Origin of the sequence: Pseudomonas sp. CFII64 (assembly GCF_000416235.1) — a bacterium.
In the GTDB taxonomy this organism is placed as follows: domain Bacteria; phylum Pseudomonadota; class Gammaproteobacteria; order Pseudomonadales; family Pseudomonadaceae; genus Aquipseudomonas.
Genome location: NZ_ATLO01000051.1, coordinates 226304 through 340281 on the forward strand (window position 1 = coordinate 226304; position 113978 = coordinate 340281).

104 protein-coding genes, 1 tRNA gene and 3 pseudogenes (2 of these 108 running past the window's edge) are annotated in these 113978 nt (G+C 58.1%); 52 read left to right on the plus strand and 56 right to left on the minus strand.

The window, feature by feature from the left end; all coding sequences use genetic code 11:
• The 4 genes from CFII64_RS26595 to CFII64_RS26610 all read right to left on the minus strand — a co-directional run.
• Nucleotides 1-790 carry the 5' portion of a carbon-nitrogen hydrolase family protein gene (locus CFII64_RS26595; protein ID WP_020293971.1) on the minus strand. 14 nt of this gene lie to the left of the window's left edge, so only the first 790 of its 804 coding nucleotides appear in the window; the start codon lies at nt 788-790; the stop codon falls past the left edge of the window.
• A gap of 81 nt (nt 791-871) precedes the next feature.
• Nucleotides 872-1870, minus strand: coding sequence for a TRAP transporter substrate-binding protein (locus CFII64_RS26600; protein ID WP_020293972.1), 999 nt, complete (start codon nt 1868-1870; stop codon nt 872-874).
• Nucleotides 1871-1894: 24 nt separating this feature from the next.
• Nucleotides 1895-3178 (minus strand): TRAP transporter large permease subunit, encoded by a 1284-nt coding sequence (locus CFII64_RS26605; RefSeq protein ID WP_020293973.1) that lies wholly within the window; start codon nt 3176-3178, stop codon nt 1895-1897.
• Nucleotides 3178-3684: a TRAP transporter small permease gene (locus tag CFII64_RS26610; protein WP_020293974.1), complete on the minus strand. Its 507-nt coding sequence runs from the start codon at nt 3682-3684 to the stop codon at nt 3178-3180. The genes CFII64_RS26605 and CFII64_RS26610 overlap by 1 nt, the downstream gene beginning before the upstream one ends.
• 379 nt (nt 3685-4063) lie before the next feature.
• On the opposite strand from CFII64_RS26610, the gene kdgD reads away from it, so the two are divergent.
• The 7 genes and pseudogenes from kdgD to CFII64_RS30650 all read left to right on the plus strand — a co-directional run bounded on the left by kdgD (nt 4064) and on the right by CFII64_RS30650 (nt 11945).
• A complete protein-coding gene (gene kdgD, locus CFII64_RS26615) occupies nt 4064-4975 on the plus strand; it encodes a 5-dehydro-4-deoxyglucarate dehydratase (RefSeq protein WP_020293975.1) in 912 nt (303 codons plus the stop codon).
• A gap of 352 nt (nt 4976-5327) precedes the next feature.
• The gene (locus CFII64_RS26620; RefSeq protein WP_020293976.1) at nt 5328-5846 is read left to right on the plus strand and encodes a sigma-70 family RNA polymerase sigma factor; all 519 of its coding nucleotides are present in this window, start codon (nt 5328-5330) and stop codon (nt 5844-5846) included.
• Nucleotides 5843-6769 (plus strand): DUF4880 domain-containing protein, encoded by a 927-nt coding sequence (locus CFII64_RS26625; RefSeq protein WP_020293977.1) that lies wholly within the window; start codon nt 5843-5845, stop codon nt 6767-6769. Before CFII64_RS26620 ends, CFII64_RS26625 begins: the two co-directional genes overlap by 4 nt.
• A gap of 65 nt (nt 6770-6834) precedes the next feature.
• Nucleotides 6835-9219 carry a TonB-dependent siderophore receptor gene (locus tag CFII64_RS26630; protein WP_156883275.1) on the plus strand — a complete coding sequence of 795 codons (2385 nt, stop codon included), beginning with the start codon at nt 6835-6837 and terminating at the stop codon, nt 9217-9219.
• Between the two features lie 11 nt (nt 9220-9230).
• On the plus strand, nt 9231-10067 hold the full coding sequence (locus tag CFII64_RS26635) for an alpha/beta hydrolase (RefSeq protein WP_020293979.1): 837 nt from the start codon (nt 9231-9233) through the stop codon (nt 10065-10067).
• A 264-nt stretch (nt 10068-10331) separates the two neighbouring features.
• A pseudogene (locus tag CFII64_RS30645) lies at nt 10332-11087 on the plus strand (MCP four helix bundle domain-containing protein); the annotation flags it as partial.
• A gap of 132 nt (nt 11088-11219) precedes the next feature.
• On the plus strand, nt 11220-11945 hold the full coding sequence (locus CFII64_RS30650) for a methyl-accepting chemotaxis protein (protein WP_371106475.1): 726 nt from the start codon (nt 11220-11222) through the stop codon (nt 11943-11945).
• 37 nt (nt 11946-11982) lie between these two features.
• On the opposite strand, the gene CFII64_RS26645 is transcribed toward CFII64_RS30650, so the two are convergent.
• The 3 genes from CFII64_RS26645 to CFII64_RS26660 all read right to left on the minus strand — a co-directional run bounded on the left by CFII64_RS26645 (nt 11983) and on the right by CFII64_RS26660 (nt 15618).
• Entirely contained in the window at nt 11983-13125 is a 1143-nt protein-coding gene (locus CFII64_RS26645) for a hybrid-cluster NAD(P)-dependent oxidoreductase (protein WP_020293981.1), read from the minus strand.
• A gap of 9 nt (nt 13126-13134) precedes the next feature.
• Entirely contained in the window at nt 13135-14391 is a 1257-nt protein-coding gene (locus CFII64_RS26650; RefSeq protein WP_044901711.1) for an SRPBCC family protein, read from the minus strand.
• 306 nt (nt 14392-14697) lie between these two features.
• Nucleotides 14698-15618, minus strand: coding sequence for a LysR substrate-binding domain-containing protein (locus CFII64_RS26660; RefSeq protein ID WP_044901737.1), 921 nt, complete (start codon nt 15616-15618; stop codon nt 14698-14700).
• A 115-nt stretch (nt 15619-15733) separates the two neighbouring features.
• Between CFII64_RS26660 and CFII64_RS26665 the strand changes: the two genes are divergently transcribed.
• Both CFII64_RS26665 and CFII64_RS26670 read left to right on the plus strand, forming a co-directional pair.
• Nucleotides 15734-16441: a TetR/AcrR family transcriptional regulator gene (locus CFII64_RS26665; RefSeq protein WP_020293984.1), complete on the plus strand. Its 708-nt coding sequence runs from the start codon at nt 15734-15736 to the stop codon at nt 16439-16441.
• Nucleotides 16431-17216 (plus strand): pyrroline-5-carboxylate reductase, encoded by a 786-nt coding sequence (locus tag CFII64_RS26670; protein WP_020293985.1) that lies wholly within the window; start codon nt 16431-16433, stop codon nt 17214-17216. The genes CFII64_RS26665 and CFII64_RS26670 overlap by 11 nt, the downstream gene beginning before the upstream one ends.
• A gap of 54 nt (nt 17217-17270) precedes the next feature.
• Here CFII64_RS26670 and CFII64_RS26675 read toward each other — a convergent pair whose 3' ends face one another.
• Nucleotides 17271-19307, minus strand: coding sequence for an NADH:flavin oxidoreductase (locus CFII64_RS26675; protein WP_020293986.1), 2037 nt, complete (start codon nt 19305-19307; stop codon nt 17271-17273).
• Nucleotides 19308-19731: 424 nt separating this feature from the next.
• On the opposite strand from CFII64_RS26675, the gene CFII64_RS26680 reads away from it, so the two are divergent.
• Nucleotides 19732-20634, plus strand: a complete 903-nt coding sequence (locus tag CFII64_RS26680) for a glycine betaine ABC transporter substrate-binding protein (protein ID WP_020293987.1) — start codon at nt 19732-19734, stop codon at nt 20632-20634.
• An 88-nt stretch (nt 20635-20722) separates the two neighbouring features.
• Here the strand turns inward: CFII64_RS26680 and CFII64_RS26685 are convergent, their stop codons facing one another.
• From CFII64_RS26685 to CFII64_RS26715, 7 genes are all read right to left on the minus strand, one after another.
• Entirely contained in the window at nt 20723-21478 is a 756-nt protein-coding gene (locus CFII64_RS26685; RefSeq protein ID WP_020293988.1) for an ABC transporter ATP-binding protein, read from the minus strand.
• A complete protein-coding gene (locus CFII64_RS26690; protein ID WP_020293989.1) occupies nt 21472-22533 on the minus strand; it encodes an iron ABC transporter permease in 1062 nt (353 codons plus the stop codon). The genes CFII64_RS26685 and CFII64_RS26690 overlap by 7 nt, the downstream gene beginning before the upstream one ends.
• Nucleotides 22530-23717, minus strand: coding sequence for an ABC transporter substrate-binding protein (locus CFII64_RS26695; RefSeq protein ID WP_020293990.1), 1188 nt, complete (start codon nt 23715-23717; stop codon nt 22530-22532). The genes CFII64_RS26690 and CFII64_RS26695 overlap by 4 nt, the downstream gene beginning before the upstream one ends.
• A 64-nt stretch (nt 23718-23781) precedes the next feature.
• A complete protein-coding gene (locus tag CFII64_RS26700; RefSeq protein WP_044901713.1) occupies nt 23782-26196 on the minus strand; it encodes a TonB-dependent receptor in 2415 nt (804 codons plus the stop codon).
• A gap of 100 nt (nt 26197-26296) precedes the next feature.
• Nucleotides 26297-27274: a FecR domain-containing protein gene (locus CFII64_RS26705; RefSeq protein ID WP_020293992.1), complete on the minus strand. Its 978-nt coding sequence runs from the start codon at nt 27272-27274 to the stop codon at nt 26297-26299.
• Nucleotides 27275-27790, minus strand: a complete 516-nt coding sequence (locus CFII64_RS26710; protein ID WP_020293993.1) for a sigma-70 family RNA polymerase sigma factor — start codon at nt 27788-27790, stop codon at nt 27275-27277.
• 69 nt (nt 27791-27859) lie between these two features.
• A complete protein-coding gene (locus tag CFII64_RS26715; protein ID WP_020293994.1) occupies nt 27860-29107 on the minus strand; it encodes an MFS transporter in 1248 nt (415 codons plus the stop codon).
• Nucleotides 29108-29336: 229 nt separating this feature from the next.
• On the opposite strand from CFII64_RS26715, the gene CFII64_RS26720 reads away from it, so the two are divergent.
• Entirely contained in the window at nt 29337-31574 is a 2238-nt protein-coding gene (locus CFII64_RS26720; protein ID WP_020293995.1) for a TonB-dependent siderophore receptor, read from the plus strand.
• A 69-nt stretch (nt 31575-31643) separates the two neighbouring features.
• On the opposite strand, the gene CFII64_RS26725 is transcribed toward CFII64_RS26720, so the two are convergent.
• From CFII64_RS26725 to xylA, 4 genes are all read right to left on the minus strand, one after another.
• On the minus strand, nt 31644-32780 hold the full coding sequence (locus tag CFII64_RS26725) for a sugar ABC transporter permease (protein WP_020293996.1): 1137 nt from the start codon (nt 32778-32780) through the stop codon (nt 31644-31646).
• Nucleotides 32781-34337, minus strand: a complete 1557-nt coding sequence (gene xylG / locus CFII64_RS26730; RefSeq protein ID WP_020293997.1) for a D-xylose ABC transporter ATP-binding protein — start codon at nt 34335-34337, stop codon at nt 32781-32783. It abuts the gene before it with no gap.
• A 99-nt stretch (nt 34338-34436) separates the two neighbouring features.
• Nucleotides 34437-35438, minus strand: a complete 1002-nt coding sequence (gene xylF, locus CFII64_RS26735) for a D-xylose ABC transporter substrate-binding protein (protein ID WP_020293998.1) — start codon at nt 35436-35438, stop codon at nt 34437-34439.
• A 169-nt stretch (nt 35439-35607) separates the two neighbouring features.
• Nucleotides 35608-36924: a xylose isomerase gene (gene xylA / locus CFII64_RS26740; protein ID WP_020293999.1), complete on the minus strand. Its 1317-nt coding sequence runs from the start codon at nt 36922-36924 to the stop codon at nt 35608-35610.
• 152 nt (nt 36925-37076) lie between these two features.
• Between xylA and CFII64_RS26745 the strand changes: the two genes are divergently transcribed.
• On the plus strand, nt 37077-38264 hold the full coding sequence (locus CFII64_RS26745; RefSeq protein ID WP_020294000.1) for a XylR family transcriptional regulator: 1188 nt from the start codon (nt 37077-37079) through the stop codon (nt 38262-38264).
• 22 nt (nt 38265-38286) lie between these two features.
• Here CFII64_RS26745 and CFII64_RS26750 read toward each other — a convergent pair whose 3' ends face one another.
• Nucleotides 38287-39186: a LysR family transcriptional regulator gene (locus CFII64_RS26750; protein ID WP_020294001.1), complete on the minus strand. Its 900-nt coding sequence runs from the start codon at nt 39184-39186 to the stop codon at nt 38287-38289.
• A 100-nt stretch (nt 39187-39286) separates the two neighbouring features.
• Between CFII64_RS26750 and CFII64_RS26755 the strand changes: the two genes are divergently transcribed.
• A complete protein-coding gene (locus CFII64_RS26755) occupies nt 39287-40150 on the plus strand; it encodes an aldo/keto reductase family oxidoreductase (protein WP_020294002.1) in 864 nt (287 codons plus the stop codon).
• A 38-nt stretch (nt 40151-40188) separates the two neighbouring features.
• Here the strand turns inward: CFII64_RS26755 and CFII64_RS26760 are convergent, their stop codons facing one another.
• Complete coding sequence (locus CFII64_RS26760; RefSeq protein WP_020294003.1) at nt 40189-41031, minus strand: EamA family transporter; 843 nt, start codon at nt 41029-41031, stop codon at nt 40189-40191.
• A gap of 126 nt (nt 41032-41157) precedes the next feature.
• On the opposite strand from CFII64_RS26760, the gene gcvA reads away from it, so the two are divergent.
• A complete protein-coding gene (gene gcvA, locus CFII64_RS26765; protein WP_256208191.1) occupies nt 41158-42039 on the plus strand; it encodes a transcriptional regulator GcvA in 882 nt (293 codons plus the stop codon).
• Here gcvA and CFII64_RS26770 read toward each other — a convergent pair.
• Nucleotides 42032-42931: a LysR substrate-binding domain-containing protein gene (locus CFII64_RS26770; protein WP_020294005.1), complete on the minus strand. Its 900-nt coding sequence runs from the start codon at nt 42929-42931 to the stop codon at nt 42032-42034. The genes gcvA and CFII64_RS26770 overlap by 8 nt on opposite strands.
• Before the next feature lie 267 nt (nt 42932-43198).
• On the opposite strand from CFII64_RS26770, the gene CFII64_RS26775 reads away from it, so the two are divergent.
• From CFII64_RS26775 to CFII64_RS26815, 9 genes are all read left to right on the plus strand, one after another.
• Nucleotides 43199-44230 carry an ABC transporter substrate-binding protein gene (locus tag CFII64_RS26775; RefSeq protein WP_020294007.1) on the plus strand — a complete coding sequence of 344 codons (1032 nt, stop codon included), beginning with the start codon at nt 43199-43201 and terminating at the stop codon, nt 44228-44230.
• 70 nt (nt 44231-44300) lie between these two features.
• Complete coding sequence (locus tag CFII64_RS26780) at nt 44301-45374, plus strand: ABC transporter ATP-binding protein (protein ID WP_020294008.1); 1074 nt, start codon at nt 44301-44303, stop codon at nt 45372-45374.
• Nucleotides 45361-46233, plus strand: coding sequence for an ABC transporter permease (locus CFII64_RS26785; protein ID WP_020294009.1), 873 nt, complete (start codon nt 45361-45363; stop codon nt 46231-46233). The genes CFII64_RS26780 and CFII64_RS26785 overlap by 14 nt, the downstream gene beginning before the upstream one ends.
• A gap of 6 nt (nt 46234-46239) precedes the next feature.
• A complete protein-coding gene (locus CFII64_RS26790) occupies nt 46240-47037 on the plus strand; it encodes an ABC transporter permease (protein ID WP_020294010.1) in 798 nt (265 codons plus the stop codon).
• Nucleotides 47034-48176, plus strand: coding sequence for an FAD-binding oxidoreductase (locus CFII64_RS26795; protein ID WP_020294011.1), 1143 nt, complete (start codon nt 47034-47036; stop codon nt 48174-48176). The genes CFII64_RS26790 and CFII64_RS26795 overlap by 4 nt, the downstream gene beginning before the upstream one ends.
• Nucleotides 48166-48519, plus strand: coding sequence for a (2Fe-2S)-binding protein (locus CFII64_RS26800; protein ID WP_020294012.1), 354 nt, complete (start codon nt 48166-48168; stop codon nt 48517-48519). The genes CFII64_RS26795 and CFII64_RS26800 overlap by 11 nt, the downstream gene beginning before the upstream one ends.
• Nucleotides 48516-49892, plus strand: coding sequence for an NAD(P)/FAD-dependent oxidoreductase (locus tag CFII64_RS26805; protein ID WP_020294013.1), 1377 nt, complete (start codon nt 48516-48518; stop codon nt 49890-49892). The genes CFII64_RS26800 and CFII64_RS26805 overlap by 4 nt, the downstream gene beginning before the upstream one ends.
• Nucleotides 49885-51066: an FAD-binding oxidoreductase gene (locus CFII64_RS26810; protein WP_020294014.1), complete on the plus strand. Its 1182-nt coding sequence runs from the start codon at nt 49885-49887 to the stop codon at nt 51064-51066. The genes CFII64_RS26805 and CFII64_RS26810 overlap by 8 nt, the downstream gene beginning before the upstream one ends.
• Nucleotides 51067-51078: 12 nt before the next feature.
• On the plus strand, nt 51079-51429 hold the full coding sequence (locus CFII64_RS26815) for a RidA family protein (protein ID WP_371106476.1): 351 nt from the start codon (nt 51079-51081) through the stop codon (nt 51427-51429).
• Nucleotides 51430-51608: 179 nt separating this feature from the next.
• Here the strand turns inward: CFII64_RS26815 and CFII64_RS29905 are convergent, their stop codons facing one another.
• Nucleotides 51609-51788 carry a hypothetical protein gene (locus CFII64_RS29905; RefSeq protein ID WP_156883279.1) on the minus strand — a complete coding sequence of 60 codons (180 nt, stop codon included), beginning with the start codon at nt 51786-51788 and terminating at the stop codon, nt 51609-51611.
• A gap of 68 nt (nt 51789-51856) precedes the next feature.
• Between CFII64_RS29905 and CFII64_RS26820 the strand changes: the two genes are divergently transcribed.
• From CFII64_RS26820 to CFII64_RS26835, 4 genes are all read left to right on the plus strand, one after another.
• Nucleotides 51857-54280, plus strand: coding sequence for a glucose/quinate/shikimate family membrane-bound PQQ-dependent dehydrogenase (locus tag CFII64_RS26820; protein ID WP_020294017.1), 2424 nt, complete (start codon nt 51857-51859; stop codon nt 54278-54280).
• A gap of 253 nt (nt 54281-54533) precedes the next feature.
• A tRNA-Cys gene (locus CFII64_RS26825) sits at nt 54534-54607 on the plus strand.
• Between the two features lie 218 nt (nt 54608-54825).
• Nucleotides 54826-56439, plus strand: coding sequence for a DarT ssDNA thymidine ADP-ribosyltransferase family protein (locus CFII64_RS26830; protein ID WP_020294018.1), 1614 nt, complete (start codon nt 54826-54828; stop codon nt 56437-56439).
• Nucleotides 56439-57140, plus strand: a complete 702-nt coding sequence (locus tag CFII64_RS26835; protein WP_020294019.1) for a hypothetical protein — start codon at nt 56439-56441, stop codon at nt 57138-57140. Before CFII64_RS26830 ends, CFII64_RS26835 begins: the two co-directional genes overlap by 1 nt.
• On the opposite strand, the gene CFII64_RS26840 is transcribed toward CFII64_RS26835, so the two are convergent.
• From CFII64_RS26840 to CFII64_RS26850, 3 genes are all read right to left on the minus strand, one after another.
• Nucleotides 57141-58241 (minus strand): GlxA family transcriptional regulator, encoded by a 1101-nt coding sequence (locus tag CFII64_RS26840; protein ID WP_020294020.1) that lies wholly within the window; start codon nt 58239-58241, stop codon nt 57141-57143. It lies immediately after the preceding gene.
• 122 nt (nt 58242-58363) lie between these two features.
• The gene (locus CFII64_RS26845; protein ID WP_020294021.1) at nt 58364-59695 is read right to left on the minus strand and encodes an amidohydrolase; all 1332 of its coding nucleotides are present in this window, start codon (nt 59693-59695) and stop codon (nt 58364-58366) included.
• Nucleotides 59696-59923: 228 nt separating this feature from the next.
• Nucleotides 59924-60664 carry an SDR family NAD(P)-dependent oxidoreductase gene (locus CFII64_RS26850; RefSeq protein ID WP_020294022.1) on the minus strand — a complete coding sequence of 247 codons (741 nt, stop codon included), beginning with the start codon at nt 60662-60664 and terminating at the stop codon, nt 59924-59926.
• 122 nt (nt 60665-60786) lie between these two features.
• On the opposite strand from CFII64_RS26850, the gene CFII64_RS26855 reads away from it, so the two are divergent.
• Nucleotides 60787-61695, plus strand: coding sequence for a LysR family transcriptional regulator (locus CFII64_RS26855; protein ID WP_020294023.1), 909 nt, complete (start codon nt 60787-60789; stop codon nt 61693-61695).
• A 234-nt stretch (nt 61696-61929) separates the two neighbouring features.
• Here CFII64_RS26855 and CFII64_RS26860 read toward each other — a convergent pair whose 3' ends face one another.
• Nucleotides 61930-62571, minus strand: coding sequence for an HD domain-containing protein (locus tag CFII64_RS26860; RefSeq protein ID WP_020294024.1), 642 nt, complete (start codon nt 62569-62571; stop codon nt 61930-61932).
• Between the two features lie 118 nt (nt 62572-62689).
• Here CFII64_RS26860 and CFII64_RS26865 point away from each other — a divergent pair, with 118 nt between their 5' ends.
• Nucleotides 62690-63658 carry a GlxA family transcriptional regulator gene (locus tag CFII64_RS26865; RefSeq protein ID WP_044901738.1) on the plus strand — a complete coding sequence of 323 codons (969 nt, stop codon included), beginning with the start codon at nt 62690-62692 and terminating at the stop codon, nt 63656-63658.
• Here the strand turns inward: CFII64_RS26865 and CFII64_RS26870 are convergent.
• Nucleotides 63645-64061 (minus strand): helix-turn-helix domain-containing protein, encoded by a 417-nt coding sequence (locus tag CFII64_RS26870; RefSeq protein ID WP_044901739.1) that lies wholly within the window; start codon nt 64059-64061, stop codon nt 63645-63647. The two genes, CFII64_RS26865 and CFII64_RS26870, sit on opposite strands and share 14 nt — an antisense overlap.
• A 103-nt stretch (nt 64062-64164) precedes the next feature.
• Here CFII64_RS26870 and CFII64_RS26875 point away from each other — a divergent pair, with 103 nt between their 5' ends.
• A complete protein-coding gene (locus CFII64_RS26875; protein ID WP_020294027.1) occupies nt 64165-65100 on the plus strand; it encodes an aromatic alcohol reductase in 936 nt (311 codons plus the stop codon).
• A gap of 70 nt (nt 65101-65170) precedes the next feature.
• Here CFII64_RS26875 and CFII64_RS26880 read toward each other — a convergent pair whose 3' ends face one another.
• Nucleotides 65171-65563, minus strand: coding sequence for a hypothetical protein (locus CFII64_RS26880; RefSeq protein ID WP_020294028.1), 393 nt, complete (start codon nt 65561-65563; stop codon nt 65171-65173).
• 270 nt (nt 65564-65833) lie between these two features.
• On the opposite strand from CFII64_RS26880, the gene CFII64_RS26885 reads away from it, so the two are divergent.
• The gene (locus tag CFII64_RS26885; protein ID WP_020294029.1) at nt 65834-66649 is read left to right on the plus strand and encodes an ABC transporter substrate-binding protein; all 816 of its coding nucleotides are present in this window, start codon (nt 65834-65836) and stop codon (nt 66647-66649) included.
• 63 nt (nt 66650-66712) lie between these two features.
• On the opposite strand, the gene CFII64_RS26890 is transcribed toward CFII64_RS26885, so the two are convergent.
• The 3 genes from CFII64_RS26890 to CFII64_RS26900 are packed head-to-tail and all read right to left on the minus strand — an operon-like array spanning nt 66713 to nt 69601.
• Nucleotides 66713-67465, minus strand: a complete 753-nt coding sequence (locus CFII64_RS26890; RefSeq protein ID WP_020294030.1) for an ABC transporter substrate-binding protein — start codon at nt 67463-67465, stop codon at nt 66713-66715.
• Nucleotides 67466-67488: 23 nt separating this feature from the next.
• Nucleotides 67489-68829 carry a diguanylate cyclase gene (locus tag CFII64_RS26895; protein ID WP_020294031.1) on the minus strand — a complete coding sequence of 447 codons (1341 nt, stop codon included), beginning with the start codon at nt 68827-68829 and terminating at the stop codon, nt 67489-67491.
• A gap of 1 nt (nt 68830) precedes the next feature.
• Nucleotides 68831-69601 carry an ABC transporter substrate-binding protein gene (locus CFII64_RS26900; RefSeq protein ID WP_020294032.1) on the minus strand — a complete coding sequence of 257 codons (771 nt, stop codon included), beginning with the start codon at nt 69599-69601 and terminating at the stop codon, nt 68831-68833.
• 179 nt (nt 69602-69780) lie between these two features.
• On the opposite strand from CFII64_RS26900, the gene CFII64_RS26905 reads away from it, so the two are divergent.
• The gene (locus CFII64_RS26905) at nt 69781-70233 is read left to right on the plus strand and encodes a helix-turn-helix domain-containing protein (protein WP_020294033.1); all 453 of its coding nucleotides are present in this window, start codon (nt 69781-69783) and stop codon (nt 70231-70233) included.
• A 59-nt stretch (nt 70234-70292) separates the two neighbouring features.
• Here the strand turns inward: CFII64_RS26905 and CFII64_RS26910 are convergent, their stop codons facing one another.
• From CFII64_RS26910 to CFII64_RS26930, 5 genes are read right to left on the minus strand one after another with little or no spacing between them, the layout of a single operon-like run.
• The gene (locus tag CFII64_RS26910; protein WP_020294034.1) at nt 70293-71822 is read right to left on the minus strand and encodes a glycosyltransferase family 39 protein; all 1530 of its coding nucleotides are present in this window, start codon (nt 71820-71822) and stop codon (nt 70293-70295) included.
• The gene (locus CFII64_RS26915) at nt 71819-72103 is read right to left on the minus strand and encodes a lipid-A-disaccharide synthase N-terminal domain-containing protein (RefSeq protein ID WP_020294035.1); all 285 of its coding nucleotides are present in this window, start codon (nt 72101-72103) and stop codon (nt 71819-71821) included. The genes CFII64_RS26910 and CFII64_RS26915 overlap by 4 nt, the downstream gene beginning before the upstream one ends.
• Complete coding sequence (locus tag CFII64_RS26920) at nt 72100-72843, minus strand: glycosyltransferase family 2 protein (RefSeq protein ID WP_020294036.1); 744 nt, start codon at nt 72841-72843, stop codon at nt 72100-72102. The genes CFII64_RS26915 and CFII64_RS26920 overlap by 4 nt, the downstream gene beginning before the upstream one ends.
• A complete protein-coding gene (locus tag CFII64_RS26925; RefSeq protein WP_020294037.1) occupies nt 72840-73850 on the minus strand; it encodes an SDR family NAD(P)-dependent oxidoreductase in 1011 nt (336 codons plus the stop codon). The genes CFII64_RS26920 and CFII64_RS26925 overlap by 4 nt, the downstream gene beginning before the upstream one ends.
• On the minus strand, nt 73847-75175 hold the full coding sequence (locus CFII64_RS26930; protein WP_020294038.1) for a UDP-glucose/GDP-mannose dehydrogenase family protein: 1329 nt from the start codon (nt 75173-75175) through the stop codon (nt 73847-73849). The genes CFII64_RS26925 and CFII64_RS26930 overlap by 4 nt, the downstream gene beginning before the upstream one ends.
• Before the next feature lie 230 nt (nt 75176-75405).
• Between CFII64_RS26930 and CFII64_RS26935 the strand changes: the two genes are divergently transcribed.
• The 4 genes from CFII64_RS26935 to CFII64_RS26950 are packed head-to-tail and all read left to right on the plus strand — an operon-like array spanning nt 75406 to nt 78364.
• Entirely contained in the window at nt 75406-76629 is a 1224-nt protein-coding gene (locus CFII64_RS26935; protein WP_044901740.1) for a SpoIIE family protein phosphatase, read from the plus strand.
• Complete coding sequence (locus tag CFII64_RS26940; RefSeq protein ID WP_020294040.1) at nt 76622-77191, plus strand: SiaB family protein kinase; 570 nt, start codon at nt 76622-76624, stop codon at nt 77189-77191. Before CFII64_RS26935 ends, CFII64_RS26940 begins: the two co-directional genes overlap by 8 nt.
• Nucleotides 77192-77210: 19 nt before the next feature.
• The gene (locus CFII64_RS26945) at nt 77211-77597 is read left to right on the plus strand and encodes a DUF1987 domain-containing protein (protein WP_020294041.1); all 387 of its coding nucleotides are present in this window, start codon (nt 77211-77213) and stop codon (nt 77595-77597) included.
• Nucleotides 77598-77611: 14 nt separating this feature from the next.
• The gene (locus tag CFII64_RS26950) at nt 77612-78364 is read left to right on the plus strand and encodes a GGDEF domain-containing protein (RefSeq protein WP_020294042.1); all 753 of its coding nucleotides are present in this window, start codon (nt 77612-77614) and stop codon (nt 78362-78364) included.
• A 60-nt stretch (nt 78365-78424) separates the two neighbouring features.
• Here CFII64_RS26950 and CFII64_RS26955 read toward each other — a convergent pair whose 3' ends face one another.
• From CFII64_RS26955 to CFII64_RS26975, 5 genes are all read right to left on the minus strand, one after another.
• On the minus strand, nt 78425-80047 hold the full coding sequence (locus CFII64_RS26955; RefSeq protein WP_020294043.1) for an ABC transporter ATP-binding protein: 1623 nt from the start codon (nt 80045-80047) through the stop codon (nt 78425-78427).
• Complete coding sequence (locus CFII64_RS26960; protein WP_052026675.1) at nt 80044-80931, minus strand: ABC transporter permease; 888 nt, start codon at nt 80929-80931, stop codon at nt 80044-80046. The genes CFII64_RS26955 and CFII64_RS26960 overlap by 4 nt, the downstream gene beginning before the upstream one ends.
• Nucleotides 80932-80948: 17 nt before the next feature.
• Complete coding sequence (locus CFII64_RS26965) at nt 80949-81899, minus strand: ABC transporter permease (protein ID WP_020294045.1); 951 nt, start codon at nt 81897-81899, stop codon at nt 80949-80951.
• Nucleotides 81896-83608: an ABC transporter substrate-binding protein gene (locus tag CFII64_RS26970; protein ID WP_020294046.1), complete on the minus strand. Its 1713-nt coding sequence runs from the start codon at nt 83606-83608 to the stop codon at nt 81896-81898. The genes CFII64_RS26965 and CFII64_RS26970 overlap by 4 nt, the downstream gene beginning before the upstream one ends.
• A gap of 257 nt (nt 83609-83865) precedes the next feature.
• Nucleotides 83866-84759: a DMT family transporter gene (locus CFII64_RS26975; RefSeq protein WP_020294047.1), complete on the minus strand. Its 894-nt coding sequence runs from the start codon at nt 84757-84759 to the stop codon at nt 83866-83868.
• Nucleotides 84760-85044: 285 nt separating this feature from the next.
• Between CFII64_RS26975 and CFII64_RS26980 the strand changes: the two genes are divergently transcribed.
• Together CFII64_RS26980 and CFII64_RS26985 are read left to right on the plus strand one after the other, a co-directional pair.
• Nucleotides 85045-85338, plus strand: coding sequence for a metal-sensing transcriptional repressor (locus tag CFII64_RS26980; RefSeq protein ID WP_020294048.1), 294 nt, complete (start codon nt 85045-85047; stop codon nt 85336-85338).
• Nucleotides 85339-85345: 7 nt separating this feature from the next.
• Nucleotides 85346-86320, plus strand: a complete 975-nt coding sequence (locus CFII64_RS26985) for a nickel/cobalt efflux protein RcnA (protein WP_020294049.1) — start codon at nt 85346-85348, stop codon at nt 86318-86320.
• 109 nt (nt 86321-86429) lie between these two features.
• Here CFII64_RS26985 and CFII64_RS26990 read toward each other — a convergent pair whose 3' ends face one another.
• Both CFII64_RS26990 and CFII64_RS26995 read right to left on the minus strand, forming a co-directional pair.
• On the minus strand, nt 86430-87173 hold the full coding sequence (locus tag CFII64_RS26990) for an SDR family NAD(P)-dependent oxidoreductase (RefSeq protein ID WP_020294050.1): 744 nt from the start codon (nt 87171-87173) through the stop codon (nt 86430-86432).
• A gap of 206 nt (nt 87174-87379) precedes the next feature.
• Entirely contained in the window at nt 87380-89275 is a 1896-nt protein-coding gene (locus CFII64_RS26995; protein WP_020294051.1) for a sigma 54-interacting transcriptional regulator, read from the minus strand.
• Nucleotides 89276-89517: 242 nt separating this feature from the next.
• Between CFII64_RS26995 and CFII64_RS27000 the strand changes: the two genes are divergently transcribed.
• The 7 genes from CFII64_RS27000 to CFII64_RS27030 all read left to right on the plus strand — a co-directional run bounded on the left by CFII64_RS27000 (nt 89518) and on the right by CFII64_RS27030 (nt 95466).
• Nucleotides 89518-90000, plus strand: coding sequence for an MSMEG_0572/Sll0783 family nitrogen starvation response protein (locus CFII64_RS27000; RefSeq protein ID WP_020294052.1), 483 nt, complete (start codon nt 89518-89520; stop codon nt 89998-90000).
• Between the two features lie 135 nt (nt 90001-90135).
• Complete coding sequence (locus tag CFII64_RS27005) at nt 90136-91113, plus strand: Nit6803 family nitrilase (RefSeq protein ID WP_020294053.1); 978 nt, start codon at nt 90136-90138, stop codon at nt 91111-91113.
• Nucleotides 91100-92182 (plus strand): MSMEG_0568 family radical SAM protein, encoded by a 1083-nt coding sequence (locus CFII64_RS27010; RefSeq protein WP_020294054.1) that lies wholly within the window; start codon nt 91100-91102, stop codon nt 92180-92182. The genes CFII64_RS27005 and CFII64_RS27010 overlap by 14 nt, the downstream gene beginning before the upstream one ends.
• 14 nt (nt 92183-92196) lie before the next feature.
• Nucleotides 92197-92757 carry an MSMEG_0567/Sll0786 family nitrogen starvation N-acetyltransferase gene (locus CFII64_RS27015; RefSeq protein WP_020294055.1) on the plus strand — a complete coding sequence of 187 codons (561 nt, stop codon included), beginning with the start codon at nt 92197-92199 and terminating at the stop codon, nt 92755-92757.
• Nucleotides 92750-93772, plus strand: a complete 1023-nt coding sequence (locus tag CFII64_RS27020; RefSeq protein ID WP_020294056.1) for a sll0787 family AIR synthase-like protein — start codon at nt 92750-92752, stop codon at nt 93770-93772. The genes CFII64_RS27015 and CFII64_RS27020 overlap by 8 nt, the downstream gene beginning before the upstream one ends.
• A 1-nt stretch (nt 93773) precedes the next feature.
• A complete protein-coding gene (locus CFII64_RS27025; RefSeq protein WP_020294057.1) occupies nt 93774-94109 on the plus strand; it encodes an MSMEG_0570 family nitrogen starvation response protein in 336 nt (111 codons plus the stop codon).
• A gap of 49 nt (nt 94110-94158) precedes the next feature.
• On the plus strand, nt 94159-95466 hold the full coding sequence (locus CFII64_RS27030; protein WP_020294058.1) for an MSMEG_0569 family flavin-dependent oxidoreductase: 1308 nt from the start codon (nt 94159-94161) through the stop codon (nt 95464-95466).
• A gap of 24 nt (nt 95467-95490) precedes the next feature.
• On the opposite strand, the gene CFII64_RS27035 is transcribed toward CFII64_RS27030, so the two are convergent.
• The 3 genes from CFII64_RS27035 to CFII64_RS27045 all read right to left on the minus strand — a co-directional run bounded on the left by CFII64_RS27035 (nt 95491) and on the right by CFII64_RS27045 (nt 98155).
• Nucleotides 95491-95955, minus strand: coding sequence for a DUF411 domain-containing protein (locus CFII64_RS27035; protein ID WP_020294059.1), 465 nt, complete (start codon nt 95953-95955; stop codon nt 95491-95493).
• A gap of 1152 nt (nt 95956-97107) precedes the next feature.
• Complete coding sequence (locus CFII64_RS27040) at nt 97108-97683, minus strand: HAD domain-containing protein (protein ID WP_371106470.1); 576 nt, start codon at nt 97681-97683, stop codon at nt 97108-97110.
• A 202-nt stretch (nt 97684-97885) separates the two neighbouring features.
• Nucleotides 97886-98155, minus strand: coding sequence for a helix-turn-helix domain-containing protein (locus CFII64_RS27045; protein ID WP_020294061.1), 270 nt, complete (start codon nt 98153-98155; stop codon nt 97886-97888).
• On the opposite strand from CFII64_RS27045, the gene CFII64_RS27050 reads away from it, so the two are divergent.
• Both CFII64_RS27050 and CFII64_RS30655 read left to right on the plus strand, forming a co-directional pair.
• Nucleotides 98090-98698, plus strand: coding sequence for a hypothetical protein (locus CFII64_RS27050; protein WP_177325454.1), 609 nt, complete (start codon nt 98090-98092; stop codon nt 98696-98698). The genes CFII64_RS27045 and CFII64_RS27050 overlap by 66 nt on opposite strands.
• A gap of 85 nt (nt 98699-98783) precedes the next feature.
• Nucleotides 98784-99933 (plus strand): annotated as a pseudogene (locus tag CFII64_RS30655) (site-specific integrase); the annotation flags it as partial.
• An 899-nt stretch (nt 99934-100832) separates the two neighbouring features.
• Here CFII64_RS30655 and CFII64_RS27060 read toward each other — a convergent pair.
• The 3 genes from CFII64_RS27060 to CFII64_RS27065 all read right to left on the minus strand — a co-directional run bounded on the left by CFII64_RS27060 (nt 100833) and on the right by CFII64_RS27065 (nt 103143).
• The gene (locus tag CFII64_RS27060; protein WP_020294063.1) at nt 100833-101450 is read right to left on the minus strand and encodes a dTMP kinase; all 618 of its coding nucleotides are present in this window, start codon (nt 101448-101450) and stop codon (nt 100833-100835) included.
• On the minus strand, nt 101447-101602 hold the full coding sequence (locus tag CFII64_RS29910; RefSeq protein WP_020294064.1) for a hypothetical protein: 156 nt from the start codon (nt 101600-101602) through the stop codon (nt 101447-101449). Before CFII64_RS29910 ends, CFII64_RS27060 begins: the two co-directional genes overlap by 4 nt.
• A gap of 98 nt (nt 101603-101700) precedes the next feature.
• Nucleotides 101701-103143 (minus strand): hypothetical protein, encoded by a 1443-nt coding sequence (locus tag CFII64_RS27065; RefSeq protein ID WP_020294065.1) that lies wholly within the window; start codon nt 103141-103143, stop codon nt 101701-101703.
• A gap of 1378 nt (nt 103144-104521) precedes the next feature.
• Here CFII64_RS27065 and CFII64_RS30390 point away from each other — a divergent pair.
• The 3 genes from CFII64_RS30390 (at nt 104522) to CFII64_RS29585 (ending at nt 106515) form a co-directional block, all read left to right on the plus strand.
• A complete protein-coding gene (locus CFII64_RS30390; protein ID WP_020294067.1) occupies nt 104522-104710 on the plus strand; it encodes an AbrB/MazE/SpoVT family DNA-binding domain-containing protein in 189 nt (62 codons plus the stop codon).
• A gap of 175 nt (nt 104711-104885) precedes the next feature.
• Nucleotides 104886-105698 (plus strand): inositol monophosphatase family protein, encoded by an 813-nt coding sequence (locus CFII64_RS27080; protein WP_020294069.1) that lies wholly within the window; start codon nt 104886-104888, stop codon nt 105696-105698.
• A 601-nt stretch (nt 105699-106299) separates the two neighbouring features.
• Nucleotides 106300-106515 carry a transposase gene (locus CFII64_RS29585; protein WP_020294070.1) on the plus strand — a complete coding sequence of 72 codons (216 nt, stop codon included), beginning with the start codon at nt 106300-106302 and terminating at the stop codon, nt 106513-106515.
• Here the strand turns inward: CFII64_RS29585 and CFII64_RS29590 are convergent.
• A complete protein-coding gene (locus tag CFII64_RS29590) occupies nt 106436-106762 on the minus strand; it encodes a DUF815 domain-containing protein (RefSeq protein ID WP_020294071.1) in 327 nt (108 codons plus the stop codon). The two genes, CFII64_RS29585 and CFII64_RS29590, sit on opposite strands and share 80 nt — an antisense overlap.
• A 671-nt stretch (nt 106763-107433) precedes the next feature.
• Here CFII64_RS29590 and CFII64_RS29095 point away from each other — a divergent pair.
• Nucleotides 107434-107811, plus strand: coding sequence for a helix-turn-helix domain-containing protein (locus CFII64_RS29095; protein ID WP_020294072.1), 378 nt, complete (start codon nt 107434-107436; stop codon nt 107809-107811).
• A gap of 147 nt (nt 107812-107958) precedes the next feature.
• Here the strand turns inward: CFII64_RS29095 and CFII64_RS27095 are convergent, their stop codons facing one another.
• Complete coding sequence (locus CFII64_RS27095; RefSeq protein ID WP_020294073.1) at nt 107959-109155, minus strand: MFS transporter; 1197 nt, start codon at nt 109153-109155, stop codon at nt 107959-107961.
• A gap of 335 nt (nt 109156-109490) precedes the next feature.
• Between CFII64_RS27095 and CFII64_RS30395 the strand changes: the two are divergent.
• A pseudogene (locus CFII64_RS30395) lies at nt 109491-109862 on the plus strand (glutathione-dependent formaldehyde-activating protein); the annotation flags it as partial.
• A 63-nt stretch (nt 109863-109925) separates the two neighbouring features.
• Here the strand turns inward: CFII64_RS30395 and CFII64_RS27105 are convergent.
• The 4 genes from CFII64_RS27105 to gabD form a co-directional block, all read right to left on the minus strand.
• Entirely contained in the window at nt 109926-111050 is a 1125-nt protein-coding gene (locus tag CFII64_RS27105; RefSeq protein WP_020294075.1) for a glycerol dehydrogenase, read from the minus strand.
• Between the two features lie 54 nt (nt 111051-111104).
• The gene (locus tag CFII64_RS27110; RefSeq protein WP_044901717.1) at nt 111105-111887 is read right to left on the minus strand and encodes a (S)-acetoin forming diacetyl reductase; all 783 of its coding nucleotides are present in this window, start codon (nt 111885-111887) and stop codon (nt 111105-111107) included.
• 72 nt (nt 111888-111959) lie between these two features.
• A complete protein-coding gene (locus CFII64_RS27115) occupies nt 111960-113285 on the minus strand; it encodes a carbohydrate porin (RefSeq protein ID WP_020294077.1) in 1326 nt (441 codons plus the stop codon).
• A 105-nt stretch (nt 113286-113390) separates the two neighbouring features.
• On the minus strand, nt 113391-113978 hold the 3' portion of the coding sequence (gabD, locus tag CFII64_RS27120; protein ID WP_020294078.1) for an NADP-dependent succinate-semialdehyde dehydrogenase. Its footprint extends 861 nt past the window's final position; the window shows 588 of its 1449 coding nt (coding positions 862-1449); its start codon lies beyond the right edge, outside the window; its stop codon occupies nt 113391-113393.

The window sequence follows — 113978 nt, forward strand, 5'->3', positions numbered from 1 at the left end:
TCTCTGGCAGACGGTCGCGGAAGGGGTGAATCTCGAATACGCCCGGGTCGCGTATCAACGACTTGTTACGCGCCTTGTCCAGGTCGATGTCGACGCTGAACACGCCATCCTCTTGTCCTGCGCGGATCAGGGTCCTGCCGGAAGGCTCGATGATGTGGCTCATGCCGATGAACTGCATGCCGCCGTCCAGGTCGTTACGATTCGGGGCCACGAAATAGACGATGTTTTCGGCCGCGCGCACGGTACTGAACACGTCCGGCAGCAGGCGCGCCTGCTCGGGCCAGGCCGCAGGCAGGATAACGATGTCAGCGCCCTCCAGCGCCAGGGTGCGAATGACTTCGGGGAAGCGGATTTCATAGCAGATTGCCAGGCCGATACGGCCGATTTCAGTGTCGAATACTGGCGCCGTCCAGTCAGCAGGGCGATCAGTGAAGCGGTCACCGATCATGAACGGCAGATGACGCTTGCGATGCAAGCCTATGATCCCTTTGGGGCCAATCAGTGCTGCCGTATTGAAGATCGACTCGGCGTATTTTTCATAGAAGCCGACGACGATGTGAATGTCGGTTTCAGCCGTCGCCGTGAGCAACGGGTCGAGTGCGTCGAGACTGATGGCACCTTTTTCCAGTTCTTCGCGGCTGTCGAAGGAGCCTCCGGTCAACAGGCATTCGGCAAATGCGATCAGACGCGATCCTTGTTCTGCAGCTTGACGCGACAGTTCGGCAACTTTGTCGATGGTTTGCAGCGGATTCCCAGCGACCGGGTGGATCTGTGCGACGGAAATTTTCATGGCGTTGCTTCCTCTTGATTGTTTGAAAGTCGTGCACTGAATGGCACGGTCAGCGCAGGGCTAATCTTGTTTTCAGCGCCGTTATTGCGGCTGGTAATCCATGGCCTTGTAGACTTTGCTCACCAGTTCGGGATTGATCTGCGCAGCATATTTTTCGATCACTGGACGGACCTTTTGCTGAATACGCGCGAGCTCTTCGGGGGCGAGTTCGTTGACTTGCATGCCGGAACTGCGCAGTTCGGCAATCGTCGTGCTGTCGGCCTGGCGAGAAATCTCGCGTTGCTCAAGGCGCACTTCCATGGCGACCTCGGTCAGCAGGGCCTTCTCGTCGTCATTCAATGTGTCCCAGAAGGGTTTGCTGATCAGGACAATCTGCGGGTTGTAATTGTGCTCAGTCAGGCTGAGGTATTTCTGAACTTCATTGAACCGTGAGGCGAGGATCAGCGCGGCCGGATTTTCCTGGCCGTCCACGGTGTGGGTTTCGAGTGCGGTGTGAACTTCAGTGAAGGGCAGGGGTGTGGGATTGGCTCCGAGTGCGGTCCACGCGTCCAGGAACAAGGGCGATTGTTGCGCGCGAATCTTCAGGCCAGCGATGTCTTCCATCTTCTGCACTGGCCGGACGTTGTTGGTCAGGTTGCGTACGCCCAATTCCCAGAATGCCAGGCCGACCAGGTTCTTGGCCGGTAACTGGTCGATCAGCATCTTGCCCACTTCGCCATCCAGCATGGCGTCGACCTTGGCCATATCGTTGTAGATAAAAGGGAAATCGAGAATGCCGAAGTCGGTCACATGATTGAGCATCAGGCCGGCGTTCCAGGTCATCATCTCCACCACGTTGCCCTGCAATGAGGAGAGCACCTGTACGTCGCCACCCAGCACTCCATTGGGAAAGGTTCGGACCTTGATCTTGCCGCCACTGCGCTCATTGACCTTCTTTGCGAATATCTCCATACCGATTGCCGGTGGCGTTCCTTTCGGGCTGGTCGCGGCAAACTTGATCGTGCGAGCGTTGTACTCGGCGGCGAAGCTCAAACTACTGGCCAGCAGCAGGGCAGCAAGAACGGTTAGTTGTTTGGTCATGGTTTTTCCTTTTTGTCAGTTGTTTTAGTGGGCGAACCATTGCGCTGGAACCGTTACCAGGTCGGGGAATATCACCAGGAGGAAGAGCACGATGACTTCGGCGATCAGGAACGGGACGGTGCCTTTGAGCAGCGCTTCGTAGCGCATGTTGCCGATGCCACAGACGACGTTGAGCACCGTGCCCACGGGCGGCGTAATCAGGCCGATGGAGCAATTGATCATGAACAGCACGCCGAAGTAGATCGGGTCGATGTTCGCGGCGGTCACTACCGGTACGAGGATCGGTGCCAGCAGCAGAACCGTCGGTGTCAGGTCCATCACCATGGAGATCACCAGAATCAACAGCATCAACACCACAATCAGCAGTTTCGGGTTGTCCATGAAGGGCTGAATGAGTTCGATGATCTGTCCCGGGATGTCCGCGATGGTGATCATCCAGGCCGGGATCGAGGCTGCGGCGACCAGAAACATGACAGCTGCGGTGGTCTTTCCTGCGCGCAGCAGTAGCTCGCTGAACGACTTCAGGCTGAGTTCGCGGTAGATCAGCGATGACACCAGCAGCGCATAAACGCTCGCCACGGCGCCCGCCTCGGTCGGTGTCACTACGCCGAAGCGCAGGCCGGCCACGATGATCACGGGCAACAATAGCGCCCAGGTGCTGTCGGCCAATGCCTTGAGACGTTCCTTGCCAGAGGCTTTCGGACTCAGTTCGACGTCGTTGTCACGACGGGATACCAGCCACCAGGCAATGACCAGCGCAACGGCAATCATCAGGCCCGGGGCGATACCCGCCAGGAACAATTTGGTGATCGACAACCCGGAGGCGACCCCCAGAACGACAAAGCCGATGCTGGGCGGGATGATCGAACCAAGCACCGAGACCGAGGCGATCAGGCCCCCGGATCGGTTGCGGTTGTAACCTGCGATGACCATCATCGGTAGCAACAGCGCCGTCAGCGACGCCGCGTCGGCCAGCGCCGAGCCCGACAGGCTGGAAAGCAGCACCCCGGCGAAGATGGTGACGTAACCCAAGCCGCCGCGCATATGGCCGACCAGAGAAATGGCCAGGTTGATAATGCGTTTGGACAGGCCGCCGCTGTTCATGACCTCACCGGCGATGATGAACAAAGGAATGGCCAGCAACGGAAAGCTGCCCGCCGAGTTGATGATGTTCTGCGCGATGATCTGGCCGTCGAACACCCCGAGCAGCCACATCAGAGCTACGCCGCAGAGGATCAGTGCATAGGCGATGGGTGCGCCTATGAGCAAGGCGGCCATCAGCACGCCGACAAACACGCCCAGGGCCATTATTTGAGCACCCCGTGTGCGGTTGCGGACAGTGGCACGCCAACCGGTGTGGCCAGATGTTTGACCAATTGAACGCAAAGCAGAATGCTGCTCAAGACGCAGAACACCAACCCGGCACCGTAGAACAATCCCATGGAAACTCCGGTGGAAGGAGCGCCCACGTGCAGGTTGATCAGTGTCTGTTTCCAGCTGCCCTGGAGAAACAGCGAGGTTGTGAACAGCATCAACAGATAGGTCAACGTCAATAAATGTTTGGCTGTTCTGGGCGAGACGCGGCTGGTCAGGATATCGACGCCGATATGGCCTTTTTCATGAAGCATGAGCTGGGAGCCGGCGAAGACCAGCCAGACGAATGCCAGTCTGGAAATCTCTTCAGTGAAAAACAAGCCGGAATTGAAGCCGTAGCGCAACACAACGTTGGTGAAAATCAGCGCAGTGATACACACCAGGCACGCGATAACCACTATCTTTAGCACCAGAAAATAGAGTTTCAGGAGTTCTTTCATGGCGCTTGCACCAAGTTGATTGTGTGGGGGCTACGCAACTGAGATCGCGCGAGGCGAGAGTTGCTAATCCTGTGAGAACGCGATGCAAAACAATGCAAGCGGAGCATAAGCAATTACCTTTTATTATTAGTTGTAAGTCGTCGTATGACCTGTGCAGAGTCTTTCTTTCCGCGCAAGTTATGTCAATCGCAATAACGGCATTGACTGAGTCAATATTCTTATTAGTCCGATAAGGGAAAGTAATCATCAGTGATGAGCAGGCTGCTCAAGTTTGCAGTTGTTTGTTTTTAAACAAACAACAAGGTTGTTTTATTTGTTGTTATATGATGTCGTATGACTTCAATTGCTTTCTCAATGACAATAAAACAGGTGATAAAAAATGACTCCATCTGAGCTGCAATCCGTTCTTTCCTCGGGGCTTCTTTCGTTCCCGCTGACTGATTTCGACAGCCACGGTGAATTCAATGCCTCCGGGTATGCGCGACGTTTGGAGTGGTTGGCTCCGTATGGCACCAGTGCGCTTTTCGCGGCGGGTGGAACCGGGGAGTTCTTTTCCCTGGCGGCTGACGAATACAGTGCGGTCATCAAGACTGCGGTCGATACCTGCGCCAGCAGCATGCCGATCCTGGCGGGGGTGGGCGGGTCCACACGTCAGGCGATTCAATATGCGCAAGAGGCCGAGCGCTTGGGCGCCAAAGGGTTGTTGCTGCTCCCACATTATCTGACCGAGGCGAGTCAGGAGGGTGTGGCTGCACATGTCGAAGCCGTGTGCAAATCCGTCAAGATCGGCGTGGTTGTCTACAACCGCAACGTGTGCCGTCTTACCGCGCCGCTTCTGGAAAGACTGGCTGATCGTTGCCCGAACCTGATCGGCTACAAGGATGGTTTGGGCGATGTCGAACTGATGGTCTCGATCCGTCGCCGCCTCGGCGATCGTTTTTCGTACCTGGGTGGTTTGCCGACTGCTGAGGTTTACGCCGCCGCCTACAAAGCGCTCGGAGTTCCGGTTTACTCTTCGGCGGTATTTAACTTCGTACCCAGACTGGCGATGGACTTCTATCACGCGATTGCCAGGGAAGATCATATTGCCGTTGGTAAAATGATCGACGACTTCTTTCTGCCCTATCTGGACATTCGTAACCGCAAGGCGGGTTACGCGGTAAGTATCGTCAAGGCCGGGGCAAGAATTGTCGGTCATGACGCAGGTCCCGTGCGCACTCCGCTTACCGAACTGTCGTCAGAAGAGTACGAGCAACTCGCTGCGCTTATCGAAAAGCAAGGCGGACAATAACAACCCGCGTTTATGTCACTCAAACATCGGCAATGCTGAGTTAGCCAGGCAACACCCCGCAAGTGCAACGCGCTTGCGGGGTGCTTGTTGTGGAAATGCGCTATCTAAACCGGGACGATGCGCACAGGAAAGTCTCCAGCCAACTGCGCAACCTTCGCAGCAGCGTTGTCATTCAGTTTCCTCAGCCAGGCAAACGCCAACTTGACGCTGTTGCCTCCTAGCACAAAGCTTGGGTGAATAGTCGAACGGCACATTAGAAAAGGTTGTAATGGTAACGATTCGCGTTTAAGGTGCGCGCGTCCGCCATGTGCATCTCATGGCGTTTTCTGTGTTTGTCTGCCTGAGGCGTTCCATGTCGCTCCATGAAACGGATTCGATCGTTTCTCTCGATATTTTGTATGGCACGCATCGCGGCTGGCTGCAGGGCTGGTTGCGACGCTCGGTGGGGTGCTCGCAGCAGGCGGCGGATCTGGTCCAGGACACTTTTTTGCGTTTGCTGGTGCGCGGCCAGCCGGTCAGCGCTCATGCCCCGCGTGCGCTGTTGGTGCGTATCGCCCGTGGTCTGGTGATCGACCACTGGCGTCGCGACGCCTTGGAACGCGCCTATCTTGAGGCACTGGCGCAGTTGCCCGAGGCCAGCCATCCATCACCTGAGGTCCGTCATGAGGCGCTGCAATGCCTGGAGCGCATCGCGCGGTTGCTTGACGGCCTCAAGCCGGCGGTGCGCGAAGCATTTCTCCTGTATCAGCTGGGTGACCTGAGCCATGCCCAGGTGGCTCAGACGCTGGGCGTTTCCAGTCGTACCGTTGAGCGGCATGTGGCGAGCTCCCTGATGCATTGCTATCGACTGTGCTTTGAGGCGCCGCAGTGAGTGCAGCTGCCGAGCGCCTGCCGGAGGAAATCGTCCGCACGGCCATCGCGTGGCAGATGCGCTTGCGCGCCAACGCCAGCAGCGCCGAGTTGCACGAGCAGTTGCGCGACTGGCGGCGCCACGACGCCCGACATGAGCTGGCATGGCAACGCTTGCAGCAAATGGGCGGGTTGTTCCAGGCCAGTCAGTTGCCGGATGCCGCTCAATCCATTCCGCTGCTACGGCGGGCCGAAGCTGATTTAAGTCGTCGCCGCACACTTAAATTGCTCGGCCTCGGTTTGGTTGCGGGCGGTGCAACGCTGTTGGTTACGACAGCGCCGCCCGCCTGGCGCAGCGACTTTGCCACGACCACGGGCGAACGTCGCCGGATCGTGTTGGGCGGTGCCGAGCTGACGCTTAATACCGGCAGTGCAGTGGATGTACGAGGGCGCGAGTGGCTGCTGCGCAGTGGCGAGGTGCTGGTGGACGGTGCCGACTGGCATGTGCGCTGCCGTTTCGCTGAGTGTGAGGGCAGACAGGCGAGGGCAGTGCTGCGTGAGCGTGATGGCTATAGCGAAATCTACGTCGAGCGCGGCGAGGTGTTGATTTCCACCTCTTTTGGGCAGCGCCGTCTGCAAGCGGGCAACGGGCTAGGCATCTACGCAACGCAGATGACGGTGTTGGGCAAAGGGCCGCTTGACCCTTTCGCCTGGACCCGGGGCCTGTTGCTGGTCAACGATATTCGCCTGGTCGATTTCCTCGCCGAGGCGGGCCGTTATCGCCAAGGCTGGTTGGGCTGCGATAACACGGTCGCCGAGTTGCGTCTGTCCGGGGTTTTCCGTCTCGATGAACCGGACATCATGCTGCGCAACCTTACTCATCTGCTGCCGGTACACATCGTCGAACGTACCCGCTGGTGGGTGCGCATCATGCCCTTGGCATAAAAAAAGTTGTCGGACTTTTGCGCGTCGTCCGGTTAGGGATGATCACTTCCTGAATGGATACCGTCATGTTCCTTGCCAGACTGCCTCTGCGTGCCATCGCCCCGTTCCCATCCCGTTCTCTGCCAAGGGCCGTTTGCCTGGCGTTGGCCTTGCTCGGGGGCGCGGCGAGCCTGCCGGTTCAAGCGGCATCGTCGAACACCGGGCAGGCAACGGCTCCGAGCATTCCTGCCGGGTCGTTGCAGCAAGCGCTCAGCACCTTCGCCGAGCGCGCCGGTATTACCTTGTCCTACTCCCCGGAAACGGTGCGCGGTTTGAGCAGTCCTGGCCTGTCGGGCGGCGTTTCGCTGGACGAGGGGCTGGCGAAGCTGCTTGCCGGGAGCGGCCTGGTCGCGCAAAAAACCTCGTCCGGCTATGTGGTGCTGCCGGGCAAGACCGACGCCAGCTTGCAACTTGAGCCCACCAACATCGATGCCGCAACGGTGCAGAGTGCGTTCGCGCCAGTCGAGGGTTATTTCGCCAGCAATGCCAGCAGCGCCACCAAGAGCGACAAGCCGATCCTGGAAACCGCGCAGAGCATCAGTGTGGTCACGGCCGAGCAGATCGCTGATCGCAAGGTCGACCGGGTCGAAGATGCCGTGGCGTACAGCGCGGGCGTGCGGGTCGGCAGCTCCGGGCTGGACCCGCGCTTCGACATGATCAGCATCCGGGGTTTCGAAACCACCATCGGCGCCGACTTTCTCGATGGCCTGCGCCAGCCGGGCAGTGGCTGGCTGTCCTTGTACTCCACCGAGGCCTACAACCTGGAGCGCATTGAAGTGCTCAAGGGGCCAGCCTCGGTGCTCTACGGGCAGATCAGCCCCGGAGGCATGGTCAATCGGGTTAGCAAGCGTCCGAGCCTGCTGGCGAAAAATGAAGTGCAGGTGCAGTCCGGCAACTACAACCACCAACAGGCGCAGTTCGATGTGGGCGGGCGTCTTGATGAAGCCGGGGATGTGTTGTTCCGGACGGTTGGCGTATATCGCGATGCAGAGAACTATATCGAACAGCTGAACAACGACACCCGTCTGCTGGCGCCTTCGCTGAGCTGGCAGATCGACCCCGACACCCGCCTGACCGTGCTGGCGCAGTATCAGGAACGTGAGACTGCTGCTTCGCCGATGCTGTATCAGGACGGCGATCATCTCTCCAATTTCTGGCAGGGCGACGAGTACTTCGACAAGCTCGAACAACGCCAGTGGACGCTGGGTTATGAGTTCGAACATGCGTTCAACGATACCTTCAGCGTGCAGCAGAACCTGCGTTACGGTCAGGTGGATACCACCAACCAGTACCTGCAGCCCAGCGATGCCGGCGATGGCCATACCCTCAACCGCTCGGCGATTGGGGTCTACGAAGACATGTCATCGCTGTCCACCGATACCCGTCTGGTGAGCCGCTTCGCCACCGGAAATCTGCAACACACGCTGGTCACCGGCATGGACTATGCGTGGATCGACACATCGCTGTTGTATGCCATGGGCGACGCGCCCTCCATCGATCGTTACGCGCCGAACTATCACCAGCCGGTTGATCGGCCCACGACTTCCCTGGCTGATGAAGACGGGCTGGAGCATCGTAGCGGCCTGTATTTGCAGGATCAGATCGAACTCAACCAATGGCGCCTGTCGGCCGGGCTGCGCCGTGACTGGGTCAAGGTACGTCGCTCCAACCACCTGAGTGGCGACAACAGCAACACCAGTGATTCAGCGACCACTGGCCAGGTCGGCGTGCTTTACCTGTTCGACAATGGCCTGGCGCCTTACGTCAGCTATGCGACATCGTTCCGGCCCGAAAGTGGGATCAACTCCAGTGGCGAACCCTACAAACCGACCAAGGGCGAGCAGTACGAAGTGGGCCTCAAGTATCAGCCGCCGGGCACCAGCACGATGCTGACCGGTTCGCTCTATCACCTGACGCAAACCAATGTGCGTACTCGTGATCTGGCCAATCCCCTCAACAGCATACAAACCGGCGAACAGGTATCCCGTGGCCTGGAGCTGGAGGCGGTTTCCGATCTGAGTGATCGCCTGCGCATGACAGCCAGCTACAGCTTCAACGATCCTGAAGTCACCCGCAGCAACGACGGCAATGAAGGTAAGGCACCGATGAACGTGCCGCGTCATCTGGCCTCGCTCTGGCTCAATTACCGCCTGCCCATGGGCCTTGGGCTGTCCGGCGGCGCGCGCTACACCGGCAGTAACTACGGCAATGCCGCCAATACGGTGAAGAACGAGGACTACACCCTGATCGATGCCGGCGTGCATTACGACTTTGGTGGCGCAATGGACGGTGTACGTCTGGCTCTGAATGGTCGCAACCTGTCCGACAAACGCTACATCAATTGCCAGGAAGGCTATTGCTACCGGGGTGAGGCGCGCAGTGTCGTCACCAGCTTGAGCTATCGCTGGTAAGGAGAGAGACGATGATTCGCACTTTATTCATGTGGTTGGGCGCCATGCTGCTTGGCGCGTCGGTCGCCCACGCAGAACCGGTGACCCTGGACGGTACCGAGCAGTGGACGATGCAAAGCGCGCAGGGTCGTGAATATCGCATCATGATCAGCCTGCCTGAGGGTGATGTGCCTTACACCGGCGGTTATCCGGTGATCTACCTGCTTGACGGCAACGCCTATTTCCCGGCCTTCCATGCGGCCAAACGCGCGCAGAAACGACTGCGGGGTTCGATTCTGGTGGCAATCGGTTACCCGAGCGACACGCCGCTGGACTTCGTGCGTCGGGCGTTCGACTTGTCACCGCCTGCGCCACCTGCGCGTAACGACCCGCCGCAAGGTGGGCAAGATCTGTTCCTGGACTTCATTGAAAAGCGCCTGATGCCGAAGGTGGCCGAGCATTTCAAGGTCGATCAGGATCAGCGCAGTCTGGTGGGACATTCCTTTGGTGGCATGTTCGGTGTCTATACGCTGTTCACCCGGCCGACCTTGTTCCAGCATGTGGTCGCGGTGAGCCCGAGTCTGTGGTGGCAGGATCGTTACCTGCTGGAGCCCGAGCGTGCATTCAACAAACGCGCGTATGCCGGGCAGTTGAACCTGACTCACAGCAGCCTGACGCTATTGATGGGCGAGCGCGACCTGGTCCAGGCCATCCAGGATGCCCGCGCCTTGCAAGAGCGGCTTCAGGATTTGTCGCAATATGGGCTGCGCAGCGACTTCCAGATCGAACCGGGCGAGGATCACATGTCGGTGCCGTTTCGTGTGCCCACGCGGGTGCTCGATGAGTTGATCAGCGCCCGGCGTTTCTGACTGGCCGCTAATACCTGCTTACCATCGAATCGCATGATTCGATGGGGAGGTCCAAGCGACGGCAATGTCTGGAATAACCGCGTTCTTCGGCGAACTGGATACCTTGCCGTCGACAGAGCGGCTGTACCGCACGTCATAAAAATCTTTACGGCATTTATCGCACTCAAGTAACGGCTTGCAACAGTCGATAACCCCTTCGAGCACAGCAATCCGTGGCTGGTTTTCGCCCAGCTGACGACGCACAGGTCAAAGGGAAATCACCGGATGTCGATAAAATTACGCTTGATTTTGCTGATTGGCACCAGCTTGCTTACCGCCGTGATCGTCAGTCTGGTCAGTTATCTGGGCAACCTCCAGATGCGTGATGCAGTCAATGACAATGAAGTCAGTATGACCGCGCTGCGCAATCACCTCGAAGCGGACATGATGCACGATGCGCTGCGCGGCGATGTGTTCTCGGCGATGCTGGTGGGGCTGGGGAAAAGCACCAGCACCAAGGATGAGGTGCGTAGCTCCATTGCGGAGCACGCGGAACACTTTCGTCAGATGCTCGGTGACAACCTCAAGCTGCCGGTCAACGACACCATCAAGTCAGCCTTGAGCAAAATACAGCCAAGCCTCGACACCTACATCAGTGCCGGCGAGCGCATCGTCGGGCTGGCGCTCAATGATCCGAACGCTGCGCAGCTGGAACTTGCCACGTTCAATAAAGCTTTCAGTCAACTGGAAGACGAGTTGGCCGCCCTCAGTGAGTTGATCGAAACCGACACTAAGCTGACCGGCGAAGGCACCCAGCAAACCATCAGTAATGCCAACATGACCCTCGGTGGCGTGTTGCTCGCCAGCCTGCTGTTGCTGTTGATTCAGGGGCGCTGGGTGATTCGCAGCATCATGGGCCCGCTGCAATCGGCCAGCCGGATTGCCGACAGCATTGCCCATGGCAATCTGAGCGAATCTATCGTCGAGCCGGTACAACGGGACGAAGCCAGCATGCTGATTCGCAGTCTGGCGACCATGCAGCGTGATCTGCGCGGCATGATCGAAGTGGTTCGCAGCAATGCCCAGGGCGTGAGTGGCATGAGCCAGCAATTGAGCAGTGGTTGCCATCAGGTGACCGGCAGCAGCCAACAGCAGAGCGTGGCGGCCAGCACCATGGCCGCTGCAGCCAGCGAAATGACCGCCAGCATTGAGGAGATCACCCAGCACGCCGAGCGGGCATTGACGATGGCCAACCAGGCCGAGGAACTGGCCAAGAATGGCGGCCGGGTGATCCATCAGGTGGTCAACGACATGGACGGTATTGCTCGCTCCACGCAGCAATCCTCACAGGTGATCCGCACCCTGGACAAGGAGTCCGAGGGGATTTTCAGCATCATTCAGGTAATCAAGGGCATTGCTGACCAAACCAACCTTCTCGCGCTGAACGCGGCCATCGAGGCCGCTCGCGCCGGTGAGCAAGGGCGTGGTTTTGCGGTGGTTGCCGACGAGGTGCGCAGCCTGGCTGGAAGAACCAGCGCCTCCACTCAGGAAATCGCCAGCATGGTTTCGCGCATCCAGCAAAGTACCCGAGAGGCTGTCACCAACATGGAAACGAGCGTTGCGCAGGTCGACAAAGGCATGGCCGTGACCGCCGATGTCGAGCGCGCCATCCGCGAAATCCTCGACGCCACTCTGAAGACGACTCAGCTGGTCAATGACATCACCCGAACCATCGGCGAGCAAAGCCTGGCCAGCAATGAAATCGCCCATCAAGTGGAAATGATTGCCAATATGTCCGAAGACAACAGCCGGGTCATTGGCCAGACGGCGGCGACCACCGATGAACTGTCCGCGCTGGCGGGCAAGCTCTCGCAATCGGTTGATCGGTTTCGTCTCTGATGGGTTGGCGGGGTGCCGTTCTCGGACGGCGCCAGGCTCACAAATCGAGAACCAGATCCGACGTCGGTTTGCTGCAACAGAGCAGCCGCAGCCCCTTGTCAATTTCACGCTGGCGGATACCGCCGTTGTGATTCATTTCCACCGTGCCTTGCAGGATTGCCGTCTTGCAAGTGCCACACACGCCTTGGCTACAGGAGGAGGGGACGATCGCTCCGGCTTTTTTGGCCGCCGTAAGCACCGTCTGGTTGCTCGACATGCTGAAGGTTTTACCTGAACGGGACAGCGTGACGGTAAACAGACCTTCCTGTTGATCAAGGACGCTCGCCTGCTCGATAAGCGGCTCTTTGTTGAGCACCGCGATATCGAAACTTTCCTGATGGTAATGCTGGAAATCAAAGCCGCCCTGTTCGAGCAGCGATTTGATCGCATTCATGTAGCCTTGCGGTCCGCAGGTGAAGACTTCTCGCTCCTTGAAATCCGGCACCCGTTCGCTGAGCAGAGCCAGATCCAGGCGGCCAATCGGGCCGGCCCAATCCGGATCGGCGCCGCGTCCTTCGCAGATATTCAGGAGGCGCAAGCCAGGCATGCGGGCCTGCATCCGGCTGAGTTCGTCATGGAAAATAATATCGATTGGCGTCCGCGCGCTGTGCACGAAGACGATGTCCAGGCCGGCCGCCAGATCGAAACTCGCCCGAGTCATGGACATCAGCGGCGTTACGCCGGAACCCGCCGACAGATAAAGCAGCTTCGCCGCTGGACGGCCGACCGGCGTGAAGCTGCCAGCCGGGCCGGAAGCGAGCAGCGTATCGCCAGCGCGCAAATTGTCGTGCAGCCAGTTTGAGACCATGCCGCCGGGAACGCGCTTGACCGTGATCGAAAACGCGAACGGGCGCGTAGGTGAGGATGACACCGTGTAACAGCGCGATACGCTTTGCCCCGAGATCACCGGCGATACCGTGATGAACTGCCCCGGCTCAAAACTTAGCGCACTGAAATCCGCACAGCGAAAGATGAAAGTTTTTACGTCGTGGGTTTTGTCGTGGACAGCGCAGCATTGCAGCGACTTTTGTTCGCCGCTGTTCCACTGGGCGCCATAAGCGCTCCAGGTATCAGGATCGGTGAAGAGTGCCTGTGCGGATCTGCTACTCGCGAGGGGCGGCGGTTTGGCAAAGAGGGTCATGGTCATTCCTTACACGCCATGTGCGGCAAGCCTTGCGGCGTACCAGCGAGAAAACTGATCAACGTAGGATTCGGTGAATGTCGAGAAGGGTCCGGGTGTGTAGCCGGGATCCTGCGTACCGCTGTGAGTGATCGCCACAAGGTCGGCGTCCTGCTGATTGGTCGCTTTCCACACCTCGATCAGCTTGTCCAACTCGTAATCCATACCCTCTCTGGCGTCTGCATTCACCAGCCATTTGGTCCGCACCAGAGTCTTGTCCGGCGCAAGGGGAATGATGTACGAAATAACCGCGTGATCACTCATCACATGCGTCCACGAGTTATGGGTCCACAGATGCACGTCGCCCAGATCCCGGCGGACAAGGTCACCAAAAAGGCGTGTGCATGCCACCCGTGTATCCAGGGTTTGCGACTCGCCATTGCCGGCGATAGCCAGCCGCTGCGTGCGAAATTGAGTTACTGCGTCTACGTCCAGGTGCTCAACCGCATCGCAGACAAAGCCATCATTTTCCCAATTACGTTTTGCAGCACTGTTGCGTTCGTAATATTCATCCAGTGCCTGGAGTGATTCTTCGCTAAGCCCATCGGTGCAGAAACCGAAATCTTCCGGCAGGAAAGACGCCGTAAGTTCCGGATGTGTTGCGGAACAGTGATAGCACTCGCGATTGTTTTCGATAACCAGTTTCCAGTTGCCGTTTTCGATGATTTCCGCTTCATGGGCAATCTTTGAATGCGTCATGTTGTACGGAGCGAATCGAGGAACCATTGTTTGTTCCAGATGGGCGATATCTTCCGGCGGATGTTCACCCAGACAAACGAATACATGTGTGCCGACCACTTTGGTATGCACCGGCATCAAACTCTTACAGGTCGGATCGAAATCCTTGCCCATGTGAGCAGCGTGTTTGAGGCTGCCATCGAGATCGTAGGTCCATTGGTGATAAGGGCACACCAGCATGCCCACGGTCGATTTGCCTGCCGACTTCAACCGCGCGCCCCGGTGGCGGCAGACATTGCGAAAAGCCTGTACCTGCTCATCGTCGTCGCGTACGAGGATGATCGAAGACTTGCCAATGTCCACGGTCGAAACATCCCCAGGCTCGGGAATGTCAGCCGTGACGCCAACCAGAATCCAGTGTTTAGTGAAAAAGATATCGACGTCCGTTTCGAAGATATCCGAGCGACCAAATAACGCGCCCTGCATACCATGTCCCGGTGGGCGTGCGGCAACAAGTTCTCGTTGGGACTTCACGGCAATAGTTGTCATTATTAACCTCATGGACGCGATATGAGTATCTAAATGGCAGTCATGAATAATGCTGCTGTCTTTTTAAACGGGCCCGCGATAACGTTGCGATAGCACTAATCAACGTTTGCGCGGTGGATAAACAGCAGCTTGAAGGTTTGATAAAGACAGTCGCCCCGGTATTCTATGGCCGGATCGCGAGGTATTTCGAAAGGGGTTGTTTCATGGCTCATCTTGGCGGCTCGTTGTTGTTTTATCTGGAGTCTCTGCCTGTTGGCGATATTTATATATCCGCGCATTGCTGACAAACGATTTTATGTCACTGGCTCATGAGTTTTTATCATTAATGACCCCGGCTTGTTGCATCAGCCATTCTCGAAATCTGCCCACGACATGTTGGTTGCCGCTACGATCGGCACGCTCCAGAAGGCAGAACTGCGCGTCGGTCTGCAGCACATCAACGACGGGCTTGACCAGGTTACCAGTCTCCAAATGGTTGCCAAGCAGATGCGACCAGGCCAACGCGATACCCTGGCCGGTCAGCGCGGATTGAATCAGCATCGAATAGTTGTTGATGTTCACTCGATGACGAGGTGCGCGAGCCTGGTAGCCCAGCCGGTCAAACCATTCTGGCCAACCGATCCAGTCGCTTTGGGAGTCGTCCATCCATAACCAGGTTGCCGCCCCGAACTGATCGATGTCGCGGATATGCGGATTGCGTTCCAGATAGTCTTTGCTGCAAACCGGAAAGACTTCCTCTGAAAACAGTGGCGTCACGATCATGCGCGCGGGTGGGGTGCGGCAGTAATACAGGGCAAGGTCGCAATCGAGGCGCGAGTAATCCTTGGCCCGGTCATAGGCAACGATCCGAAGGTCGATATCCTCGTTGAGGCGTTGAAAGTCGCCGACTTTTGGCAGCAGCCAGAATGAGGCCATGGCCGAGCTGGTCATGACCGTGATTTGCCGGCGACTTTGCCAGCGGCGGATCTCTTCGGTGGCCTTGGCAACCTCGCGCAGCATGGGATCGACAGTCTTGTAATAGCGGTTACCAACCGGACTCAGGCTGACTTCTCGAGTGTTGCGTTCGAACAGGCTTTCCCCAAGGTAGTCCTCCAGCAGCCGTATCTGCCGACTGATTGCGCCTTGTGTGACGTTCAGTTCCTTCGCGGCGCCGGTGAAGCTCAAATGGCGCGCGGCTGCTTCGAAAGCTACCAGGCTATTGAGAGGCGGCAACGGCTGGATTTTCATCATGCTTGGTCTCAAGGCGGCGAGGCTAGGGGAAGTCAATCAAATGTACTCAGGTGTACATTCAAAGGTCATCGGAGTACATTTAAATTACACGTTTTTGAATAAGGCTGCTCACATGTCCCAGTTAGGGAAGGCACGTGGCAAGGCACAGGATACCGGGTGGCGCGGGTCGCCGGAGGGATGGCTTGAAGCCGCCTATGATGCGCTGAAAGAGTCGGGCATCGATGCCGTTCGGGTCATGCCGCTGGCCAAGCGTCTCGGTTTGTCACGAACCAGCTTCTATTGGTTCTTTGAGGATCGCGAGCAATTGTTGGCGGCCTTGCTGACGCGCTGGCGCGATACCAATACCGGTGGGCTGATCCGCCAGTGCGAAAGCTATGCAGAAAGCATTTCCGAAGCAATCCTGAATGTCTTCGAATGCTGGCTCAATCCACAGCTATTCGATTCACAATTCGAGTTTGCGGTGCGCAGCTGGGCGCTGCAATCAAATGAAGTTGCCGCAGAAGTCGCAACCATCGACGAGCAACGCATGAACGCATTGGCGAGCATGTTCAAGCGTTTCGGCTACGACAGCCAGGGCGCTGACGCACGGGCTCGCACGATTTATCTGACGCAAATCGGCTATATCACCATGAACACCAATGAGCTGATTACCGTACGCTTCCAGCGCATCCCTCATTACGTGAGCATTTTCACCGGCAAGGTACCCAAGCAGCGCGAGCTGGACCGATTCTTCGGCAAATTCGGTTATGCCGAAAAGGAACCCGGGATCTTCGTGCCGTTGACAGACACTTTCGAAGAGGCGGCGGCCGATGACCAATGAGACGCTGGGCATCATCGGCGGAACGGGCTGGCTGGGCGGATCAATCGCCAAGGCCGTACTCGCAAAGGGACTGTTTGCGGCTGGCAAGCTGGTCATTTCGAACCGATCAGGTGTTCACCCGTTGGCTCATCAGGGCGCCCGTCTGGTTACCGACAATCAGGAGCTGGTGGACCGCAGCGATCTGGTGATCATTGCAGTGCGCCCTGAACATTTCGCCGACCTGAATATCAACGCAGTGGGCAAAGTGGTCATCTCTTTGATGGCCGGAATTACCGCGCAAACTATTGCCTTGCAGACATCGGCTTCGGCAGTCGTGCGGGCGATGCCCAATGCGGCGGTGGAAATCGAGCAGTCCTTTACGCCCTGGTGTTGTTTTGGGGCGATGGAAGCATCGAAGAAAAACCTCGTACAGCGCCTGTTCGAATGCGTCGGCACGGCGGCCGAGGTTCAGGAGGAGGGTTTCATTGATTACCTTTCGGCGCTCTCCGGCACGGGGCCTGCCTTTCCTGCTTTGCTGATGATGGCACTGAGCAACCAGGCTATGGCTGCCGGCATCCCCGCTGATATAGCGCAGTTGGCGGCAAAAAATGTCGTGGTCAATAGCAGCCAGCTGCTGACCGGTCGTGATCCTCAGGAAATGATTGATGCCTTGGTGGCTTACCGAGGTGTGACGGCCGCCGCTTTGCAAACGATGACTGTTGGTGGTTTTGAAACGCTGATCGGCGGGGCGTTGCAAGCTGGGGCAGCGATGGCCCGCAAAGGGCTTCAATCCTGATCAACCCGGCCTGAGCAGGAGAATGCCCCTGACCGTTAAGTCAGGGGCATTCCGTCAGAGGTCTTTCACCAGTCGCAAAGCATCGTAGATGGCGGCATGGGTATTGCGCGCCGAGACCGCATCGCCGATCCGGAACAGCTGGAAGCGGCCTTCGGGGTTGGTCACGATATTCTGAACATTCCCGGCAATCAGATCCTGCTGCTCGACGGCACCGCCGTTGCGTGAAAGGGCGCGCAGATCGAAGTACAAATCGTCCAGCGGAAGGGTACCGTGGTTGATCACCACCTGATCGACCACGCGCTGCTTGTGTACCTGGCCATAATCGCTGCCAAAACTGGCTAACAATTTACCGTCCCGTTTCTCCACGGATTCGACCCGATAGGTCACCGTAAACGTCACGTCCAGGTCTTGCAGGCTGCGCATGTACGGCACCAGGTTCATCGCCATGACTTCCGGTGCGAACGACCGATCAGGTGTGACGATTTCCAGCGTTGCGCCACTGTTGGCGATGACTTCCGCAGCCTGCAGCGCCGCATGGTCGCCAGCGTCGTCGAAGATCAGCACATTCTTGCCGGGTTTGACGTCGCCGGAAATGATGTCCCAGGTGGACACCACCAGTTCATTGCCCTGTTTCAGCACCTCGGTGTCCGGCATGCCGCCGGTGGCGACAATCACTACGTCTGGCTCTTCAGCCAACACCGTGTCGGCTTCGGCCCAAGTGTTGAAGTGGAAGCGCACGCCGAGGCGTTCGCATTGCGCCATGCGCCAATCGATGATGCTGATCATCTCGCGACGCCGCTCGCTGAGAGAGGTCAGGCGAATCTGCCCGCCAGGCTGGTCAGCGGCTTCGAATACCGTGACGTCGTGGCCGCGTTCACCGGCTACCCGGGCTGCTTCCAGGCCCGCCGGGCCGGTTCCGATCACGACCACCTTGCGTCTGGCCGGGGCTTTGGGGATTTCGTGGGGCATGGTGGTTTCGCGGCCGGTCGCCGCATTGTGGATGCAATACGCCGCGCCGCCTTGATAGATACGATCCAGGCAATAGTTTGCCCCGACACAAGGGCGGATCTCTTCTTCACGCTTTTCGATGATCTTGCGCACAATGTGCGGATCGGTCATGTGCGCGCGGGTCATGCCCACCATGTCGATTTTGCCGGAGGCGATGGCATGCCGAGCGGTGGCGACGTCGGGAATCTTGGCCGCGTGGAACGTCGGGAACCCGGTCGCCGCGCGAATTTCACCGGCGAAATCCAGGTGCGGAGAGTTGCGCATGCCCTGAATGGGGATCACATCGGTCAAACCGGCATCGGTGTCGATGTGCCCGCGCACCACGTTGAGAAAATCAACCAGGCCGCTGTCCTTGAGCATGTGCGAAATAGCGAGGCCTTCCTGCACCCCAAAGCCGCCAGCCAGATCTTCATCGCCGGTGTAACGCACCCCCAGCAGAAAATCCTCACCGCATTGCTTGCGGATGCCGCGCAGGATGTCGAAGGTGAAGCGCATCCGATTTTCCAGGGAACCGCCGTAAGGGCCATCGAGGTCGTTGGTCAGCGGTGACCAGAACTGATCCATCAAATGCCCGTAGGCCTGAAGCTCGAGACCGTCCAGACCCGCAGCTTTCATGCGCTCGGCGGCATCGACATAGTCCTTGATGATCCGATCGATATCCCACTCTTCCATCTTCTTGGGAAAGGAGCGGTGGGACGCTTCGCGGCGGTGCGACGGCGAAACCACCGGCAGCCAGTCGGCTTTGTCCCAGCGAGTGCGTCGACCCAGGTGAGTCAGCTGAATCATCACGGCCGCGCCGTGTTCGTGGCACTCGTCCGTCAGGTCCTTCAGCCAGCCGACCACTTCGTCCTTGTAAGCCAGGATGTTGTTGAACACCGGCGGACTGTCGCGTGACACCGCGGCGGAACCGGCGGTCATGGTCAATGCCACACCCGCCTTGGCGCGCTCGACGTGATAAGCCCGATAAAGCTCTTTGGGCATGCCGTCGACCGGGTAAGCCGGTTCATGGGAGGTGGTCATGATGCGATTTCTGAGCGTCAGGTTTTTGATTTTATAGGGTTGCAGCAAGGGATCGCTGGACATGTGGTGCGCTCCTGGAACAGAACATCAGGCTTGGTTTTGACATAACGGTATGTCGAATGTACGTATGTGTCAACGAGTCAGACACACATGTACATTTTGCTTGCGTCAGCAAAAATCCAGGCTTAATATCCAGCAAACAGGGGCTGATCTGGCTCTTTCGAGCAAAAAGGCGTTGTGAGGGGAGGTGATCGATGTGACGTGGATTAACGCGCGTCACTCATCGGTCAGACACGCAACGTCAGATCGCGCTTGCGAGCGAAGGAGGGACGAACCACCGGAATGGACAGTGCTTTCGCATAACAATAATTCATCCAGTTTTAACTGAATGCCCCTTGTGATCGCGATGTCACTTTGCGCTCATGAGATAACTTGATTCATCTGCTGCCCTGCCAATAACTATTCATACAGTACGCGGAGATGCACCATGATTACGTTATCCAGTAAAACGCTTGTTGGCTGGTTCGCCGGCCTCGCCATGACCTCTTGCAGCCTGCTTGCTCAGGCTGCCGACCCGGCGCCTATCCGTATTGGTTGGGTGAACTGGTCTGACACGGAAATCGCGGTAAAACTGGCCAATGCCGCTTTGGAAGATCACCTCAAACAACCCGTCAAACTGGTTCTGGCGGACATTGGTATTCAGTTTCAGGCGGTGGCCAACGGCAATATCGACCTGATCCCGATGGTCTGGTTGCCGAGTACCCATAAGGCGTTCTACGACAAATACCGCGACAAGCTTGAAGACCTCGGCGTGCTGTATGAAGGCCGGATCGGCATGGCAGTGCCGACTTCCATTCCTGTCAGCGAAATTGCCAGTATCGAAGACCTCAACAAGCCAGCGGTGCGGGAAAAGCTCGGTGGCAAGATCCTGACTTCCGAAGTGGGTAACGGCCAATACAAGCTGACGGAAAAGGCCATCAAGGACTACAACCTCGACGGCTATAAAATGGTGGCCTCTTCAGAGTCTGGGATGCTGAGCGAACTGGATCGTAATCTGAAACGTGACAAATGGTCGTTGATCAACGCCTGGAGCCCGCACTGGATGTTCTCCAAGTGGCCGCTGCGTTATCTGGATGACCCGAAGCATGTTTTCGGTGGCGCCGAGCAAATCCACGCGGTTGCCCGCAAAGGCTTCAGTGCCGAGCACCCCGACGTCGCGCGGTTCTTCGCCAACTTCAAGATTCCCCAGGCTGATCTTGAGACGCTGATGGCTGCCGCACGTGACAGCTCTTCAGACAAGGTCGTTGCAGAATACTACGCGGCCAACAAGCCTCGCTTTGCCGCTATGTTTGGCGCTCAGACTGCAGCTGCAACCGCAGTTCAGCCATGATTGCCGCTGCACGGTAGCCATTTTCATACGCTGTCTTTCACGGAGGGTGAAGGGCAGCGGCTGAATTTCCAAGTCCCGCACGTTGATATCAGACGATATCGTCAATAAGGATATGGTGCTGGCCACGGCTGCAGCGCTCTATCCGCGCCTCGACCTTGTAGACCTCGCGAAGCATCGATTCGGTAATCACTTCGTTGCTCGGGCCGCTGCCCTGAGTGGTGCCATCGGCAATGATCAGCACCTGATCGGCAAAGCGCAGCGCCTGATTCAGGTCATGGATAGCGATGAAGACTATGACCTGGCGCTTGCGGGCCAGGGCCCTCATGAAGTTCAACACCTGAACCTGCCGATGCATGTCGAGGGCGCTGGTGGGTTCGTCCATCAACAGGATTTCCGGCTCGCGCACCAGCGTCTGCGCGATGGAAACCAACTGTTGCTGCCCGCCGCTGAGCTCACCCAGGTTGCGGAAAGACAGTTCGGTGATCCCCAGCGCGGCGAGAATTTCGTCTACCAGCTTCAGCTCTTCATCATGCACGACCCAGCCCGGAGTCAGCTGTTTGCGGGCCAGCAGCACTGATTCGTAGACCGTCAAGCGGGCGCTGGCATTCAGGCCCTGAGGCATATAACTGATGCCCGCCAGCCCCTTTTTCGAATCCAGCAAAACCACCTGTCCGGGGCCTTCGATCAATCCCGCCATCCGTTTGAACAAGGTGGACTTGCCCGCCGCGTTGGGGCCGACCACCGCCACCACCTGACCGCCGAAAAAAGTCGTGGTGGTGACACCGGTAATGACCGTGCGCTGGCCGTAGCGAGCGCCGAGGTTCTCCAGCTGGAGGGTCACCATGAGTTTTTCTTCCCGCCGAGAATCAGAGATATGAAAAAGGGCACGCCAATCAGCGAGGTGACCACGCCGATGGGGAAAATGGCCCCGGGGATCAGGGTTTTGCTGACCACCGAACTGGCGGACAGGATCAACGCGCCCGTCAGCAAGGACGCCGGCAGAAAGAACCGTTGGTCTTCGCCGATCAGCATCCGCGCAATGTGCGGGCCCACCAGCCCGATAAAGCCGATGGTGCCGACGAAGGCCACCGGGAACGAGGCAAGCAGGCTGACCATGATCAATGTTTGAAAACGCAGGCTGCGCACGTTGATGCCGAAGCTGGCGGCCTTGTCATCGCCCAGGCGCAGGGCGGTCAGGGCCCAGGCGCGCTTGGCGAAGATTGGCACGGTGATCAGAATCACCAGGCAGATCACCCCGAGTTTGGGCCAGGTGGCTTTGGTCAGGCTGCCCATGGTCCAGAACACCACGGCCGCCACGGCCTGCTCGGTGGCAAAAAACTGCACCAGCGCCAGCAACGCATTGAAGGTGAACACCAGGGCAATGCCGAGCAGCACGATGGTTTCGGCGGTGACACCTCGGCGCATGCTCAGGAAGTGGATCAGCAACGCCGAGAGCATGGCCATGATGAAGGCGTTCACCGGCACCATGTACTGCGCCGCCAGCGGGAACAGTGCCACGCCAAACGCCAGGCCCATGGCCGCGCCGAAACTGGCCGCAGCGGAGATGCCCAGGGTGAACGGGCTGGCCAGCGGATTATTGAGGATCGTCTGCATCTGCGCGCCGGCCAGCGACAACGCCGCGCCAACCGCCACAGCCATCAGCGCTACCGGCAGACGGATGTCCCACATCACCACCCGGACTTGCGCCGAAGCGCTGTCCGGCGAAAACAGGGCGCCCAACACTTCGGTGAGGCTGTAGTTCGCCGGCCCAAGGGCCAGATCCAGCAGCACACTGCCTAGCAACAGCACCACGAGCCCACCCAGAATCAGACGTTTACGCAGCACCAGGTGACGATAGGTTTCCCGTTGAACTACCAATGCTCCGTCCAATGCGCTCATGGTTTGAGCTCCGGTTCAGGCAGGCTGACGAAGTAGCCCGGTTCGTAGGGCACAGGTAGAAACCGCTCATGCAATTCACGAAATGCGGCATCCGGATCCAGCTCGGCAAACAGCGTCGGGTGAAACCATTTCGCCAATTGCTGGATGGCGACGAACTGATACGGGCTGTTATAGAACTGATGCCAGATCGCATGAAAAGCCTGATTATCCTGAGCTTTGATGCCCGCATAAGCAGGCCGCTGGGTGTACCACGCCAGTTTGTGTCTGGCTTGGGTCATGTCCGCGCCGGGGCCGACACCGATCCAGCGACCACCCGGCGCAAAGGCTTCCCAGTTGGCGCTGGTGACAACGACGTGGTCAGGATTGGCGACAATGACTTGCTCGGGGTTCAACTGGCCGAAGGTGGTGGGAATGATGTGTTTGGCGATGTTGTTGCCACCGGCCATTTCCACGAACAGGCCAAAATTCTCGTTGCCGAAACTCAGGCAGCAATCATCGGTGTAGCCGCCAATACGCTCGATGAACACGTTGGGGCGAGCAGGGCGCTGCGCTTCGATGACATCGGTAACACGCCGGATTTGCTGGTTGCGAAAATCAATGAACGCCTCGGCTCGCGCCTGCTTGCCGAACAGCTGGCCGAACAGACGCATGGTCGGCTCGGTGTTCTGCATCGGGTTATTGCGAAAGTCGACGTAAACCACCGGGATTCCCAAAGCGTCCAGCTTCTCGATGTAGCGCGCGTCTTCCGTGGCGTGCCGGGCTTCGATATTGAGGATGATCACGTCCGGCCGTTGGGAGATCGCCTGCTCAATGTCGAAGGTGCCGTCTTCAAATCCGCCAAAGGTCGGGATTTTGGCGATAGCGGGAAATTTGCGCAGGTAGGCGCCGTAGGTGTCTGGATCGGACTGGATCAAGTCCTTGCGCCAGCCGACGATGCGCTCGATGGGGTTTTCCGTATCCAGCGCCGCGACCAGATACAACTGGCGACCCTCACCGAGGATGACGCGCCTGACCGGAAGGTGGACCTTGACCTTGCGCCCGAGCAGATCGGTCACTGTGCTTAGCGCCGGATCCTGCGCGGCGGCAAGCGCACTGCGCGGCGCCACGGAAAGCAACGACAAGCCCAGCAATCCCGCGAACAGCAGCGCAGCGAGCGTTTGACTGCGACGAAAAACGGTAACCATGGTGTATGCCTTTGCAGAAGCCAGGCCGGACCCCGGCGCATAACGCCGCCCCGGACCGGAAGTTTTAGAAATCAATGGTGGCCGACAGCAGCAGGGTGCGTGGCGAACCTTGGGAGAACGCGCCGTAGGAAGCCACGCCCGACCAGTACTCGCGGTCGAACACGTTCTGCACAGTGGCGCGGAAGGTAGTCGGTCGCTGGGCGATGCGGGTGGCGTAACGCGCGCCGACATCGAAGCGGGTCCAGGCCTCCAATTCTTGGGTATTGGCCTGGTTCACATACTGGCTGCCGGTATAGATCGCACCGCTGGTCAACGTCAGACCCTCCACACCAGGGGCGTCCCACTCGGCCCAGAGATTGGCCTGAACTTGCGGCACGCCAACCGGTTTATTGCCACGGTTGGCGGCAACGCTGGTTCTGGTCAATTCCCCGTCGAGTAATGTCACGCCACCCAGCAGGCGCGTACCGCTGGCAATTTCGCCAGACAGGTTCAGCTCCATGCCGCGATTGCGTTGCTGACCTTGAATCGAGAACGCCCCGGACGACAGCTCGCCACTCGGTTTCCTGATCTGAAACAGGGCCAGTGTGGCCATGAAACTGAGGTAGTCGACCTTGACCCCGACTTCCTGCTGCCGAGAAATATAAGGCGCAAAAATTTCACCCGCATTGGTGGCGGCGGACGGCGCAATGTCGCCCTTGCTCATGCCTTCGATGTAGTTGTAATAGAACGAAACATGTTCCCAGGGTTTGGCGACGATACCGAACAGCGGTGTGACATCGCTTTTGTCGTAGGAAGTGGTGATCGATCCGGCTGCGTTGTAGTTGTCCGATTTGATGTTCTGCTTGCGCACGCCGACGGTCACTTGCAGAAGCTCGTTGAGCACCGACAGCGTGTCGGCGAGGGCTACGCCGGACAGTTCGCTCTCGGAAACTTTCGGCGTATCCGGTTTGCCGATGGCGGGTTCCAGGCGGTCGCTCGGGTGGTAAATATTCGAGAGGACGGCGGGGCCGGAAATGATGCCGCGGGACAACTCATCGCGATAACGGGTCACTTGCAGGACGCTGCTGTGGCTGACCGGTCCGGTGTCGAAACCCACGCGTACACCGGCATCAACGGTGTAACGCTGGACGTCGAATTTGTAATAACCGGGAATTGAAGACGTGTCACCGGCAGCGTTGATGATGGTCGGGGTCTGATCGGACATGCGCTCGACCGCCGATTTGCCGCCGCCAGCGTGGGCGAATACGCTCAGTGCATCGCTGAACTCGTACTCGCCACCGAGCAGCGCTGATTTGTCCCGGGTTTCGGATCGGCCCCAGTCCTGGGACACGTTGGTACGGCCGTTGGCGGCCGATGGGATCGGCACACCGGACGCGATCAGAAACGGGCGGGACGCTGCGTCAAACTGCTCTTTCTGGCTGATCAGATCCAGCGTGGTGCGCAGGCGATCACCCTGATAATCCAGGGAGATAGCGCCGATACCGATATCTCGGGATTGCGCATCGATTGCGGTATCGCCTTGCTGGACGCTGCCATTGATCCTCACACCAAACCGGCGCTCCTCACCAAAGCGCCGACTGAGGTCCAGGTGGCCGCCGAGTTGCGAGTTCATGGCGTAGCGGGTAGTGAATCGGGTCAGGTCTTCATCGAGGGAACGCTTGGGAACCACGTTGATCACGCCGCCCACCGCGCTGTTGGGTGACATGCCATAAAGTAGCGCGCCTGGACCCTTGACCAGTTCGATACGCTCGGCGTATTCGGTGAACACCCGGTAATTGGACGCCACACCGTATACGCCGTCGAACGCCAGTTCGCCGAGATTGCCTTCCCCCACCGGAAAGCCACGGATGAAGAACGAGTCGACGATCCCGCCGGCCTGTCCGGTGGAGCGCACTGAAGAATCGCGCTCCAGCACGTCGCCTACGGTGACCGCCTGTTGATCCTTGATCAGCGTTGAGGTGTAGCTGCTGACGCTGAAGGGCGCATCCATCACATCCTGGTTGCCGAGCATGCCCAGGCGTGCGCCGCGTGCAACCTGACCGCCCGAATAGGCTGGAGGCAGGCCGTTGCCGCGTCGGCCGACGCCATCGACGGTGATTTCCGGCAAGGCCACCTGACGGAGCACCAATGTGTAGCTGCCGTCACTGCGTGCAACCATTTCCACACCCGTGTCGGCCAGCAAGCGGGTCAGCGCTTCCTGTGTGGAGTAAGTGCCGGAAAGCCCGGGGCTGAGCAGCCCTTCGGTGATTGCCGGTTGAAACGACAGGGCAATGCCGGCATCAACGGCAAAGCTCGACAGCGTTGCGCCGAGCGGGCCGGGAGCAATGTTGTAGGCACGGGCTGCGAATGTGTCCAGTTGCGTCGGCACGGCCGCCGAGGCGAACGATCCGCTGGCCGCGCTCAGCACAAGGCTGAGCAGCACCCCGCGCATAACGGGCTTGAGCGGACGATCTGGGCGCAGGGGCCGTGCGACGGGCATGGATGGGTGAACCTATGGACGAGATGAAGTGGTTATTCCTTTCTTTGCCAGTCGAGATCAAAAAAAGTATCACCTGCACCGGGATTTATTTTGCGTAAGGTCAAGCGGGAGAAAGTGTCACCCAGTAACCGCCCAAATGGCCGGTGACGAGCACGGGATAAGTCTGCACCAGCATATTCAGCGTGCGCTGCGTATCGCTGATGGGAAAGGCCCCGGAAATGCGCAGCTGGGCAATGGCCGGATCGCAACGTACGAAACCTTTGCGATAGCGGGACAGTTCGGCGACGAAATCTGCCAGGCGCATCTTGTCGGCCATCAGCATGCCTTGTGTCCAGGCGCCCACGTTACGATCGGCCGGGTTCAGCGGGCCGAAGTTTTGTGCTGAAAACTCAGTGCGCTGGCCGGCGTTGACCATGAGCGGCGCTACCTGGCGACTGTCGGCCAATTCAACCCGAACGGCGCCGTCGAGAACCGCGAGATAGGTGCGCGACGCGAGTTCGCGAACGGTGAATCGCGTGCCCAATGCTTGCATGTGGCCTTGACGTGTACTGACCAGAAAGGGGCGTGGCAGCGAGGAAGTATCGGGCGCGGTCTGCACCAGAATTTCCCCTTCGCGCACATTGATCAGGCGCTGCCGGGTATCGAACAGTACGTCGATGGCGGTATCGGTATTGAGGGTGACGTGGGACCCGTCGGCCAGGGTCAATTCGCGGCGTTGGCCAACGGCGGTGCGGTAGTCGGCCGACCATTGTTGCGATTGCGCGAGTTTCCAGCTGCCCCAACCGGCCGGGACCACCGCCAGCAGGATCGCCAGCTTGCCGAGGAGCGCGCGACGTTCAGGGCTGCTCGGGCGATCCAGCGTCGACATTGCCAGCGAGGGCGGCAGCCCGCCGAGCTTGCTTTGCAGTAACTGCGCACGGGACCAGGCGCGGTTGCGCTCGGGGCTGCTGACTTTCCAGCACTCCCATTCGTCGCGTTCGGTGGCGCTGAGGTCGCGTTCACTCAAACGCATCAGCCACTCGGCGGCCTCTTCGAGGATTTTCGGATCGAGCGGCAGCTCAGTGCGACGAGTGAGCATTCATTCCACCAGCATCAGGCACTGAACGAAGGCCTGCTTCATGTAGCGCTTGACCGTGATCAGGGAAACATTCAGCTGTTCGGCGATGTCGTCGTATTTCAGGCCGCCGATCTGCGACAACAGGAACGCGCGCTTGACCAGCGGCGGCAGCGTGTCGAGCATGGCGTCGATTTCGTGCAGGGTTTCCAGCACCATGAAGCGCAATTCGGGTGAAGGCACTTCTGGGGCTGGCAAATACGTGAGCGCCTCCAGGTAAGCGCGTTCCAGGGCCTTGCGCTGATACCAATTGATGAGAATGCCCTTGGCCACGCAGCTCAGGTACGCCCGGGGCTGATCAATAGCGGTGACCTGGGAGGCGAGTATGCGGGTGAAAGTGTCTTGCGCCAGATCCGCCGCGTCCATGGCGTTGCCCAGTTTTTTCTTCAGCGTGGCGTACAACCAGCCGTGATGACCGGCGTACAGCGCCTCGATCACACGCAGATGATTGTCGTTGTTGGTGGGCAGGGTTTCGCTCATGGCAGCAGGTTTTGTAATTGAGAAGTATTCCCAATGCTAATGGACAACGAGCCTGTGACGCAAGCGGGATCAATCCCCGGGCGGGGCGTGCTCGGCTTGCTGGCTCTCAGGCCGGTAACGCAACGCGATGACCGGGATCAGCACCAGCACATAAGCCAGGCAAACGAACAGGTAGGTGTACTGCAAACCGTAGGTCTGGCTGAGCAAGCCTCCCGCCGAAATACCCGCGATCGAAGCGAATTGCGCGGTGCCTTGGGCAATCCCCAGCACGTGACCTTGTCGCGAGCTGTCGGCAGCTTTCGAAATCAGGGCCATCAGCACCGGCGTCGTAGCCCCCAGCAGTACTCCCCAGATGAAGTACACGACGACAAATACAATGGCGTTGCGAGTGACGCCCGCAATCGCGGTCAACGCGATACAACCCAGCACGATGTAGGTGATGCGATGCAGGGTGTCCTGTTGAGAACGGTGCTCGAAGTAGCGTGACCATGCCGTGGCCGACAGAATGAAACCCAGTGCCAGCAAGCCGTAGCACAGGCCGACCACTGAGTTGCTGACCTCGAAGACCGAGCTGACGTACAGCGAGAATGACGTCTGCGGCAGCATCCGCGCCAACAGCAAAATGCCCATGACGCACAGCAAAGGCAGCAACGGTGATCGTTGCCAGATGCTGCCATTGTCGCCAGCCCGGATTGAGGTATCGATGCCCGGATTCGTCTTCTTCATCGGCGGCACATCCGGCAATGTCACGGCCGCCACCACAGTGCAAATTGCGCACAGTACTGAGGCGATGATATTGATCCAGAAAAACGTCGCATGATCGAGGATCAGCCCCCCGAGCACCGCACCGAGCAGTGAGCCAACATTGGTCGAGATCTGCAGGATCGCAAACAGCCGCGCCCGCCGCGCAGGTGCTTCGATACTGACACCGTAAGCCTGTGCCGGGGCGATGTAACCGGCGAAAGCGCCTTGCAGAAAACGCAGGATCAGAATGACCCAGATGTCGCCGGACAACGCCAGCCCGAGCTGGGTCAAGGACAACCCGGCCAGGGCGCGGATCATCATCAATTTGTGCCCGTAACGATCACCGATCCGGCCCCAGAACGCACTGGTCAGCATGATGCCCAGCATTGGCCCGACGTACACGGCAACGCTGGCGAAGCTGAAAAACGACTCCGAGGACGTCATCCCGCGCAGATGGACCGGCCAGAACGGTCCGCTCATTTCCATCGCGCCCATGGAGATCAGCTGGATCGTGAACAGAAGATAAATCAGGATCCTCACATTCGAACCCTGGATGGCACCTGCATGGGGCATAAGTCAGTCTCGGTGATAAAACGCCAGATTCGGTTATCGCCAAATTCGCGGATCGGCAGACTACGCGCTTTACCATCTCGGGAAAACAGCACGCTGGAGTTTTGCCGAAGCCCGGAAGCACGTTGCTGCGAGGTTCAAAAAAAATTCTCAGGAGGGTGATACTTTTCCGCAGGTCGACTGGCAATAGGAGTGATTACCATTTTCTTCTGTCGAAAAGGAACCTTACGCCATGTCTGTTGCAAGTCGCCCTTGCGGTGAGTGCGCGCTCTCACTCGCGATTCGTACCGCCACGCTGAGTTTCGTTCTGGCCGCAGCCAGCACCCATGCCTGGGCTGCAGCCCCCGAGCAGGAGGCTGACGGGAAGAAGAGTCCGGGCAGTTCGGCGGGTTCGCTGACTGACAACAATGCGCAGGGCCTCACCCTCGACGAGACCACAATTACCGCCACTTCCAGCAGTCCTGGCGCGCTTCCCCCAGTGCTCGCCGGCGGTCAGGTTGCTCGCGGCGCCCGCTTGGGCATGATGGGCAACAAGGATGTGATGGACACGCCGTTCAGCGTGACCAGTTACACCGCCAAGACAATGGCCGACCTGCAAACGGTGACCGTGGCTGACGCCCTGCAACGCGATCCTTCGGTGCGCTCCACCGGTCAGACTGGCGGCATTGTCGACTCTTTCTTCATCCGGGGTTTTGCCATCGGCGAAGGCAACATTGGTGAACTGGCCTACGACGGCGTGTATGGCGTGGCGCCCAATTACCGGGTGTTTACTGAATACGCTGAGCGCGTCGAAGTGCTCAAGGGGCCGGGTGCCCTGATGTACGGCATTTCGCCAAACAGCGGTGTCGGCGGGGTGATCAATATCGTTCCCAAGCGTCCGCTGGACGTCGACCTGACCCGTTTTACCGGCAGTTACGCGTCCGACTCCGAGGTGGGCGGTCATCTGGATGTCAGCCGTCGATTTGGTCCGGAAAACCGTTTCGGCGTGCGTTTCAACGCCGGTCTTCAGGGCGGTGACACTGCCGTTGATGATCAAGAGCGGGCGCTCAATATCGGTGCTATCGCGCTCGATTACCAAGGTGAACGGTTGCGTTTGAACCTGGATTTCATCAGCCAGAAGGAAAGCTTTGACGGCGCCTCGCGGCCATTCACCATTGCGCCCGGCGTGGATGTTCCGTCAGCCCCCAATGGCCGTACCAACGTGTCCCAGGATTGGGGTTGGTCGGACACCAAAGAGCAGTCGGCGTTGCTGGGCGGCGAATATGACCTGACCGACTCGGTCACGGTATTTGCCCATGCCGGTGGCGGCAGGTCAGACGTCAAGCGCAAGTCCGATCAGGTGCCAAGAATTCTCAACAGCGCGGGCGATACCAGCAACATTCCGGGGTATTACAAATTCAACGTTGATCGCTCGACCGCCGATGTGGGGATGCGCGGAGTGTTCGCCACCGGCCCTGTGACCCACACCACCACGCTGATGGCGACCCGTTATCAGGATGAGTTGTCCCGGGGTATCACCAACGGCACGGAAATCCGCTCGAACATGTACCACCCGGTGGACGTGCCCAAGCAATCCATCAGCGCGCCCAAAGTACTGCGTATCTCTGAATCGGAGTTGTCCGGCGTGGCGTTGACCGACACCTTGTCAGTGCTTGATGACCGGGTGCAATTGACGCTGGGCGTGCGTCGGCAAGACATCGAGTCGCGCAACTACAACGCGGCGGGTTCGGTCAGCTCCCGCTATAAAGACAGCGCCACCACCCCGCTGGTTGGTGTCGTGGTCAAGCCCTGGGAAGACGTGTCGCTTTACTACAACTACGTCGAGGGCTTGAGTAAAGGTGATGTGGCGCCGGGCACGGCGGCCAACGCTGGCGTGACCTTCGCGCCTTATGAATCCAAGCAGCACGAGGTCGGCGTCAAGTATGAACACGGCACCTTCATGACCACGCTGGCGCTGTTCCAGATCGAGAAGCCCAGCGGTGAAATCGGCGCTGGCAATGTCTTCTCGGTGCAGGCTGAACAACGCAACCGTGGCGTGGAACTGAGCATGTTTGGTGAAGTTGCGCCAGGCACGCGCTTGATGGGTGGCGTGACCCTGCTCGACGGCAAACTGACGGATTCTGCCACCGCCGCGAACCGGGGCAACAAACCCGTGGGTGTGCCTGACGTCCAGGCCAATCTTTGGGCGGAATGGGATACGCCATGGCTGGAAGGCTTTACCCTCACCAGCGGCGCGATCTACACCGCCAGCCAATATGTCAATCAGGCCAACACCCAGGAGCTGGACGCCTGGACTCGCTTCGATGCAGGCGCGCGTTATGCCACCAAAATCGAAGGTCGACCCACCACGTTCCGGGCCACGGTGCAGAACGTGTTTGATCGTGAGTATTGGTCGGGCGTCGCTTCGTATGGAGCGTTCTCCCCAGGCTATCCGCGCACCTTGCAACTCTCGGCGACGGTGGATTTCTGAGGAACCGGGGAGGGTGGTCAACGCAACGTCGGCCACCTGACCCGCACATCCCTCTGAATTCGGTCGGGCTCAACGGCGCCCGGTCCGGGTGCTCACATCTACCCACACGGCCAGCACCAGAATGCTGCCCTTGACGATCATCTGCCAGTAGCTGTCCACGTCGAGCATGGACATGCCGTTGTCCAGGCTGGTGATGACCAATGCGCCGAGCAAAGCGCCATAAACGGTGCCCGAACCGCCGCGCATGGAGGTGCCGCCGATGAAACAGGCGGCGATGGCGTCGAGTTCGCCCATGTTGCCGGCTGAGGGTGAGCCTGCCGCCAGGCGGGCGGTGTTGACCACGCCAGCGAGGGCACACATCACGCCCATGATGCCGAAGATCCACAGTTTCACAGCCTGCACATTGATGCCGGACAGGCGCGTGGCTTCCATGTTGCTGCCCACCGAGTAAACGCGGCGTCCGAACACCGTCTGGCTGGTCACGTAGCTGAACACGCCGAGCAGAACCAGCAGCAGCAGGACTGGAACCGGAATGCCGTCGTAACTGTTGAGGGTGTAGACGAATCCGGCCAGCACCGCGCCGATCAACGCCACGCGCAACACGTCACGGACCAGTGAATGAGCCGCCAGGCCATGCAGGGCACGATTGCGGCGCTGTTTCCAGGTCAGGAATAGCGTCAAGGCGAAAAGCAACACACCGAGCCCGGCCCCAACCGTGTGCGGCAGATAACCCTGGCCGATATAGACCAGTTCCGGCGAAACCGGCGCAATGGTCGTGCCGCCAGTAACCCCCAGGAGAATCCCGCGAAAGGCCAGCATGCCGCCCAGGCCGACAATGAACGACGGGATGCGCAGATAGGCCGTCATGTAGCCATTACCCAAACCAATCACCAGGCCGCACAAGGCCACCAGGCTCAGGTTCGCCAGCAGCGGAATGTGATAGACCACGTCGAGAATCGCCGCCAGCCCACCCAATAGGCCAAGCAAGGAACCCACCGACAGATCGATTTCACCGCTGATGATCACCAACACCATGCCGCAGGCGAGAATCCCGGTGATGGACATTTGCCGCAGCAAGTTGGAGAGGTTGCGCGGGGTCAGAAACCCGCCGTCGGTTTGCCAGCTGAAGAACAGCCAGATCACCGCCACGGCGATCACCAGCGCGAGCATTTTGTAGCGGCTGAACAACTGCTTGACCTGATTCATCTACGCGGACTTCCGATTATTATTGTTAGAGGTATCGGGATTGCTGAGCGCGGCGGCGAGTACCTGTTCCTGGCTGAGTTCGTGGTTGATGAAGTCGCCGCGTAGCTGACCTTCGCCGATCACCAGCACACGGTCGGAAACCCCCAATACCTCCGCGAGTTCCGAGGACACCATGATGATCGACACGCCTTCGGCCGCCAGCGCGCCCATCAGCTTGTAGATCTCGTATTTGGCACCGACATCCACACCTCGGGTGGGCTCATCCAGAATCAGCACCCGGGGCTTGGTCAGGAGCATCTTCGCCAGCACGGCTTTCTGCTGGTTGCCGCCGGACAGGCTGGTGATTGGCAGGAACGGACTCGCGGTCTTGAGATGCATGCGCGAGATTTCCTTATCGATGCTGCCCAGTTCGGCTTCAGCGTCGATGCGGGTCATTTTTGCGAAGGTGTTCAGGACCGCCAAGGTGATGTTCTGACCGACGCCCAGGTCCGGAATGATGCCTTGACGCTTGCGATCTTCGGGGACCATGCCCAGCCCGGCACGGATTGACTTAAGAGGCGTGCGCGTATCGATCCGCTGGCCTTCCAGCCAGACTTCACCTTCGTAGCGGCCGGGGTAGGCGCCGAACAGCGCCGACACCAGTTCCGTGCGACCGGCGCCGACCAGCCCGGCGATCCCGAGAATTTCCCCGCGTTTGAGCACGAACGAAATATCGTTAACCCGTTTGCGCCTGGGGTTGTCGACGTCATAGCAGGTGACATGGCGCGCTTCGAAAATAACTTCGCCGATGTCATGGGGTTCGGTGGGGTAGAGATTGCTCATTTCCCGTCCGACCATCTGGGTGATGATCTTCGGGATATCCATGTCCGCCATGGCGGTCGTCGCGATGTGTTTGCCGTCGCGAATGACCGAAATGGTGTCGCACACGGCTGCCACTTCATCGAGTTTATGGGAGATATAGACGCACGCAACACCCTTGGTCTTGAGGTCGCGAATGATATCCAGCAGCACCTCGATTTCTGAACGGGTCAGAGCCGATGAGGGCTCATCGAGGATCAGCAGGCGCGCTTGCTTGTTCAGCGCCTTGGCGATCTCCACCAGTTGCTGATAGCCGCCGCCGTACTGTGAAACCGGCAGCGACACGTTCATGTCCGGCACTTTGAGTTCCCGCATCAGGGCTTCGGCCCGGTGGATCATCGCCGGGTAGTTCATGCGCCCGCCGGGCAGCGTCAGTTCGTGGCCCATGAAGATGTTTTCAGCCACTGACAAGTCGGGCACCAACGTCAGTTCCTGGTGAATGATGACGATCCCGGCGGCCTCGGTTTCGCTGATGGATTGCGCCTTCAGCGGCTGACCGTCCCAGAGAATTTCACCCTCCCAGGTGCCGTAGGGGTAGACCGCCGACAAGACCTTCATCAGCGTGGATTTGCCGGCGCCATTCTCGCCGCACAGGCCGACGCATTCCCCCGGCTTGATCTTGATGTCGATGCCATTCAAGGCGTTGACACCGCCGAAGGTTTTGACGATGCCGTTCATTTGCAGCAGGTAGTCGGACATGGCAAGTGCTCATAAAAAGGGCAGACACCTATGTGGGAGCGAGCTCGCTCGCTCCACAGTTGTTTTACCTGACTGGTTGCATGACCCCAGAGTCGCAGATCACTGCCCGGCAATCTGTGCCTTGGTATAAAAGCCGTCCTTTTCCAGCAGGTCGATGTTGTCCTTGGTCAACGGGATTGGGGTGAGCAGGATGGTGTCGACCTTTTTGCTGCCATTGTCGTATTGCGAGCTGAAAGTGGGCTTCTCGTTACGCGCCAGTTGCACCGAGAGTTTGGCGGCTTCCGAGGCGATCAGTTTCAGCGGTTTGTAGACAGTCATGGTCTGGGTGCCATCGATGACCCGCTTGACTGCCGCCAGGTCTGCGTCCTGGCCTGAGATCGGCACCTTGCCGGCCAGCTTCTGCGCGGCCAGAGCCTGAATGGCGCCGCCTGCGGTGGCGTCATTGGAGGCGACAATGCCGTCGATCTTGTTGTTGTTCCGGGTCAGGGCATTTTCAACAATGCTCAAGGCTTCAGTGGCGTTCCATTCCTTCACCCACTGTTGGCCGACGATCTTGATATCTCCCTTGTCGATGGCCGGTTGCAGCACTTTCATCTGCCCTTCGCGCAGGACCTTGGCGTTGTTGTCGGTGGGGGCGCCGCCGAGCAGGAAATAGTTGCCTTTAGGCGCGGCTTTGAGCACCCCGGCGGCCTGCATCTCGCCGACCTTTTCGTTGTCGAAGGAAATGTAGGCGTCAATATCGGCATTCAGGATCAGGCGGTCGTAGGACACCACCTTGATCCCGGCCTTCTTGGCTTCGGCAACGGCATTGGTCAGTACCGTGGCGTTGAACGGCACGATGACGATTACATCGACGCCACGGGAGATCAGGTTTTCGATCTGGGAAATCTGCTTCTGCTCGTTGGCATCAGCCGATTGGACGAAAACCTTGGCGTCCATTTTTTCCGCCGCCGCGACGAAGTAGTCGCGGTCTCGTGACCAACGTTCCAGACGCAGGTCATCGATGGAAAAGCCGATCTTCGGATGGGCAGGATCGGCCATGACCGGAAGCGCTAGCAGGGCAAGTGCGCCAGCGAGTAACGTGAGTTTTACTTTTTTCATTGGGGTGCGTCCTTTTATTGTTGTTTGAAGACACTTCCTGACGATGAACACGGTGCCGGTAGAACTGTAGAGAGTCGCCGGCCGCCGCGAGCACAGATTTGTCGCGAGAATGTAACCGCGTGGTTGCGGCTGCGGACTCACGGCCAGCGGCTGTAGGGTTTGTCGACTGTCAGGGGTAGATAAACCGGTTGACCACACCTTCGAGCATTTCCTGCCGACCGCTGACCGCCTGGGGATCCAGTTCGTTGGCAAAGGCATGTTCGGCCAGCGATCCGAGGCTGAACTCACCCGCCAGCACCGCCTGACCAAACGGCTGCTGCCAACCGGCGTAGCGCTTATCCTTGAATTGCTGGAGCTGATCGTTCTCCACCATGGACGCTGCGCGCTCCAGTGCCAGGGCGAGGACATCCATCGCGGCGACGTGGCCATGGAACAGATCGACCTCGTCTACGCTCTGGCGCCGGACCTTGGAATCGAAGTTGAACCCGCCATGGGTGAAGCCACCGGCTTTGAGAATTTCGTAAGTGGCAAGGGTCATCTCCTCGACGCTGTTGGGGAATTGGTCGGTGTCCCAACCGTTCTGTGGATCGCCGCGATTGGCGTCGATGCTGCCGAAGATCCCCAATGAGACGGCCGTCGCGATCTCGTGATGGAAGCTGTGCCCGGCCAGGGTTGCGTGGTTGGCCTCGATATTGACCTTGATTTCGTTTTCCAGACCGAACTGCTGCAGGAAGCCGAAAACCGTGGCGCTGTCGTAGTCATACTGATGCTTGGTCGGCTCCTGGGGCTTGGGTTCGATCAGCAGGTCGCCTTTGAAACCGATTTTGTGCTTGTGCTCGACCACCATGCCCATGAAGCGGCCAAGTTGTTCGCGTTCACGTTTCAGATCGGTATTGAGTAGGGTTTCGTACCCTTCACGGCCGCCCCACAGCACGTAGTTAGCGCCTTTGAGACGCTGAGTGGCGTTCATCGCGCTGCACACCTGGGCGGCGGCGCAGGCGAACACTTGCGGGTCCGGGTTGCTGGCTGCACCGGCGGCAAAGCGCGGGTTGCTGAAGCAGTTGGCGGTCCCCCACAGCAATTTGATCCCGGTTTGGTCCTGATGGCGCTCCAGGTGGTCGATCATCTGCGCAAAGTTGTTGCGATACTCTTTCAACGAGTGGCCTTCGGGGGCGACATCGGTGTCGTGGAAGCTGTAGTAGTCGATGCCCAGTTTGGAGAAGAATTCGAAAGCCGCTTCGGCCTTGCCGATGGCCAGTTCCATGGGTTCCCCGGCGTGTTGCCACGGCCGCTTGAACGCGCCGACACCAAACATGTCAGCCCCCGGCCAGACGAAGGTGTGCCAGTAGCAGGCAGCCATGCGCAGGTGCTCGCGCATGGGTTTGCCGAGGACGAACTTGTTGGCGTCGTAATGGCGGAAGGCAAGGGGCGAGTCGCTGGCTGGGCCTTCATAGAGAATCTTGTCGACAGCGGGGAAGTACGGCATGGCTGGTTCCTTATTGTTCTTGGCGGTGTCCCGATACTAACGCTGGCGCTATGGGGGCAGATTATGAAAATCGTCAACGCGCAGTTCGATTTTGCGTATTGAGATTCGTGGTTGGCACGCCTAGTCTGTGTTGATCGGCCCAGGTAAAAACAATGAAAACCGTACCTCCCGTTCACCGCATTGCGCTGTTGTTCAACGGCAGCAAGATCTACGATCGCGGCATCATCAGCGGCATCGGCAACTACTTGAGCAGTACCCGCGCGTCCTGGGACCTGTTCCTTGAGGAGGATTTTCTCTGCCGGTTGAAAGGCATCGAGCGCTGGCAGGGCGACGGGATCATTGCCGACTTCGACGACCCGCTGATCGGCGAGGCGCTGGCCGGGATCAAGTTGCCGGTCGTCGCGGTAGGCGGGTCTTATCTGGATGAGCGCGCCTATCCGAAAGGCATTCCCTATGTCGCCACCGATAATTACGCGCTGATGAAGTTGGCGTACGAACACCTGATCCAGGCGGGCCTGACGCGTTTTGCCTGCTTCAGCCTGCCTGAAGCGCAAGCCAATCGCTGGGCGCAGGAACGGGAAACAGCCTTTCGCCGATTGCTGCAGCGCGATGGCTTGCCCGTCGAGGTCTATCGCGGCATGGGCACCAGCGCACCGCTATGGGACAGCGCGGTGGAACAGCAGATCGCCTGGCTGCAAAGCCTGCCCAAACCCATCGGCATCATCGCCGTCAGTGACGCCCGCGCCCGGCAGTTGCTGCAAGCCTGCCTGACCGCCGGGATAGCGGTGCCGGAGCAGGTGGCGTTGATCGGCATCGACAACGACCCACTGACCCGCAGCCTGACGCGGGTGCCGCTGAGCTCAGTGATTCAAGGCACCGAAACCATGGGCCGAACCGCTGCGCGCCTACTGCATCAGATGCTGCATGGCATGCCGTCCACCGGCACGCAGGTTCTGATTCCGCCGGACGCAATCAACGTGCAGACCTCAAGCCTGCATCAACCGCTGGGTAATCCCTATGTGATGCAGGCGCTGCTTTTCATCCGCCAGTACGCTTGCCAGGGCATCAAGACCGCGCAGGTGGCGGGCTATGTCGGCGTGTCGCGTTCATCGCTGGAGTCGCACTTTCGCAAGGTGCGAGGCTGTAGCGTGCACGACGAAATTCTGCGTTTCAAACTGGCAGCGGCCGCCGACGGACTGGAAAACACGAACTCGGCGATTGCCGATATCGCCCAGAATTGCGGCTTCAAATCGGCGCAATACCTGCACACGGTGTTCCGTCGTGAATTCGGCTGTACCCCACGCGAGTATCAGCAGAGCACTACTGCGGCGATCCTGTGACAGTGCAACCTGAGGTCTGGAGCTATCGGTCCGCATTGATAAAGTCGATAAACGCCCGCAAGGGGGAGGGTAGATAGCGGCGTCCAGGGTAATAGAGAAACGGTCCGGTAAAGCTTTGCCACCAGGGTTCCAGCACCGGTTCCAGCGCGCCACTGGCCAGATAAGGCTCAAGCCAGCCCTCGAACAGGTAGACAATACCCAGCCCGTCAACCGCCGCTTGAACGATCAAGTCTACGCCACCTCCCACCCTGACAATCAACGGCCCGGTTGGATCTACGCTGATGATTTCGCCCTCACGTTCGTATTCCCAGAGCGGCGTCGCGCCACTGGGGAATCGGCCTCGCAGGCAGGCGTGGTTCAGCAGGTCGCGTGGGTGCTGCGGTCGACCGCTGGCGTTGAGGTAAGCAGGGGAGGCCGCCGTTGCGCAACGTTGAAAGCGTGGGCCAATGGGGACCGCAATCATGTCCTGCTCAAGGCGTTCATCGTAACGAATGCCCGCATCACACCCGGCCGCCAGCATGTCGACAAAGCTTTCATCAATCATCACTTCCAGACGGATGTCGGGATAAGTCTGCAGGAAGGGGGTAATGATCGATGGCAGGACCAGCCTCGCGACGCTGGCAGGGACGTTGAGCTTCAGTGTGCCCGATGGGCGATCGCGAAAGTCGTTGACTACATCCAGAGCCGACTCGACCTCACCTAATGCGGGCACGATACGCTCCATCAGTCTGGCGCCAGCCTCGGTCGGTGCGACACTGCGGGTGGTCCGATTGAGCAAGCGTACGCCAAGCCTGGCTTCAAGGTGGCGTACGGCGTCGCTCAAACTGGAGGCCGATTTGCCGCTCGCCCTGGCGCCTTCGCGAAAGCCTTTGGCGTTCACTACGGCGACAAACGCCAGCAAATCTTGAATGTTGCTTTCCATTGTTCTCTCAGCCGTACAACCCGTGCCGATTGCACCCCATTACCAATGAAGTGGTCAATGCCTATAGTGCGTCTCACAAACTTTGATTGAGGTGGACAAAATGAGCGATGTTGCCAAAGCAGGTTCCTTCCAGTTGGGCGATCGGTCGGTCAATCGCATGGGCTACGGTGCGATGCAGTTGGCCGGTCCTCATGTTTTTGGTCCTCCGAAAGACCCGAAAGCGGCGATTGCCGTACTGCGTGAAGCCCTGGCGGCGGGCGTCAATCACATTGATACCGCCGATTTCTACGGTCCGCACATCACCAACCAGCTGATCCGCGAAGCATTGCACCCTTACCCTGAAAACCTGGTGATCGTGACCAAGGTCGGCGCGTTGCGCGGTGCCGATGGCTCGTGGAATCCGGCACAGAGCCCCGCCGAATTGACCCAGGCCGTGCATGACAACCTGCGCAATCTCGGCGTGGAGGTACTGGATGTAGTGAATCTTCGGGCAATGGGTAATGTGCAAGCGCCGGCCGAAGGCTCTATCGAAGAGGCGTTTACCACCCTGGCCGAATTGCAGCGTCAGGGGCTCATTCGCCACTTGGGCGTCAGCAATGTCACGGCAGCGCAGATCAAGCAGGCGCAGGGGATCGCCGAGATCGTCTGTGTGCAGAACCACTACAACTTGTCGCACCGGGAAGACGAAGCGCTCATCGCTGAGCTAAGTCTGCAAGACATTGCTTATGTGCCGTTCTTCCCGCTGGGTGGATTCACTCCGCTGCAGTCGAGCGTGCTCTCAGATGTGGCAGCGCGAATGCAGGCGTCTCCTCTGTGCGTGGCGCTGGCGTGGTTGCTGCAACGTGCGCCTAATATTCTGTTGATTCCCGGGACGTCCTCGGTGGCCCACCTTCGAGAGAATATCGGCGCGAGTGAGCGGGTCATCGCGCCTGACATGCTGGCTGAACTGGACGCGCTGGGATAAAGGCGCGGCGACTTCAGGCGACATCAAAGTCTCGCCGGTCAAAGCCCGAGAAGAACCGCGCCTACGGCAACGACCACGCAAGCGCCCCATCGCCTGGCGCTCACGGCCTCGCTCAGAAACACCCGCCCAATCAGCGCCGCGAAGACCACGCTGGTCTCGCGTAACGCTGATACCGCCCCCATCGCACCTGACTGCAACGCCCAGATGACAATGCCGTAAGCGGCGAGTGACACCAGCCCGCCAATCACCGAGGAGCCAACGGCAATGGGCGTTGTGCGCAGCGGATTCAATAGCGCGGCGGGCCCTCGCATCGCGACGAACAAGACCGGCATCAGCCAATAGAACATGAACATCCACACGGTGTAGGCCAGCGCCTGGCCGTCAGATAACCGCACGCCGATGCCGTCGATCACTGTGTACAGCGCGATCATCACCCCGGTAGTCAGCGCGGCCAGTAAATTGGAGCGTGATACGTGACGACCCTGAAGCGCGAGCATGAGGATGCCGCCGGAGATCAGCGCAATGCCCAAAACATGCAACGGGCTGATTGCTTCCTGGGCGAAAAGCGCCGCGCCCAACGTGACGAGTAAAGGCGAGGAGCCTCGCGCGATGGGATAGGCCACCGCCAGATCGTTACTTTGATAAGAGCGCACCAGGCTCATGTTGTAGATGATATGCACCAGGCCCGAGGCGACGATGTAAGGCCATGCGGCTTGAGCCGGGAAGGGCAGGAACAGCGCCGCCAGCGTTGATACCAGGGCAATAGCGATACTCATCCAGGTCATGGACAGATATCGGTCGCTGTTGCCATGCAACATCGCGTTCCAGCCTGCGTGGAGAATTGCCGCAAGCAGGACGAGGCCGCCGGTGTAACTGAGCATGGGGTTTTTCCATAACGTGGGGGGATGAAATTGCTGTAATCAGCAAAATATCTCTCTTGGAGTACGCTGACAAACCAGATAAATTGCCCGTTCACGTTAGTAGAACTATTTCGAATGAAGCGAAAATTGCCTCCTCTCAATGCATTGCGGGCCTTCGAGGCTGCTGGCCGACTGGGCAGCTTCAAGGACGCAGCCGCAGAGTTGCATGTGACTCACGGCGCGGTAAGCCAAAGCGTGCGGCTGCTTGAGCAGTGGCTCGGTGCGTCGTTGTTTGAGCGACACAATCGCCGCGTGGTGCTGACTTCGGCAGCCAAGACCTACCTTGGCGAAATTGGGCCGCTGTTCGACCAGCTGTCCCAGGCAACGCTAACATTTGGCTTCGCCGAGACAACCGCCCGAACGCTGTCGGTGAACGCGCCCGCGACGTTCACCTTGCGTTGGCTGGTGCCCCGCCTGGAGAAATTCCGCGCCGAGCATCCCAACGTGGACGTCAAAGTCGAGACGTCGAACAAACTGGTTGAGAGTCTGAAAGACCCCTATGACGTGGTTATTCGCGGCGGTCCGGACACGCTTTATGGCTACGCGACGCGACCTTTTCTCTACGAAGAACGGCTACCAGTATGCAGTCCGGCGCTGTTGCAGCGGCTGCCACTTCGCGTGCCCGACGATCTGCGTCAGCACACATTGCTGCATACATCGAGCCTGCCGAGGCTTTGGCCGGATTGGTTGGCGAGCGCACACGTCTCTACGCTCAAACCGAGTGCCACTGTGGTGTTCGATCATTTTTTCCTGACGTTGCAGGCGGCTATCGACGGACTGGGTGTCGCGATGGGGCCGACGGCATTGATATCCGGCGATCTCGCCGCTGGCCGGCTGATCATGCCGTTCACCAACCCGCGTCTGCCGTCGCGCAGCTACTGCGCATACATTCCGACTAGCAAATCAGAAGATGACGCAGTCGCGCTGTTCTGTGCCTGGCTTGAGCGCGAGGGATTGCGCGCTAGTTAACGTCCCCGAACGCCTCCCGGTAAAACGCTTTTAACGTCTCGACAAACTCTTCGGCCAGTCGGGTTCTGGCCTGCGCAATGGGCCAGATAACGTAGGTGGGAAACAGAATGTCCGGTCTGAACGGTCGGACCACCACATCGCGGTGTAGGTAATCCCTGGCCACCAGTGGATGGGCGAGGGTGATTCCCATGCCCAGCGCCACCATTTCGCAGTTGATTGCGCTGTATTGCGCCTCTACCGCCATGATCCGCTCGACGCCTGCCTGCTCGAATAAACCGTCCACCAACGACCGCGTGCCGTCGCCATGGCACAACGAAACAAATGCCTCACCTTCGAGATCGGTAAACGTGATTTCGGCCCGCTGCGCCAGGCGATGAGCGCTGGGCAACACGCAGACTGCGGGGATTTCAGTCAGCAGCTCGATCTGGTGACTGCTGACATCGCCGGGATGAACGACGATACCGATGTCGCAGTATTGCGATTTGACCCATTGCTCCACCGTCGGTGATGAGTTGACGTGCAGGGATACGGTGAGTTCGGGCCTTGAGTCAGTGAAAGTCTTGAGCACGCGGGGAATCACGCTCAAGCCGTTCGACGGCACGGCCGCGACCCGCAAACGGCCGGTGCCGAGGTTGCGAATGTTCTTTGCCGAAAGCTTGAGGCTGTCCAGGCCAACGAACGCTCGCTCCACTTCCTGGAAGAATGCCTGGCCTTCCTGAGTCGGGATCAAGCGCACGCCAGCGCGCTTGAACAGCGTCAGCCCGGTGCTCAGTTCCAGCTGGGAAATCAACCGGCTGACATTGGGCTGCGAGGTGTACAAAACCTCCGCCGCCGCCGTCATCGAGCCCAACCGCATCACACTGCGGAACGCTTCTATCTGCCTGAGGTTCATGCTGGCCCTCCATATCAAATATGAATAACTAACCCTTATATCCGTATTTGACCATATGAATGGGCTGTCGCAATACTCAAAACCAGCAACCCCATAGCGCACATGAAGATGCGCCACCCGGGATGGATCTCCGGGAGCATGCAGCCTGCATGCATGACTTCGGTCTTGGCCGAAGCAACTGACGCATTGTTCGATCTGCCCCATGCACTTCGGAGATAGTCTGTGAATAGTCTTAATTCATCCCCAGCAGCACAGCCGTTTTGTTCGTTGAACCGTCTTTGTATTGCCGTCGCCGTCGGCCTCATCGGGCTTGGCAGCAACGCCGCTTTCGCTGAAACGACGCTGTACGTCGCCGGTGTCGGCGGCTCTACGGAGCAGATGTACAAGACCAAAGTCATTCCCGCCTTCGAAAAACAGCACAACGTCAAAGTCATCTACGTCGCCGGCAACTCCACGGAAACCCTGGCCAAACTGCAAGCGCAGAAAGGTCGGCAGCAGATCAACGTGGCGATGATGGACGACGGCCCGATGTATCAGGCATTGCAGATGGGCTTGTGCGGGAAACTCAGCGATGCGCCGGTTTATAAAGATCTTTATCCCCTGGCACGTCTGAGCCCGGAAGCTACCGGCATCGGCGTGGTCGCCACCGGCATTGGCTACAACGAGGATGCGTTCAAGAAGCGCGGCTGGACCCCGCCGGACTCCTGGGAAAACCTGACCGACCCGCGCTACAAGCAATTGCTCGGCATGCCACCGGTGACCAATACCTACGGTTTGCACACCTTGGTGGAAATGGCCCGGCTGCGCGGTGGAGGCGAGAAAAATATCGATCCTGGCTTCAAGGCGCTCAAGGACGAGATCGGTCCCAACGTGCTGGCCTGGGTTTCGGCTCCGGGTGAAATGGACGGCATGATGCAGAACGGCGATGTGGTCATGGCCGTGTATGGCAGCGGTCGTGCCGTGGCCTTGCAGAGCACCGGTTTTCCATTGAAGTTTATTTACCCGAAGGAAGGCGGCATCGCCTTGCAGGTCGCTGCTTGCGGCGTGACACCCAATGCCCAGCCGGAACTGTCCCAGGCGTTCATCCAGTACGTCTTGTCGCCTGAAGTGCAGACGATCCAGGCCAAAGAAAACGGTTTTGCACCGGTCAACCAGACCGTCACGCTTGCGCCTGAGATTGCCGCACGCATGCCGTATGGGCCGGAGAAGGTCAACGCGTTGATCAAGGTCGATTGGGACACGATCAATCAGCAGCGCAGCGAGTGGACCACGCGCTGGAATCGCACCGTCGAGCGCTAGCCTTCACGGCGGTTGCGACTTTCCCGAAACCTTTCTGGAGACGCAGGCTCATGCCTGCGTGGCAAGCCCTATGGCATTTCTCACACTCGAAGGTATCGTCAAGACCTACGGCAATTTCAGGGCCATTGATGGTTTGAACCTGGAAGTCCGGCACGGCGAATTCATCGCCTTGCTCGGCCCGTCCGGCTGCGGCAAGACCACCACACTGCAATCGATCGCCGGTTTCGTGCAGCCCACCGAAGGGCGCATCGTGCTGGATGGTCGCGACATCACTCATGTGCGCCCTGAGCAGCGCGGGCTGGGCATCGTCTTTCAAAGTTACGCGCTGTTTCCGCACATGACAGTGGCGCAAAACATCAGCTTTGGTCTGGAGATGCGCGGCGTGCCGAAAAGCGAACGCGCCAAACGGGTCAATGAGGCGCTGGATCTGGTGCGTCTTGGCGGCCTCGGCGAGCGTTACCCCAAAGCGTTATCCGGCGGACAACGGCAACGGGTGGCGATTGCCCGTGCGCTGGCGATCCGTCCCAATCTGTTGTTGCTCGACGAACCCATGTCCAACCTTGACGCAAAACTGCGCGAAGAGATGCACATCGAGCTGCGGGCGATTCAGCGCGACCTGGGCATCACCACGATTCTGGTGACCCATGATCAGGTCGAAGCCATGACCATGAGCGACCGCATCGCGGTCATGCAAAAAGGCCGTATCGTGCAGATCGACACGCCGTTCGAGGCCTATGAACGTCCTCATTCGCCGTTCGCATCCGCGTTTCTCGGCAAGACCAACGCCTTTGCGGGTGCGGTGCAATTGCGCAACGAGCGTTGCTGTGAAGTGCAAGTCAGGGACACGCTGCTGCATGTGCCCCACGAAGACCGTTCGCTGGGCAACGACGTCAATGTCTACATTCGCCCGGAGAAAATTCGCCTGACCGCCGTGGGCAATGGTCGTTTGACCGGGCGTGTTCGGCTGAGGGTGTTTTTGGGCAATCTGTGGCTGATTGCGGTCGATAGCCATCTTGGGTTGGTCCACATGACGCAACCCAACCTCGGCATTCCGCCGCCCGATGAAGGCCACGAGGTCGGCCTGGACTGGTCCGATGACGACCTGCGCCTGCTGGATCGGGAGGTCGCCCATGGCCAGGTATGATGCCGAACACGTCGGCATTGCCCCGTGGCTGCTCAGCGGCCCGGCATTGCTGGTGTTTATCGCACTCTTGCTGGCGCCGTTGCTGCTCACGGCCGTGCTGTCGCTGAATCTGTTCAGCGACACTGCAGGCGTGGTTCCGGGCTACAGCCTGGGCAACTACATCGAAGTGTTCAACGACGGCTACTTTCACGAGATATTCCTGCGCACTGGCGGCATGGCGCTGGCGGTGACCGTGCTCTGTGTGCTGCTGGGTGTGCCGGAAACCATCATCATTGCGCGCATGGCGCCGCGCTGGCGTTCGTTGTTCCTGCTGGTGGTGCTCGGCCCGTTATTGATCTCGGTGGTGGTGCGCACACTGGGATGGGCGATCCTGTTGGGCAACAACGGCCTGATCAACGACGCCTTGCAGGCGCTGGGCATTACCGATCAGCCCGTCAAGATGCTGTTTACCCAGGTCGGCGTGATTATCGCCCTGACGCACGTACTGGTGCCGTTCATGGTGATCGCCGTATGGGCGACCTTGCAGCGTCTGGACCTGCAGGTCGAGTGGGCGGGATTGTCGCTGGGTGCCTCTCGGCTGACGGTGTTCCGACGGATCATCCTGCCGCAGATCATGCCCGGCATTCTGTCCGGTTCGATCATCGTCTTCGCCCTGGCCGCATCGGCTTTCGCCACCCCGGCGATCATCGGCGGTCGGCGCCTGAAAGTGGTCGCGACGGCGGCCTATGACGAATTTCTCGGCACCCTCAACTGGCCACTCGGCGCTGCCATCGCGATGCTTTTGCTGGTAGCGAATCTGATCATCATTCTGGGTTGCAGCAAGCTGGCCGAGCGCCGCTTCAAGCAAGTCTTCGAGTAGGCCGCCATGCACAAGAACGGATTTTTCTCGCAGCTTTATCACGTGTGCTTCGTCAGCTTCATCGTCGCGCCCTTGCTGGTGGTCATGGCGATGGCCTTTACCGACAAGGGTTACTTGTCGCTACCCACTGACGGTCTGTCGTTGCGTTGGTTCCGGGCGTTGCTGGAAAACCAGGAAATGCTCGACGCCTTCACGCTGTCGATCAAGCTGGGCCTGGCTTCGGCGACCATTGCGGCGTTGCTGGCGATTCCTGCGGCATTGGCAATCAGTCGTTACGAATTCCCCGGACGCGGCGCGTTGACCGGATTTCTGTTGTCGCCGTTGATGATTCCGTCGGTGGTGCTGGGGATCGCGTTTCTACGCTTTTTCTCCCTGGCGCAGATTGGTGGATCGTTCTGGGCACTGACCCTGACCCACGTGATCGTGGTCCTGCCGTATGCACTGCGCCTGACACTGGCGTCGACCATCGGCCTTGAGCGCGATATCGAACAGGCGGCGTTATCGCTGGGCGCCAGTCGCTGGACCGCATTCTACCGGGTGGTACTGCCACGCATCCGCACCGGTGTAATCGGCGGCTGGATGCTGGCGTTCATCCAGAGTTTCGACGAATTGACCATGACCGTATTCGTCGCCACGCCGGGCACCACGACCTTGCCGGTGGCGATGTACAACCAGATTTCCCAGACCATTGATCCACTGATCACTGCCGTTTCCACGGTGCTGATCGTTGGCACCTTGCTGCTGATGCTGGTGCTCGATCGCATGGTGGGCCTGGATCGGGTGTTGATTGGAGAGGGCAAATGAGTCAGGACATCAATAGCGTCACGCAGTCCGACGTGATTGTGATCGGCGGCGGGCTGGTGGGGACGGCGGTGGCTTACGGGCTGGCGCGCAGCGGCGCCGATACGGTGGTGCTGGATCAGGGCGACGACGCGTTTCGCGCATCGCGCGGCAATTTCGGTCTGGTCTGGGTGCAGGGTAAAGGCCACGACCTGCCGGACTATTCACGCTGGACCCGTTCATCGGCGACGCGCTGGCCGGCCCTGGCACAAACGCTGCTGGAAGACAGCGGCGTCGATGTGCAACTGCGGCAGCCGGGCGGATTTCACATGTGTTTCAGTGACGAAGAAATGCTGGAGCGGCAGTCGCGGTTGCAAACCCTGCAGGATGCGTTGGGTGATTATCCGTATCAGATGCTTGATGCCGCGGAGCTCAAGGCTCGTTTGCCATTGATTGGTCCGGCGGTGATTGGCGCCAGCTACACGCCACAGGACGGGCACGTCAATCCGTTGAAATTGTTGCGCGCATTGCACTCCTCGGCTCAGGCCAAAGGCGCGCGGTTGCATGGCGGCGTGCAGGTCGACCGCATTGACTGCGCGCCAGGCGAGTTCCGTGTCACCGCAGGGCAACGGCGCTTTATCGCGCCGCGCATCGTCTTGGCGGCTGGCCTCGGCAATCCGGGTCTGGCGAGGCAAGTCGGCCTGCACGCGCCGGTTGCGCCCAATCGCGGTCAGGTGCTGATCAGCGAACGTGTCCGGCCATTTCTCGATTACCCGACCATCAACGTGCGCCAGACCGACGAAGGCACGGTGCAGCTGGGCGATTCGATGGAGGAGGTCGGTTTCGATGACGGCACCTCCACTGAGGTGCTGGCCGCTATCGCCAGACGCGGTGTATCGACGTTTCCGCTGCTGCGCGACGTGCGCCTGATTCGCGCCTGGGGCGCATTGCGGGTCATGAGCCCGGACGGTTTTCCCATCTATCAACAATCTGCCGCGCATCCGGGCGCGTTCGTGGTCACGTGCCACAGCGGCGTGACGCTGGCGGCGGCTCACGCGTTGCGCATTGCGCCGTGGATCATGGGCGGTGCGCAACCCGAGGAGCTGGCGGTGTTTAGCGGCGAGCGTTTTCTAACTGACAAGGTGTTTTCCCATGCGCACTGATCCGCTGTTTCAACCCGTTGCAAGCGAGGTCCGGGCGACGCGCACAGTGAGCCTGACCTTCAACGAGCAAACCTTGACCGTACCGGCTGGCACCAGTGTTGCGGCGGCATTGCTGATGTCCGGCGTCAATCGTTTTCGTGCGACCCCGGTCAGCGAAGCACCGCGTGCGCCGTATTGCATGATGGGCGTGTGTTTCGAGTGCCTGGTGGATATCGATGGCGTGCCCAATCGGCAAAGTTGCCTGATCGAGGTGGCTGAAGGCATGCGTATTCGCTCACAGGAAGGCGCCCGGGACCTGATTTTTCAGGCGACAAATGTCGACCTCATGGAGGTGCAGTCATGAACCCCGAAACTGTTGATGTGGTGGTCATTGGTGCGGGCGCGGCCGGCATGAGCGGCGCCGTGGCACTTGCCAATTTGGGTCTTGGCGTGGTCTTGCTGGACGAGCAGGGCAGTCCGGGCGGGCAGATTTATCGCGGCATCACGCTGGCGCCGTTGTCACGTAGGGACATGCTTGGCCCGGATTACGCGCACGGCAATCAACTGGCCCAGGCGTTGGCATCATCGACGGTGCGCTACGAGAAGGGCGCGGCGGTGTGGCAGGTCACCCGGGATCATCAGGTCAGTTACCTGCGCGACGGCCGCCTGCACACGCTGAACGCCAAGGCCGTGTTGCTCGCCACAGGCGCCATGGAACGGCCGTTTCCGATTCCCGGCTGGACGCTGCCGGGAGTGATGAGCGCTGGCGCGGCGCAGATTCTGTTGAAAAGTTCGGGGCTGGCGCCCAGCGAACCGGTGGTGCTGGCGGGCTGCGGACCGCTGTTGTACCTGCTTGGCTGGCAATACTTGCGCGCCGGTGTGCCGATCAAGGCATTGGTCGATACCACCCGACCGGAGGATTACTGGCGCGCACGGCGCCATCTGTTTGCTGCTCTGCGCGCCTGGCCGTATCTGCGCAAAGGGCTGGAATTGATGCGTAGCCTGCGCGTGGCGGGCATCGCTCACTACACGGGTGCTGAACAACTGGCGATTGAGGGCGAGGAGACCGTGACGGCGCTGACGTTCACCGCTGGCGGGAAATCCGTGCGCATTGCCAGCCGTTGTGTACTGCTGCATCAAGGCGTGGTGCCCAACATTCAGTTCAGCCAATCGCTGCGCGCCGGGCATGAATGGGACACCGACCAATTGTGTTTCAGCCCGGTGGTCGACGCTTGGGGCGAGTTGGATGTACCGAGGGTTTATGTCGCCGGAGACGGTGCGGGCATCGGGGGCGCTCAGGCCGCGGCTGTACAAGGGCAACTGGCGGCGCTCGGGATTGCTGCGCAACTGGCGACCATCAGCACGGCGCAACGTGATCAACAGGCCGCACCGCTGCGCGCCAGGCTGGAGAGCAATCTCAGAATCCGGCCGTTTCTCGACGCGCTCTATCAACCGAAAGAACAAAATCGGATACCGGCGGACGACGTTATGGTCTGTCGCTGTGAAGAGGTCACCGCCGGGGATCTGCGCGGCTTCGTTGCCTTGGGCTGCGCTGGGCCGAATCAGGCAAAATCCTTTGGCCGCTGCGGCATGGGGCCGTGTCAGGGCCGGATGTGCGGCCTGACCGTGACTGAAGTCATCGCCAAGGCGCGCGGCGTGTCGGCAGCCGAAGTCGGTTACTACCGCATTCGCCCGCCGATCAAGCCCATCACCTTGGGGGAATTGGCCGGTGAGTGAGTCAAGCCGTCGTCAGGGCGACGTACTGGTCATCGGCGGCGGCATTCACGGGCTGAGCACCGCATTTCATCTGGCTCAACGGGGCGTCAAGGTGACGGTTCTGGAAGCTGAGTATTGCGGTCGTCACGCGTCCGGAGTAAACGCCGGTGGCGTACGCACTTTAGGCCGCCACGCGCCTGAAATTCCTTTGGCGCTTTCGTCCCGGGATCTTTGGCATGAACTCAAGCAGGTGCTGGGCGACGATGGCGGCTTCGTGCCCAGCGGCCAGTTGAAGCTGGCGGAAAACCCGTCTGAGCTGGAGGAATGCAGGCAACGTGTCGAGCAGTTGCAGGCCTTGGGCTTCACTCATGAAGTGCTGATTGATCAGCAGCAAGTGTTCGACATCATTCCTACCGTGGCCCGACACGTCGTCGGCGGCATCTGGGTCAAGGACGACGGCTATGCAGTGCCTTACAAGACCGTGACGGCCTTTCGGCTAGCGGCAGAGAAGCTCGGCGTTCAGGTACATGAGAACTGTGCGGCGCTGCGTATCGAACAGACTGGCACTCAGTGGCAAGTCACCACGGCGAAGGCTGTGTTCAGTGCCGAACAGCTGGTGGTCACCGCCGGTGCCTGGGCGGGCGAGTTGGCAGCCCAGGTGGGCGAAGCGGTGCCGGTTCATCCGGAAGGCCTGATGTTGATGGTCACGCACCGGGTCGCGCCGTTCTGCGCGCCGGTATTGGGAGCAACGGGCAGGTCGCTGTCGTTCAAGCAATTCGCCAACGGCACGGTGGTGATCGGCGGCAAGCTGATTGGCGCGCTGGATTTCCCCGCGCGCCACGGCGAAGTCGATATGACCCGGCTCGGCACCAGCGCGCGCACGGTCACCGATCTGTTCCCGCATCTCAAACACTTGGGCGTCAATCGCGTCTGGGCGGGTGTCGAAGCGTTCACGGCCGATGACTTGCCGGTGATTGGCGCCAGTCGCAAGGCCAGCAACCTGAGCTATTCGTTCGGCTTCTGCGGCAGTGGCTTTCAGATGGGCCCCGGCACAGGCAGGCGTCTGGCCCAACAAATTATGGGCGAACACTCCGACATCACTCTCGATGCTTTCGCCATCGACCGTTTTGACAAAGCAGCGGCAATGACGCCGCTGATACCTCTGCAATCCGCTTCAACCATCCCGCAACATTGAGGAGTTCACATGCTGGAAATTACACGCATCGAAACCAATCAGCGCATGAGCCGCGTCGTTCAATGCAACGGCTTCACCTTTCTCGGCGGCCAGACCGCCACCGACCGCACCCTGGACATCAAAGGCCAGACCGCGCAGGTGCTGGAGAAGATCGACAACTTCCTCGCCAAGGCTGGACTGGATAAAACCCGTATTCTCAGCGCGCAGGTCTGGCTGTCGGACATCGAGGCCAACTTTGCCGGAATGAATGAAGTCTGGGACGCTTGGGCACCGCAAGGTCATGCGCCTGCTCGGGCAACCGTGGAGTCGCGTCTGGCGGCTCCTGATTTGCTGGTGGAAATTACCGTGGTTGCGGCGGGCTGATTCGCAAGCCGCACTTCCCAAAACCTCGTTCGGTCATTTGTGCCGATTCGAGGTTTTGGTCTGCACCGTTACGCTGTCTGCTCATTCAGTTGCCCTGACCAGCGTTGCAGGGCAGGGCGGTCACGTAGTCGCCGTGGCCGAGAATTTGAGCTCGATTGTTACGCCAGAAGCAACGGTGTTTATCGTCCAGTAAGCAGGGCAAATTGTCGCAGGAACCCATTTTTTTGATATCGTTGCAAAACTAACCAGTTAGTTAATAGTTTTGCGCGTCCCGCCAGCGCGTCGTCCTGACGTGACTTTCCAACGATGCCACCCATACTTGAATCGTCTTCCAGCGGTTTTTTCAGCCAGATGGGCACTCAGCGGCCTCGCTTCAAAACTATTGACCTTCTCCTTAAACGTTCATGCGTCAACAGGATCATGCAACATGACTAACTCACAATCTCCGGCGTCTTTCAGCCGCTGGCCCATCTGGATCGTCGCCCTGGGCGTGCTGGTATTTGGTCTGCTCTTCGCGGCAGGTGGCGGATACCTCGCCAAGCTGGGTGGCAGTTGGTACTTCCTGCTCGCCGGTCTCGGTTTAATCATTTGCGCTGTGTTGCTGTTCAAACAACGTCTTCTGGGTGCCTGGCTGTTTGCGGCGCTAATGGTCCTGACGGTTATCTGGGCGCTGGTGGATGCCGGTCTGAATTTCTGGCCGCTGGTTTCGCGTTTGTTTGCCTTGGGCGTGCTGAGTCTGCTGGTCGCGCTGATCTACCCGACGCTACGCAAGGCTAACGGTCTGGCCAGTGGTCGCGGTGGCTACGTGCTAAGCGGCGTGCTGGCAATCGCCATGGTTGCCGGATTCTGGGGTATGTTCGTCCCGCACAATCCGGTGTCGGCCAATGGCGATGGTCCTGGCCTGACCAAAGTCGATCCTGCCAATGCTCAGAAAAACTGGGCGCATTACGGCAATGACGAAGGCGGTGGCCGCTTCGCCGCGCTGGACCAGATCAATCGTGACAACGTCTCGAAACTGGTGCCAGCCTGGACTTATCAGACCGGCGATATCGCAGTCAGTGATGGCAATGGCGCGGAAGATCAAATGACGCCGTTGCAAGTGGGTGACAAGGTATTTATCTGCACCCCGCACAACAACCTCATCGCGCTGGACGCCGACACTGGCAAAGAACTGTGGAAAAACCAGATCAACGCCAAATCGGCGGTCTGGCAGCGTTGCCGGGGTCTTGCTTATTTCGACGCCACCGCAGCAGTCGCCCAACCCGCCGATGGCAGCATGCCGGCCAAGGCTGTTGCCGTGCCGAACGGAGCGAACTGCCAACGCCGCCTGCTGACCAACACCATCGACGCACGCTTGATTGCCGTGGATGCGGACACGGGCGCGTTCTGCCAGGGCTTCGGCACCAACGGACAGGTGGACCTGAAAACCGGACTGGGCAACGTCCCGGATTCCTACTACCAGCTTTCGTCGCCGCCGCTGATGGCCGGGACGACCGTGGTAGTTGGCGGCCGAGTCGCCGATAACGTTCAGACGGATATGCCTGGTGGCGTGATCCGTGGATTCGACGTTGTCACCGGCGAAATGCGCTGGGCGTTCGATCCGGGTAATCCTGACGACAAGCAAGCGCCAACTGCCGACCGCACTTACGTGCGCAGCACGCCGAATAGTTGGGCGCCTATGTCCTACGACCCGGCGATGAACACCATCTTTCTGCCGATGGGCAGTTCCTCCACCGATATTTATGGTGCGGAGCGCACTGCACTGAACCACAAGTACGGCGCATCCGTACTGGCGCTTAACGCGACGACGGGTGAAGAAAAATGGGTCTATCAGACGGTTCACAATGACCTGTGGGACTTCGACCTGCCCATGCAGCCAAGTCTGATCGACTTCACCAAAGCAGACGGCACTAAGGTTCCGGCTGTTGTGATTGGCACCAAGGCCGGGCAAATCTTCGTGCTGGATCGTGCCACCGGCAAGCCGTTGACCCAAGTTGAAGACATCCCGGTCAAAGCCTCTGATATCCCGAACGAGCCATACTCGCTAACGCAACCATTGTCAGTCGGCATGCCGCAGATTGGTGCGCAACACCTGACCGAATCGGACATGTGGGGCGCTACGCCTTTCGATCAACTGCTGTGCCGGATCTCGTTCAAGAAAATGCGCTACGACGGGCTTTACACCGCGCCAGGCACCGACGTTTCCTTGAGCTTTCCCGGATCGCTGGGCGGGATGAACTGGGGCAGCATCTCGACTGATCCAGTCCACGGCTTCATTTTCGTCAACGACATGCGCCTGGGTCTGTGGAATCAGATGGTGCCGCAGCAAAAAAATGCATTGGCTTCCTCCGGCGGCGAAGCGCTGAACACCGGCATGGGCGCGGTGCCCCTCAAAGGCACGCCGTATGCCGTGAACAAGAACCGCTTCCTTTCGGTGGCCGGGATTCCTTGTCAGGCGCCGCCTTTCGGCACCCTGACCGCCATCGATATGAAGACCCAGAAAGTCGTCTGGCAAGTGCCGGTTGGCACGGTTCAGGACACCGGCCCGATGGGTATCAAAATGCACCTGCCGTTGCCTATCGGCATGCCGACCCTGGGTGGCACGCTTTCAACTCAAGGCGGTCTGATATTTATCGCCGGCACCCAGGACTACTACCTGCGCGCCTTCAACTCCGCCAATGGAGAAGAAGCCTGGAAAGCGCGTTTGCCAGTCGGCAGCCAAGGTGGCCCCATGACGTTCGTCTCGCCCAAAACCGGCAAGCAATACGTTGTAATCACCGCAGGCGGGGCACGCCAGTCGCAGGATCGCGGCGATTACGTCATCGCCTACGCGTTGCCCGAAGGCAAGTAACCTGAAACCCGCAATCGGCACAGCAGGTCGATTGCGGGTTATTCCCGACCCACTCCATCACCTTTGAAGCTGACTTGCATTTTTTTCATGGCATTCCTTGACATGCCCGCCGAACAAGTACAGAATTGCGTCCATTCCTGATTCAGGAATACGAAAAACCCTATAGATTTCAAAGGGTTGGACGCCAGTAGCTAGCTCTGGTTTCCGGACAAGTTTATATGCATTGAATGCTTGTTAAGCACTTGATGTTTGAGGCCGAGTAGCAAAATGGTTATGCCGCGGATTGCAAATCCGCTTACGCCGGTTCGATTCCGACCTCGGCCTCCACTATTAAAAGCCCCGAAGACTCACGTCTTCGGGGTTTTTTTTGGGGCTTTGGAAAGGCGGTAGGCAACTAAACTCCGCCCGCAGACTCATAGGTCCGTTACCTGGCGCAGCAAGCGCGAAGGTTGGATGGTCGCGATCGGTCACCGCATACAGCCTGCGTCTGGCAGTTGGCTTTACCCTCTGGATAATTAAACGGCGCTGCCTTCAGGAAGCCATGGATGACGATTCTTTATTTTCAGATAGTTATAATTTTTACCCTTTATATCGCGAGTCTCATAGGCAAAAAATCACTGGTTGTTGCATGCGCGGCGTGGACACTATTCACGCTGGCGACCGTGTTTTTTTCGGGTCTTATCCTGCTGCAGTTGATCACGATATGGACGTGCTACGCGTTCTTCAAGCCAGCAGGCCGCAACACTGAGACAGCCCGCCCGAGCAAAGCCAAGAGCGGTGAGACCACTGTTTTAAGCCCTTTGCAGCCTGTTTCAAGCGCAGGGCGGCCGGTTTCCAAACTTTTCGAAATCCCGCCCCCGGTCGGTGCTGTTCAGCGCAAGCTCGACTCGGTGAATAATGCTCTCACGAGTTTTACTGACTCTGTCTCCTTGAGCATGACGGTCAACAGCGCGACTCAAGCGCTGCAACATACAGTGTTCACTGAAAAGCTCGGCATTGAACATGCTTTGCAACGCGCACAAACTGTGCTCAAGTTGCGGGCGTGGCGCGAGGAGCGTGGTGAGGAAGACTGGGCTCACTTTCAGGAAGCTCATGCCCGGTTTAGCAAATTACTCAAACCGCCAACTGATGTTTCTGTAGCAAAACCGTCGCCTGGGTGGCAGTTTCCAGACTTTACTATTGCCCCCGGTCCTGACGATGCGGACCTGACTAATACCCTTGCCATCGCAGCCAAAATACGTTCGTTGCAAAGCGAACGAGATGATTTTCTGCGCGATATGGTTCGTCAGATCTGGAATAACGAACCACTGCGCATCGCACTGCAGGATGAACTCAATAAGGTGGGCGGCGCGCAGACCTGGGGCAGCCTGTGCCGGATTGCTGCCGAAAAAAACAAATCATCCGCACGTCTGTCGTTCGGTGCTTTGTTACGCACGATTACCACTCAGGCCACCGGCTCGTTACCGCCTGAGTCTGCCATTGACGAGGCTTTAACTCCGCGCTCGATACTCACATCCGCAGCCGAGATAGAAGCCCGAGTGAAAGCTCTGGAACTTCCTTATCTGGTTCATTTCACCCGTGTCGAAAACTTACCCTCGATCATGCAGCTTGGGTTGTGTTCAATCACCACGCTCACTGAGGCTGATGTCGGTTTCACGGCTAATGATCGCTTGCGTCTGGAAGGTCGCCCCGATGCGGTTTGCCTGTCGGTCAGTTACCCAAACGAAAAGATGTTCGCCCATTACCGCTGGAAGGCTCCTGAACAAGCTTGGGTTGTGCTGGTCATTGATCGCAGTGTGCTCTGGACCCTGAACGTCGCGTTCTGCAATCACAATGCCGCTGACCATCGTATTCGCCAACAACCCCTCGACGACCTCAAGACCGTGTCGGCCTTCGACAATCTGTTTAACCCCGTGCAGGGCTTACCGTCTCGCGAAGAAAGCAAGCTGCTGGCTTTCGATCCCACCGACGTTCAAGCTGAAGTTTTAGCGTTTGATACTGTGTCGCCAGATTTGATCAAGGGAGTGGTGTTCAGTGATGCGAGCAGCCAGCACAACTTCCGGCACTGCATCGGGGACCGACGTAACCTCGTTAATTCTGAAGGTCGTGGTTTTCTCGGCGCTCGCTCTTATGCCCGTAAACGCGGATGGACTTACTGATGGCTAGCAGACCGGTTTTTATTCCGAACCCCGATGGGCAAGCGCCCGTGATCACACACACCGTTGACTTTGAATGGTTTGCGGGTCTCTCCGTGACGCAGAAACAAAAATCCATCAAGGCCCTGCATCAGGCCGCACGCGAGTTAACGGGCGTTGATCGTGTGCTGGAAGTGTCGACCAAATCGGCGGAACCACTCGGAGTGGCGCTGAGTGCCTTTAACCTTTCTTTTGCGATGTCGATGCTTGAGCATCCTGTAAGTGTTGAATGCGCCTTCCAGGGCAGCAAAGTGTTCGAGGACGGCGGCCCTTTTACCGAGATTTACCGGTTCACGTCTCGTGATGCCAAGCGTGACGAGCGCTTGCGTACCTCCGGGAGGCTCACAGGCTTTAACTTCGTGGGTACGGACTGGCCGCTGGAGCCGCAGACTGCATTCTATGACTGGTTGTATATCAGCGCGCTGAAGGGTCGCAAGGATCTATCGGAACAACTGGCAGACTATTCTGCGTTCACCGATATCGAGTTCAGCCCGCAAAAATCCATCAACTGCCAAGCCTATGCCCTGGCGCTGTTCGTCTCTTTGCAGAAAAGAAACTGTCTGGAGCCGGTCACTTCGTCACCAGCGGCGTTTCTGGATTTTCTGCAGTCCCGACCCGTGGTGAGCGCGCGCCAGGATGACCTTTCGCAGGGGCGGCTGTTCTAGTCAACGGTCGGGCTCTTTGGTTGACGCTTGCTGGGAAGGGGAAGCATCGCTCGCGATACGCTGTCGGCTACGCGCCTGGCTGGCGGTGTAGCCGAAATAATCCCGGAAGCACCGGCTGAAGTGATGGGAACTGATAAAACCGCAAGCCATGGCCACTTCCACGACCGAGGCATTGCCCTGCAATAACAGGCGACGTGCCCGTGTCAGGCGCAACTCCAGGTAGTGGCGACGTGGCGAGCTGTGAAGGAACGTCTGGAATAGGCGCTCGATCTGCCGTCGAGACAAGTCCACATACCGCGCCAGTTCATCCAGCTCCAGCGGATCCTCCAGATTGTTTTCCATGAGCTCGATCAGGCTCGACAGTTGCGGCGGAAAGGCCGGATCCCGGCCGCCACGGGCCAAGGGCATGTCCTCGGCATAGGCGCCCCGATCGCAGCTGAGAATCGCCTCGATGCCCTTGACCAATTCGGCCCCTTGCTGGCGCCGAATGATCGCCAGCATCATCCCCAGCGCGCTATTGGCGCCCGCACAACTGACCAGGTCGCCGGTAATGACAAAAGGCTGAGGGCGCAGACGAACGCCGGGGCAGAGTTCGTGAAGGCTGGCCTGGCTTTCTGGATGCACGGTGCATTCGCGCTGGTCCAGCAGGCCTGCGTGGGCCAGTTGGAAGCAACCGTTCCACAGGCTACCGAGCAGTACGGATTGGCGACTGGCCTGCCGCAGTTTTTTGATCAGCGCCGGAGCAGGCGTCAAGGCGGTTCGCAATCCACCGCAGACGATCAGCATGTCGAGACCCGCCACGCTCAGCTTGTCGACGGGCAGGTCCGTCGCAATCGCTATGCCCAGATCACTGCGAACCTGACCGCCTTTCAGGCTGTAGGTGTTGATTTCATAGCGTGGCGTCTGGCTCAGATAATTGGCCGTCACCAGCGCATCCAGTGAACCGGTGAAAGCCATCATCGAAAAATGCTCCAGCACCACCACGGCAATTTTGCGACAGCCGTCTGCCTGCGGTCCTGAAGGGATGTCGGTGCGACCATAAGGCTGATTGATGCCTTTGAGGCTCATACCAAAATGTCGGCGGCTGTCGGCTGGGGCCATGGGAACTCGGGCGCACAGAGGGAAAGCCGGAAAGGTAGCTGTTCACGGCTGGCAATGCCAGCCCTGTGGCTGAACAGGTCTCCGCGCTTGCACAGCGCTCCATTTTTTACGCCCCATGGCGGTCAAAGAGTCTTGGCAGAGTGGCCGGCATAATTGAGCACGAACTGGACATGAGCCTTGACCCCGGTCGCCAGGGTTGCATCGTCCGCAGTGAAGTACGGGCTGTGATTGTTGGGTACTTTCTGCATATTCTGGTTTTCGGGCGTGGCACCGAGAAACACGAATAGCCCCGGCACCCGTTCCGCGTAGTAGGAAAAGTCCTCGCTCGGTGAGAGCGATGAATCCAGGCGCGCGACCTTGCCCGGCGCGGCCAGCTCCAAAGCGGGCACCATAGCTTCAGTCAACGCGGGATTATTGGTGGTAACCGGCGCAATATTTACCAAAAGCAACTTGGCCTTGGTTTCATAGGCGCCAGCAATCCCATTCACCATCGCTGGCATTTTCTGCAGGATGGTGTCGCGAATCGAGGCGTCGTTGCTGCGAATCGTGCCAGTCAGCTCAACGCTTTCCGGGATGATATTGCTCGCCGAACCGGCATTGATAGTTCCGACGCTGATTACGCCCATGCCCTTGGTCATATCAATCCGTCGGCTGATCAAGGTTTGCAGGCCGGCGATAATGCCTTGGCTGGCCATGATCGGGTCAACGCCGCTCCAGGGCGCAGATCCGTGGGTCTGCTGGCCGTTTAGGGTGATGCGGAATGCATCGCTGCTGTTAAGTGCGGTTCCGGATTTGTAGTACAGGTGGCCCGTCGGGTAACCGGCCATGACATGAACGCCGAATATGGCCTCCACCTTGGGCGAGTCCAGCGCGCCGTCGCGGATCATCGCCTTGGCGCCGATTACGGCGTCAGTCTCGAACTCGCCCACGTCAGCGGCACCTTCTTCAGCTGGCTGAAACAGAAAAACCACCGTGCCAGCGATTTTGTCGCGATGTTCGGCAAGCACCTTGGCTGCGCCGAGCAGCATCGCCGTGTGGGTGTCATGGCCACAGGCGTGCATGATCGGCACTGTTTTCCCGAGGCGAACACCCGTTGCGGTGCTGGCGAACGGCAAGCCGGTCATTTCGTTCACGGGAAGGGCGTCCATGTCGGCACGCAAGGCTACTACCGGACCGGGCTTACCACCTTTGAGCACGCCGACCACGCCGGTCTTGCCAACGTTGCTCCTGACTTCCAGGCCAGAGTCCTTGAGCCGCTGGGCAACCAGTCTGGAAGTTTCGACTTCCATATTCCCCAGTTCAGGATTCTGGTGAATGGTGTGACGCAGCTCGATGACTTCCTGGTTGACCGACGCGACCGCCGGGTCTACCCAGCTGAAATCGGAGGCCAGGCAAAGGCTTGTGGAAAAAGTACCCAGAAGGGCCAGGCCGACAGGTGATAGCGGGGCGCGCATGATCAATGTTCTCCAGTGCTTGTTATTACTCATAAGGAGTGATTTCGCAGGGCGCACAGGGTAGGGCGCAGCGCCAAGGGCGACAAGGCAGAGTGTCCGGTAATCGCCCGGTTTGCGGCGATGCGCCGTTTGGAGTCTCCAGCGGCAGACGGCCTGAGAACGAAAAACGCCTGCTTCGAAGAAGCAGGCGTCAAGGTGTATCGTCTTATCTTGCGCGCACAGTTGGAATTACCAGGTTCCAGCCGTGGAGCCGCCATCGACTACCACAACGCTGCCGCTGGTGAAGGACGAGTCGGTCAGGTACATCACCGCATCCACCACATCTTTCGGGCTGCCGATGGTGCCGCTTGGCGACAATCCCTTGAGGAAGGCTTGAGTGCCTTCGTCCTGGTTGTGCAGCGGCGTGTTGATGATTCCCGGCGCAACGGCATTGACCTTGACGTTGAACGGCGCCAGTTCCAGAGCGAGACCGCGAGTGGCGTGGTTCAAACCGCCCTTGATCAGCACCGGCAGCAGCGCCGGGACCTTGATATTAGGCTGCATGGCGATGCTTGCGGTGATGGTCACAATGTGTCCGCTGCCGTTGGCGGACATGTGGGTCGCTGCAGCCTGAGACGGGTAGAAGAAGCCCATCAGGTTGGTGCCGACGATGGCATTGACGTCCGTCTCGGTGTAGTCACCGATGGCTTTGGGAATGAAGATGCCAGCGTTGTTGATCAGGATGTCAACCTTGCCAAAAGCGGCGATGGCTCGCTCGAACAGGGCCTTGGCGGTTTCCGGTTGGGCGATGTCGCCGGCAACCAGCAAGAAATTTTCCGGGTTACCGAGTTTGGCTGCCGCCGTTTCAAGACGATTCAGGGTGCGAGCATTGCCGACGACGTTGTAGCCGCGCTGCAGATACGCCTCAGCAATGGCGAAACCCAGGCCGCTGGAAGCGCCGGTGACAATAACGGTTTGCGTGGTGTTCATGGTAAAGGCCTCTGGATGAGTGGACTCTTGTCCGATGAAGCCACTTTACTTTTGCGTCAGAGTCAGATAAATCGCCTGCTGAGCATTTGAATTGATACTTGATGTAATTAATAGGGGCTGACATGCCGCGACATTTTGATGACGTGCAGTTGGGTAGCATTGAGCTGTTCTGTCTGGCCGTTGAGCACGAAAGTTTCACGGCGGCAGCCAACGCCGCTGGCGTCACTCCGGCGGCGGTCAGCAGATCGGTTTCGCGGCTGGAGGAGCGCCTGGCCGTTCGTTTGTTCGTACGAACCACCCGGCAGATACGCCTGACGGAAGGCGGACGCCTTTATTACGCACAGTGTCGCCAGGCGCTGACCCAACTGGTCGATGCCGAGCGTGAAGTCAGCGGCCAGCAACAGGCGCCCTCAGGTGAAATCCGCATCAGCGCGCCCACGCCTTACGCACATTTTCGGCTGCTGCCGATGCTCGCTGAGTTTCGTCGTCTATACCCATTGGTGAAAGTCGCGGTACATGTGAGCAATCGCAATATCGACTTCGCCGAGGGCGGTTATGACCTGGCGGTTCGCGGTCGCGCTCCGGACGATTCAGGACTGATCGCACGCACCCTGGAGAACGCCGAGTTGGTGGTCGTCGCTTCGCCGGGGTATCTGACAGCATACGGAGTCCCTGAGTCGTTGGCAGACCTGCAAGCACATGACTGCATCCAGTTCGAACTGCCCAGCAGCGGCCGAAACCTGCCTTGGATGTTCATGGACAAGGGCAAGGCAATCAACGTACAGACGTCCGGCAATACAACGTGCCTGGAGGACTATCTCGCCAGTGTGACCATGGCCAGGCATGGGGCGGGGATCGTGCAGACCTATCGGTTCACGGTGAAGGAAGACATCGAGCGCGGCGCATTGGTTGAATTACTCAGCGGACTGGGTGGCGCGACCCGGCCGTTCATGTTGCTGTATCCACACGTCAAGCATATGTCCCTGCGCGTCCGGACGCTGATCGACTTTCTCACGGCGCAGGCGGCTTAGTCGCCTGAGCTGCGTGCGATTTCCGCGCAGGGGCTTGCGGCAAAGTTTTTCTATCTGAATCGAACAGACCTACTGGTTTGTCGCGAGATGGAAGCCGAACGACATGAAATATTCCTCCGCCACAGAAGGTTTCAAGCTTGCTTACCAGCGGTCCGGGTCAGGTGATCCGGTTGTGTTGCTGGAGTTGTCAGCTCGCAGAGTTGACTCAACGAGCTGCGGCAATTCTCCCTGCGTTCAAGCAGACCAGGCGGACCGGCGAATCACTTCGCAAAAATTGCCCGGAACGAACGACGGATCCTTGTCCGCGAGGACATTGGCCTTGACGTTGCCGAAGGTGGTGTCCGGCTTGTCTTTGATCCCGTCATAGAACGCCTGAATGATGTCTTCCTTGAACTGTGCGCTGCGCGGATAGGCCTTTACGACGGCTTCGCGCTCAGCGTCGCTGTACAGCGGATAAGTCAGGCCGAGCACATCCATTTCCACGCCTGCTGTGACCAATGCGATCACCGGGTGCATATGCTCGGGAATGCCGGGTGTGGTGTGCAGCGCAATGGCTGTCCAGACCGTATCGATATCCTGCTGGCTGACCTGATAGCCCTTGAGAAAATCCCGCGCCGCGTCTGCGCCGTCCACTTCAAAGCGTTTGCAGGCACTGCTGCACTTATGAGTCAGCCCCATGTCGTGGAACATGCAGCCGGCGTAGAGCAATTCGGAGTCGAAGCTCAGCCCGCGCTTCTGGCCGGCCAGGGCGGCGAAGTAATAGACGCGGCTGGAGTGATTGAAGAGCAGCTCGGACTCGGTATCGCGTACCAGTTCGGTAATCTGGCGCGCCATGGTGCTGTCCGGAATCTTGATGTCGCCAATAGTCAATGTCATGGGGTTCGTCCGTCTGTGTGGTTGGTGAGTCCAGTATTGAACGCTGGCGATATGGCTTCAAATGGCGCTAACATTCAAATCCTGCCATATCGCGCAGCTGACGGACGCGGAGCCCTTCATGACGAAAACACGCACCATCGCCATTCTTGCGGTGCCCGGCGTTCAGTTGCTGGATGTCTCGGGGCCATTGGATGTGTTTGCCGAAGCCAATGCCCAGAGCGGTCGCGATTACTATCAACTGCAGATCTGGGCGTTGGAGGCGGGGCCGGTCCACAGTTCATCCGGAGCCCGTTTATTGCCTGATCAAGTTCTGGGCGACGAGTTGTCCGAGGTCGACACGCTGCTGGTGGCTGGCGCCCCTAATGCTCCCTACCTGATCCTGAAACCGAGCGTTATTCGCTGGCTACAGGACTCGGCACGCAGCGCCCGTCGTTATGGCTCAGTGTGTACGGGTGCCTTTGTGTTGGCGGCGGCTGGATTGCTGGAAGGCAAGCACGTCACGACCCACTGGATGCGCTCGGCGCTGTTGGCCGAGCGCTATCCCGATATCTGCGTGGAAGAAGATGCCCTGCATGTCCACGACGGCAAGGTGCATACCGCAGCGGGCGTTACAGCGGGCCTGGATATGGCACTGGCGCTGGTCGAAGATGATTTGGGTCGTGACATCGCCAAGCAGGTCGCCAGCCAGCTGGTCATGTACTTCAAACGTCCCGGCGGGCAGTTGCAGTTCAGTCGGCGCGGCGAATCGTTGCCCACCGGGCGGGCCATGCTGCAGGAGCTGCAACGCTGGATCGCGGCCAATCCTGCTGACGATCACAGCATTTCACGGCTGGCCGAACGGGTGAACCTCAGCCCACGGCATTTCGCTCGCTTGTTTCACGCCGAGGTGGGCATCACGCCAGCGGCCTGGGTCGAACAGGCGCGGGTCGCTGCGGCCAGAAAGCAGCTGGAGAGCGGGGTGGATGTGCCCAAACAGGTTGCGGCACAGTGCGGATTCGCCAACGCGGATACCTTGCGGCGCACGTTTACCCGGCACGTTGGCGTGACCCCCAGCGAATATCGCAAGCGTTTCGTCAGGGCGCTATGACGGGATTAGTCTGGCTGTCATAGGCCGTGCGAGCGCTGCGAAAAGCTTCCGCGTTTTCCACCACCCAGGTCCACAGGGGGATCATGTGCACCAGTAAACCCATGCCCAGCGCGGATAACTCATATTCGACGCGCGGCGGCACTTCGTGGTGATCGTGACGCACGATCAGACCGTCGCGTTCGAGCTGGCGAAGCGTGCGGGTGAGCATCCTTTGCGTCACGCCGTGCATGCGCCGTCCGATCTCAGCGTGGCGTAATTTGCCTGCCACACCCAGGGTATGAACAACGCCCAGTGACCAGCGATTGCCTGCATGAGTCAGCACTTCGCGTTTCAGCCCGTCATCGTCAGCGCTCAAGGCGTCACACGCGGCTTGTGAGTGTCTTAATACTTCTGCGGTGTCCAATTGCCCTTGCGGTATCACTGGTGTGCCTTCTTATAAGCCGTCTTCATGTGTGCCAGCATCACGCAGTGCCATCGTTGGTGCAAACAAATAACGGGAGATGATGATGCAAGCGGTCACACGCACTACAGAGCGCGGGATCCTCGTCCTCGGCGCGGGCGAATTGGGTATGGCGGTTCTTCGTCAACTGGCCAGATTGGCTGCGTTGGCGGGTGATACGCGGGTCTCGGTTTTGTTGCGTCCCTCGACGCTGGAGTCCAGCGCGCCAGGCAAGCAACAGGAAATTGATGAGCTGCGCTCGCTGGGTATCGAATTGCTGTCGGGCGATCTGGTGTCAGGCACGATTTGCGAACTCAGCACCTTGTTCCGTGGTTTTGACACCGTGGTCAGCTGCATTGGGTTTGCTGCGGGTAAAGGTACCCAAATCAAACTTGCGCGGGCGGCAATCGAAGCGGGTGTTCTGCGTTATGTGCCTTGGCAGTTTGGTGTCGACTATGACGTCATCGGTCGAGGCAGCGCCCAGGATCTGTTCGATGAGCAGCTGGACGTAAGGGATATCCTGCGCGGGCAAGATGCAACGCAATGGCTGATCATTTCCACCGGGATGTTCACCAGCTTCCTGTTCGAGCCGGTGTTCGGCGTGGTCAATCTCGCCGAAAACACGGTTCACGCCCTCGGCAGTTGGGACACTTGCGTCACTGTCACGACGCCCGAAGACATCGGCTTGCTTACGGCGCAAATTCTGTTGGCGCAGCCACGATTGGCTAATCAGGTGATTTACACCGCCGGTGACACGCTGACGTATGGCGAGCTGGCAGACAAAATCGACAAGGTGCTCAAGCGCAACGTGCAACGGGTCGAGTGGCCTGTCGCGAAGTTGAATGCGGATCTGGCACTTGAGCCTGATGACGCAATCAGAAAATACCGGGCAGTCTTTGCGCAAGGCAAGGGCGTTGCGTGGGATCAAAGCTGCACGTTCAATGCCCGGCATGGCGTTGAAGTCATGGATGTGGAGCACTGGATGCGTTTGAACCTCGGATGAGGCGGCCCGATTTATTCAAATAAAAAAGCCGCTCTCAATGACAAGAGCGGCCTTGTGCCCGGGTTAGCGATTACCAGCGGCCATCGCCCCGGTTATGGTCGAAGCCGCGGTCACGATCACGCCCCCTGTCACGACCATGATCATAACCATAACCACCGTTGTAATAGCCGCGAGGCGGTCGCGGATCGAAGCGGCGATATTCAACGCGGGTGGCTACCGGTACGTAAGCCACTGGCTGGTATCGCGGCTGATACTGCGGCTGATATCGGGGCTGTGGTTGGTAGCCCTGGTATTGCGGACGGTAGTTATCGTGGTTTGAACCGCTGATCACAGTGGCCAGTATGGCGCCCACCGCAGCCCCGGCGATGACTGGCACGATCACATCGCGGCCGTTGGCGGATGCCGCACCCGCGGCAACCAGGCAACCGGACAGGATCAAGACTTTGGTTATCTTCGAAAACATGGTGTCTCCTCAGGCGGCATGTGTGGGTTCGCCATGGATGTATGAAACACCCGTTTCGTGTAAACGGAGGTCTGGATTCGGTAAAGGTTGCGTAAAGCGCTGCCAGGGCAGCTGGATGGCAGTTCTCAAGGTTTGCGACACAAATGGCACGTGTGCAGGCTCCAAAAAGGATTGCTGCTTGTCACTATCTACCTCATCTTGATTCACCGGGTCGTATCAGTCGGCCGTGGGCATACCACGTGCACACGGGATTTCCCTGAGAGGTTCAATATGATGGGGCGTAGTTTGTGCAAATTCATCTCGATGCCAGCCATGCTGCTGATCCCCTGCATAGCCCTGAGTGAAAGTGCTTGTGATCACCTGACTGCAACCGGCAATGCCGAATATCCTCCCTACCTGTGGCGAGACCCACATAACCCTCAGCAACTCATAGGCGCAAACGCTGACTTGATCAAACACTTGGGCACGCTTTTAGGACTAAAAATCGAAGTCATATACGGCGGGCCATGGTCGCGAGCGCAGGAAGAGGTGAAAGCAGGTCGCATTGATATGCTGGCCGGATATTTTCTCACTGCAGATCGGGAGCGGACTTTGAACTTTGTGAGCCCACCGTTTCTTTTTACGTCCAATATGATTTGGGTGAGGCAAAACGAAGACTTCCACTATCATCAATGGTCTGATTTGGCCGGACGCAGTGGTGGGACCTTGGTCAACAACAGCTTCGGTCAAGCGTTCGATGATTACGCTAAAGCAAACTTTTCGCTTGAGGCTGTGCCAACAGCCGGTCAGGCGTTCCAAAAGCTCGTACTCAAACGCAACGATTTTGTGATATTCGAGCAATTCCCTGGAATGGCGTTAGCTAAAAAGTTGGGGGTCGAGGCGGTCATAGAGGCTCTCGAGCCGCCGGTCAGTCGCGAGGGTCTTTATCTGGCGCTTTCAGCCAACTCTCGGTGCATTGATCAAACATTGCGAAAACAAATAAACGAACATATGCAGAAGATAGTTTCAAGTACGCTGCCTCAAGCGCTTGTAACGTCGAATCTGGAGCTTTGGAACGCACAGCAACGCGAGGGGTTAAACCCGTAAGTTGAGGCGGGTGCCAAAGGCCCGGAAGCGGAAACTGAAAATAGATGCATCAGGCACAGTCGCTCACTTCGTGAGCTTTGACGGACGATCTTCATTCATTATTCGAACCACTGCCCCTGAGGCTTCGAGCTGCTCGAATGAGCGTCGGGCCTGGTCGACCATTTCGTCGGACGTGCCTCGACTGAACGCCATGTAGACCCTGGCGGGCTGCTCGTCGATCGAATAGATTTCCTCCAGCGAGTCAAAATCTACCTGCGCGGCTTCACTGACCAGACGTGCTGAGGGCTCTGACATAGGGACCAGCTGGACTTGCTGATTGAGCAATTTTTGAAAGTTATCGCGATTATCGTTTGATATAACCAGGCGAGTGAACCCTTGCAGCTCCAGGAAAGTCTGCTTGGTATCGTTACGCACCACGCCGACACTGTAGCGTTTGGCATCTTCAAGGCTGTTCAGCGTGATACCGGTGCGCCCACGTAATTTGTAAAACTTGATCGAAACCCGGTGGATCTCGCCCACCCACTTGAACAACTCTTCGCGGATTGCGGTACGCGTCAAGGGGTAGATCAGGACGTTAGGCTCATGCAAAGCCTTTTCATAGGCCCGCGCCCATGGGTATAGCGAGAGGCTATAGTCAGTCAGCGCAGCGCCTCGTAAGGTCTCCTCGACAATGCGAGTACCCGGACCGACGATCTTGCCGTCACGAGGGTACGCGTACATAGAATCCTCGGTCACCACTTCAATCCCCTCGGCGTGGGATTGCAGGCCGACTAGCGCCAGGAACAAGCATGAGCAGAACGTCATACGAAAATGCATACAGACCTCATGGCCACACTGGTTTATAAGGCGACGCGATTGCGCCCTTGAGATTTGGCCCGGTACAGCGCCTGATCGGCGCGTTGCAGCAATTGGTCGAAATGGTCCATGGTCTGGGGTTCGACCTCGGCGACTCCGATACTCAAGGTCACAAAGGGAGACACCGCCGACGCACTATGTGGCAATTCTCGCGCAGCCAGGCTGGTGCGCAGTAGTTGGGCAGCCTTGTAGGCCTGTTTTGCATCGATGTTAGGCAGGACCACTACGAATTCCTCGCCGCCTACCCGGGCAGCCAGTTCGCCAGAGCGTCCGAAGACACTCCTCAGGGTTTCAGCAACCTGTTTCAGGCACTCGTCACCCAGCATGTGGCCGTAAGTGTCGTTGTAAAGTTTGAAGAAATCGACGTCGCACATGAGCACCGCCAGCGGTGTTTTGTGACGCATGGCGCGGCGAAACTCCACTTCCTTCAGTTCATCGAAATAGCGACGGTTGGCCAATCCTGTCAGCGGATCGTGACGGGACAGGGCTTCGAGAGACTGATTGGCGGCCTTCAATTGCGCGGTACGCGCTTCAACCAGTTCGGCCAAATGATCGCGGCTGGCGGCAATGGCCAATTCATCCGAATGCTGGCGTTCCAGGTGGGCGTGAAGATTGTCCTGAAGCTCATTCACTTGGGATTCGAGCAAGCCCAGTTCGTCCTGACGCCGCACTGAGCGCTGCAGCTTGAGGTGATTCCCGAGCGTTTGGGGCGCGAGCCCACCCAGATGCCGCGCGATGTGTACGACGTGCACGGTCACCAATCGATTAAACATGGTCATGATCAACCCAGCCAGCAACAACGACTGGATCACTTGCGTAATAACGATGCTCCGCGCTTCGCCCCAAAGACGTGCCCAAAGCAAATCAGCATCGCCTTCGATAGTCAGCTCGCCGACAACTTCGTGTGCTCCCGCATAGGGCTGGGCAACGAGCTGGCGGTGCAGCATCGGCGCGGTGTCCGACGTGGCGTCGGTATAGCGACTGAGTTCAATGACTTCAGGCGATTGACCGGGGCGCAGGATGCTCAGCACCACGCGCCCGACCGGCGCGGCGCTGGCGACGCTGGCGAGTTGCTTGTTCAGCGATTCGCGGTCCATTTCCCAGATGGCATGGGACAAGGTGTTCTGGAACACCTGATCAATCAGGATGAGTTCCGAATTCATCTCCTTCAGATTACTGTTCCAGGCCATCCAGGTGCGCAAAGAGACCATCGCCAAGGTAAAGATCAGACAAAATAAAAGCGTCGCCAGTACCAGGCGACGTCCTAACGAGCTGAACCTGTTGCCCTGAGATTGTTGAACCGGACTCTCGAGATCGCCCTCCATGTCATAACCACTTGCGCATGATGGCGTCGTAAACGCCGTTGCGACGGATGGTCTCCAGGCCTGAACGAAATTTTTCTACCGTCTGGGCTGGCGTACCCCGGCTGAACGCCATGCTCAAGCCTTCCTGACTGGAGAGCGCAGGAAGTGGCAGGGAACGGATCAGCACCTTTTCCGGGTCTTCACCATTCTGGCGGGTCAGGTACAGCGCGTTGAGCTCGTTGGAGATCCAGAGTTCGACGTGATCGACCTTGAGCTTGCGGTAATTGTGTTCGTACCGGGTACTCGACTGCAGCTCCTCACCGATACGAAAACCTTTTGCAATCAGATATTGCTCGCCCACATCCTGATTGACCGTGGCGATTTGATGACCACGAGCATCGTCCAGCGAGTTGAGTTTTATGGGCCGCTCAGCCAATGAATATATGTACCACTGGGTTGGCGCGATCGCCCCTACCCACTGAAAAAGCTCTTCGCGCGCAGGCGTGCGGGCAATTGAATAAATCAAGACATTGCTTTCATTGAGCGCCAGCTCGTACGCCCGCGCCCAGGGCATAGGTTGGATCGACGCTTGAATGCCAATCTCCTTGAGTACGGCCTGAACCACTTCGGTGCTCATGCCAGTCACCTGGCCATCCTGCGTCATGTTGTAGGGTGGCAACTCTTCCGTGACGATCCGCAAAGCGGGCTCTGCGCAGGCGCTCGGCGAAAATTCGCTGGCAACCAGAAGCATGAGGGCGCTAAACATCAGCAGGCGGTTGAGCGGCGAAGCCATAGACGTTTACCCTGGTTTACTCAAAGAGGCGGACGAGGCCTGGAGCCGTCGACTTACTATCTATCGGCTGGGCTGGCGCGCGCTTGAGTTCAGCGAGGAAACCGCAATTGCATGGGTCTGGTTGGCAAGCGAGAAGCGGAGCTTTACTTGCTACATGCAAGCGATGCTAAGATCCGGCCATGAAAACGACATCAAAGATAGACGTTCGGTCCCATTGCGCAGTGAATTACGGCGTGGAAATCTTCGGCGACCGGTGGTCGCTGTTGATCATTCGCGACATCGTTTTTGTCGGTAAGAAGACATATGGCGAGTTCCGGAAGTCGGAAGAGGGCATAGCGACCAATGTCCTCGCGTCGCGCCTGGTCTTCCTTGAGGCGCAAGGGATTCTCTTGCGGACACCCAGCCCCGACGACGGACGCAAGGACTTCTACACCCTGACCGAGAAGGGGCTGGACCTCATTCCCGTCATGCTCAACATCATCCTCTGGAGTGCGAAGCACGATTCGGAGTCATATGTGCTGCGCCGCAAGGAGTTCGTCGCGCGATTGAGTCAAAACCCCATGCAGGTCGGCGAAGAGGTGAAGGCGCTGGTGCGCAACGGCGGCTGTATCTTTCCCGAGAGCAGCGAGTGAGCGGGACCGTCAGCGCGCGAACGAATGCACAGATGCCGTAAATATTTGCATTTGGCTCCTCAACGTCCGTTAGGACTCCAGACGAAGCGGTAGACGGAAGCAGGGCTGGCCGGTCGGCATTGGCCGTTGTCGGCGCTAGCGCCCACGATGAACCAGTCGGCCCGGGACGTCCGGCCCAGCGGGACCGCCTTGTCCAGGATGAAGCATCTCGCCAGTTGCGCGCCAGGCACCAGTGCATAGGCGCTTGGGTGCGCTTGCAACCAGCCAGCTGCCTGTTCAATCGACACAGTGTGAGCGAAACCGAAATGCACCAGAGGCTGGCGTGCATAAAGCCAGTGACCTTCGCGCCAGTTGACCAGCACCAGGTCAGCACCTTGGGTCAGTTCGGCGGCTTGCTCCATCAGGCGCTGATGGGGATTGTCGCCCTCCATGAGCGGTTCAATGAACCCGCGGGCAAACCAGAGGCTGAACCAGGCCACCGTCGCGCCCAGGAAAACGCGCCGGGCCCAGGCGCGGTCGGCGAACCAGCGCCGCAATAGCCAGGGCACCAACGGCGCCGCGACCAGCACCAGGCCGGGCAAAGCCGGGTAGATGTAAATCTTGCGCTTGCCGCTGGAGAGACTGAAGAACAGCAGCACCAGCAACACCCAGCCAAGCAGCACCAGCACCCGGCCGTCGCGCTTGGCCAGCTGTCGACGCCAGGCCGGGACCAGCCATGGCAGCGCCAGCACCAGCGGTAACCAATATTGGGGGATGACCTTGACGACGAAGTACCAGAATGGCTCGCGGTGGTCCCAGGCGCTGGCATAGCGATTGGCGGTCTGATGCAGGAGTATCTCGCGAAGATAGGCAAAACCTTCCGGCCCGCCGTCGCGCATGACCGAGATGACCATCGGCGCCAGCCAGAGGCAGCAGGCCAGCAGCACCACCAGCAGGCCAAGCGCCCAGCGAGCAGCCTGTCCGGGCATTGCCACCACGCCATGCCAACCCTTGCGCACGGCATATGCGTAGGGAATCAGCATCAGCGCCGGCACGAAGCCCACGCCCTTGCTGATGATGCCCAGGCCCATGGCCGCGCAACCCAGGTAGAACCAGTGCCAGGCCGGGCCCAGCAACAAGTGGCGGACCAGTCCATAGAAACCCAACGCGATCCACAGGCACAGGAAACTGTCGATCTGGCCGGTGCGCAAGATGCTGTAGGTCTGATAGGTGGCCAGGAACAGCAGGGCCGCCGCGCGTCCGGTGCGTCTGTTCCACAGACGGCTGCCCAGGTCGTAGAGCACTGCGGTGGCAGTGGCCGCCGACAGCAAACCCGGCAGATACAGAGCGATTTGCGGGCGGCCGGTCAGCCAGGTAAAGAACGCGACCGTCCACATGAACAGTGGCGGTTTGTCGGCGTAAATCTCTGCCGCCCGGTGGGGCACGAACCAGGAACCGGTCTGCAACATTTCCAGCGCGACGCCCAGAAAGCGCTCCTCATCGACATTCTGTGCCTGGCGCAGACCTAATCCGGCACCGATTAACAGCACAGCAAACGCGACCAGCAGCCATCCTTCGAGGCGACGGGAAAGGGTAGGTCGCACCGTCATGGCTCCTTGACTGACTTGGCTTGCTGGTTGATCAGCTGCAAATTGCGCAGGTACACCACCAGTCCGAAGGATTGGCCAGCGATGAACACCGGGTCCTGTCGATAGATGGCGTAAACCAGTAAAAGAGAGCTGCCCAGCATGCTCAGATACCAGAAGCCCACCGGGATGACGCTGCGCTTCTTGAATTCGCTGTACAGCCATTGCAGGACGAAGCGGCCGGTGAATACTGCCTGGCCGACAAAACCGAGGATCAGCCAGAGCGTTGCGCTATCGAGTCTCATGGGTTCAGTTCCTGAGGCAGACTGTTCAAGCGGGTGCGGCGGATCAGCCACCAGACGCCAAACAGGTCGAGAATGCCGACCAGCGCCCGGTCCAGATTGCCGTAATTGGACACACCGGCCTGGCGATGACGATGATTGACCGGATGGATCAACATGCGGCCGTTGTGGCGCTGGATCAGTGCCGGAATAAACCGGTGCATATGATCGAAATACGGCAGGCGCAGGAAAGCTTCACGCTCTATCAATTTGAGACCACAACCGGTATCCGGCGTGGAATCCTTGAGCAGTCGGCTGCGCAGACCATTGGCGAAGCGCGAGGCCCAACGCTTGCTGGCCGTGTCGCGACGGTTCACCCGGTGCCCGGCCACAAGCTGGATGGCATCGGCGCGTCCTGCGCGAGCGCGTACCAGTTGCACCATGCCGGGAATGTCAGCGGGATCGTTTTGGCCATCGCCGTCGAGGGTTGCCAGCCAAGTGCCCCGGGCAACTTGAGCCGCGCTGTAGATCGAGGTGCTTTGCCCCAGCGAGCGCTCGTTGCGCAGGACCCGCAGTTCCGGAAATCCGCCGTCCAGCAACCCACGCAGCACTCGCAAGGTGTCGTCGGTACTGCCGTCGTCGATCACCAGCACTTCATAGTGTTCCCCGGACAACGCGCTGCGAACCTCCGCCAGCAAGGTCGGCAGGTTGTCGGCTTCGTTCTTGGCGGGAATCACTACGGAAAGAAAAATCGGCACAGTCATGGGTGTCCCTGTTGTGAAAATGGCAGACGGACCTGGATTTGATAATGCTCGCAGTACCAGGCGACGAAAGCGCAGACGCCGGCGTCGAGCGACACCTGCGGTTGAAAGTCGATCCATCGCGCCAGCGCGGAGACGTCGGCCCAGGTTTTCAGCGCATCGCCAGCCTGCATCGGCACGTTGCGGCGGTCTGCGCGCAAACCCAGCGCGGCTTCCAGGCAATCGACGAACTCCAGCAACGTGACCGGCTGCCCCCGGCCAATGTTGAAGAGTTGATGGGGCGGCGTGCTGTCGACAGCGACGGGAGGGCGCAGACGCAGGCGCAGAATGCTTTCGACAATGTCATCTATGTAGGTGAAGTCCCGCGCCATCTGCCCATGGTTGTAGAGTTCGATGGGCTCCCCGGCGAGCATCGCCCGGGTAAATTTGAACAGGGCCATGTCCGGACGACCCCAAGGGCCGTACACCGTGAAAAAGCGCAGGCCGCTGGCTGCCTGACCGTACAGGTGGGAATAGCTGTACGCGGTCAGTTCGTTGCAACGTTTACTGGCGGCATACAGTGACAGTGGCCGGTCCACGGCATCCTCGATCTGAAACGGCATGCGCTCGTTGGCGCCGTAGACCGAGCTGCTGGAGGCGTAGATCAGATGCGCCGGTCGATGGTGCCGACAGGCTTCAAGCACATTGATGAAGCCGACCAGATTCGACTGCACGTAAGCGCCAGGATCCTCCAGCGAATAACGCACACCCGCCTGGGCCGCCAGGTGAATAACCTGTTTGAAACCGTGCCGCTCGAACAGGGTAGACAGACCGGCAAGGTCGGTGATGTCCAGACGCTGAAAAGTAAAACCCGGCAGGCACTGAAGCCTGGCCAGACGGGCTTGCTTGAGCTCAACGCTGTAGTAGGCGTTGAGGTTGTCGATGCCGACCACTTCAACGCCTTGCTCGCACAGCCGCCTGGCGACGTGGAATCCGATAAAACCGGCGGCGCCGGTCACCAGCACCGTCACGGCTGGGCCGCCTGCCCGCGACCAATGCCGTAGTAAGTCAGTCCGGCGTCACGCACCTGCATCGGATCGAAAAGGTTACGTCCGTCGAATACCACCCGGTCACGCAGCTGTTGACCGAGCCGATCCAGATCCAGCACCCGGTAATCCTGCCATTCGGTAATCACCACCAGCGCATCCGCGCCCTCCAGCGCGTCTTCCTTGCAATGCGCCAGGCTCAGATCGGTGCGCGAGCCATATTGTCGCTGGATCGCCTGCATGGCTTGAGGGTCATGGGCCTGGACCTGCGCGTCGGCGGCCCACAGCGCTTCGAGCAAGGCAAGGCTGGAGGCCTCGCGGATGTCGTCGGTATTTGGCTTGAAGGCGAGCCCCCAGACCGCGAAGACCTTGCCCTTTAGTGAACCTTGATAATGCGCGTGGATTTTCTCAAATAGACGGTGTTTCTGGCGGCGGTTGACCTTCTCTACCGCGCCGAGCAGAGACGCTTCCATGCCGTGCTCTTCGGCGGTCCTGAGCAGCGCGTGCAGATCCTTGGGAAAGCACGAGCCGCCGAAGCCGCATCCAGGGTAAATAAAGTCATAACCAATGCGCGGGTCGGCGCCAATGCCCAGCCGCACCTGTTCGATATCGGCGTCCAGACGTTCGGCCAGGTTGGCCATCTCATTGATGAAGGAGATCTTCGTCGCCAGCAGGCAGTTGGCGGCGTACTTGGTCAGCTCCGCGCTTCGGGCATCCATGACCACGAACTTCTCGCGGTTACGGCTGAATGGCTGGTAAAGCTCGCGCAAACGCTCCAGTGCCACCGGGCTCGCCCCGCCGACGATAATGCGGTCCGGGCGCAGGCAGTCGTTGACGGCAGAACCTTCCTTGAGGAATTCCGGGTTACTGATCACTTCGAAGCCTGCATCGCGTCGCAGGCTGACAGCGATCTCGCGGCGCATGCGGTCAACGGTACCCACCGGCGACGTGGACTTGTTGACGATGATCCGCGCACCTTCGGCGTACCTGAGCAGCGAACGCAGCACGGTGAGCACCTGACTCAGGTCAGCGTGACCGTCGGCTTGCAGGGGCGTGCCCACCGCGATGAATACCAGCTCGGCAAAGCAACTGCCTTCGGCCTCGTCCGTGGTGAAATGCAGTCGTTTGCTGTCCAGTCCGTTACGCAGCAGTTGCGCCAGGCCAGGCTCGAAAATCGGACAGATGCCTTGGCGCAGGGCGTCAATTCGCTCCCGATCGACATCCACGCAGCACACCGTGTGACCCACTTCGGCCAGGCAGGCCGCTTGGGTGAGGCCTACATAGCCCGTTCCGAACACTGTCACTTTCATCTGTCCTCTTTCCTCTGATCCACAAAACGTCGCTTTTCTTTGGCGTGCCTGGCGGGTGTCTGACCGAGCGCTGCCAAATGAATGTCACAACGGTGTGAAGGAACGATGACGCCTTGAGCGGCCAGCAGAATGAAATTCGCGCTGTAATATCACTTTAATATCAGCGTGTCAGGATACGAGCTTTAGTCAGCCACGATGACGCAAGCATGCAGGCAGAACAGTTCACATTCATGCGACCCACGCTGCCCAGAGATCATCGCTGTGCAGATGATTTGTGCAACGAGGTGCCCGGCATCGACTCGGACAGCACCAATATCAAGGTCATGGATACCTTCACTGCGCATCGCGAGATGGTGTGCCTGGCGGTGGTCGAAGGCGAGCGCCCCATTGGGCTGATCAATCGAAATATCTTCATGTCGCAGATGAGCAAGCCGTTTCATCGCGAGTTGTATGACCGCAAGAGCTGCATTGCGTTTATGGACAAAGAGCCCTTGGTGGTCGACTCCCGGATGAGCATCGAAGAGCTGACCTTCAAGACGGTCGAGTATGGCGAAAAAGCCCTCGCCGACGGCTTCATCGTAACGCGTGAAGGCCGGTTCGCAGGTCTGGGCAATGGTTTGCAACTGATGGCCGTGGTGGCCGCCATGCAAGCGGAAAAGAATCGTCAGATGATGCAAAGCATCGAGTACGCCAGCGTCATTCAACGGGCGATGCTCAGAGCTTCTCGCGACGCATTGGCCTCAACCCTGGATGACGCTGCGCTGTTGTGGGAACCGCGGGATGTGGTGGGTGGCGATTTCTATCATTTTTGTGCGTATCCCGAGGGCTGGTTCGGGGCGATTGCCGATTGCACAGGGCATGGCGTGCCGGGAGCCTTCATGACCTTGATTGCATCCTCGTCGCTTACCCAGGCGCTGGGGCAAATCGGGCCACGCAACCCTGCCGCGCTTTTGTCGGCCGTGAATCGCGGAGTGAAGGGGCTCCTGGGGCAGGTCGATGGTCTGGACGGTACACCGGAATCAGATGACGGGCTGGATGCGGCGTTTTTCTGGTTCGACAACGCCACGCAAGTACTGAGTTTCGCAGGTGCGCGCATGTCGTTGCACATACTGCATCCGGACTCGGAACAGCTTCAAACCCTGGCAGGTCAGCGAATGGGTGTTGGCTACGTCGATAGCGATTATGACTTTGAGTGGGTTCCCGCCACCGTGTCGATGTTACCTGGCAGCATTATTTTCATCGCCACCGATGGGCTGACCGATCAAATCGGCGGCGCTAAAGGAATCGCATTCGGCAAGCGCAAGGCGTTCGACACCATTCTGCAACATCGTGCCCAACCCTCGGCAGCCATCTGTGACGCTATAAAAAATACGCTGCTCAACTGGCAGGGCGAGCAAACCCGTCGGGATGACTTGACCCTATTCTGTGCCCGCCTCAGGAATAAAAATGTTTAATTCATCGACCGCTCAGCTGGATGGTTCATTCTTCGAATTGGCCAGTCGGCAAAACGTGATTTTCTATCACAAGGGCTATTTCTCTCATCACGTTGTTTCCGCAATGGCCGAGGTTGTGAAACTTCAGCTGGAGATCTCTGGTGTCAGCGGGCCAACACGCCGCAAGTTGTTTTCGTCGTTCGTCGAGCTGTCGCAGAATATTATTCATTATTCGTCCGACTCCCTTGGCGCGACTCATTCCGAGAATTCTGTTCTTCGCCAGGGTGCTGTCTGCATCAGTGCCGAAGGTGAGCGGCACCTGATGCTTTGCGCCAACCCCATTGCGACGACCGAGGTGGAACGGCTGCGAGAAAAACTGGAACCTTTGCGCAGCATGTCCCTTGAAGAAATCAAGGCCGCTTACAAGGTAACGCTGCGTTCCGAAACGCCTGCCGATAGCAAGGGCGCCGGGCTGGGCTTTCTGACCATGGCGCGCGACGCAAGCGCACCTTTGGAGTTTGGCTTTCATGCGAGAGAGGACGATCCCGACACCACGTTGTTCTGCCTCAAAGCGATTATTTGAAATGAGTGGCCTATCTAGCATGGACAACTTCTACATCGAAGCAACCGCAACTTCGCCGGAAATCGATTTTCGTTTTGATCAGGATCTTCTTTCGATGAAGGGCGAGTCGTATCCGGAAAACGCTGCTGCATTTTACGCTCCGGTTTTACAGCAATTACGCGCTTTCCTGCTTGAACGAACCAGCGCGACAATCACCGTCAATATCGCGCTGGCCTATTTCAACAGTTCCAGCACCAAAATCCTGTTCAATATCTTTGATGCCCTGGATCAATCTGCCCAGGCCGGAAACCGCATTGAGGTGAACTGGTACCACGACGAAGAAGACGAAACGATTTTTGAATTCGGCGAAGAATTGAAGGCTGACTTCACGGCGGTCACCTTCAACGACCATCCAATCACCACTTGATGAGGATGACGGTCATGTCAGCTTCAGTCACACCCATTTGCGCTTCGAGTGACGCGATTCCTGACTTGTTCAAGAACGAGACAGATGCGCTCGACCATGCCCGTTCTATCCTGGCCGTGACCGATGCCGAGGCGGCGATCTACAAGCGATCACTGACTGATCTGGCCTCTCATTACGAACGACTGCTGCGCGAAATGCGACGGTTGATCGGCAGAAGCGACCGTGCCGAGCGGGAAATGAATTTGCTCAATACGCAGTTGCAAACGCTGGCCGGTCAACTTGAATACCGCGCGACGCATGACGCCCTGACCGGAATCCTGAATCGCGGGGCGATCATCGATCTGGCGGTTCAGGCCCTGCAAAAAAACGGTGCAGTACTGGTTGTGCTGGACATCGATCACTTCAAGCACGTGAATGACGAGTTTGGTCATCCTGCCGGCGATGCGGTCATTCAGGGCATTGTCGAGTGCCTGCGCGAGGTAGTCGCAGACACCGGGAAAATAGGGCGCGTCGGGGGCGAGGAGTTCACGGTCCTGATTAGCGGCGAAGACCTGGAGCGAGGCCTGGAACTGGCCGAAGCCATGCGTGATGCGATTGCCAGTCATGTATTTGCCGATCCGGTAAACCGGCAGATCACCGCAAGTTTTGGCGTCAGCGCGAGCACCTCGGGGACAACCTTTGATACCGCTTACGGCGCGGCTGACGCCGCGCTATACCGCGCCAAGCGTGGGGGACGAAATCGCGTGGAGCAAGCTGAAGCCTTATAAGCGGCTCGGATTGGTTTCTGCCAATGTCATCTGGCGAAGGCGTGTTTCCCGGTATATCAATCAGGCGCTCAGCTTTTTCCCTGGCACCGCCGCCAGCAGTTCCTGGGTATAGGCCGCCTTGGGGTTTTTAAACACTTCGTCGATCGTCCCTTGTTCAACTACCTTGCCATTGCGCAGGACCAACACGTGATGGGCAACATTGGCAACCACCGCCAGATCATGGGAAACGAGCAGGTAGGCCAGCCCCAGCTCGGCCTGCAATTCGGCCAACAGGTCGAGAATCTGCGCTTGAACCGAGACGTCCAACGCCGACACCGGCTCATCCAGGAGCAACAGATCCGGTTGCAGTGATAACGCGCGAGCGATGGCGACGCGTTGGCGTTGCCCCCCGGAGAGTTCTCGAGGCAGTCGATCTAAAAATGTCGCTGGCAGATGAACCCGTTCCATCAGCTTGCGGGCTGCTTGTTCAAGCGCTCGCCCCTTGAGTCGACCAAAGGACACCAGCGGCTCTATCACGCTCTCGAAAATAGTCATGCGCGGGTCCAGCGCGGCGAACGGGTTCTGCTGCACCAGTTGCATGCGTTGACGAAGGGGGCGAAATTCGCGCCAACTGAGGTTGATAGTGTCTTGGCCATCGAAGACGATGCGGCCTTCGGTTGGCTGCTCCAGTCCCAATGCGATACGCAACGCAGTGCTCTTGCCCGAGCCGGATTCACCGACGATGGCCACTGTCTGTCCGGGGTAAACCTCAAGACTGACATCCTGTAATGCCTGAAATGAACTCGGCTCGCCTTTGTGTCTGGGTAGCTGGAAGGTCTTGCTGATGCCCTCCACGGACAAAAGCCGGGCGCCATTGGCGGCCGGGATTGGCGCTGGACGTGCGCGGGTGCTGAAGGCTGGCGCTGCTGCGATAAGCGCTCGGGTATAGGGCTGAGACGGGAACGCCAGGACCTGTGCCGGAGGACCTTGCTCGATAAGCTGACCGTCCTTCATCACCAACAGTCGATCGGCACGATCTGCGGCGACAGCGAGGTCGTGGGTGATGATCAACAATGATATGCCGCGCTCGGCCACCAGGTTCTGCAAGTGATCGAGGATTTTGCGTTGCACCGTCACGTCCAGAGCGCTGGTGGGTTCGTCGGCAATGATCAGCCGCGGATTGCCGGCCAGCGCGATAGCGATCAACACGCGCTGGCGCATACCACCGGACAGTTCGTGGGGATACTGACGCGCGCGCAGCAAGGGCTGGTCAAGCCCGACGCGTTTGAGCAGCTCGATGATGTCGGCGTCAACCGTGAGGTAACGTCGACCCTGCGCCTGAATCAGCGCCTCGCCGATCTGCTGGCCGATGCGCAATGTGGGGTTGAGCCCCACCATCGGATCCTGGGGCACGAGACTTACCGTGCGGCCACGCAGCCTTTGCCACTCACGCTCACTGGCGTGCGTGACGTCCTTGCCGTCGACGCGCAACTGTCCGCTAGCGATGCGCGCATTGCCCGGCAGCAGGCCCAGTAAAGCATTGGCCAGCGTGGATTTGCCCGATCCGGATTCGCCGACGATGGCGAGGGTTTCGCCCCGCTGCACAGTGAACGACACACCACGCACTGCAGGCGTTGATTGACCGCCGGCACGATACGACACCTGCAGATCGGTGACTTCAATGAGGGGCAGTGGGGATGTCATCGTGGGCTTTCCTCCAGCGTACGAGCGATATGGTTGACGCTGAACACCACGGCCACCAGAAACAGGCCAGGCAGTAAAGGCACCCAGGGTGCGGTCATCAGAAAGGATCGGCCGTTGGCGATCAGCGTGCCCCATTCAGCCGCAGGCGGCGCGGCGCCAAAACCGAGGAAGCTCAAGCCTGCCGTGGCGAGAATTGCAGCGCCGAAATCCAGCGTCGCCAGAACCGCTACGGGCCCCCATGCATTGGGTAACACGTGGCGCAGCAGGGTGCGGGTCCAGCTGGCGCCGCCGAGCCGGGCCGCCTCGACGTAGGGAAGGGTTTTGATTCGCAGCACTTCGGCCCGGGTCGTGCGCGCAAAGCCGGGCACGATGCCGACGCCTACGGCTATCGCGACGGGCACGGTGCCGAAACCAATGGCCGTCACGATGGCCAGAGCGAGAAGCAGGCCGGGCAGGGCCAACATCACGTCAATCAGGCGCATGAGCAGGGTGTCCAGACGCCCACCGGCAAAACCGGCCAGGATACCCAGCCCAAGACCGCCAACCAGAGCAATGCCCACTGCCAGCAGTGCGGCCGTGACCGACAGGCGTGATCCGTGGACCACCCGGCTGTACAGATCGCGGCCAAGTTCGTCGGTGCCAAACCAGTGAGCAGCACTCGGCGCTACCAGTTTGGCAGCGGGCGCCGTGGCATACGGATCGGCATGGCTTAGCAGCCCCGGGACGAGTGCAGACAGCAGCGCGAAAGCGACGACAGCCAGGGCCAGCAGGAAGCCAGGGCGGCGCAGTAAAGGCGCCAAGGCAATGCGGGCCCGTTGCCAGCGGGTTCGCGGTCGCCAGACGGGGGCGGGGCTGAGTTGTGTGGGGAACGTCTCAATCAACATGTCTGTTGTAACAGCCATCAGGCAATCCTCGGCGTATGAGTGATGCGTGGATCAAGAAGGGGGTAGAGCAGGTCCACGACGAGGTTGACCACCACGAATGCCGCTGCCGCCACGCTGACGATGGCCAGCACCACAGGGATGTCCTGACGCAGGACTGCTTCCTGAGCCAGGCGGCCTATGCCGCTGCGCGCAAAGATGGTTTCCACCAACACGGCACCGGAGACGGTGTTGCCGACTTGCAAGCCGATCAAGGTGAGCAGCGGCAAGGCTGCGTTCTTGAAGGCGTGGCGTCGCTGCACTTGCGCTCGGCTCAGGCCTTTCGCGTAAGCGGTCGCAAGGTAGGGCTCATGACGGACACCCTGAAAACCTCGGAGTAACACCTGGGCATAAACCGCAGCGCTGGGGATCGCCAAAGTGATTGCTGGCAACACCAGGCTGGACAGACCTTGGTTGCCAGTGGATGGCAGCCAGCCCAGGGTAAACGCGAACACCTGGATCAGCAGCAAGCCCATCCAGAAGACCGGTACGGAAAAGCCCAGTGACGGCACCCGCGCCAAGGCGGTTTGCAAGGGGCGCCAGCGCACATAGGCGGCCAGATAGCCCAGGCCGATACCGCCAGTCAACGACAACACGATGGCGACGCCCGCCAGCGCCAATGTTTGCGGCAACCGTTCCGCGAGCAGGCCGGCCACCGGACGGTTCAGTGCAATCGACTGACCAAAGTCACCGTGCACTGCGCCCAATACCAGACTGAGATACTGCTCAAGCACACTCTGATCGAGCCCGTAGTACGCGCGGGCCTTGGCAAGATCTGCGACTGAAAGTGAGTCGATCTCCACGCCCGACGCACTCAGCATGATCGAGAGTGGATCGCCCGGCAGCAGATACAGAATGAAATAGGCGACGGTATACGCCCCCCATAACACCAAAACAGCCTGACCGATTCGGCCGATCACATAGCGACTCATGGTTGTTTGAGCTCAATGTCGTTGAGCAGCGCGAAGCCTTCTGCAGTCCAGCGGAAGTTGTGGACCCGCTGGCTGGTCGCGGCTTGCCATACCCGCTCATAGATCGGAAACGCCGAGGCCTCGTCAATGAGCAAATCCTGCAGCGCGCCGTAGGCCTGGGCCCGTTGCTCGCTGGACGTTGCCGTCATGCCGGTGTCAAACAGCGCCTGGGCCTTGGGCAGCGTTTGCGGGGAGTAAAGATTGGTCGCCACGGTGGAACTGTTGGCCGTTCGTGGATCAATGATGGTTTGCAGAATGATCGGGTCGGCGCGCGTCATGTAGGTGGAAGTCAGGTCATAGTTGCCGGCGGCGTTCGCCGCTGCCCAATCGGCAGTGGTGAGCACATTGAGCTTGAGATCGATACCGACCTGGCGCAGCTGATCCTGGATCAGGACGTCGCCAGCGGTTTCCGCGACCTGAAGGTTGTAGGTCAGCTTGAGGCGCTTGCCGTTCTTGACTCGATACCCGTCCGCACCCGGCACCCAGCCAGCGTCATTCAACAGTTGACGTGCGCCGGCGGGATCGAAGGCGAGCTTGGCGCTCTGGCTTTTGAAAAATGGAGTGGTGGTGTCGTAGAGACTGCTGACCACCGGGAATTTCGCGCTATAAACCGTCGACGCATAGGTCTTGCGATCAATGGCTTTTTGCAGCGCCTGGCGTATCGCATTGTCACCGAGGAGGCGGTCGCCGCGAGTATTGGGAAACCAGTTCAGGGCCGGGCCAGGCAGTGAGCGGCTCTGGATGGTGGCTTTTTTCGACTCGAACAGTTTGCTGTCCACTTCGGAAAAAGGTGCGCGTGGCCAGAGTATGTCGAGCTGGCCCTGCACAAACTGACCATTGCGCACGCTTTCCTCGGGAATGTAGGTCACGTCAACCTTGTCCAGGTGCGCTTCACCCCGGTTCTGCGCGTTGGCTGAGGGCCAGGCGTAACCGGTCCGTTTGAGTAGACTCAGGCCAGACTCCGGCGTGTAGTGATCGAGCACGAAGGGCCCGGTGCCGATAATTGCCCCAAGCGAGCGCTCCTTGGCAGTTTTTACGTAGCTTTCAGGGGCGAGGATCGCCAGGTTGGTGGTGGATGTGGCTTGCAGGAAGCCGGCATTCGGACGCGCAAGCACCAGTTTTACCGTGAAGTCGTCGACGACCTCGGCGTGGTCGTAGCCCGCGAGGTAAGTCGCACCAAAGGTGGCAGGCAGTTGCGCAGCGAAGGCCTTGTCGGAATCAAACGCAGTCTTCACCGCGTGGGCATCGAAGCGCGTGCCATTGCTGAACGTAACGTCCTTGCGCAAGTGAAAGGTGTACTGCAAAGCGTCCGGGCTGATGTCCCATCCGGTCGCCAGCCAGGGAATGATCTTGCCGGTCTGCGGGTCCTGGTCGGTCAGGGACTCGGCAACGTTGCGCAGCACGACCCGATGCTCAAGCCAATAAACCTGGAAAGGATCCAGACTGACCAGCGTGGTGTTATCCCGAAAGAACGCGATTTTCAGTGTTCCATTGTTCGCGTTCTGGTCAGCCGAAGGCGAGCAGCCAATCAGGCTTGAGGAAATGGCCAGAATCGCGAGCCAGTGGTTGGGGAAGCCAAACAGCCGCTGCGCGCTGATTGCCGGGGAGCAAGGCTGCACGGGCAGGGTGGGTGCAACGTCGGAGGGGTAGGCCGGAGAACGTGTGCTCATGGGCAGTCATCAGTCAGGTTTGAGGGCTGACACGGGAATGTCCCGGCAGATTTCCTAAGACCGTAATCTTATGACTGAGAGCTGTAAAAGGCTTTTTTGATCTAAGCTAATTATGTGTTTGTTGAATGAACCACTAGCATAAATATGCGCAAGGTTGAACTTGTGTCAGCGCTGTCGGCAGCCTGAGGGCCGGACTCGCGTCCAACCCTCCACATCTGGCAGTCCGGCCAGGTTTTATTCTGCCCGGTCTGGCCCAATCACTTCAGCGTAATCGGTTGCGGCGGCTTCACCGTGGTCCTGCGTCCCAGGATCACGGTGCCTACCACGCCAGCCGCAAATAGCCAGGTGATGGGTTCAATGTGCTCGCCGAACCACAGCGCCGAAAAGGCAATGGTGAAGAATATCTGCAGCAATTGCACCTGGCCGACCCTGGCGATCCCGCCCATGGCCAACCCGGCGTACCAGGCGAAGAAGCCGATGAATTGCGAGAACAAAGTGACGTAGCCGAACGCCCATAATGTTGGCGTACTGATGGGGCCTTGATGCTGGAATGCCAGGTACAACACGGGCCCCAGCAGTACCGGGAATGCCAGTACCAATGCCCAGCAGATTACCTGCCAGCCGCCCATCTCCCGCGCCAGTCTGCCACCTTCGGCATAACCCAGGCCGCCAAGGGCAATGGCGGCCAGCATCAGCAAGTCGCCGCTGCTGATGCTGCCGGCACCCTGAATCAACGCGTAGGTCAATACCAGCGCGCTTCCCAGCGCCGCGCAGGCCCAGAATGCTTTGGACGGACGCTCATGGGACAACCAGGCGGCGTACATCGCCACGATCAGCGGCTGCAGGCCGTTAACCAGTGCGCCGTGGGATGAGGGCAGCGTTTGCATGGCCCATGCCGAGAGCACCGGGAAACCGACGATGACTCCAAGGATGACAAAGAACAGACCTTTGACCTGCTTCCACGTCGGCCATTGTTCACGCCTCAACAGCAACAGCGCCGCGGCTGGAATCGCGGCCACCAACGCGCGGCCGAGGCCATTAAGCAGGGGGTGAATTTCCTCGACCACGATCCGGGTCATGGGCAGGGTCAAGCTGAAAATTATAACGCCCAGCAGGCCGAGGGCCATGCCAGTGTTATCACGGGAGGTCATAAAGGGCTCGTTGATCAGGTAATTCGGACGTCTATTTAGCCACAGCGCCCGGAGTGCGTAGCGTTACAGAGACCGGCAGAGTGAGCCATACACTTTGAGACGCTTCATGTTCGCTTTCCTCACCCGCTCCATCAGCAACTCACTGTAGATCGACATGTGCACTGAAGGGGCATGGCTCCAGAAGCAGCAGGTATCGTCGAGGAAATGCATGGTAATGGGTTTGACCCTATCCCCCCAGGGGGGATATAGTGGCGATCTGAATCATTCAGGCCAGAGGCCCAAATCATGAGTGAGCACGACCACCCCCATGGCCACACGCACTTGTCCCATGAGGCGATTATCAAGCGCCTGAAGCGGGCAGACGGGCATTTGCGCGGCATCATTGCCATGATTGAAGAAGGCCGCGAGTGTGTCGATATCGCTCAGCAGCTTCACGCAGTCGAGAAAGCGGTATGCCAAGCCAAACGCACGTTGATTCAGGATCACATCGATCACTGCCTTGAAGACACGGTAGGTTCACTCGCAAAAGGCGAGCGGGCACCGCTGGAAGCTTTCAAGCAAATCACCAAATACCTGTAGGTCTGGCATGCCGAACTTTGTCGAGCTGTTGCAGCAAGGTGGTTCGCACGCCTGGCTGTATTTCCCCAGTGCCATCTTGCTGGGAGCGTTGCATGGGCTGGAGCCGGGGCACTCCAAAACCATGATGGCGGCCTTTATTGTGGCCATCCGGGGTTCCGTCAAGCAGGCAGTGCTATTGGGACTCGCAGCTACGCTGTCGCACACCGCTGTTGTCTGGTTGGTGGCCATTGGTGGGATGTATCTGGGCCAGGGTCTGGATGCGGAAACTACAGAGCCTTACTTCCAGCTCGCATCTGCTGCGCTGATCATTGCCATTGCGCTCCGGATGCTGTGGCGCTCGTGGCGTGGTGAGCAGCTGTATCAATTCGAACAGGCAAACGGTGCACATGCTCATGCTCATGATGACCACCATGAACACGACGCCACGCACCGTATCGCTACAGGGCACGGCCATGTTGAACCGCATGCGTTCAGCGCCCGGCTCAGTCTGGGGCACGCAAGCCACAGCCACGATCACGACCTGAACTTTAAAGAGCACAGTCCTGGGCATAGCCATGACCACGGCGATCTGGACGGATTAAGCCTGACCGGGGAGGGCTACCAGGATGCCCATGAAAAGGCCCATGCCAGCGATATCCGCAAACGCTTCACCAATCGAGAAGTCAGCAATGGTCAGATCCTGATGTTTGGCCTGACCGGAGGGCTGATCCCTTGCCCGGCAGCGATAACCGTGCTGTTGCTCTGCTTGCAAGTGAAGCAGACCACCCTCGGTGCTGTGATGGTGCTCTGCTTCAGCCTCGGCCTCGCGATGACCTTGGTCACCGTGGGCGCTGCCGCCGCCATCGGCGCTCGAAAAGCCTCAAATCGTTTCCCCTGGCTCAATGCCGCCGCTCGACGAGCACCTTACCTCTCCAGCGTGTTGATCATCTGCGTAGGCGTGTATGTGGGCGTCAACGGTTGGATCGGGCTGTACTCGGCTTGAAGGCGATATTTCACGGCGCCTCGGCCGAGGCGGGTGGACAAGGAGCGGACGAAGCCGTTTGATCAGGCGCGAGTGGATCAAACGTCTGGCCGGCTGTTGTCACGTTGTGCTATCGAATGGTATAGCCGCTGTCGACAATCCAATCCTGGCCGTAAACGTTTCTTGCGCCGTTGCTGAGCTGAAACAAGACGACGTCCGCAACCGCCCCTGCGTCTAAAAACTGGCCATCAAGAAGTCGCTGGTTAACCTGATCGGCGACACCGGCCAAGGCATCAGGCTTGAGTCCCAAAGTTGACCAGATCGGGGTCGCGGTCGGGCCCGGTGAAACCATATTGATTCTTATCCCAAGCGGCGCAAATTCAACTGCCAGTGTGCGGGCATGTGCCTGAAGGGCCGCCTTGGAGGCTATATAGGCAGCAAGGCCGGGGAACGTCACTTTCGCCAGAAACGTACCGATAAAAACGACCGACGCCGGTTTCGCCAGAGTTTCACGCAGGCACGCCAGCGTATTCAATGCGCCCGCGCCATTGACTGCCCACTGGCGATCAAATGCCTGAGTGTCGAGACCGTCGGCCAGTTCAGCGATGCCCGCATTAGGCACCAGAAAATTCACCGGACCCAGGCGCGAAGCGTGCTCAGCCAGTTGTGCAAGATCCTCATGCTTAGTGACATCGCCTGCCATCCAGGTCAACTGGTCCGCAAACCGTCCAGCAAGCGCCTCCAGTCCGCCTATCTGCCGCGACATGGCGAGTACCCGAGCGCCTTGTGAGAGAAGGCGTTCGGTTACCGCCAAACCTATCCCGGAACTGGCACCGGTGATCACCGCCAAACGTCCTTCGAAATCATTACTCATCGTTATTGATCCTTGCTGAACCTGGATTGGTTTGATGTTCAACGTTGACGGATTCAAAAAACGGGCCAAATAGATAGCCCCTCTGGATCAGCGGTACCAGTGCCTACGCTGTCTTTATGACTGCCAGATATCGATGTCGTAAAGACTATGTGTAGTCATTCCGACTTGCAGATTGGACTGCACATAAATGTGATCGTCCCGATGGCTCAGCCGAGATCCAGGCGTTTAAGTCGAGACGCCAACGTCGTGGGTTTTATGCCCAGCAGCTCGGCCGCGCCTTCTTTGCCAAAAAGCTTGCCTTTGGTTGCAGCCAGCGCAGCCTGCAGGTTGCTTCGCTCAAGGTCGCGCATCTGCGCGTCGGTCAAAATGGTCTGGCGGTCGGTAGCCTCCGAAGTGTTGTTCTGGACAGTCGATTCATCCGGCAGGTCCAGGTTCAGATCGGCACCAATCGAAGTGATCAACGCGCGCTCGATCACGTTTTGCAGTTCGCGGATATTGCCCGGCCATGAATAGCGCTGCAGCTGTTCGATATCGCTGTTGCGCAGGCGCCGGCCCGGCATGTTCAGGCGCTTGCCGGTCTGCTTGAGGAAATGTGCGGCCAGCGGTGCGATATCGATCGGTCGTTCGCGTAGCGCTGGCGACTGGATAGGAAAAACATTGAGCCGGAAATACAGGTCTTCGCGAAAGTTTTTCGCGACGATTTCCTGCCGCAGATCCCTGTTGGTTGCGGCAATGATCCGCACATCGACTTTACGGGTGCGCTCTTCACCGACCCGTTCGAACTGGCCTTCCTGCAACACGCGCAGCAGTTTGCTTTGCAGCTCCAGCGGGATCTCACCGATCTCGTCGAGAAACAGCGTGCCGCCATCGGCCAGCTCAAAGCGGCCCACGCGATCCCGTACCGCGCCGGTAAACGCGCCGCGAATGTGCCCAAAGAACTCGCTCTCGAACAGCTCGGCAGGAATTGCTGCGCAGTTGACCCGAATCAGCGGGCTGGCATTGCGGCGGCTGGCCTGATGGATCGCGCGGGCAATCAGCTCTTTACCCGTGCCCGACTCGCCATTGATCAGGACGCTGGCATCGGTGGGCGCGACCACGTCGATCTGCCTGATGATTTTCTTGATCGGTTCGCTTTGGCCGACGATCTCGCGGAAGTTGTGCTCGATGTGGATCTCTTCCTGCAAATAGGCGTTTTGTTCTTCAAGCCGTTCCTTGAGCACCTTGAGTTCTTCCAGGGCGTTTTGTAGCTGGATTTCCGTGCTGCGCCGCTCGGTGATATCGCGAAACACCACCACCGCGCCGACGATTCGGCCCTCGGAAATCACTGGGGTGCTCGTGAATTCCACCGGAAACGAACTGCCATCGCGACGCCAGAACACTTCCTGACGTCCCTCATGCACCACACCGTCGCGCACCGCTTTATAGATCGGACAGTCTTCGACCGGGTAGTGGCTGCCGTCGGCGTGCGTATGGTGGTGGATGCGATGGATGTTCTTGCCGATCATGTCCTGCGGCTCCCAGCCCAGCATTCGCGCGCCGGCCGGGTTGACGAAGGTGGCCAGGCCTTCGCTGTCAATGCTGTAGATGCCGTCGCCCACCGAACTGAGCAGCAACTGATTGTCGCGCTCGCTTTCCTGGAACAGGTTGAGAATGTTGCGCCACTCGATCAGCCCGCCGCGCATGGTGCGCTCGGTATGGGCCTGGTCGCGCTGGTACCTCTCATGACTCAACTCACGCAGCACCAGGATCAGTTGCTGTTCACCCTTGATTTGCAGGGTTGTGGCGGAAATTTCCAGCTCGATGCGTTCGCCGCTCTTGCAGTTGCAGCTCAGCTCTTCAGTCCAGCCGCGGCCTTTGTCCATCACCGCCTGGGTGAACACGATCAGATCGGCCAGTTGGTGGCCGAACAGCTTGCTAACCGGCAGTTCCAGTAACTCCTGACGCGGGTAGCCGAGCAGCTTGCAGGCCGCGATGTTCAGGTCGCCCAGGCGATCGGAGAACGGGTTAAGCAGCGCGATGGCCTCGGCACAATGCTCAAACACCATGTGCCGCGACGAATACGCCAGATCGGCCCAACCGCTGAGAGAGTCTGTTTCAGTCATGGCTACGAGATCTCGTGATTTGTCGCTACGAATATTCGTATTTCTACGGGAATCCGTGATGAATCGATAGCATCAGAAGCGCAGTCAAAAACCGGATCAGATCAGTATTTTCAACAAATTCAATAGGTTGACCTTAGATAAAAATCAGTTTTATTTTCTGGCACGGCGTTCGCTCTATCTCCTGCAACCCGACAGCCAACACAGGCTGACGACCAAGCACCCAGAAACTGGAGAGCGACACTATGCCAACCGTGGACATCCCCCATTACAAAGACGGCGACTTCCTGGTCAATTACGAAGAGAAAGTCTTCGAGGACGTCAAAGCCGAGCCCGGCGAAAAAGTCTTGATCACCTTCCACACCATCGCATTCGAGGGTTCCATCGGCCTGGTCAACATGCTTCAGGCCAAGCGCCTGCTGCGCAAAGGTTTCGAAACCAAAATCCTGCTGTACGGGCCAGGCGTGCAGTTGGGCGTGCAACGCGGTTTCCCGACCCTGGGCGCTGAAGCGTTTCCAGGTCATCTGGCGGTGAACAAGCAGCTCATGCAGTTCATGGAGGAGGGGGGTGAGGTCTACGCTTGCCGCTTCGCTTTGCAGGCGCTGTACGGCCAGACCGAAAAGGCCCTGATCGAAGGCATCCGCCCGATCAACCCGCTGGACGTGATGGACCTGCGTCTGCTGATGCGCCGTGAAGGCGCGATGATCATTGATACCTGGACGGCTTGAGTCACTGACACCCTGTGGGAGCGAGCTTGCTCGCGATGGCGGCGCATCTGAAGCACCGCGTCGCCCGCATCCAGGCAAGCCAGCTCCCACATCCTCGCATCGATCTTCCGAGCACTACTGACCTCAGGACCTATCATGGCCATCATTCGCGCAGCCGCCGTACAAATCAGCCCGGTGCTTTACAGCCGCGAAGGCACCGTGGACAAGGTCTGCCAACAGATCATTGCTCTCGGCCGACAAGGTGTGCAGTTCGCCGTGTTCCCGGAAACGGTGGTGCCTTACTACCCGTACTTTTCGTTTGTGCAGCCGGCATTCGCCATGGGCGCACAACATCTCAAATTGCTTGATCAATCCGTTACCGTGCCGTCTGCCGCCACGCTGGCCATTGGCGAAGCGTGCAAGCAGGCGGGAATGGTCGTCTCCATCGGCGTCAACGAACGCGATGGCGGCACGATCTACAACGCGCAATTGCTGTTCGATGCCGACGGCAGCTTGATTCAGCACCGCCGCAAGATCACCCCGACGTACCACGAGCGAATGGTCTGGGGGCAGGGCGATGGTTCCGGTCTGCGCGCCATCGACAGCGCGGTCGGACGCATCGGATCACTGGCCTGCTGGGAGCATTACAACCCGCTGGCCCGCTACGCCTTGATGGCGGATGGGGAGCAGATCCACGCGGCGATGTTTCCCGGCTCACTGGTAGGCGATGTCTTTGCCGAGCAGATCGAAGTCACCATCCGCCACCACGCCCTGGAATCCGGCTGTTTCGTGGTGAATGCCACTGCGTGGCTGGACGCCGATCAGCAGGGCCAGATCATGCAGGACACCGGTTGCGGCCTCGGTCCGATCTCGGGCGGTTGCTTCACTGGGATCGTGTCACCCGAGGGTAAGTTACTCGGCGAGCCGCTGCGTTCGGGGGAGGGCGTGGTGATCGCCGATCTTGATCTGGCCTTGATCGACAAGCGCAAACGGATGATGGATTGCGTCGGGCATTACAGCCGGCCGGAACTGCTCAGCCTGTTGATCGACCGCACGCCGACGGCTCATGTGCATGAACGCGGCGCGCACTTTACGGCGCTGGCCAGCGAGGAATTTGATCATGCAAACCAATGAATTGTTGGCTGAACTGCAATGCCATGGCGTGCGTTGGCCCGCCGCGCAAAACGGCTTGTCCCGACAAGGTGGCGCGGGACCGTCGGACCACAAGGCGCTGAGTTTTGGTAGCCGGACCATGATGGTGCCAATCCTCAACCAGGCTTCGCAGGATTCACCTTATCAAGCACAACCCAGCGCCGATGGCAGCCAGGCGCTGATCTTTCGTGAAGGCTTGCAGGTGGGCCAGGTGCAAATGCCCGGCGTGCCGAAGTTCTATGGCTTGAGCACTGCTGATGGCGTTCCCTATTGGAAAATCGCCACGCTGCACAGCAGCGATGTACTGGCGACGACGGTGTTACAGCACTGCATTCGGTTCAATGATCGCGGCAGTTCCTGCCAGTTTTGCGCGATTGGCCAGTCGCTGGCAGCGGGCAAAACCATCGCCCGTAAACGTCCACAGCAACTGGCGGAAGTGGCAAAGGCGGCCGTGGAACTGGATGGCGTCAAGCACATGGTGATGACCACCGGCACGCCGCAAACCCCGGACCGTGGCGCGGCGATCTTGTGTGAGTCCGCCGCAGCGGTGACGGCAGCGGTCGATCTGCCGATCCAGGCGCAATGCGAGCCGCCGGACGACGATCGCTGGTTCCAGCGTCTGGCCGACAGCGGCGTGGTGTCGCTGGGCATGCACCTGGAAGCGGTCACCGACGAGGTGCGTCAACGGATCATGCCGGGCAAGGCCGAAGTCCCGCTGAGCCGCTATTTCGAGGCCTTCAGCGCGGCGGTCGACGTGTTCGGTCGCGGCCAGGTCAGCACCTACATTCTCGCCGGGCTGGGTGACAGCGAAGCCGCTATCAGCGAGATGAGTGAACGTTTGTGCGCGCTGGGCGTGTACCCGTTCGTGGTGCCGTTCGTGCCTATCGACGGCACGCCCTTGGCGCATCACCCCAAACCCGACAGCGCGATGATGGCCCGTTTGTATCCGCAGATCGGTGCGAGCCTGCGTCGCCACGGTTTGCACTCGGATCAGATCAACGCCGGCTGCGCCAAATGTGGCGCGTGCTCGGCCCTGAAAAGCTACGAATAAGCCGGAGAACACCCATGCCGAATCTTGCGTTTGCCTTGGTCGACAGCACCTTTGAACCGTTTCGTGCCGGTGAGTTACTGGTCAAGCCCGCCAGTGAAAATTGGGAGAAACAGGCCTATTTCGCCCTGCGGCGCGCGGTGTTTTCCGATGAGCAACAACTGCTGGTGCAAGACAAGGACAGCCATGATTTTCAGGCGATTGCTATCGTGGCCCTGGCCGGCAACTGCGGGATTGCCGATCAGGTGGTCGGTGCAGTGCGCATCTATCAGCCGGAGCCTGGCCTGTGGTTCGGCGGGCGTTTGTGTGTGGCCCAGGCGTATCGGCGACACAGCATGATTGGCAGGGCGCTGGTCAACGAAGCGGTGTCGCGGGCCAAGGAGCTGGGCTGCGAGGTGTTTCGCGCAACGGTGCAGGCGCAGAACGAAAGCTATTTCCGCGGCCTGCATTGGCGAATCCTTGACCACCTGGAGTTGCTCGGCCAGCCGCATTGCCTGATGCAGGCGGATCTGCCGAGCTACCCGTTGATGCCACGCCAGGTGTCGTTGCGTGCGCTGAAGGTGGCTCGCCATGACTGATCTGACGGCGCTGCTCGACACATTGCGCAGCACCCCGGCGATGCGTTCGAAACAGGAGATCCAGCAACCCGCAGCCGTTATCGGCAGCAGACAACAATCACTGACCCGCGAGCAGCTTTACGCCTTGCCCGGTGATGACACGGCGGCAATTGCCTGTGGCGATCATTTCCAGCTGCTGGCTATTGAAGGGATGCTGCCGGCGTTCGTCGAGTCGGCGCCGTGGTTTGCCGGATGGTCGGCAGTCATGGCCAATGTCAGCGATATCACTGCGATGGGCGGTCGTGCGACGGCGGTGGTCAACGCGTATTGGCATCACGACAACGCAGCTGCACACGAACTCTTGGCGGGTATGCGCGCAGCCTGCGAAGCCTACGGCTTGTTGCTGGCCGGCGGGCACACCAGCCTCGCGACCGGTAACCCGACGGCTCTGGCGGTAGCGATTACTGGCATTGCACAAACCTTGTTGTCGACCTTGCATGTCGCGCCCGGCCAGGTCATCGCCATGGCGGTGGACCTTGAAGGCGCATGGCATGCCGACAGCGCCTATTGGAAAGCTTTTGAAGGCGTGCCGGCCGAACGCCTGCGCAGCAAGCTCGACGTGCTGCCGCGCCTGGCCGAAGCCCGATTGCTCCGGGCGGCCAAGGACATCAGCAACGCCGGGGTGCTCGGCAGTCTTTTGATGTTGCTGGAAACCACCGGCTGCGGCGCGACCATCGACTTGTCGGCCATGCCATGTCCGCCGGATGCCGACCTCGCGCGCTGGCTGCAGGTGTTCCCCAGCTACGGCTTTTTGATGACCCTGGATGAGCGTGACTGGCCGCAAGTCCAGACCGCATTTGCCTTCGAAGGCGTGCGTTGTGAACGCATCGGCGTTGTCGATGGCAGCGGCGCGTTGAACGCCCAGCTCGGCAAGCAGCGCGGCGAATTCTGGAACCTGCATGAGCGGGCGTTTACCGGTTTCAGCTACCCCCATCTTGATTTGACCCCTTTAAACCTTGATCAACAGGAGCACTGACATGCCCGCCGTCAATTTCAAAATTCGTTGGCCCAACGGCAAGGAAGCGACCGGTTACTCGCCGTCGACGGTGATTTATCAATACCTGGAGGAGGGCGCCAGTTACCCGCTGACGGACTTCCTGCAACGGCTTGAAAATGCGTTGAACAACGCCTCGGAACGGGTCAAGGAGGCCAAGGGCTTCTATTGCAGTTCCGCCATGGACACCTTGAGTTCGCTGAAGGGGCAGGCCAGCTACCTGGTCGAGCCCGACATGGTTGCCGGACAGGTAGAGATTCTCAGCATGCGAACAGACGGCGCCGGGCAGGTGATCAGCGCGGGCTGGAGTTCATTCTGAGTGCTTGTTTCTTCTTTAACCTTTTTGACCCCGATCACCGGAGCCCCGTATGACCAGTCAGCTCACTTCAAGCAAACCATCACACCACAGCGTGATCGTCGTCGGCGGCGGTCAGGCCGGGTTATCCGCCAGTTATTACCTGCAACAGCACGGGATTGACCATCTGGTGTTGGAGAAACACAGCGTGACCCACACCTGGCGTAATCAGCGCTGGGACGCCTTCAGTCTGGTGACTCCCAATTGGCAGTGCGCGTTGCCGGGTTACAGCTACACCAATGAATTCAAGGGCACCGACCCGCACGGTTTCATGAAGAAAGACGAGATCAACCAATACCTGGCCGGCTTCGTCAAATCGGTCAATGCGCCCGTCCGTGAAGGCGTCGCCGTGCAGCGGGTGATCCCTCGCGCGGCAGGTGGGTTCGAGGTGCATACCTCACATGGCGAGTTCAGCGCCGATCAGGTGATTGTCGCTTCGGGCGGTTACCACACGCCGATCATCCCGCGCCTGGCGGAACGTTTGCCGGTGACTGTTCACCAGCTTCATTCCGAGCAGTACCGCAATCCGCAGGCACTGCCCGTCGGGAACGTGCTGGTCGTCGGCTCCGGCCAATCAGGTGCGCAAATCGCTGAAGATTTGCACCTGGCCGGGCGCAAGGTCTATCTGGCTGTCGGCGATGCGCCGCGTTGTGCGCGTTTCTATCGTGGCAAGGACGTAGTCGATTGGCTCGCTGAGATGGGTTACTACCAGATCGGCGTCGACACGCATCCGCTGCGTGAAGGCGTGCGCGACAACACCAATCATTACGTCACCGGGCGCGACGGTGGACGCGACATTGATCTGCGCAATTTCGCTCGCGAAGGGATGGAGCTGGTCGGTCGTCTTGAGGGGTTGCAAGGCACGCGGCTGCAGTTCGCCAATAACCTGGCCGAGAGCCTGGATAGCGCCGACGCGGTCTACAACCGGATCAATGGTTCGATCGACAAGTACATCGAGCAGCACTCGATTGACGCTCCGCCGGGAGAGCGTTATCAGCCAACCTGGGCACCAAAGCAGGCCCGCAGCGAACTGGATCTGATTGGCGAAGGGATCACCAGCATCGTCTGGTGCATTGGCTTCAGCCCGGACTTCACCTGGGTCGAGGCTCCAGTCTTCAACGGTCGCGGCCATCCCGGGCATCAACGCGGGATCACCTCGCAGCCAGGTTTGTACTTCCTTGGATTGCCGTGGCTGTACACCTGGGGTTCGGGGCGTTTTTCGGGAGTGGCGCAAGATGCGCGATACCTGGTAGACCGTATCAGTGGTCTGCGTCACGAGAGTCAGGTTCAGGCGAGGGAGGTCGCTGAGTTGACTCCGTGACAGCGATAAACAGTGTGCTGGAAGTTATCGAGCCGGATAGTCCGCGATAACTTCCTCTGCACCAGCTTTGGTCAAGCCGATGATCTGGTAGGCGCTGCGCCGGTCACCGGACTCCATGCCAGGCGATCCCATGGGCATGCCGGGTGCGGCGACGCCGATCAGATCCATTCGCCTGGTCAGCTCGGCGATTTGTTCGACCGGGACATGACCCTCTACAAACTTCCCATTAACCACGCCGGTATGACAGGACCCCAGTTGTGCAGGAACGCCCAGCTTTTCCTTTACCTGGCTCATATTGTCCTCAAGGTGATCGACCACGGTATAGCCGTGCTCTTTCAGGTAAGCCATCCATTTGCTGCAACAGCCGCAGTTCGGGTCCCGGTGAACGTCAATCGACAGCTGTGGCGCCGCCTGTAGAACAGAAGCAAAGCCTATCGTTGCCACAGCGCTGAGGATAAAAGCTTTATTTTTGACTGAAAGCAGGCGCATTGAGATCGTACTCACAAAAAATAATGGGTAACGCTGACAGACGCAGCTCGCGTCAACGGTTACACGACGTGATTCAGAGGCATGATAAATCAAGTGATGACATGTGGGGGAGCCATCGATGAATACGCCATTTAACATAATATACATTATGCGTACCCTTGGATTTGCTTCGGGGGTGGTGGATACGTGTCGCGGATACCGAATGATGATATAGGGCAATGAATTATGATAACCGTCACATTTTCAACCACTTAGGTTTCGTATAGCGCGATTGAATGTCATTGAAAGGCCCATATTAGGTGCACCGAATCGTGATAATGAGACATCTATTTGTGCATTTAATGATGATAGTTAACATGTGACATATGTCACCAACCGCTAAAAATGAGACAAAACATTTAAAATGTCACTACGCGGTACTCGCTGCACACGGTGGCAAGTATCTTCGGCGCCGGGGAATTACCGCTCGATGAGGTTGCTTGGTGCAGATTGCGAACAGAGCATATGCAAGCACTTGTGATCCACATGCTCGACTCCGGCTACTCTACGCATACTTGCTCGAAATATCTGAGCGCTTTGAGGGGCGTTCTGACTGAATCTTGCCCAATGTGTTCACTGTCAGTTAGCGAGCTATTGAAAATTCAAAAAATTCAGACATGCGATCTTAGCCCACCACCTAGGAACCCATTCATAGAGCAAGGCGCTTTAGGTGAGCTACTATCAATGTGTGCATCAGACTGGCGTTTTCATGGGATAAGGGATTCAGCAATGATTGCGCTTCTATACGGTTGTGGCTTCGACCGTAACGAGGTTGCCGCTGTGAATTGAGATCTTGATCTGAAAAGCTGGTCAATTAAAACTTACGTTGTGCATGGACGCTGTTCGGTCAGATGGCTATCCCCCGAGTCAGGACGATGAATCCATTCCTGGATTTTAGTACGGGATTGTTTACCCTCTCGCACTGGCCCGCTATTCACGAGAATTCGCAAAGGCAGCAAGGTAACCGCCGATATGGAAGCGAGCATCGGCGCTATAAAAAATGAGGAAAAAATCTTTAAAAAATGAGAAACACATTTAGATCTGAATCAGAAACTACGTTGACTTCGCAAGTTTACCAATTAGATAACTCAACTAAATAGGGGTTTAGTTGAGTTATATATTGACTAACTTTTCATCTGCATCCGCTGATCTTCCTGCTAGCGTCAGCGCTGCCAATCGCCTGTGTAATTCGGCAACAGCAGCTGGACTAGACAGCCCCTCTGCCCCATCAAGCAGTACCAATCTGTGCAGATCGGCGGTAGCCCAATTTTCCGCGTCATCATCCAAAGCAAGCCACTGTGTTATGCCTGATCGGGCGGCATATCGCAATATTTGTCCATGCCGACTTGTCCCGTCCCACCAGATCTGGTCGGCCCAAACCTTGGCCATCGAGCTATGCCAAGTGGATCCCACGACTCGCTTCTGGAGTGTCGGACTCAAACGTTTCTTCGCTCGACTAAAGCCGAGCTTGCGCACCCAGCTGGTGCTCAAGACAATTTTTACTTCCGGGTACGGGTCAAGTGCGGCTTCCAGGATAGAAGTCCACATAAATAGTTCGCCTGCCGAACGTAGCTGAGGACCGGAAGCTGTGATGTACACCTGGTCAGGGTGCAGTACCCCGTCGAAATCTAAGAATAAGACCGCTGCCATGTGATGGATCGCACTCAAATGAAAGGAAGAACGTACCATATCAAGCTTGTAGGGCTGTGTCGGCCACTAAGAGACTACACATGGACGCTGGTGAGCATCAGTCAGCCATAGGCACTGATCGATAACAACCTTTTGCCCACTCAGGTTGCGAAATCAATCCGTTAATGTGGGCTAATCTTAGGGGAGCTTTCGTACCGTCGACCCTCGTTCAGACATATCGTCTTCGGGTGCATAAGGCTATTCAGCGTAGGTCACGACGCATACGGTCGAGCAAATCCTCCAATGAGCTGGTGCCTTCCTGGGCTATAAAACATTCTGCGAACAGACTCAGTGGATGGACTCCCAGACGGTCTGCCAACTCGCACGCTTTCTCAAAACTTACCTTTTTTGTCCCTCGTTCCAGCGAGCTTATGTACGTACGGCTACTCACAAGCCCGAAGTCTTCTTGAGTGAGCCCGCGGCGCAACCTAATCCGCTTGAGAGCGATGGCGAATGCTTCTGTCAGTTCCATTTTGATAGACCAAAAGGAAAAGATGAAGCCTGCTTGCAGTCTTTAGGGCTACAATCCGTAGACTGCATTCGAGGGGATTCGTGGATGATCTCGCGTTCAAATACTGTAGCTGTTGCTATGACGCAAGCCATTTCCGAGCCGTCTGGTGATATGGGCATGCACCGATTTACCACCGCAGATGACCTGGCTGATTTGGTTCATCTATGCGGTCGACGGGGTTCCCATACGACAATTCTCGCGGTGCATTTGGCTATCCCCCCCGCTAATTCGGGACAGGAGCGATGGATATCGATCCCCGTCGTCCAGCTACTTCGGGGGAACGTCATAGCAACCGATGGTTCGGTGGAAGATACTTTCTTTTACCGGCTGGCTTCCGGAGAGATTTTCAAAGACCACTCGAAGCTGGAAGCGGAACGAATTCTCACTGCAACCGTCGTGTACAAGGAAAAGACGGGGCCTTCATATGTTGATCTGGGCGGCCATCACTATGAATTTCATCGTTGGCTTTCGCCTGTCGTCGTGGAGATGCACGAAGGGCTGTGATGACCCTATAGAGCCGATGTAATATCCGATAATATCCAGACCCGGATATTTTTTGTTGATCAGAATCTTATCATGACTGCTAGTTTTGCCAGTCCGACATCCCACGTCCCACTTACCTCATCCGCTGTTCGATACCTTTCAAAACTTCAATCATCTTATTTCCAGCCTCTCTCCGAGGAGCTGCCAGCCGTCCGGGCCTACTTAGCCAATTTTTCCCGTTTCACTTGAGGCCGTTGTTGGCTATAAAGCGGTCCGTAGCTTTCTCAAATCGTATGCGGGCAATCCCTCCAACTTCAATTATTATCGCACCCATGTCGAACGCTTGTTGCTCTGGTCCTTGCTGATCGTGCAAAACCTCTACTGGAGGTGCGTCGACGAGACGCCCAAGCCTTTATGGAGTTCTGTCTTCACCCCCCAGAGCATTGGATAATCTCAGTGATCAAATCCCGGTTTATCCGCTTGGGCGATCGCAAACAGTCGTGCAGTGATAGGTACGTCGTTAATGCCGATTGGCGCCCATTCAGTTTAACGATGACAAAGCGTGATCGGCTGCTGTGTACTGACACCGATAAAGCCAAACCCTATGCCCTATCACAAGGCTCCACAGCGCAGATATTCGCTATCTGTGGAAGTTTTTTTCAGCATGCTATGGACGTAGGTTTTACCGAGGTGAATCCGTTTCGCGCAGTTAAGAAAAAATCTGTTTATAAGCAGCGTAATACACTCGATGTGGTTGGCCGTGCTCTGACCCAGTTGCAGTAAAATTATGTGCTGGAGACCGCGGAGCTGATGGCTAATGAGGACCAGGCCTACGAACGAACCCTTTTCATCCTCAGCACACTGTTCTCCATGTACTTACGAGTCTCTGATTTAGTAGGGCGCGACAATTGGGCGCCGACCATGGGCGATTTTCGTAAAGACACCATGGATAACTGGTGGTTTTACGTAGTCGGCAAGGGCAATAAATCAGCCAAAATCAGCGTGAGGGATGAATACATCCACACCTATCTGGTGCGCTATCGAACTCATCTGGGGCTCACCCCCCTGCCCTCGCCGCACGAAAAAGGCCATTGCTGACAACCCTTAAAGGCCGGGCCGGTTTGTCCGACCGGCACCTATGGCTGCGGAAAATTGGAGTGAAGATGAGCTCGACAACTTGCGTTCAGCTTCCCTGCACTGGCTGCGCCACCTTCGATGCGCCGTTTCGTGACATGAAGGATCTTCAGGCAGATTTGGCCGATTGAAATTTAACTGATATTTAAGCCAAGCTTTATCGTTTTCGACTCGTTAGCTCGCCTAGATTCAATCTTGGGCCTGCAGCAGCTTCTGGAGTCGCGATAACTGTTGCGCTGTCTCATCGTCATCCAACGCCAGCCAATTGTTGATACGAGCGCGTGATGCATAACGCAATAGTTGAGTGTGGCGACTCGTTTTGTCCCACCACACCTGATCTGCCCAAGTTCTCGGCATGGAACTTGCCCTCGAAAAGCCTAGCACACTCACCCAGCTCTTACTCAGCACTAGCTCCACCGAGCTTGGCTCTATACCAGAAGCACTTGTAGAGAAGATCCAGTGATTTAAGGTGGCTTGGACCGAGTCCTGGATTTATCAGGCGACATCGCTTCGAGGAATAGGCCGTGAGGAAGTGGTTGATCACTGTGATGTGATACTGATTTATAGCTCGGTATACTGATATATAGGGAAATTTACTATACTCCAGCTGGCGTTCTTCTAGGCCACTAAGCACAACAACTCCTCGCCTGCAGGGTGCGTGAAAGCAATCAGTAACCGTGGAATTCGGTAGATTCCGGGGGGCTATGGTTCTTCAGAGCATTTCGACCGGCGCTGCCGTTGACCCCTACTATGTTAAGCTGCATTGGCTGCTCTGGTAGTTTTTTGCTGGTTGCACCTACGTCGGAGCACTCGGATGCGTGATCTGCCAAGAGTGAGCGCCCTCGCATGCGATCGCTAGCAAAGTAACCTACAGAGCAGTCGTACACCACTTGGCATCCAGCAATCGACGCTCAAACCGTCTGATCATGTAAGACCCACCCCAAGTCACCCCTTCGATCCTGCTAACGATCTATATCTACTGCTATCTCAACCGGATCAAGGCTAGCGCAGCGAACTTCGCCTAAGGGCATCGACGGACTCTATAGATCTCAGAAACCACCTGCATCGTTGCGTCTTCGATCGTTCCTTCATTACGGCATAAAACCCAGCCGTGATCTTCAATCGCTCGCTCGAACGCCTGGGTGCAAGCGATATGATCTTCCAGCTTATGGATCACAGTACTGCTCAACCCACGCCGTCGTGCCGCTGCCCTCGCCCATGAAATATCAGGGGCGGTGACAACCCCGACATGCAGGTCTGGCACTCGCACGTTTCGATCAATGTTTAACTGTAGAATCTCTGCAAACGGGATTATCCGGCGAAAAGCAGCATCAGATGGGTACCAGCGATCGATCAAGATGATGCTGCCTGGTGGCTGTTTAGCCAGCACGTGCTGGGAAATCCAGGTACGGCTATCAGCAAAGCGCTCACAAACCCCTAACTCCAAATCCCGGGTTGGATTTCTGACGAGCCTGTTAACGAGGGCCATCGTTTCACCCCTATAGGGATCGCTTTTTTTCTCGCAAAGTCGGATAACCATTTTGTTGTCTGCCCTCAGTACTTTCGTAATGGCCTCCAACAGAGTGGTTTTGCCGGTTCCCTTGGGCCCATCTAGAGACACAAACAACGGACGTTTCATTCTTCAAATGTCGCCTTCAGATGTGATGCCCTTCCGTAAAAAGTAAATTCAAACATTTGCGCCCCAAGCATCGCCAAGCCTAGCAGTACAATCTCGTCAGATAATGCCTGCAGTTCATCCGGCTGCGGGGTTTGGTCGTCAGCAGTTGGCATTGTTCGCTCCTTGAGTTCGTCATGTTAGGGCCTAGGAATGGGCACTAAGCGTTGCCTGGCAGATAGGCGCCCCGCTCCGCCTGAACGACTCGACTGCCTCAATGAGCCCAGAAGCGCTCCAATGCCTCAAGTGCAAAGTCCGGCAGGGATGGCATTTTGCGGTTGTGAACATCCGCCAAACGCAGGATCAGCAAGTCATACGCAGTGAATTGGGAGAAGTCCAAGTGCAGGTCAAATTCCTTGTTTTCATTGGTTCTAAAGAAGTAGGTAAAGTCCCTGAGCCCTTCGATCACCAGCGAATCAACGCCCGCTTTGCTTGAGGATGAATCGCAGAAGTAGTCACACTGTGATCCGAGGAAGTACAGACAGCCTTGGATAACGTGGTCCAGCACTTTATGCGTATCAATCCCCGTCATTTCGTAGGAAAACCGACTCAGCCTTGCCAGGTTAGACATCGCTACAAAGTCAGCTAGGCAAAACGCCTCCTGTGGAACGTTCAGCAACTCATCGCAGAATCGCTTGAGCAGACTGTCCGAGTCATGAAGGGCGGAGAACAATGGATCGCGTGAGATCAGTCCGGGGCCTTTTACGAATTCTTCAGGCAGGTAGTTGATGGCAGTGGTTACCGGGCACTCCCATTCATCCTGGATCAGTTCCGACATAACACCCTGAAGGGTGATTAGAAGCGCACGTTTCTCGACATCGCGCGAGATCAGATCGCAGGCCTGGACCTTGGCTGTGTTCTCATTCAGGTCAAGGAAAACGGCATTGAGCAGCCCAGTGATGAAACAGTCCTGCTGCTCGTCAGTGAGGTACTCAATATGGCTCAAAATGGCGCTTGGCGTATCCGGCCCGGCTTTGGTCAGCTCAAGCAGCAAGGCTTCATAAAACCAGTCCAAGCCGTAGACCTTCCTGATGTAATCCTGGCTCAAGACCCCGGATCGTGTCAGGAAGTCAGCCCAGTTGTGGTTCGGAATATCCATTACGCTCGAAAAGCTATGAGGCGCGCAGATGTTGATGGGCAGCAACGGGAGCAAGGTTTCCCGGTCGCTGCCCAACCGCGTGCTTGTCCAAAGCTCTGGATTTTCACTGTGAAGCAACGCCGCAATGGTTGTGGGCTTGAATTGCGTGGACCGCAGGGATTTTTCCATGACGTAGGCTTGGATCGGGCAGGCAGCCATTGCCCCAACCAGACGAACTGTCAGGTCAGAAGCCGTCAGCGCTGAGCCCGACGCAATTAACAAGGACCAATCCGGGTTATCCCAAATCCGCAGTGCCTCAATATCCTCAAGCCGGACTTCGGCCTGACGCATGAACTTTGTGAGCGCTGCTTGTGAAAAGCCCATGCTCAGGGCAACCAAGGCTGGCGCCAATGACCTGGGAACACCTGTAATCGTGCAGTTCAAGTTGAGATCAAACACCTGCGTCGGATCTTCGCAGCGATACGCGGAGGCATCAAAGTTGGCACCCTGGCGATTCAGTTGAGTCGTGATAAAACCCGCGCCCCAATTCGGATGAGGGCGTGTCGATTGAAGATACATCGTGTGCTCCAAGCCTTGATGTTGAAATGACATTGTCGGCGCTTTTCAAGACAGAGAACATACTCAAGCGCTGGTTTGGCGCTCCGATTGCGCGAAAGTGTCTGCCTCTCCCCAACAACTATGGACGAATATTACGACGCATCTACGCCATCGGGCCCACAATGCAAAAAACAACGTAAAGCAGTGTTCGCATCAAAAGCTCGTACCGGCCAGCATGCAGGCTGCCATCTAACCGTAGGCACAAAAGCCCCTTGCGGTCTGAAATGCGCGAGCGGGTGAGTCAGGAAGTCATGCCACAGTCCACCATCGGCTATCTGCGCGCGTAAAATCTGCGACACAAAAGATCCAAGTGGCCAAACTGGGCGTTACGCACGTTGAATGTGCTTTCAGAGGCATAGCCCGCCTTCCCGCCGGGCCCCCGGGATGGTGTATTGGGCGAGCGGCACGGCTGAGTCCTTGGCGACGACGTGATTCATGACGGCCTCCACCCGCCCCGACGCAATATGACGGCTCCAGTCAAATTCAGGACGCACGATACTACCGGCCCTGATAACGCGCCCGGGTTTTAGGTCATGGAAATCCGGATCCTCCAGAATCAACGAAAACAACTGCGTACCGCCGCTGTGCGCAATGACGTCAGGCCTAAAAGGCCGCTCGCTGTCGGTCCCCTGCTGGATCGCAATCCTGATCCTTTCGCCCAGCCGCCTGGCCAACCTTCGATGGAGCGGTCTATCAGCACGTCGATGGTTGCCCAGCCGTATATGTAGATGAGTACGGGAGCCGAATAACGCAGTCGATTGGCTATATGCCACCTGAATGCTTCCTGACTCACTGGCGCACGTAATTTCAGGCTACTGCTACCATCGACCTAGATCACAGGCAGGCGGCATTATTAAACGAGATTTTATGGGTTACCGGCACCGGTTCGAACTCCCGCACGATACGTAATTTCTCAACTGACCTATCCAGAGACCTCAGCCTGTTACGCGACTGTCAGACAGTAGGCAGAACCAGCTCTTCGAGAAGTGTGTGATGGCCGGAACACGAAAGGTTCAAACGTACGCAAGTCCTAAGCGTTATGGTCTCGATGCGCAATCGACGGAATGTCCGCTTTTGGCCGATTCTGTTGAAGAAGTCGGCAGTGATTTGTGAGACAAAAAAGTGCGCGGCGCAGATTGTAATCTTGAATCTCCGCAGAGCCGTTCGGACTCGGATTTCACGCAGAAGCTCGCTTAAGAGGCGCTTTTTTACCAACCTACAATTTGGGATTCTGAAAAACCGATTTTTTTCAACACTATCGGCCGATAGCTGTCGGTCGCATATGCATCGGCGTAGGATATCGATCCAATTCATCGGCCGAGAGTAGAGCGAGTGCCCAATGAGTGAGTCAGTGCAGATGACTGTGAGATGCCAGGATCCGGGCGATGGCAGCGGAGAACTCATAATCGATCTTCCTCCGGATGTCCTGGCGGCCATGAACGTTGGTCTCGGTGATTCACTAAGCATCGAGTTGGTTGACGGATCGATAGTGCTTAAGCCAAGCAGCGTTGGTGATACGAAATCCTGAGACCGGCATTGGCCAAATGCGGTCGCTCATAGAAGCATTCGGCCGAAAATGGATTAGCAGGCGAGTGGCTAGACCTTACAGCGCTATCACCCCGACTATGAATGAGTTCGTACGCTCCAGAGTGCAAATGCCGTAGCTAGGCATCCGCCCCTGTCCCTCACCTCCAAAGGTCATCATGATCAATATTCGTTTGCAGCAGATTCTCCCGCAAGTAATTGAAGCTGTGGAGCGAGCAGGTGTTCTACTGGCAAGCGAATATGCTCGCCCAAGTGGCCGGAGAGGGTCAGGAGACAAAGCCGAGATAGATGTTGAAATCGAGGTTCTACTCTACGCGGAACTGCTGGCAACTCTAAACTGTGATTGGTGGGGCGAAGAGACCGGCCATGTACTTTCTGGAGACCCTTTCTGTTGGGTCGTCGACCCGAACGACGGCACCAGCGACTTTTTGAGAGGCCTTAAAGGCTCGGCGATATCTGTTGGCCTGCTCCATGACAGCCAACCTGTGCTTGGGGTGGTGCATGCACCGGTCACTGCATCGGGTATTTCCGACTGCATTGCGTGGGCCGAGGGTATGGATCACCTTGTGAGAAATGGCCACCGCATCGTCGCCGATCTCTCAGATCAACTGCTCACAGAGAAGACGACGGTAATGGTTAGCGCTGCGGCTGATGGCAAACCCGAAATCAACAGTCAGCTATGCGCGCCAGCTGCATTTCACTCTATGCCATCGATTGCTTATCGGCTTGCGAAGGTTGCCGCCGGCGATGGGGTATGCGGTTGCTCGCTTTATCCGGTTTCTGCACATGATGTTGTGGCCGGGCATGCGTTGCTGATTGGCGCAAAGGGAGTATTGGTTGATGAAAATGGAGCCTCAGTTCGGTACACAACAGAGGACTCCATGGCACGAGTGTCCGGGAGAGTATTTGGCGGCTCGGCTAGCGCATGTTTCGAACTGAGTAAGCGCGATTGGAGCAAGCTGTTCAAATAAACATCCAGTTTGAGTGCGACCTGATTGAAGCAAGTCTCACACCGTACGCGATGAATCCGGTTGCCACTTATACAGCAACAACTGATCGATTTCACTCGCCCGCTGCGTCGGCAGGCGGCCTGGAGCTGACACTCGCGTCAGACAAAAAAACTCGAAGCGCTCACCGAAAATTCACCACTTTCCCTTACTGACTAACATGGCTTTGCCGGTAATCAAAGGAGAGCAGGTTTCAATCATTTGTATAGCCTCCTACTGGTCGTCCTCACTTACCTAGCGCCGCGGGAAGCTCCACAATATTCCTGTCACCGAACCATTTGGTAAGAGTTTTTTAGAGGCGCCCGTCCGGCCAAGTCACCTACCGAACTCCAGCATTTAGTGCGATGGTGTCCGCGCATATTTAAGCGGACGCGATCGCCCTTATCGCAAGGATTTACATGCGCCAACGAAGCTCTTACCCCAAACCATTCAAAGCCCAGGTCGTCCAGGAATGCCTGCAACCCGGAGCGACGATTTCCAGCGTACTCATCCATCACGGTAACCGGCCGGTGAAGTCAACTACCCGATTCCAGCCATAAGGGCGATGTTCTCCATTTAAAAATACGTGGCCAGCATCGCCCTTATTGTCAGGATTGCCACGCGCCAACGAAGCTCTTATTCCAAATCTTTTAAAACCCGAGTCGTTCAGGAATGCCTGCAACCTGGCATCTCGATCGCCAGCGTAGCCTTGCGGCACGGCATCAACGCCAACCTAGTTCGCAAATGGATACCTGTTTATCGAGATCATCAGGTACGGGCTTTACCCGCTTCGTTCCGTTGAAGCTGGAGCCCGGCAGCAGCTCGATCAGATGTGGGAGATCGGACAGATGATCTTTGTCGATCTCGACCAGTCGCAGGCCGTCCGCATGAAATTGTTGCAGGCATGCCTTTACCAAGGAGGATTTACCTGTACCTCGTTCGCCTGTGAGCAGTACGTTGTTAGCAGGCAGACCTTCGACGAAACACCGAGTGTTGTGCTCAATCAGCTTTTTCTGGCGGTCAATATTTTTGAGCTGTTTGAAGCTCATCAGAGCCGGTCGCGGCACTGGCACAAGTCTGCGCTGGGTGATGCCATTGACCAGCCTGGTTGCCAGACATAAGCCAGGACATCAGCAAGTGGCGCATCACTCTATGGCGGCGGTTAAGCACGCTCCAAGCCATCGGCAATACGTGTGAGTTGATACAAGAGCTGCTCTTGAACGTTTTCCACGGAACACCCTATTAAATTTGGAAGGGCAGACCCTGCCCTACGCCACTATGATAAAACCTTCCACGAGTAGGTTTCTTACAACAGGTGGGCCGTGAGGTGTGAGTAATGGACATAATTCGAATGTCCCCGTCGATATTGGGGCTGGGATCGATCTGCAACCGCCTCGAAGCAAATTCACAGCGTTTGATGACGGGCACTGGGCGGCAGGCCATCGCCATGATGACGCGCAGCTGCTATATGCGATTGAGGGCGTACTCGTCATTGGTACACACACACACTGTCCGATGGGTGCTGCCGAGCAACCGTGCGCTGTGGATTCAGCCGGGTATTGAATGGTCGGAGCAGTGGATCTACGGAGCCTCTTTCTGAAGCACTCGCAAGCCCCGCGAATGCTGCGTAGTGGACGTTTCACCATTACTGCGTGAACTAATTTTGGCGGCCGTGAATGTTCGTGTCCCTTTTTCAGTCGAGAGCCGTGATGGATGGATCATGAAACTGCTGTTCGACGAACTCGATCTAGCCCCACTACATGCCATGCAGCTGCCAGAGCCTAATCATCCGAGACTCGTCCAAGCGTGTCGTCTGTTGATCGAATCGCCACACCTGGAGTTGCTCAAATGCGCTCTTCTATTGGCCGTGAACCCCAAGACCCTTCGGCGCTGGTTCATTGATGACACTGGCATGACCTTTGGAAAGTGGCGACGCCAGGCAGGATTACAACTGGCACTTGAGTACCTGGCCCGAGGAGATAGCGTACTCGATGTGGCCCTCGCTACGGGTTATGCCAACCACAGCGCTTTCAGCGCCATGTTCTGCACGCGGCTGTGCGTATCTCCATTGGAGTTCGTTATGGCGCGCCGCCGGTAGGGTAACGCCTAGCCTAATAGGTGTCATTCGCGATGGCCATGAAGCGTGGATATTGAGCCGCTTGGCCTCGGCGGTGCACAAAGTGAGGCTTTTTGACGCACCGCGCTCGCGATGCGCCAGCAGTCTCCCGGCATGTGAGTGGCTCGCTTATTGGCCTACATACCGCGCGCGACCCGCCAGTACGGCGAAGACAACTTGCATTAGAGCTGCTGCTAGCAAAACCAATAGAGGGTGGTGCCAACTCGATGTCAAACCGTGCAGCCACCCGGCAAGAAAAGGGCCGCTCGCGCCGAGCCCGTAACCTACGCACTGGCCCATGGCCGACAACGAACTTGCTTCGTGGTGATCACGAGCACGTAGACCGAAAAGGCTTAGACACGTCACCATCGACATGCCCGCTCCCACGCCTGCGAACAGCAGCCAGACCAGTGATATTGCCGGCTCAAAAATCAGCCCGAGCACACCAATAACAATGGCTAAGGAACAAATAAAGCCCAGCAGTCGCTGGTCACGCATACGTTTGATTGCTACCGATGTCGATAGGTTGGCCACTACCGCAACTGCTTGATAGGCAAAAAGGTAGAGGCCTGCTTGCGTGGCGCCAATACCAGTCGAGGCGGCTATTGCCGGGAACCAGTCAATCAGGGTGTAGAAACTCACGGTCTGCAGAGCCATGAACATCGATATTTGCCAGCCGACCGCACTGCGCCATACCGTGGTGCGTCCTGCAGGTACGGGGAAAGCGCTACGCGCACGAGCACTCTTAGCGTGAGGCCACCAGCAAACTGCAGCCAACAGAGCGAGAAAAAACCAAACACCCAAGGAAAGCTGCCAAGCATAGCTCGACAGTGCTGACAATGGTGCGGCAAGTCCACTGGCGAGCGCAGCCAGCAGCGCCATGGTCGCGGCATACAGCCCGATGCACAAAGCGGTATGGCCAGGGAAGTCACGCTTCACTAGCGGTACGACCAGAACATTGGCGACAGCTATGCCCGCGCCTATCAGCAGTGTTCCGAGCCATAGACCGCTGTAAAGGCCGGTGGAGCGGGTTAGCGCGCCTACGGCGATCATCACCAAGGCTCCCAGCAGCGCGTGCTCCAAGCCAAAGCGACGAGTCAACCAGGGAGCCAGTGGTGAAGCGCATGCGAACATTAGTAGAGGCAACGCATTAAGCAGTCCCGCCACCGAAGGACTGAAGCTAAAGAAGTCCTGGATCTGGGATAACACCGGCCCAATGGCGGTTATCGGAGCTCGAAGGTTAGCTGCGATCAGCAGGACACCCATCAGCAGGGAGAAACTAAAAGTAGATTTTGCGACGTGAGCCGTCGAGGAGGAATGCGGCATTTTTACCTACGCACAACTGTGGGATAGAGAATCCCAAGTGTGCGTTGGTTGACGTTAACGCTTACGCAATGCGCGGCGGTGCGCAATGTCTGCCGCGAAGTCTAGCAAAACTGCCTGGTCAGCCTCAACGTGCAGTTCCTTTAACAGGTTAGCCTAGCCATTTTCAGAAACCCTGAGGTACACGGCTGGCATCGCCCTTACAGACAACGGATGCTGCTAAAAATACGAGGAGACACTCGTTCTTAGCGGCCGTGCAGGTGTGTTCACCGGACACTTACTCTCCATCAGCCGGGATTGTCGACCAATCTCAACCGCAAGACTCTTGAATTTTCTGAGTCACCGCGAATGCGCACAAGCTAGCCATTGTTGACGAGCACGCGGCCATTCAGCGCCACGCTTGCACATAGAGCCGTGCGTATTTGTACAGGCGTATCGAGAACAAGAATAACCCGTTCAACGGTTTGAATTTCGTAAACACCGAGCTGTCGCACCAGACAGGGCGGTCTGCTCCAGGGGTTGCCGCTTTCGTTTCGTCGATTATCAAAACGGGGGCACCCCCGCAAGACATGAAAACCATCCGCAGACGTCTGCGTTCAATCGGCCTTGAACCCTATGACTGCCTGTCACCTGACTTGATGGATGTACTGGCCACGCAAGTCGCCAAGTTGAAAGGCATTGCACAGCTGCAGTTAGACTTGAAAGCGTAACCCACCGTAAGGCGTCGTTAATCACTCAAACCGATTGACGACGCCTGCACGGTTTGACCGACACTAGTGCGCGAACTTGTTCTTTTTAAAGGCTCGCAACATTGCATCCGTTGCCACTATCGCGTCATAGACCAGCTCGGGCGTTACCGTAAACGGCATATTGTGAATCGTGTCATTTTTATCACATGCCACCTCAGCCACTTTGCGCCATTCCTCCTCCTTGAAGGTCTTCAACCCCAAATCCTCAAGCGTCAATGGCAAGCCGACTGCAATCGCGATATCCACGACCTCTTCTATTTCCTCTATAGAAGCAGCCTCCATCACCAATTGCGTGAACAAGCCGAATACCACCTTTTCACCATGCTGTGCGCCATGGAGATCATGCACGGTGGTCATTCCGTTATGAATCGCATGCGCCGCCGCACAACCACCCGACTCGGCTCCCACCGCAGACATATAAATAGTCGCTTCAATGGTATTTTCCAGCGCAGACGTAATGACTTTGTTCTCAACGGCATAAGCCGCCTGCGCCGAGTATTTCTTGATGGTTTCGTAGCACGTTTGGGCAATCGCAAAACCAATCAATGTCGGCTTCAGCATTTTCCCGTCATTGCCCAGGATCAAGTTGTCGCGTTGCGCGGCAAAACAGGCTCTGGCCTCAAAGTATGTGGCCAGGCCATCCCCCACACCTGCCGCAAAAAATCGCGGTGGCTGTTCTGCAAGAACCCGGGTATCCGCCAACACTACGTCAGGATTTTTCGATAAGAACAAGTAGCGATTAAACGTATCGTCGTCATTGTAAATGACTGAAATCGCCGTACAGGGCGCATCTGTCGAGGCGAGCGTGGGCAGTATCAATACCGGTTTGCCCAAGAAATGCGCGGCCGCCTTGGCCGTATCCAACGTCTTTCCGCCGCCGATACCGACGATGTAGTCAAAATCACGAGCAGCCTGAACGTGCTTATTGATTTCACTATCAGAACATTGCCCGCCAAACACGACCAGTTCAGCCCCCTGTTCATTCGTGAAGCCCAGCAACGCTTTTTCATGAACCCGGCTAACAATGAACTGATCACAAATCAAATACGCATTGGCCCCATAAGGTTTGCCATGTATCGATAAATCCATTAACGCGTCAGCCTGCAGCAGGAATTTGGCTGGCGATGCAATGCCCTTGGTAATGTTCATCTCATACCCTCACGTTGCGTGTGTTCAGTCTTGAGCGTTGCGCGCGTCAAACGCTTAGTTGAAAACCATCCCACCATCGATAATCACGGCCTGGCCGGTCATGTAGTCCGAGTCAGGTCCGGACAGGAATGACACACAGGCCGCCACGTCTTCCGGCTGGGAAAGCCGCTTCAACGTAATGTGCTGGGCAAATTGCTCCATCCCCCACTCCACGCTTTGCTGGGCGTTGTCCGCCACATCCTGGGCGACTTTGCGCATCATCGGCGTGTTGACGATGCCGGGGCAGTAAGCGTTCACGGTAATACCCAGGCGGGCCAACTCGCGGGCCGCTGTCTGGGTGATGCCACGCACGGCAAACTTAGTCCCGCCATATACCGCCAGGTCCGGATTGCCGATGTGCCCGGCCTGAGACGAGGCACTGATGATTTTCCCGCCATGGCCCAGGGTCTTGAAGGCGTCCACGGCGGCCTGAATGCCCCATAGAACGCCACCTACGTTGATATCGAAGGTTCTGCGGTACATCTCGGGCGTGATCGCTTCAATCGGGGCAATCGGCGCAATGCCGGCGTTGTTGATGACCACGTGCAGATCGCCAAGGCCGTCCGCCGCTTCCTTTACGGCCGTGAAGACATTGTCGCGATCGGCCACGTCCACGCTGATGGCCAGGGCTTTTCCGCCGGCTTTTTGGATGCGTTCAGCCACCTGACGAGCGGTTTCAATATTCATGTCCGCGCAGGCCACGGCAAACCCATCTGCCGCCAACCGCATGGCAATGGCCTCACCGATCCCTTGACCGGCGCCGGTAACAAACGCAACTTTTCCCAAGGACTTGCTCATTTTTGTATTCCTTCTCAATCGTGATGGGGATATTGGATACCGACTACTGACAGTTCAGGTGCAGACAACGGCTTAAAAACTCGCTTGCAGTTTCAGGCCGGCGACCCAGGCGTTATCGACTTCATACACACCACCGGGATTACGCACGTACTGCACGTTCGGGCGTACGGTCAGCCAGTCGGTGACATGCACTCCGTAGTTGAGCTCGATGTTGTATTCGCTGTGCTGCACAGGGACATAGAGCGGGTCTTCGTAGTCGGTGATGCCCGTGCTGTCATTGATCAGGCGCTGGCGCTTGGTGACGTCGTCGTTGACCTTCAAACGCGCAACACCCAGGCCGATGTCATCCTTGGGACGCCCCCCGAACGGGCCTTTGTAGACCGCGCCGATGTTCTGGAAGCTCTCGATGCCGCTCGTGTCCTTGTCATGCACGGTCAGGCTGGCAAACACACTCAACCCCCGTGATGCATCGCCATGATGGGCAGTGAGTTGCTGCTGGCCCATGATCCACGCACCGTGTTTGCTGCTGCGGGATTTGGGCGCCTGGCCGGTCAGCGCTTGCGCGGCACCGTTGACATCGTCATACACGTCATTGGCGGTGGCGCTGCTGTGGTAGTAGCCCAAGCGGTATTCACCGGGCAACGCTTGCTGGCCCAATGCTGGCTTCCAGATCACTTCGACCGGCACCAAGGCGCCTTTTGTCCCACTGCCGCTGAGCTTGAAACCGTTTCCAGTGCTCAGGTACGACGGGTTCTGCTCATACACCCCGACCTGCACTGCCCATTGTTTATCGAGGTTGTAGCGAACGCGCAAACCCCATTGGCTGACGGGGCCGCTGTACCAGACATCGCCGGCCACGTTACCGATGGGCGCACTGCAGAACGACAGGCTCTGGAAGTCGCACGGGAAGCTGGCGAAGTCTTCATTGACACCCAAACGGCCCAGCTTGAGATCCAGGGCGCTGTCGAAAAACCTCTGGCGATACCACATCTGGGTCAGACGCCAGGTCTGTCCCCTGCCCCACACTTCCTGCACCGAGCTGAGCTGCGGGGCGCGCGGGTCGGAGATGCGTTCGTTGGAGAGGTTATTGCCATTTCGCTCCGTCACCAGCAGTTGGAACTCGGCGTCGTTCCAGCCCAGCAACTTTTGCAGGTCTAGGTGAGTGCCGAGTGCCCATTGCGCGGTGTAACGCGCGGTGCGGTCATGGTTGTAACCGCCGTGAACGTTGGTGGCCCCTTCTCCGACGTAACCAACGATCACGTCAACGCCCTGTTCCAGCAGATCACTGCGTACCCCACCCCAATCACCCGTGCCCCATTGCGAGGAAGAGTCAGCGGCGGATGCGGGTAAAGCAATGCACGACAGGAGCCCGAGCGGCATTTTCCAAGCGATGTTCATGTCGATATTTCCTATTGTTTTTATGTTTTACGACACAGCGTGAAGCGGGCCACGGGGCAAGGCCCGCGCGGCCATCAAGCAAGACGCGGACAGCGATGGATCAGCTCAAATGCCGGCCAGGCAGAGGTATTTGATCTCCAGGTAATCCTCAAGGCCGTACTTGGAACCCTCACGACCGACACCCGAGGCCTTGACCCCACCGAACGGCGCGGCCTCGGAGCTGATGATTCCGGTGTTGACCCCTACGATGCCGTACTCCAGCGCCTCGCCCACCCGAAACACGCGACCCAGGTTGGCGGTATAGAAATAAGCCGCCAGGCCGAACTCGGTGTCGTTGGCTTTTTTGATGACTTCGGCGTCATCAAAAAAACGGAACACCGGCGCCAGCGGGCCGAAGGTTTCTTCCTTGGCGACCCGCGCATTGTCGGGCACGTTCACCAGGATGGTGGGCTCGAAGAAGTTTTCACCCTGGGCATGCGCGCCGCCGCCCTGGACAACCTTGGCGCCCTTGGCCAGCGCATCCTCGATATGCTCGCGCACCTTGGCAACGGCCTTACCGTCGATCAGCGGGCCAAGGGTGACGCCTTCGGTAAAGCCATCGCCCACCTTCAGGGCAGCGACCGCCGACGCGAGCTTGTCGACGAACGCGTCATACACCTTGTCATGCACGTACAGGCGGTTGGCACACACGCA

What these genes read in the sequence shown, in the direction of transcription:
- CFII64_RS26805 (WP_020294013.1), top strand. Translation starts at nt 48,516, where the DNA reads ATGAACCCCGAAACTGTTGATGTGGTGGTCATTGGTGCGGGCGCGGCC.
- CFII64_RS27000 (WP_020294052.1), top strand. Translation starts at nt 89,518, where the DNA reads ATGCCAACCGTGGACATCCCCCATTACAAAGACGGCGACTTCCTGGTC.
- CFII64_RS26780 (WP_020294008.1), top strand. Translation starts at nt 44,301, where the DNA reads ATGGCATTTCTCACACTCGAAGGTATCGTCAAGACCTACGGCAATTTC.
- CFII64_RS26970 (WP_020294046.1), bottom strand. Translation starts at nt 83,608, where the DNA reads ATGAGCACACGTTCTCCGGCCTACCCCTCCGACGTTGCACCCACCCTG.
- CFII64_RS26945 (WP_020294041.1), top strand. Translation starts at nt 77,211, where the DNA reads ATGGACAACTTCTACATCGAAGCAACCGCAACTTCGCCGGAAATCGAT.
- CFII64_RS26800 (WP_020294012.1), top strand. Translation starts at nt 48,166, where the DNA reads ATGCGCACTGATCCGCTGTTTCAACCCGTTGCAAGCGAGGTCCGGGCG.
- CFII64_RS26620 (WP_020293976.1), top strand. Translation starts at nt 5,328, where the DNA reads ATGTCGCTCCATGAAACGGATTCGATCGTTTCTCTCGATATTTTGTAT.
- CFII64_RS26745 (WP_020294000.1), top strand. Translation starts at nt 37,077, where the DNA reads ATGAAAACCGTACCTCCCGTTCACCGCATTGCGCTGTTGTTCAACGGC.
- CFII64_RS27040 (WP_371106470.1), bottom strand. Translation starts at nt 97,683, where the DNA reads ATGGTACGTTCTTCCTTTCATTTGAGTGCGATCCATCACATGGCAGCG.
- CFII64_RS26795 (WP_020294011.1), top strand. Translation starts at nt 47,034, where the DNA reads ATGAGTCAGGACATCAATAGCGTCACGCAGTCCGACGTGATTGTGATC.
- CFII64_RS26630 (WP_156883275.1), top strand. Translation starts at nt 6,835, where the DNA reads ATGTTCCTTGCCAGACTGCCTCTGCGTGCCATCGCCCCGTTCCCATCC.
- CFII64_RS26860 (WP_020294024.1), bottom strand. Translation starts at nt 62,571, where the DNA reads ATGACATTGACTATTGGCGACATCAAGATTCCGGACAGCACCATGGCG.
- CFII64_RS26905 (WP_020294033.1), top strand. Translation starts at nt 69,781, where the DNA reads ATGAAAACGACATCAAAGATAGACGTTCGGTCCCATTGCGCAGTGAAT.
- CFII64_RS29095 (WP_020294072.1), top strand. Translation starts at nt 107,434, where the DNA reads ATGAAACTGCTGTTCGACGAACTCGATCTAGCCCCACTACATGCCATG.
- CFII64_RS26910 (WP_020294034.1), bottom strand. Translation starts at nt 71,822, where the DNA reads ATGACGGTGCGACCTACCCTTTCCCGTCGCCTCGAAGGATGGCTGCTG.
- CFII64_RS27025 (WP_020294057.1), top strand. Translation starts at nt 93,774, where the DNA reads ATGCCCGCCGTCAATTTCAAAATTCGTTGGCCCAACGGCAAGGAAGCG.
- CFII64_RS27105 (WP_020294075.1), bottom strand. Translation starts at nt 111,050, where the DNA reads ATGAACATTACCAAGGGCATTGCATCGCCAGCCAAATTCCTGCTGCAG.
- CFII64_RS27060 (WP_020294063.1), bottom strand. Translation starts at nt 101,450, where the DNA reads ATGAAACGTCCGTTGTTTGTGTCTCTAGATGGGCCCAAGGGAACCGGC.
- CFII64_RS26650 (WP_044901711.1), bottom strand. Translation starts at nt 14,391, where the DNA reads ATGACAACTATTGCCGTGAAGTCCCAACGAGAACTTGTTGCCGCACGC.
- CFII64_RS27035 (WP_020294059.1), bottom strand. Translation starts at nt 95,955, where the DNA reads ATGCGCCTGCTTTCAGTCAAAAATAAAGCTTTTATCCTCAGCGCTGTG.
- CFII64_RS26900 (WP_020294032.1), bottom strand. Translation starts at nt 69,601, where the DNA reads ATGGCTTCGCCGCTCAACCGCCTGCTGATGTTTAGCGCCCTCATGCTT.
- CFII64_RS26955 (WP_020294043.1), bottom strand. Translation starts at nt 80,047, where the DNA reads ATGACATCCCCACTGCCCCTCATTGAAGTCACCGATCTGCAGGTGTCG.
- CFII64_RS30650 (WP_371106475.1), top strand. Translation starts at nt 11,220, where the DNA reads ATGGCCGCTGCAGCCAGCGAAATGACCGCCAGCATTGAGGAGATCACC.
- CFII64_RS26660 (WP_044901737.1), bottom strand. Translation starts at nt 15,618, where the DNA reads ATGAAAATCCAGCCGTTGCCGCCTCTCAATAGCCTGGTAGCTTTCGAA.
- CFII64_RS26645 (WP_020293981.1), bottom strand. Translation starts at nt 13,125, where the DNA reads ATGACCCTCTTTGCCAAACCGCCGCCCCTCGCGAGTAGCAGATCCGCA.
- CFII64_RS27115 (WP_020294077.1), bottom strand. Translation starts at nt 113,285, where the DNA reads ATGAACATCGCTTGGAAAATGCCGCTCGGGCTCCTGTCGTGCATTGCT.
- CFII64_RS26875 (WP_020294027.1), top strand. Translation starts at nt 64,165, where the DNA reads ATGCAAGCGGTCACACGCACTACAGAGCGCGGGATCCTCGTCCTCGGC.
- CFII64_RS26920 (WP_020294036.1), bottom strand. Translation starts at nt 72,843, where the DNA reads ATGACTGTGCCGATTTTTCTTTCCGTAGTGATTCCCGCCAAGAACGAA.
- CFII64_RS26770 (WP_020294005.1), bottom strand. Translation starts at nt 42,931, where the DNA reads ATGAACCTCAGGCAGATAGAAGCGTTCCGCAGTGTGATGCGGTTGGGC.
- CFII64_RS27015 (WP_020294055.1), top strand. Translation starts at nt 92,197, where the DNA reads ATGCCGAATCTTGCGTTTGCCTTGGTCGACAGCACCTTTGAACCGTTT.
- CFII64_RS26700 (WP_044901713.1), bottom strand. Translation starts at nt 26,196, where the DNA reads ATGCCCGTCGCACGGCCCCTGCGCCCAGATCGTCCGCTCAAGCCCGTT.
- CFII64_RS26855 (WP_020294023.1), top strand. Translation starts at nt 60,787, where the DNA reads ATGCCGCGACATTTTGATGACGTGCAGTTGGGTAGCATTGAGCTGTTC.
- CFII64_RS26725 (WP_020293996.1), bottom strand. Translation starts at nt 32,780, where the DNA reads ATGAATCAGGTCAAGCAGTTGTTCAGCCGCTACAAAATGCTCGCGCTG.
- CFII64_RS26760 (WP_020294003.1), bottom strand. Translation starts at nt 41,031, where the DNA reads ATGCTCAGTTACACCGGCGGCCTCGTCCTGCTTGCGGCAATTCTCCAC.
- CFII64_RS26705 (WP_020293992.1), bottom strand. Translation starts at nt 27,274, where the DNA reads ATGCTCACTCGTCGCACTGAGCTGCCGCTCGATCCGAAAATCCTCGAA.
- CFII64_RS26605 (WP_020293973.1), bottom strand. Translation starts at nt 3,178, where the DNA reads ATGGCCCTGGGCGTGTTTGTCGGCGTGCTGATGGCCGCCTTGCTCATA.
- CFII64_RS26940 (WP_020294040.1), top strand. Translation starts at nt 76,622, where the DNA reads ATGTTTAATTCATCGACCGCTCAGCTGGATGGTTCATTCTTCGAATTG.
- xylA (WP_020293999.1), bottom strand. Translation starts at nt 36,924, where the DNA reads ATGCCGTACTTCCCCGCTGTCGACAAGATTCTCTATGAAGGCCCAGCC.
- CFII64_RS27095 (WP_020294073.1), bottom strand. Translation starts at nt 109,155, where the DNA reads ATGCCGCATTCCTCCTCGACGGCTCACGTCGCAAAATCTACTTTTAGT.
- CFII64_RS27030 (WP_020294058.1), top strand. Translation starts at nt 94,159, where the DNA reads ATGACCAGTCAGCTCACTTCAAGCAAACCATCACACCACAGCGTGATC.
- CFII64_RS26845 (WP_020294021.1), bottom strand. Translation starts at nt 59,695, where the DNA reads ATGCGCGCCCCGCTATCACCTGTCGGCCTGGCCCTTCTGGGTACTTTT.
- xylG (WP_020293997.1), bottom strand. Translation starts at nt 34,337, where the DNA reads ATGTCCGACTACCTGCTGCAAATGAACGGCATCGTCAAAACCTTCGGC.
- CFII64_RS26980 (WP_020294048.1), top strand. Translation starts at nt 85,045, where the DNA reads ATGAGTGAGCACGACCACCCCCATGGCCACACGCACTTGTCCCATGAG.
- CFII64_RS26785 (WP_020294009.1), top strand. Translation starts at nt 45,361, where the DNA reads ATGGCCAGGTATGATGCCGAACACGTCGGCATTGCCCCGTGGCTGCTC.
- CFII64_RS26685 (WP_020293988.1), bottom strand. Translation starts at nt 21,478, where the DNA reads ATGGTGACCCTCCAGCTGGAGAACCTCGGCGCTCGCTACGGCCAGCGC.
- CFII64_RS26750 (WP_020294001.1), bottom strand. Translation starts at nt 39,186, where the DNA reads ATGGAAAGCAACATTCAAGATTTGCTGGCGTTTGTCGCCGTAGTGAAC.
- CFII64_RS26985 (WP_020294049.1), top strand. Translation starts at nt 85,346, where the DNA reads ATGCCGAACTTTGTCGAGCTGTTGCAGCAAGGTGGTTCGCACGCCTGG.
- CFII64_RS26610 (WP_020293974.1), bottom strand. Translation starts at nt 3,684, where the DNA reads ATGAAAGAACTCCTGAAACTCTATTTTCTGGTGCTAAAGATAGTGGTT.
- CFII64_RS26975 (WP_020294047.1), bottom strand. Translation starts at nt 84,759, where the DNA reads ATGACCTCCCGTGATAACACTGGCATGGCCCTCGGCCTGCTGGGCGTT.
- CFII64_RS26690 (WP_020293989.1), bottom strand. Translation starts at nt 22,533, where the DNA reads ATGAGCGCATTGGACGGAGCATTGGTAGTTCAACGGGAAACCTATCGT.
- CFII64_RS26995 (WP_020294051.1), bottom strand. Translation starts at nt 89,275, where the DNA reads ATGACTGAAACAGACTCTCTCAGCGGTTGGGCCGATCTGGCGTATTCG.
- CFII64_RS26720 (WP_020293995.1), top strand. Translation starts at nt 29,337, where the DNA reads ATGTCTGTTGCAAGTCGCCCTTGCGGTGAGTGCGCGCTCTCACTCGCG.
- CFII64_RS26890 (WP_020294030.1), bottom strand. Translation starts at nt 67,465, where the DNA reads ATGCATTTTCGTATGACGTTCTGCTCATGCTTGTTCCTGGCGCTAGTC.
- CFII64_RS26835 (WP_020294019.1), top strand. Translation starts at nt 56,439, where the DNA reads ATGGCTAGCAGACCGGTTTTTATTCCGAACCCCGATGGGCAAGCGCCC.
- CFII64_RS27020 (WP_020294056.1), top strand. Translation starts at nt 92,750, where the DNA reads ATGACTGATCTGACGGCGCTGCTCGACACATTGCGCAGCACCCCGGCG.
- CFII64_RS26820 (WP_020294017.1), top strand. Translation starts at nt 51,857, where the DNA reads ATGACTAACTCACAATCTCCGGCGTCTTTCAGCCGCTGGCCCATCTGG.
- CFII64_RS27110 (WP_044901717.1), bottom strand. Translation starts at nt 111,887, where the DNA reads ATGAGCAAGTCCTTGGGAAAAGTTGCGTTTGTTACCGGCGCCGGTCAA.
- CFII64_RS29910 (WP_020294064.1), bottom strand. Translation starts at nt 101,602, where the DNA reads ATGCCAACTGCTGACGACCAAACCCCGCAGCCGGATGAACTGCAGGCA.
- CFII64_RS26895 (WP_020294031.1), bottom strand. Translation starts at nt 68,829, where the DNA reads ATGGAGGGCGATCTCGAGAGTCCGGTTCAACAATCTCAGGGCAACAGG.
- CFII64_RS26960 (WP_052026675.1), bottom strand. Translation starts at nt 80,931, where the DNA reads ATGTTGATTGAGACGTTCCCCACACAACTCAGCCCCGCCCCCGTCTGG.
- CFII64_RS30390 (WP_020294067.1), top strand. Translation starts at nt 104,522, where the DNA reads ATGAGTGAGTCAGTGCAGATGACTGTGAGATGCCAGGATCCGGGCGAT.
- CFII64_RS27005 (WP_020294053.1), top strand. Translation starts at nt 90,136, where the DNA reads ATGGCCATCATTCGCGCAGCCGCCGTACAAATCAGCCCGGTGCTTTAC.
- CFII64_RS26990 (WP_020294050.1), bottom strand. Translation starts at nt 87,173, where the DNA reads ATGAGTAATGATTTCGAAGGACGTTTGGCGGTGATCACCGGTGCCAGT.
- CFII64_RS26950 (WP_020294042.1), top strand. Translation starts at nt 77,612, where the DNA reads ATGTCAGCTTCAGTCACACCCATTTGCGCTTCGAGTGACGCGATTCCT.
- CFII64_RS26755 (WP_020294002.1), top strand. Translation starts at nt 39,287, where the DNA reads ATGAGCGATGTTGCCAAAGCAGGTTCCTTCCAGTTGGGCGATCGGTCG.
- CFII64_RS26695 (WP_020293990.1), bottom strand. Translation starts at nt 23,717, where the DNA reads ATGGTTACCGTTTTTCGTCGCAGTCAAACGCTCGCTGCGCTGCTGTTC.
- CFII64_RS26665 (WP_020293984.1), top strand. Translation starts at nt 15,734, where the DNA reads ATGTCCCAGTTAGGGAAGGCACGTGGCAAGGCACAGGATACCGGGTGG.
- CFII64_RS26710 (WP_020293993.1), bottom strand. Translation starts at nt 27,790, where the DNA reads ATGAGCGAAACCCTGCCCACCAACAACGACAATCATCTGCGTGTGATC.
- kdgD (WP_020293975.1), top strand. Translation starts at nt 4,064, where the DNA reads ATGACTCCATCTGAGCTGCAATCCGTTCTTTCCTCGGGGCTTCTTTCG.
- CFII64_RS29590 (WP_020294071.1), bottom strand. Translation starts at nt 106,762, where the DNA reads ATGAGCTTCAAACAGCTCAAAAATATTGACCGCCAGAAAAAGCTGATT.
- CFII64_RS27080 (WP_020294069.1), top strand. Translation starts at nt 104,886, where the DNA reads ATGATCAATATTCGTTTGCAGCAGATTCTCCCGCAAGTAATTGAAGCT.
- CFII64_RS26830 (WP_020294018.1), top strand. Translation starts at nt 54,826, where the DNA reads ATGACGATTCTTTATTTTCAGATAGTTATAATTTTTACCCTTTATATC.
- CFII64_RS26915 (WP_020294035.1), bottom strand. Translation starts at nt 72,103, where the DNA reads ATGAGACTCGATAGCGCAACGCTCTGGCTGATCCTCGGTTTTGTCGGC.
- CFII64_RS27065 (WP_020294065.1), bottom strand. Translation starts at nt 103,143, where the DNA reads ATGTATCTTCAATCGACACGCCCTCATCCGAATTGGGGCGCGGGTTTT.
- CFII64_RS26675 (WP_020293986.1), bottom strand. Translation starts at nt 19,307, where the DNA reads ATGTCCAGCGATCCCTTGCTGCAACCCTATAAAATCAAAAACCTGACG.
- CFII64_RS26600 (WP_020293972.1), bottom strand. Translation starts at nt 1,870, where the DNA reads ATGACCAAACAACTAACCGTTCTTGCTGCCCTGCTGCTGGCCAGTAGT.
- CFII64_RS26715 (WP_020293994.1), bottom strand. Translation starts at nt 29,107, where the DNA reads ATGCCCCATGCAGGTGCCATCCAGGGTTCGAATGTGAGGATCCTGATT.
- CFII64_RS26885 (WP_020294029.1), top strand. Translation starts at nt 65,834, where the DNA reads ATGATGGGGCGTAGTTTGTGCAAATTCATCTCGATGCCAGCCATGCTG.
- CFII64_RS26850 (WP_020294022.1), bottom strand. Translation starts at nt 60,664, where the DNA reads ATGAACACCACGCAAACCGTTATTGTCACCGGCGCTTCCAGCGGCCTG.
- CFII64_RS26935 (WP_044901740.1), top strand. Translation starts at nt 75,406, where the DNA reads ATGCGACCCACGCTGCCCAGAGATCATCGCTGTGCAGATGATTTGTGC.
- CFII64_RS26880 (WP_020294028.1), bottom strand. Translation starts at nt 65,563, where the DNA reads ATGTTTTCGAAGATAACCAAAGTCTTGATCCTGTCCGGTTGCCTGGTT.
- CFII64_RS26670 (WP_020293985.1), top strand. Translation starts at nt 16,431, where the DNA reads ATGACCAATGAGACGCTGGGCATCATCGGCGGAACGGGCTGGCTGGGC.
- CFII64_RS26965 (WP_020294045.1), bottom strand. Translation starts at nt 81,899, where the DNA reads ATGAGTCGCTATGTGATCGGCCGAATCGGTCAGGCTGTTTTGGTGTTA.
- CFII64_RS26930 (WP_020294038.1), bottom strand. Translation starts at nt 75,175, where the DNA reads ATGAAAGTGACAGTGTTCGGAACGGGCTATGTAGGCCTCACCCAAGCG.
- CFII64_RS27010 (WP_020294054.1), top strand. Translation starts at nt 91,100, where the DNA reads ATGCAAACCAATGAATTGTTGGCTGAACTGCAATGCCATGGCGTGCGT.
- xylF (WP_020293998.1), bottom strand. Translation starts at nt 35,438, where the DNA reads ATGAAAAAAGTAAAACTCACGTTACTCGCTGGCGCACTTGCCCTGCTA.
- CFII64_RS26635 (WP_020293979.1), top strand. Translation starts at nt 9,231, where the DNA reads ATGATTCGCACTTTATTCATGTGGTTGGGCGCCATGCTGCTTGGCGCG.
- CFII64_RS27045 (WP_020294061.1), bottom strand. Translation starts at nt 98,155, where the DNA reads ATGGAACTGACAGAAGCATTCGCCATCGCTCTCAAGCGGATTAGGTTG.
- CFII64_RS26865 (WP_044901738.1), top strand. Translation starts at nt 62,690, where the DNA reads ATGACGAAAACACGCACCATCGCCATTCTTGCGGTGCCCGGCGTTCAG.
- CFII64_RS26840 (WP_020294020.1), bottom strand. Translation starts at nt 58,241, where the DNA reads ATGGCCCCAGCCGACAGCCGCCGACATTTTGGTATGAGCCTCAAAGGC.
- CFII64_RS26790 (WP_020294010.1), top strand. Translation starts at nt 46,240, where the DNA reads ATGCACAAGAACGGATTTTTCTCGCAGCTTTATCACGTGTGCTTCGTC.
- CFII64_RS26680 (WP_020293987.1), top strand. Translation starts at nt 19,732, where the DNA reads ATGATTACGTTATCCAGTAAAACGCTTGTTGGCTGGTTCGCCGGCCTC.